The organism is Aquimarina sp. AU58 (assembly GCF_900312745.1).
GTDB lineage: Bacteria > Bacteroidota > Bacteroidia > Flavobacteriales > Flavobacteriaceae > Aquimarina > Aquimarina spinulae.
This window is the reverse complement of record NZ_OMPD01000013.1, coordinates 173,015-288,357: the sequence shown is the minus strand read 5'-3', so window position 1 is coordinate 288,357 and position 115,343 is coordinate 173,015. Positions and strand designations below refer to the sequence as shown.

Sequence of the window (115,343 nt, the reverse complement as noted above, 5' to 3'; positions counted from 1 at the left end):
TTACTGTAACGGGATCCCCTTGTTTCCAAATAACATTTACTTTTTCATCACCATCGTCAGAAAATCCTGAAATTAGCTTTTTTATATTATTTTCTTTCTCATTCGTTTTTTCGCCTACATGAACAATGATCATTTTAGAATCAAAAAAATCGACCATTCGCATAGCCTCAAAAATATTATTTTTAAGGTTTGGAGAAAAAGCTACACCAATAAGGATAGTATTAAATTTATGATTAGGTAATTCGTTCAAAGATTTATTTTGTAATAATTTTAAGTGGCAAAATATAAACTTAATTTTTTAAAATCAGAAAATAGCACTTATTTCTGTTATTTTTAAAAAAATCCCGATCTTTCTCACATTAATCTGATTTAACGAACAAAGCATGTTAGAACTTGCAGGAATAATTATATTAGGGATTTTGGCCCAATGGGTAGCATGGAAATTTAAGATACCCGCAATTTTACCGTTAATTCTTATAGGACTTTTGGTTGGTCCTTTTGCTACTTTATTTACTAGTGATGGCACTAAATTGATACAACCCATCTGGAACGGGACAGAAGGTCTTTTCCCTGGTGAGAGTTTATTTTATTTTGTTTCTTTAGCGATAAGTATTATTCTTTTTGAAGGTGGCCTTACCCTAAGAAGAAGTGAAATTCTTAATGTAGGTCCGGTGATTATAAAATTAATCACGATTGCTGTTATTGTTACTTTTTTTGGCGCAGGATTGGCAGCACACTATATTTTTGATCTAAGCTGGCCTATCTCGTTCTTATTTTCTTCATTGATTATTGTAACTGGCCCTACAGTAATAACCCCGATTTTAAGAAATATTCCTCTTAAAAAAGACGTATCTGCTGTATTAAAATGGGAAGGTATTTTGATTGACCCTATCGGTGCTTTGGTAGCTGTTTTGGTATTTGAGTTTATAAGAGTAGGTGGTGGCGAAGAATTTACACTAACGGCTTTAATCGAATTTGGAAAAATTATACTTGTTGGTTTTACATTTGGTTTTACATTTGCCCATGCATTGGCATTTTCTCTAAAGAAAAAAATTATCCCTCATTATCTGCTTAATGTAGTAACTCTTGCATTGGTATTAGGGGTTTTTGTGTTATCTGATGCTTTTGCCCACGAATCTGGATTACTTTCTGTAGTAGTTATGGGTATGGTATTAGGAAATATAAACCTCCCTCACATTGATGAAATTCTATATTTTAAAGAATCTCTAAGTGTACTTTTGATTTCGATATTATTTATCCTTCTGGCAGCAAATATCAATATCGAGGATTTACAGCTCATCTATAATTGGCAAGCTGTTTTACTTTTTGTTATTGTTGTTTTTATAGTAAGACCGGTAGGGGTGTTCTTAAGTTCTCTTAACTCTGGACTTAAAACCAACGAAAAATTATTTATTAGCTGGGTAGGACCAAGAGGTATTGTAGCAGCAGGTATTGCATCATTATTTGGATTAAAGCTATATAAAGAAGGAGTTCCGGGAGCAGAGTATATTACACCCCTGGTGTTTATGATTGTACTGGGGACTGTTTTACTTAATGCTACTACAGCACGTCTTTTCGCCAAATTGGTAGGTGTTTTTCTTAAAAAATCTGAGGGAATCTTGATTATTGGCGCTTCCAAAATTTCGAGATTGATTGCAGCGTATATAAAAAATAACAATCGTCATGTCGTTTTGGTAGATAGTAATAGAGATAACATCAATAAAGCCAAAGATCTTGGACTAGAAGCGATCGAAGGCAATATTTATGGTGATCAGCTTAAAGACAATATCGAATTAAACGATATTGGGTATTTAATGGCGCTTACCGGTAACAATGATATAAATAAATACGTGATTGATAAGTTTAAAGATCAATTTGGGGAACATGGAGCTTTTAGACTAATTACTTCTGAAGAAATGTTAGACCCCCAAAAAACCCCTCATGAAGGATTATTTTCTCATACCGATGATTACTATAAACTTATTGAACTTGCCGAAAAATATCCGGGAATACAGGAAATAAAAATCAAGGATAAAAAGCAGTATAGAGCATTAATCGAGTTAACCAAAGAGGATAAAGATATTATTCCACTGTTTATAAAAGACACACATAAAAATATTAGAATCATATCCTCGTTTAGTGAGGAAATAGAACAAGTAGAAGAAGGAAGTTTTTTGGCCTATATTGGTAAGCCTATAGATATCGAAGAGGTAAAATAAATTATGATATCCTTTATAGAATAATTACATGTTGTATAAAAATCTTCTATCATAGATATGTCAAGGTTAGTAGCATATAGAGAGAAACTTAATTTAACGCAACAAGAACTTTCGAAAAAGTCTGGAATCTCTGTACGAACTATTCAACGAATTGAGTCTGGAATAGACCCAAAAGGATATACATTGAAAGCCCTGGCTAAGGCTCTGAATGTAGACGAAATAGATTTGCTTAATAAAGACAACCTCACTGTCGAACCCAATTATAACTTGATCAATATAATTAATCTTTCTTCTTTAATCGTTGTTTTTATTCCTGTTGTATGTTTTCTTATACCCTTAGTAATAACACTTATCAAAAAACAATTGAATGCATTAACAAAACAGATAATAACTATTCAAATACTTTGGTCTGTAGCAATGATTGTGGTATACATAATCGGAAGCATTATCAACTTAGGAGAATTAGGGCGTGATATTGCAGTAGCATTCCTCTTACTTCTAATGCTTGCAAATGCTTTGATTATCTTAAGAAACAGTATCGAGCTAAATAAAAAAAACAAGCTTTATTTTAACTTAAAGTTTAGTATCATATAGTTTTCTTGAATATTGACGGCTATTGACAGGTTTTTGGCGTGTTTTTGGCAAGTCGTTTTCTTCAGCTTTCTTTCTTTAATTATTGATTTTTGTCTTTCTCATCTTACAGAACAAAATATTTATAATTCTATGAAAATAAAAAAGTATCCTTCCATCGTGTTTATCATATTCTTATCCGTTTTTAATAGTTTTGGTCAGCACACTCAAAAAATAGATAGCCTGTTTACTTCCTGGAATTTTCCTAATCACCCAGGGGGTTCGATAATGGTAGTAAAGAATAACAAAACTATATTCTCAAAAGCCTACGGTTTAGCAAGTATAGAGTATAATGTAACTAACTCAACGAATACTCTTTTCAATATAGGTTCAATATCAAAACAGTTTACAGCAATGGGGATAGTATTGCTGGAAGAGCAAAATAAACTCTCTTTTGAAGATGATGTAAGAAAACACCTCCCAGAACTTCCTGATTTTGGAGAAACTATTACCATTCGTCATTTACTACATCATACAAGCGGATTAAGAGATCTACATGGTTTACTTGGGCTAGCCGGATGGAGAAGAAATGATTTAGAAACAAACGAAGATCTCTATAGAATTATTAAAAATCAGAAAGAACTCAATTTTAAGCCTGGAGAAGAGTTTTTGTACTGCAATACAGGATATATACTTTTAGCTCAAATTATTGAAAGAAAAAGTAAATCATCATTCAATGATTGGATGAAGAAAAATATATTTGATCCCTTAGGTATGAAAAACACCTATGTAGAGGATCAATATGACCGGGTTGTTGCAAATAATACAACATCATACTATTCTCAGAAGGAGTTTAAACGAGCTATAGAAAGTTGGGGATATTTTGGATCTGGAAACATGCATTCAACTACAAAAAATATTAACCTATGGCTACACAATTTTATAAACCCTAGAGAAAAATGGGTAACAGCTTTTAATAAACTACTATCCACTACACCGCTTAACAATGGGTATAAGACTAATTACGGTTTTGGAGTTCGAATAGAAAACCATCTTGAAAAGAAAATGATTCAACACGGAGGAGCTGTTGGTGGGTTTAGAGCGGTTGCCAGAGTTTATCCAGAAGAACAACTTCAAATCGTAATTCTATCTAATTTTTCAAAAAGTAATATTGGATCTAAGATTGACAAGATTGCTAAGATTATTTTTGAAAGTAATGAAAAAACACAGTTAAAAAGTATAACTAAAAAACCTCAGATTTCTAACCAATTTATCAGACTATCTAATAAAAAACTGAAACAGTTTGAAGGTATTTATTGGAGTGATATAGAAAAAATTGGCCGCAAAGTTTATGTAAAAAATGATACATTACGATATTCAAGTTCAGAAACAAGTGAATGGCCTTTGGTTGCAATAGGTAAGAATACTTTCGAAATGTTACTACGCCAATACGAAAATCCTATTGTTAAATTTGATGGCGGTACACATCAAATGATTATAACATTTTCAAATGGATCACCTGGAATTTTTGAATTTCTTCAAAGTAATCAACAGCAGAACACCAATGATCTTACTGCGCTTGTTGGAGATTATTACAGTTCAGAATTAAAAACCACATACTCAATTTTACTGAAAGAATCCGATATTTATTGTGAACATATAAGGCACGGAAAAATTAAAATCAAGCAGTTATATAACAATATCTTCTCTGGGGGTTGGCCCATCGGTATCATTGAAATAGAAAGGGATAAAGAAGGAAAAGTTAATGGTTTACGTATGTCAAATGGTCGAACCAGGAATGTTTGGTTTAAAAAAGTGATTTAGTTTGAAAAATTGGTAAACCTATTGATATCGAAGTGATAAAATAATTACTTGCTACTGCATATTTTTATGGTAATAACAAGACTTGATTATAAGGGGGTATGCCGAGTCCAGTTTAATTTTCTTATTTTTGAACTCACTTAACCTAAAAATCAAGAATCGAAATGAAAAAACTTGTGTATGTCGTTGCCTATATCCTTGCCCTGGGATTTGCAGCATGTGGAAGCGATGATGATGTAGATTGTGTTAAAGCTAATGTCGACTTATCAGAAGCCGCAGTAGTATATAGCCAAAACATTGGTTCTACAGAAGCTTGTACTGCATATAAAACAGCAATAGAAGTAGTTTTAAATAATGGTTGTGCTCCCGATGATGAAACCATTAAAGTGTATGAAGAGCAATTAAAAATATTAGGAGATTGTAAGTTTGGAGGACAAACTTGCCTGAATTGTACTAATAATGATATTACTCTACGGGTATGTAGAGGAGAAAACGGAAATGCATTTATACAAGAATTTCGTCAAGGAGTATTAACTCCTAGAGATACAGGTGTTCCTTTTGAAAAATATGTAGAACTTTCAGATTGTAAATAATTTGATAGCATCTTTATAAAAAAACAGATAAAAAGGTGATCATTTTTGATCACCTTTTTTGTTTAATAAGATATATGTATACCGGAAAATGATCACTATACCCTCCTGTATACGCATTATTAGCATAACTGCGAAAAGGGTATCCTTTATACTTACCTGTTGGTGTAATCAAATATTCTGGATTAAATACTCCAGCTTTATAATACCGATAAGAAGAATAATCGGTATCTAAAAAACTTTTAGAAATAATAATTTGATCAAACAAACTCCATTGATCTCTCCATGCAAGAGATCCCAACCCTTTTTCTGCCAATTTTGACATAGGATTGTAAAGCCCTTTTATTTCAATATTTTTTCTATGTTGTTTTGCTTTCAGTATTTTTTTTACACTCGAGTCATTAGGGTTATCATTAAGATCTCCCATTGTGATAATTTTTGCATATGGATCTGTAGCGAATATAGAATCCATTATCTTTTTATTTAGTGCTGCTGCTTTTTCTCTTTTATATCTACTTCTAGCTTCTCCTCCTCTTCTTGATGGCCAATGATTTACAATAATATAGATTAGATCCCCATCCAGATAACCACTCACCAACAACTGATCTCTTGTAAACACTCGTTTATCAGTATTTTTGTCGTAAATTATTAATTCATGCTTATTGTAGTTTTTCACTTTAAACAATGTATTTTGATAGAGTAAAGCCACATCTATACCTCTTCTATCCGGTGAGTCAAAATGCACAATACCATAATCTTTAGATCTTAGATTTGGGTCATTAACAAGATCTTCGAGCACTTTTCTGTTTTCTATTTCTGCAACACCTAAAAGAGCAGGAGAGTTGATAGCTAAACCTTTGCCTATTTCAGAGATTGTTCGGGCCATATTTTTTACCTTATGTATATACAGTTTATAGGTCCAATGATCTTTTCCTTTAGGAGTTCTGTCATCGTCAAAAGTTATAGGGTCATCTTCGGGATCAAAGAGATTTTCGAGATTATAAAACGCTATAGTATGGATCACATACTCCTTTTTTTCTTGTGCACAAAGAAATGAGGTGAATAATAAAATGAAAACAAGTGTTACGCAGATATCTTTTGAAAACATAAGATTGCTTTTTGTGAGACCTCGCAGGCTTGTGTTGAATTTGATGCAACATCCTGATACGGTCTAGGGTTAATGCCCCAGGCTTGTCTCGAGATTATCCCGGAGCGAATATTATTTATAAATCAATTACAAATATTGGGTTTTCCAGTTTCGAAAAATGAAACTGGGATATTTTATACTTGCTCTTTACTAATATGAAACTCAGTATCATTTTGAGTTATTCAACTCTATATATCACATACTATGAACTATACTCTTTTCAATTCAAAATATAATATATTACTACTGTTCTTTTGCAGTGTTTTAAGCGTATATGCCCAACAAACTGGGCTAAAAGGAAAAATTATTGATGCCATTTCTGGTGCAAATCTTGAAAAAGTTACAGTATCTATTAAAAAAACAAAAGTTAGGGTGCTTACTACTACTTTTGGTGAATTTGATTTTAGAGACACCAAACTTCCTTTGGGGGAGCAAGTACTTATTTTATCGAAACAAGGATATATAACCAAACGTTTTCCTATTATAATTAGTGAAGGAAATGTTCTGGATCTTAAAAAAATAGACTTACAATTTGATTTTAATACAGAACAACGACAAATAGGTACGATTAGCCTTTCGGATCATGAATTGGATGAAGATAATGATATATATTTTAGTGTTTCGGGATTACTTCAATCTACCCGAGATGTATTTCTTACTGCTGCAGCATTTGATTTTAGCTCAACTTTTTTTCGTCCCAGAGGTTTAGGAAATGAGAACGGAAAAATCCTGATCAATGGGATCGAAATGAACAAATTTTTTAATGGAAGACCACAATGGAGCAATTGGGGAGGATTAAATGATGTACAACATAATCAGGAATTCTCACTAGGGATTTCAGAGAATGACTATACATTTGGAGATCTTTCAGGAACTTCTAACATCATTATGAGAGCTTCTAAGTACCGCAAAGGAGGCAAAATATCTTATGCTATTTCTAACCGTAGTTACCAGGGGAGAGTAATAGGAACGTATAATTCTGGGGTTACAGCAAAAGGATGGGCCTTCTCTGTATCCTTATCCAGAAGATATGGAAAAGAAGGTTTTGTTGAAGGAACCTTATACGACTCAAATTCATTTTTTGTTTCAATTGAAAAAAAATTAGGGAAGAAACACAGCTTAAATCTAACGGGTTTTTATACTCCAAATCGTAGAGGAAGATCTACAGCAATTACAGATGAAGTATTTAATCTTAAAGGAAACAAATATAACCCTAACTGGGGACACCTAAACGGAGAAATAAGGAACTCTAAAGAGCGAAAAATAGAAGAACCAGTCTTTATGTTAAACCATTATTGGAGCATATCAAAACACACACATTTACAAACTAATATAGCTTTTCAAACTGGTAAAATTGCTAATAGTAGAATAGATAATGGAGGAAGTGATTTAATAATCGGTCCAAATGGGCAACAAACCTATATTGGAGGAGGAAGAAGCGCAAACACCAATCCTGTGCATCCGGATAATATGCCAAGTTCTTTTTTAGAAGGTCCTAATCCGACTCCTCTGGATTATCAAAATGCTTTTTTGGCACAACAACACCTCATTAATAATGGGCAATTAAACTGGGGTGATATATTACAAACCAATCAACAAAATGCGCAAAAAGGTAATAACTCAACATATATCTTATATGAGGATAGAACAGATGACGCCTTGTTGAGTGGCAATATGATATTAAATAGTCAATTCAATACATACATTACATTAAATGGGGCGATTGGATACAAGAATTTAAAGAGTCAAAATTTTGCTGAGGTAACAGATCTTTTGGGTGGTCCTGGTTTTCTGGATGTTGATGTATTTGCATTATCTTCAACAGGATTAACTTCTTCAGAATTAGCCAATAGAGCGCAGAGTGATTTACGCAACCCGAACCGTATTGTGGGAGTAGGAGGTCGTTATGATTATAATTATGAGATTAAGGCCTCTGCGATTAATGGATTTCTTCAAGGACAATTTAAGTTGAAAAGAGTTAATTTCTTTTTAGGTGGAACAATTTCGCAAACATTATATCAAAGAAATGGTTTGTTTGAAAATGGATATTTTCCTGGAAACGATTCCTTTGGAAAAAGTGAAGCTTTAAGTTTTATGAATTATGGAGTAAAAGGAGGGGCTACCATTGCGATCAACGGGCATCATTTTATTAAACTACAAAGTGTCTATTTCAATAAACCACCTACAATTCGTAACGCTTTTGCAAATGCAAGATATAATAATAGCACCATAGCAAAATTAATAGGAGAAGATCAGGAAAGTGAAAAAATCCAATCTGTAGATGGTAGTTATATATTTCGTTCTTCCAAGATCAAAGCCAGATTAACAGGATATTATTCTAAGATTTTGGATGCTACGAATATTTCTTTCTTTTTTACCGAAGCTATTTCAGGATCAAATGTGGGGTTTGTTCAGGAAATACTTACCGACACAGATAAACGATATATCGGAGGAGAATTTGGGATTGAATACCAGATCACCCCCACTATTAAAATTAAAGGAGCAGCGGCAGTTGGTAGTTTTGTATTTGATAATGATCCAGACTTAGTCTTAACCAGTACTAGTGAAGCATTTTCAGATATTGAAGGAATACAAAGTCTCGGAAAATCAGCATTAAAAGGATATCATATTGCAGGAGGACCTCAACGGGCAGGACAATTAGGTTTTGAGTATCGTGACCCAGATTTTTGGTGGTTTGGGGCTACCACCAATTATTTTTCTAATGCTTATATTAACATAAGCCCTTTTGCAAGAACCGCGAATTTTTATCAAGATACAGATGGGCTACCTTTTAATGATTATGATGAGGATGTTGCAAAACAACTTTTACAACAAGAGCAGTTTAAAGACTACTTTCTTGTAAATGCTATTGGTGGTAAATCCTGGAGAATCAAGAAATACTACATTGGTTTTTTTGCTTCTATAAATAATATTCTTGATCAAGAATATAAAACAGGAGGATTTGAACAAGCCAGAAATGCAAATTACCGATTGGCTTTAGAAGAATTACAACGTGATACTCCTGTTTATGGGTCAAAGTACTTTTATGGGTATGGCACTTCCTACTACCTTAATGTATATGTAAGATTTTAGTTTCAAACCTCACAGGTCTCTAAGACCTGTGAGGTCTACTATCATAATAAGAACAATAAACACAACAAAAAATATAATATAAAATGAACACAAAGAATTTTTTTTGGATTTTAATTGTATCATGTACAATTATGGCTTGCTCACCAGAAGATGAATTTAAAATATCTCCGGTTACCATAGACGAACCACAAATTGAAGGTACACTAATTACAATTGACGCAATACTCGGTATTCTGGGACAAAAACTTGTAGAAGATGGAGAAAATGCTAAAGTAGTTTTTGAAGATACTAACAATTTTATCCAGGGTTACGTAGTATCCAGTGATAAAGCCAGTAATTTTTATAAAGAATTGGTGCTTCAGGATAAACATACTAATCCTTCTGCAGGTATTCGGGTATTAATAGATGATAATCCATTATTTACTACCTATGAATTTGGACGTAAAGTATATATCAAACTAGATGGTTTGTCTCTTGGGATAGAAAATGGGATTCCAACTCTTGGAATTTCAGAAGGAAATACTATTGGTGCAATCCCTTCTTTTTTTATAGAAGAAGTTGTGATAAGGTCTACAGAAACGGCTGCCATAACTCCGCTAGAAATCACAATTGAAGATTTTACCGATAAGCTGGTAAACGTATACATCAAAGTAAACAATATTCAGTTTACTAAAAATCTGGTTTTAGAAGATAACACCTTTACTTTTGCAGCAGAAAATTATGATAAGTTTGATGGAGAACGTATTGTAGAGAGTTGTGCAACAGGAAGAAACACGATAATTAGCACGAGTACTTTTTCAGACTTTAAAGGCCTTAAACTACCAAGTCAACAAGGAAGTTTTGAAGGAATATTAACTAAAAACTTTTTAGGAAACACATATAACTTAGTACTTAATGATCCGCGAGGGTTAGTATTTGATAATGAAACGAGATGTGACCCTACAGTTTTAGAATGCCCGGCAATTTCTGAAGGAGTTATGATATTATTTGAAGAAGATTTTACTGATCTCAAAATTGGTGACCTAGAAGATTCTGGATGGATGAATAGTAATATCACAGGAGGAAAGTTAAAATATAAGATAGGTAATTTTGGTGAAAATCAATATGCACAAATAACAGGATATAGGTCAAAAGAAAGTTTATATGAAGTATGGTTTATTACTCCTGATATCGATATAAGCACCTCAACAGATGAGGTTTTACATTTTGATCTTCAGGCGGGATATGATAACGGAAATATTCTTGAGGTTTTTGCGGCCGATAATTTTACAGGGGACCCCACAACTACATCTTGGATAAAGCTTGATGCTATGATCCCAAGAGGGCCATTAAACGCTTTTGGCAATTCTACACCTGCAGGGCCTATTGGGTTATCTTGTTTGGAGGGAACCATTCGTATAGGTTTTCGATATATTGGTGGTGACCCCAGAGCCACTACACGATACCATATTGATGATATAAAAATTACTGGAAAATAAGATGTAATGATCAAGACCTAATCAGACCTCACAGGTCTCTAAGACCTGTGAGGTCTAAATTAAAAAATAGAAAAATGAAATACGAACCATTAGTACCTGATACTTATTTTCATATATACAATAGAGGAAACAATAAAGAAGATATTTTTAAAGAAGAGCGCAACTATACGTACTTTTTGAGCCTTCTTGAGAAGTATTGTAACGATATCTGCGAAGTTTATGCATATTGCTTACTGAAGAATCATTTTCATTTAGTAATTAAGACAAATACCGATGTTGAAGGAAAGCTGATTTCACAGAAATTTTCGAATATGTTTAATACCTATGCTAAAGCGATCAACAAAGCTTATGATAGAAATGGAAGTTTGTTCAAAGATAGATTTTCAAGAAAGAAAATAGATAATGAAATATATTTGAAACAACTTATCATCTATGTACATTTAAATCCAGAACACCACAGGATGGCTTCAGATTTCAGAGCATATCCATTCTCTTCATATCAAAGTTTTTTATCTTCTAAACATTCCAAGCTCAGTAGAGAGTTTATACTCTCTTTGTTTGGTGACATATCTAATTTTGAGTATGCACACTTAATGGAAAAGTAAAAATTGAAGAACGTTATACTTTAGAATAGATTAGTTAAAATATAGTTATTACAGACCTCACAGGTCTCTAAGACCTATGAGGTCTGATTAAAGATAATTTTTGTAAACGGTTGAATTCTATTCAGGTACACTATTATTTTTTTTCATATTCTTTTGTCGTTAGCTTTTAGCGAAGCGTTGTATTTTGCATAAAAAAAGCAGAAATAATGGCTAGTATAGAAATCCGTCATTTAAAACTTATTGATACTGTTGCAGAAGTAGGAACCTTAAAAAATGCAGCAGAAAAACTTTTTCTTACACAATCGGCATTAAGTCATCAACTTAAAGAATTAGAATCTCGCTTAGGTACCCAAATCTTTTATAGAGTTAATAATCAATTGGTGTTTACTACGCCTGGTAAAGAGTTGCGAGATGCCAGTAAAGAAATACTCGAACGCTTGAAACAGGCAGAAAGTACTATCCAGGAAATAAATCAAGATCACATGAAGAATTATATTCATGGATATTCTCAGGAAGAAACAACTCGATTAAATGACCAGGCTAATTCTATTGCAGAGCTTTTACATTGGGACTCAAAATGGAAAAAAGGCTCTCTAATTCTTGAAGCTGGTTGTGGCGTTGGGGCACAAACCAAAATTATAGCAAAAAAGAACTTAGATTCGACTTTTGTTTCTGTAGATCTGTCTACTGCCTCATTAGAAAAAGCAGAGGAATCAATCAAAGAGCACGACATCAAGAATGTAGAATTTAAGGTTGCCGATTTGTTAAACTTACCTTTTAAAGATGATCATTTTGATCACATTTTTGTTTGCTTTGTTTTAGAACATATGTCCCACCCAAAAGAAGCTATGCAGGAACTAAAGAGAGTTCTTAAACCCGGGGGAACACTTATGATAATTGAAGGAGATCATGGTTCTGCATATTTTTACCCAGATAGTCTATGTGCGCAAAAAGTGGTCCAGGCACAAGTAACTTTACAACAACAAAAAGGAGGGAATGCTAATATTGGCAGAGCGCTATATCCGTTGTTACTTGATTCGGGATTTAAGAATATCACTATTTCTCCCAGGCAGGTATATGTTGATGATTCTAAACCCGAATTACTAGATGGGTTTATTAAAAATACTTTTACCGCTATGGTAAAAGGAGTTACAGAAGAAGCACTAGCAAAGAAAATTATTAGCAAAGAAGAAATGAACAGGGGTATTAATGATTTGTATAAGACTGCCGAAGGAGGAGGCGCATTTTGTTATACTTTTTTTAAAGGAATAGCGATTAAAGATTAGTGTTTTAGGTCATTAAACTTCTTATCTATTCAGATAGAATTAGTAGTTAAGCTATAATCTTGGTGTTAGATAGGAGCCGAATCTAAAATCCTTCATAATGGATTTGTTTATATGTTTTACCTCGACTCTTCTGTGCCAGATTATAGCTTATTATTTTTCGGTCATAAGAATATTCTCATTAGTATAATATATTTAATGCCAGAATATCAGTAGCTGTTAATTCACCATCTGCAGAAGTACTAAAACAGGCTAACATAACAGAATCTGTATATGGGGACCAAGGAGTTCCCGGTATCCAAATAGGTGCAGGTCCGGCAGGCACAGGACCAGTATACCCGCAACTCTGAAGGTTATACCAATCTTGATGAGCTAGTCCTATGGCATGTCCTATTTCATGAGTCATTACATGCTCTACCACATTAGTACTAAAACTATTTGTGCCGGCATTAATTTGGATATACTTACCGGGTCTACCCGCTGCGTTAGGGATTGAAGCTGCACCACCACCACCTGGTTGATTATTATTATAAACTACCATATCTGCCGAACTAAAATCAGTACCAAAGGTTAATCTGAAACGTAGTGAATTACCTAAGCTATTATAGTTATTTACAGCCCATCGCAAACCTGTTTGCATTTTACTAGTGAGAGCATATCCAGAACCCGTATACCCAAGGATATCAATAACCCTATAAGGTGGTGATACTATGTATTGAAACCGGAATTGCTTTTGGTTAGTTATTTTAGGTTTTAATTTGCTATAATTTTTTAAATCAAGTACAGGGATTAAAATATCTCCTGAAACCAAATACTTTTTTTTGGTTCCGTCTAAGGTGGTAATATCTTTAAGAACAACATTATCTGTGTTTATAAACATGGCAGATAACTTCTCAAGTTGTGCTTTTGTAGGCTTCAAAATTACATGTTCGGGTATTTCATTAGCAACCTCATTTTTATCACAAGACCAAAAAAATCCAGCAATAATAATGCAAAATACTAATAGTTTAAACTTTTCCATTTTGTTTTAGTTTTAAGAATATTTAAGTCGTTTAATTTTTCAAAATTTCTGAATGGTATCTGTTATGATAAATCTCCAGAGTTTTGCTCTGGAGATTTATTGTTATCTCTCAAAAGAATACCATTAGTATAGTATATTTAATGCTGTTTTATCTGTAGGAGTTAATTCTCCATCTTCTCCAGCACCAAAACATGCCAACATAATAGAATCTGCATTGGGAGACCAAGGAGTTCCCGGTATCCAAATAGCAGTAGACTCGGCAGGTAGAGTGCCAGTATATCCGCAACTTTGACGGTTATACCAATCTTGATGTCTGAATCCAATACAGTGTCCAATCTCATGACCGATTACATGTTCATTTACATTAGTACTATATGCATCTGTTCCTGCTCTGATTCTAACCCATTTGTATGGTTTTCCTGCGGGAGTAGGAAATCCAGCTATTCCACCTGCAGCTCCTGCGATTTTATAAACTACAATATCTGCAGCCGCAACATTAGTACCATAACTAAGCGTAAAATTAAGGGTGTTGGGTAACACATTATAGTTGAAAACCGCCCATGATAAAGCTGTTTTCATCTTAGGAGTTAATGCAAAACCGCCCCCTGTATACCCAAGAATCTTAATATTTCTATTGGGTGGAGATACTAGGTTGGGTGTTCGGTATTGTTTACTATCATCATCACGAGACTCTAGTTCCGGATATTTGTTTAAATCTGCTATTGGAACTGTAATATCTCCTGAAACCAAGTGTTTTGCAGAAGAACCGTCTAAAAAGGTAAAATCTTCAATCGTAACATTATCAGTATTCACCCCCATATTATGCAACTTCTCGAGTTGTGCTTTTGTGGGTTCTATTTTTACCTGTTCTGGTGCTTCATTTGTAACTTCATCTTTTTGGCAAGACGAAATAAATCCAGCAATAATAGCGCAAAGCGCTAATAATTTCCATTTTTTCATTTTGATTTAGTTTTAAGATTATTAAATAAGTTAGTTTTTGAAGCCTACAAGGATTCATGAGATCATTCTTTTAGAAACAGTTACTTTCGGCGCCAGGTATATTTTTGTTTCTTACCTATTGGATGGTTTTGTCCTAATGATACTATAATCATTGTGGGATTCTAACCATTAGAGTGGAGTAGTATCAAATAAAGAAATATTTAATCTCTATTGATTTCAATTTTAAAAGTATTCAAATCTATCTACCTATAAAAACACATAATAGCATTCTTAATATTACTAAATTATAATTTATTGATTATCAATTATTTAACTTTGATGTTCAGGAAAATCACTATATAAAAATGGGTTAATTAACTATATATAGACTAGTCATAAACTCTGGATAAAAACAGGTATTTGGATGTTTTTTTTTGGGAGAATCAGTAATGTTATATTTCTGAAAAACAATGTGTTATATATGTTTTGAAAAAAAAAGGTAAATAGTAAAAAGACCGAATCTAATAATTAAGCTTTTTTGATCTATTATAATTTCAGGAGGTTTTCTCGAAAACCTCCTTCTAATTAAATTATTTTCTTTACATTTAAATAAAATTGCCTCATAATCAAGATTTTACAGGATTTTGTTATGAGGTTTTTATAGTAGAAAACTACTTGATACTACTCCGCAACAATATCTGGTGAGCACCTCTCTTGATCAGATGTTTTAGTATTTGAATATCTCATATTATACCTCGTTAAACCCTGATTAGATTTTTAGTATCTCTTCTGGGTTATTAAACTTTTCATTAATACTATCTAAAACAAAACTAAAATGGAATCTTCACAAAAAACATTAGAACAGATCCAAAAAGAATTGCAAGAGGCCGTACAAAAAGGAGTTGTAGTAGAAACTCATTTCTGGGTTACTTTTCAGAAATCAGAAGACCTTCTTATTCAATTAATGAACACTGAAACACCACCTCCGCCGCTACCTCCTGGCGCCGACGAGAGTATTGAATTTGGATGGGTCTTGTATTACCTAAACAACAAGGCGCCTTCTTGGTTAAAGCCTATTTTGAAATTTTTAAAAATGCCTGCTTCAAAAATCACAACTAAAGAATGGGATCATTGGTGGACAATTTGGGAAGGCGAAGGCAAATTAACAGGCGATGGTTCTCTGGTCTCTACAGCCAAGTATGCCGAATTGGATATGGGTGACCCAAAAGGAACAGGGTGGCCATTGGCAATACTCAATTTTTTATACTATCGATTTTTCCCTAAAAAAATACATCCATTTGTTCATAATGATCCTCCAACTACAATTAAAATAACCCCTTCTTCCCAACCGTCATTAAAAATTGCATTATTTGGAGATTGGGGAACAGGAAAATACAAGGATGGAAATTTACCAGATAGCCCATCGCAAATGGTGATGCAACAAATTGCGAAACAGACCCCGGATATTATGATTCACCTGGGAGATGTATATTATGCAGGTCTTGAATCTGAAGAACAAAATAATTTATTAAACTGTTGGAAACCTGCTCCTCTTGGCAACTTTACTCTTAATTCTAATCACGAAATGTATGATGGTGCAAATGGTTTATATAAAACAGCACTTGCATCTTCAGTTTTTGAGAAGCAAAAAGGAGGAACCTATTTTTCTATTACCTATGGAGATTGGGTAATTATAGGTCTGGATTCTGCTTATAATGCAACAGATATGTATATGGATGGAGTAATCAATGATACATATCAATCAGGACCAGAAGGATTTATAGCTACACAGTCTAAGGGTAAAAAAATAATACTGCTTACTCACCATAACCCAATGGATGTACAAGGAAAGTATACAAATTCGTTATGGAATGATGTTGTTAAAGATTCTCTTATGGGAAGACATCCCGAAGTGTGGTATTGGGGTCATATTCATAATGGAGTCGTATATAACAATACTGCGGCAAGCCGCTCTACTTTAGCTAGGTGCCTGGGGCATTCTGGCATTCCATTTGGTAATGCAGAATGGTTAGAGGGTAACCATAATGGGAATATTAGTACCATTGATTATTATGCCCATACTCCATTAGAGAACCCTTCTCCAAATAACAAATTAAGAGTGAAAAATGGATTTGCTATTTTAGAGATAAAAGATGGAAAATTAACAGAAACCTGGTATGATCAGGATGGAACTCTTTCATGGACATCAAAGGCTCCAGAATTATCATATTAGACGATATATATTATTATAAAAGATAAGTTTTGACCCTTATAAATGAAAAACCCTGCAAAGTCATCTTTGCAGGGTTGATATTTTGTTTTTGACAATTATTTCTTAATTATCTTTTGGGTTATATTAAGTTTTCCATTTGTACTAGAAGCATGTACTACATAAAACCCTTTTGTATAACGATTCATATCGATTGATAATTTAGATTGTCCGACATTAAGTTGTATCGTTTGAGTATATACCGTTTTACCTGTTACATCGGTAATTGTGATATCTACATCTCCTTCAACCAGAGTTTTAAAATCTATAGATAACTGATTTTTAAATGGGTTTGGAGAAACAAAAATACTTGTTTCTTCTAACCCGAAATCTTTGGTGAGTAACTCACTTTCCAGAGCAGTGGGGTTTTCTGCATAGACCATGGTATTTTTTGTAGCGATACGCTCACCATTCTCAAGACATACAATAGCATCTAGATCATAGCCATCTGCAAACCAAGGAAAATTAGCTTTATCACTTGTATCCACAACTTTGATATATTTTGCAGAACGTAAGTTACCTGTTGCAAGATCAAATTCTCCATCCTGGCAAGTTGTTCCTAAAGAAACAAACTCGATACCATCTTGTGAAGCAAAGACTTCTGCCGATTCTGGATAGTAATTACAAGGGATGTTATCAAAGAATCCTGTAGATTCGAATACTGCGAATTCATTGGTATCAGCATTATCAAAAATTTCGTTGTTTAGTTCTATGGTGATCGATCCACCAAACCCTAAACTCACAAAATTAAAATACCTTTTTTCTCTGGGAGTTCCTAAGGCACGCTTAGTCTTGCTTCTAAGTCGGGATATTCTTCCACCATCTTTTCTCTTGCCTTGATTAAAGGCTACTACAGATGCACCCGAACAATCATTGTTTACAAATTCTGGTTCTAGCAAGAATCGCGCAGAAACAGGCAAGTGATCTGATGTAGTGAATGCATAATCATTATCATATACGTCGTAATGAACAGTTACAGAATTCTCGATATAGGCCTCATTAAGTTCATTGGTTACCATAATATGATCAATCATATTTTCTCTAAAAACGAATGATCGCAATCCTGCTTCGCTTAATGCAGAAGATACAATCGTGTAATTAGCAGTGTCATCTACATATTCCTGAAAACTAGAAATGGTTGATGGGGTGTCTGCTACAGTCTCATCTACATCGTCATTATAATCTCCCAAAAGAATAACCTTATTGTTTACAAAATTAGCATCTAGCGAATCTTTTAATACTTCTACATCATATTTACGCATATCATATCGATTTTGAGGACCATTGCTACTATTTGCTCTGGCATGTAATGCGATCAAATCAATACGTTCTGTAACTCCATTAATAGTTACATCTGCAGTCATTAAAAAAGGCAATCTTCCACTAGCGTAGAAACGATCTGTTTCGCTAGGATAATCTACAAGTGCAGATGCATCACCACCATTGTATAGGGGATGAATAGATGTAAACATTGCTCTTGTTTCGACCACAGAAACGGTTTCAGTATTATAAATAAATCCTACTTTTTGTGATACTCCTCCAGAACCGGGGCGAGAAACAGCATCAGATAAAATATACTCATAACCAGGTAACAGGTTTACTAATTCTTCAAACAATACATCATCGGCAATTTCTTCTACGGCATATACATCTGCTTTTAGCTTTTTAAGTACTGTAGCGGTACTATCTCTTTGAATTTCATCAGACATTGGGTTTTGACCTACAGGTGAGTTGTTTTCATCACCAAACCATTCGATATTCCAGGTTACTACATCAAAAGTATCTTCTTTAGGAAAGCCTACTGTATCTCCTGGAGGAATAAATTCTACCGCACAAGGAATATCTGAAGCTTGCCTTGGAAGTAACTGGAAGAATTCTCTAAAACGACCTATCACACCTGTGATTTCTGTGCAAGTAACAGGCTGTGCTTTACCTACTATAGAAGCTACATCATTATCAACACGTAGTTCTCCATTTCCACTAGCATCGGTAAGAGTGAAGTTAGAGTTACCGAATAAAAGATCTCCCGGATTAGGGAATGTAGTATTAAGTACTCGAACTAATTCTCCTGGATGATCTGCAAGCTCTGCAAGTGTAATGTCTAGTGGTATAATTGGATTTTGAGGGAGACCATTATTTACTACATCTGTTACAGAACTGATCTGAATCTGATCGTTGAAAGCAGCTCTGATCCCTGTTATGGTAATAGAATCACCAACTTTTAAAGCAGCATTAGCTTGCACCTGATCATCAAAAACAGCGATACCACCAGTGGCATCTTGTATAAATGCAGGACCATTAAAACTATCGGTAACGGTTAATACTCCGGCAATAGTAACTGGTGTACCCTCGGCGGTTGCCCTTGCTTCTGCAATACTGATCGGATCACCAGGTGTTACTATTACACCATCGTTATCTGCTCCTGGTGTTGGAGCTTTAGCAACATACGAAGTAGTATTTCGAGCCCCTCCTTGTCCATTAGGACTTCGTTGTAAGGATTCTCCGTCTTTGTTTCCGTTTGAATTTTCGTTTACCTGTGGCTGATCTGTATTTAGAAGTACCAATAATTCTACATCATCAGCATCATCAGTATCATATACAATAGCATCAATGATGTTTTCGGTAGTAACCGCTGTTCCGTTAGGGAAACTTGTCGCATCACCAAAATATAAGACTACAGCATCAGCACCATTCTGGAATGTATTTCCGGGAACAACAAGACCTACATTAGCAACATCTGCATTACCAATAACAAAATACCCTTCTGCATTGGTAGTAAAACCATCTAAATCAATGGCATTGTAACTGGTATTATTACTTCCGTTATAATTTACCAATACGTAACCATTAAGTGAGGTATTTCCGGCTCCACCATCATAGAGTTCAACAAATTCTAAAGCATCAGAACCTTGAGTATCTGCATCCAGCTCGTTAATAATAAGGTTAACTATTTCTGTTGCATTTGTATTTGCACTTCCTGGTGTAGGAATTGCCTGTGTATATGTTGAGGTATTTCTTAATCCTCCAGATCCATTAGGAAAACGTTGTAAAGAATGGAAGTTCTTATCATTTTTCTCGTCTTCATTTATTTGTGACTCACCACTATTTAGTAACACCAATAGTTCTGTATCATCACTATCATTGGTATCGTATACAATTGCATCTACTAGATTTTCTGTTGTAACAACGCTTCCGTTAGGAAAATTAGAGGCTGCAGTTTTATAAAGTGCTACGGCATCGGCTCCATTTTGTAACCCATTACCAGGAAATGTAATCCCAACATTAGCAACATCTGCATTACCAATAACAAAATATCCATTAGTATTTGTGGTAGAACCTGTTAAATCATAGGCAGCATAACTTTGATTATTAGATCCGTTAAAGAATACTAATGTGTATCCATCCAGAGATGTGTTTCCGGCCCCACCATCAAACAGCTCTACAAATTCTAAAACATCAGATCCATCGGTATCTGCATCAATTTCATTAATTACTATAACGGCTGTAGGATCAACATCATCAATAACTACATTTTCTCGATTAGGCGTATTAACAGCTTCTCCCGGTTCTGCTATAACTGTAGGGAAACTCGGCAATCCACTTCCATCAAAATCATTTCTTTTCCAATCGGTAATAGCATCGGTATCTTGACCATTCGGAAATCTTGATGCTCCTCCTACAGTAAATGAGCTACCATCAAAAGATTGTAGTAAGGTAACATTGGCATAGTTAAGATCAGATGCACCACCATCGTTAACTCCAACATCATCAATACGTTCTTCCCAGGGAGTGATATCAAAAACACCATCGTCATCGGTATCAAGGTCTTGTCCTAAACTACCCGTAAAATTCTTTACCAAGAGGAGAGTGACTGTACCATTTTCGTATACATTACTACCAAAAGTAGTAGTGAAATATCCATTAACATCTGTAGTACCTAATTGTATTACCTCGTCAATAACTCCAGATGCATTGCTATCTCCTTCAATTTCTAGCAACCAATATTCGCTTAAATCTGTTTCTATACCAGCTAATATTTCTACAAATTCGTCTGTATCTGATCCGGTATGATTAAATACAAACTCGTTAATCATGGGTATGATAACGGGTGTTCCTAAAACCTGATTAATATTTACGGCACCATATGAGTTGGTTGTAGATATTTCCCACGTAAATTCTGTTGCCGATGTTCCTGTTCCTGCTAGTTGTAAAGAAGCTCCAACGGGAGTGCTACTGGATTCTGACACACCTATATCGGTACTTGTTAATCCAGATGCAGGGCCATTTGTTGCTGTAATAACACCTTCATAGCTTAAAAACTGAACAACTGCATTGTTGTTATCAATTACTGCGATCCCATCGGGGGCACCATTTTGTAATCCATTGGCAGGAAGAATCTCTACTATCGTTCCGAAACCATTTTGTTGATCAGGAATCACTCCCGAAATAGAAATAGTATTATAAACGGTACTATTTGACCCGTTATACAAAACAATACTCCAACCAGAAAGATCTGTTCCTGCTGGTCCGGCAATTTCGATAGCTTCTTCTACATCTGTACTTGCATTGTCGTAGTGTATTTCATTAATAAATACGGATTGAGTAAACCCATTCTGAGCCCCAAAAAGGCAGGAGATGACGAATGGAATTAAGAGTAATTTTAATTTCATGACTATTAGTTTATTTGTGTGATTTTTTGCGTAATGCAAGTTAGGGGATTAGAATGATTATTGTTGGGCAGAGATGTTAAAAAAAGTTTAAGAAAAACAAGTTTTTTTTTCTAATTATATACTAATCAATGAGTTGTTTAAGAGGGCTATAGTTTTCTTAATTATAGAGTATCACTTAGACTCCATGATTTTGCCGTAAATGAGTAGGTAAAGATTACAAACTATCAATTGAAATTTATTTTTGATCAATTCAAAATTACGGACTATCAACTACGGTTCATAAAATAGGATACTTGAGTTTACATTTGCTGCATAATAGATAAATATTTTATAACTAAACTTTTAAAAACAAGATGAAAACAGTACTAAAACTTAAAAAATACATGTTTGTAGCAGTATGTATTTTGATGACCGCTTCTTGCGAAAAATCTACAGTAGATGCAGAGGTCGTAAATGCTAATGAGAAAGAAGGTTTTATGAGTACGACAGGGAACAGTAATGTTATTATAACAGATGATCAATCAGAAGCAATACAACCAATAATTCATATGAGTTTTAGTGCTGAAACGAGTAAATCAGAAGCATTAGCCAAATTTGATGAAGCTATTGCAAAATATCATAGTAAAAATAATAATGAAAACAAAGGGTCAGTCTTTTCTGGTCCCACTAAACCATGGTATTATAGAGTGACTACTATAACAGGTACATATGAAGATTCTGGTTCTAATCATTGTGGTACCGATGGATCCGTAAGGCTTGATGTTGGTTTTCTTACTGATGCTGGAGAAATAGTTAAACATAATATGAAATTGGACAACCCAGGAAATGATAGAGAAGAAGGTGCTTTTGATTACTATTATCTAGGATTGAATCTACCATATGATATTAAGTGGATAGAGATTAATGCAGCTTTAATTAGATTAAAAGGAACAGATGGTTGGTTCTTAAAAGAGATTGGTATATCCTCTACTGGGGATGAGGACTATGTAAGTTTGACTTCAAGGCCTAGATTATGGTTAGACAGTAGTGCAAATAATCTTTGGGATAGTTTCCATACTGATGACCATGAAACTACGAACAAATCAGGGAGATACGATTTTTAATCAATCCATAGAATTTCACGACAACTCTGCTCTGTCATGGTTTTTTTATTATCCTAACCAAAAGAAAACTCTAGATGGTCGAGGAATAAAAAAAAATTAAGAAATGCAAGTGTTTATACGTATAAACACGAAAGACATCTGGATAGATATCTATCCAGATGTTCTTATAAAATAGGTGTAGAAGTTACAATGTAAGTACCGTGTTTAATTATGTACTAAGATTGTTTTCCATTTTTTGCTGTAGTGTACATTTGTATTTTTATTATACATCTGAAACCCAATTCTCCAAAAGACAGTGTTATTATTTCCATGTTTTGGAAATTTGGCTGTTACTGTACTAGGTTGGTTACTGTACGTTTTTTTATGTACCCAAGCACCGCCAGACCATACTTGAAAACGTACTTTGAATCGTCTTAAACCACTCGGAACAGCATTTTGTTCTGCCTGAGTTAAAACATAACTATACGTCTCATTTTCATAGGTATTAATATTTGTATCCCCATAAATTCCAGGAAGCAATCCAGGAAGTATTATTCCTTTAGCATCTTGATTCTCTACAATTTCGACTTCGTTTTTTTCTAATACCAATGTTTCATCGGTTTCAGAAAGATCAGATTTGCTGCAGGAAAACATTAGAAGTCCTGCACATAAAAAAATTAGATTTTTAAAATTTTGTGTTTTCATATTTAAAATTATTGGTTTATTTGGCGAATATAGACAGAGGTTAAAATAGAAAAGTCCGAATAGTTTGAATTTCAAACTATTCGGACTTTTTTTAGGTCTTTTACCCTTTTTATCAGGGGTAAAAGACTTTTAATAAGGTAAATAATACCTTCTATATATTGTGTCTTAACCGTATATAGACAGGAAAATGATCACTATATCCTCCTTTATATTTTCCTCCTGCATAAGTCCTAAAAGGAGTGCCCTTGTAGCGACCTTTGTAGATTTTTAGGAAGTCATCATCAAAGATGGCAGCATTAGAAAAACTATGCTTTCCTTTTTCATATTGATGAAAGTTATGACTAAAGATTATTTGGTCAAACAGATTCCACTGGCTTCTGTAGTTGGTACTACCTCTGTATCGAGTGAGGAGGCGTTCCATTGGATTAAAAAGATCTTGCTGCATCAAATTTTTAATACTCTCGCTAAAAGGGTCATCATTAAAATCCCCCATAATGATAATTTTTGCATTAGGATTTTGATCAGTAATCTGGTTGATGATTTCACGGTTTTTTTCTGCAGCAACAATACGTTTATAAGCAGTACCTTCTGCACCATCTCTTCTCGACGGCCAATGGTTTATTAAGATATGCACTTCTTCTTGATTTAAAGCACCGGTTACCCATAAAATATCGCGAGTATAATCTCGTTCTCCCATTTCATTATTTACCAAAACAGTAATAGTTTTAGAGTCTTTTACTTCAAAATATTGTTTTTGATATAGTAATCCTACATCAATACCTCGTTCATCCGGAGAATCATAATGCACAAGACCATACTCTTTTTGTTTTAAATGTTTAGAGTTAATAAGATCTTTGAGAACTGTTTTATTTTCTACTTCTGCAACACCAACCAAAACAGGAGCCTTTCTTGTTTTTGAAAATCCAATATTCGAAATGGCAGTACCAAGTTTGAATATTTTTTTTTCATATCGTTTTCGATTCCATTTTTTTTCAGAATCAGGTAAGAAATCATTGTCTAAGGTTTTTGGATCATCTTTGGTGTCGAATAAATTCTCTAGGTTATAAAATGCTATGGTAAAGTGATTTGTGTTTTTTTTGCTGAAATAAAATTTATTGGCCATCGCATTTAATTTTATAAGAAACCAGCTATAATGTTGGTTCCCGAGTACATAAATGTTGTACTTTTGTACATTTGTTTAAAGGCACAATATAATAAATTAAGATATAGAAGATTAGGTAGCTAATGTTAGAAAGAGAAGAAATAGCATACGAGAAAACAGTTTTGATAGGAATAATAACCAAAAACCAAGATGAAGAGAAGCTTGAAGAGTTTTTGGATGAATTAGAATTTCTTACGTATACAGCTGGAGGTGAAGTGGTAAAACGATTTACCCAAAAGATGGATATGCCTAATTCTAAAACGTTTATAGGATCGGGAAAAATGGAGGATGTACGAATTTATGTAGAACAACATGATATTGGTACTGTCGTTTTTGATGATGAATTATCCCCAGGTCAACTTCGTAATATAGAGCGTATTCTAAAGGCTAAAATTATAGATCGGACCAATTTAATCCTTGATATTTTTGCCCAACGTGCTCAAACCAGCTATGCCCGTACACAGGTAGAGTTGGCGCAGTATCAATATTTATTACCTAGATTAACGGGATTGTGGACTCACTTAGAAAGGCAGCGTGGTGGTATCGGGATGCGAGGCCCGGGAGAAACAGAGATCGAGACAGACCGTCGTATTGTTAGAGATCGGATTTCTTTGCTTAAAAAGAAACTGCTTACCATCGATAAGCAAATGGCAACACAGCGCGGTAATCGAGGAAAACTGGTTAGAGTAGCTTTAGTAGGATATACCAATGTAGGTAAATCTACATTGATGAATGTTATTGCCAAAAGTGAGGTTTTTGCAGAAAATAAACTTTTTGCTACCTTGGACACTACAGTAAGAAAAGTAGTTATTGGTAACCTTCCATTTTTACTTAGTGACACTGTAGGTTTTATTAGAAAACTACCTACCCAACTTGTAGAGAGCTTTAAAAGTACATTAGACGAAGTAAGAGAAGCCGATTTATTATTACATGTCGTAGATATTTCTCATCCACAGTTCGAAGATCATATCGAATCGGTGAATAAAATTCTTGATGAAATTGATTGTAGAGATAAACCTACTATGATGGTTTTTAATAAAATTGATGCTTATCAACATGAAACAATAGATAGTGATGATTTAACTACAGAAAGAACCAAAGCTCATTATACTCTAGAAGAATGGAAACAAACCTGGATGAGTAGAATAGGAGATAATGCCTTATTTATTTCTGCTATCAAGAAAGAGAATATTGATGATTTTAGAAAACGAGTATATAAAGAAACACGAAATATACATGTAACTCGTTTCCCTTATAATAACTTTTTATATCCTGAGATTATCGAAGAATAAGAGAATGTTTAATTACAATGTGAACTGAAAATCAGTGGTTTGAGGTTCTGAGTACACTTCAAATCATGAGCATATCGAGATATTAGAATTATTTGAAGTACCCTCATGGTTCTCAAAATAGTAGTTTTCAGGAAGCAAGGTATTTAAACAAGCTCTAAGCTTAAAACTTATACTTGAGCCCTAATCCAATTACCTCACGTATCTGAAATCCACTGGTAGCATTGTCATCATAAATTGCTTGAAATACAAAACTACCTGTAATGTATTTGTTTACAAGTAAGTTAATATTTAATGTATAATCAATATCTACATTGGCCGGATCTTCAATATAGTTAGAGTACAGATTTAAAAGTTGTTCTAGAGATATATTTTTTGCCAAAGTGTATTTAGAATAAGCTGCAAGAGATCCACCAAACTCAAATCGAGAGCTTTCACCAGCGTCTACACCAAAATAATCACCATCTACATAATCTACAACATTGGTAAATTCTTTGTCTACAAATATCATACGAGATGTGACTGGAGCGATATTAACGTGCAGGTTATCACTTTTTTTCCATAACAATCCTGGTCCGATCTGTATAAAAGCCGGAGAAAAGAAATGAGTTTCTTCTGTACGAATAGTCTCTTCTGTATCGGGATCTTTGGTAAATCTATATCCTTTATCAAATTGAGATCTAAAATTGATAAACAAAGAATAATTCCAGAAACCTTGACCGATTTTTTGCCCTAATCGAGTATTAAATTCAATCCTATCATTGGTTTTACGAGGAAAATCTTCTCCTCTTAAAAAAGTAAGTCCATAATCAGCAATAATTTTATTATCCCAGGTTAGACTATTTTTTTTGTAGTTAAATTCATAGTTTAACGTAACATTTCCTGCAATATTAGATGTTCCTCCGCCTTGCCAGTCGTAGTTAAATGCAGATTGATTAAAAAGTAAGGTAAAGTTTGCCTTATCTTTCCACCCGATATGTTCTTCTTTTAGTTTTTTTGGAGTAATTTCTTTTAGCTTCTGTTTTAAAACTATGATATTTAGGTCATTTGTGGTGTTTTTTAAAATACTATCAAGAGAACGTTTTAAATTAACTTGAATTGAATCCAGATATTTTGTTTTTTCTTTTTCCTGACCTGAAATTTTTGTTACTAACAAAAGCAGAAAAATAGCTAAAAAAAATCTACTCATTTGATCTTTTGTTGCAAGGGTAGGATACAAAGATACGGTATGCTTTTAGTTTTTTCAAACCTATGATATTTCTATCAAAAAATAACTTGTAGAAAGATATTTCCTCATTAGTCTTATACCGGTTTTAATTTGCATGTACTGATCTATTAACATAGACTAGTCAAACCCTTATTATTTGATAATTACATACTATATTAACGTTAACAGTAGGTTAATGTGTCAAAATCGCATAAAAAGAAAAGTCATTTAGAATACTTTTGATATCATGACATATGAATAAACCAAGCAAATAATTAGATCATTTGATGTAACATATTAAATACTCATAGGTCATAGTAAAAACAACATATATCAATCAAAAAACTTTTATGTCATGAAAAATCTCAAAAAGATTATTACACTGTTTTTATTGTATTGGCTACCAAACATAAATTATGGTCAGCTGCCTGCAAAAATGATTCAATATCCCGATGTTTCTGATGCTCACATCTGTTTTACTTATGCAGATGATTTATGGATTGTAAATAAGCGAGGAGGCACAGCACATCGATTAACAACTAAGCCCGGTCGGGAAACAATGGGAAAATTTTCTCCAGATGGAAAAACTATTGCGTTTAATGCTAATTATGATGGAAATCATGATATATATACAATCCCGATAACCGGAGGTATTCCTAAACGAATTACAACTCACGGAATGTCTGATAATATTAAAGCATGGACCAAAGACGGAAAATTTTTAATCTACACCTCTAGAATGGAAAGCGGTAAACAACGTTTTTCTAAAGCATTTAAAATATCTGTTAATGGTGGATTACCAATAAGAATACCGATAAGCAAAGTCGAAGAATTAGATCTGCATGTAAACGGTGATCTTGTTGCTATGACAGATAAATCAAGGCTAAGCAGAAACTGGAAACGGTATCGAGGAGGAATGGCGTCTGACATCTATCTTTTTAACCTTAAAACCTTAACTTCTGAAAACATTACCAATAACGATGGTAATGATGAACTACCTATGTGGAATAATGATGACCTCTATTATCTTTCGGATAAAGACGCTTCAAAAAAGTTTAATATCTGGAAATATAACTTACAATCGAAACAACACGAGCAAATTACATTTTTTAAAGAATTTGATATTGAACGCCCATCTATAGGAAAATCTGAAATTGTTTTTGAAGCTGGAGGAACACTATATCTGTTAGATGTGGCAACAAAAACAACAAAAGAAATATCTATAAGTGCTATTGGTGATTTTACCGGATTAAAACCTCAGATAAAGAAAGCAGAAAAATACATTCATAGTGTTGGTATTGCCCCAGATGGCAACAGAATTATTGTAGGTGCCAGAGGAGATATTTTTTCTGTACCTAAAAAAGATGGGATTACTAAAAACCTAACACGCACGAGTGGCATTGCAGAGCGTTATCCCAGTTGGTCACCAGATGGAAGATATATTGCATATTGGAGTGATAAAACGGGTGAATATGAATTAATGGTGAGAGATCTTAAAAATAACTCAGAGAAACAAATCTCAAAGCAAGGTCCGGGATTTAGATACCAGTTATTTTGGTCTCCTGATAGTAAAAAGTTAATTTTTGTAGATCAGGAAATGCATATAAAACTGGCAAATATTACTAATAATACGATTACCAAAATAGATCAGGAAATACAATTGTTTCAAGGAGGGCTATCTGGTTTTTCTGTGAGTTGGTCAAATGACAGTAAATATATTACCTATGCAAATTCTCATGAAAATGGAAATCAGCATATCATTATTTATGATATAGATAAAAAGAAAAAACACACTATCACTTCTGCTTTTTATGATGATGGTAACCCTATTTTTTCTGTCGATAACAAGTATATCTATTGTACGACAAATAGAACCTTTGATCCGGTATATAGTGATTATGATAATAGCTGGACATACCCTAATGCCACCAAAATAGGAATCATTCCGCTTACAAAAGATGCAGTACACCCTATTGAATTAAAAAATGATGTAGTTGCTATAAATGAAGGGGATAAAAAGAAAGAAGATTCTAAGGACAAAAAGAAAGAAGAAGAAGATCAAAAGGTAAAACCGATACGCATAGATTTTAATGGTCTAGAATCCAGAATGATCATTTTACCTGTAGAACTAGGGAATACAGGAGGAATAAGTGCTGCCAAGGGTAAAGTTATTTTCTTGAAACACCCCAGAACGGGATCAAAAGACGAAAAATCAGTCTTAAAATATTATGATTTTGAAGAAGATGAAGAAAATACAATTCTTGAAAATGTTGACGACTATAAACTTTCGTTTGATAACAATAGTATTTTGGTGTTTAGCGAAGAAAAAATGGGTATTATAGAAGTCGCAAAAGATCAATCGCTAGAAGATCATGTAGACACTTCTAAAATGGAAATGACCGTTAACCCAAAAGAAGAATGGAGACAAATCTTTACAGATATATGGCGTTTAGAAAGAGATTTCTTCTATGATAAAAATCTACACGGATTGGATTGGGAAGCTATGAAAAAGAAATATGAGCCATTAATAGAATATGCAGCAAGTAGAAATGACCTAAATAAAATTACTGGAGCATTAATTGCAGAACTAAATGCTTCTCATACATATAGAGGTGGTGGAGACGTAGTATCAAGCTCTAACAAAACTACAGGCTATCTGGGTGTTGACTGGGAGATACACCAGGGAAAATACAGAGTAAAAAAAATCATTACACCAGCTCCTTGGGATACAGAGGTTAAATCTCCTCTTAGAAAGCCAGGAGTTGTAGTTGAAGAAGGTGATTATATATTACGTATTAATGGAATCGAATTAACAGAATATGCAGATCCTTATGTAGCATTAGAAGGAAAAGCAAATGAAACAATAGAAATTACAGTTAGCAAAACTCCTGATGGCAAAAATAGCAAGCAATATCTTGTACAACCTATAAGAAGTGAAGCGAGGCTGAGAAATCTTGCCTGGATTGAAGAAATGCGAAAATATGTAGATAAAAAATCAGGAGGAAGAATAGGATATATTTATGTGCCAAGTACAGGAATAGATGGGCAAGAAGAATTAGTTAGAATGTTTTATGCTCAACACCATAAAGATGGATTAATCATTGATGAAAGATTTAATAATGGAGGACAAATACCAGATAGATTTGTAGAATTATTAAACAGACCATTATTGAGCTATTACAAAGTAAGGGAAGGAAAAGACTGGGCCTGGCCTCCAAGAGGGCATTATGGCCCTAAAGCGATGCTTATCAATGGATGGAGTGGTAGTGGAGGCGATGCTTTCCCCGATTATTTTAAGAAAAGAAAAATAGGACCGCTTATTGGTACAAGAACTTGGGGAGGACTAATAGGAATTTCGGGATCACCAGAATTAATAGACGGTGGATATGTAACAGTGCCTACATTTAGAATGTATAACCCCGATGGAACCTGGTTTGCAGAAGGGCATGGTGTAGAGCCAGATATCCATGTTCCAGAAAACCCAGGAAAAGATGCTCAAGGTATAGATGTGCAACTAGATCGGGCTATCAATGAAGTGCTAAAAACACTTAAAGAAAGCGATAAAAACCCAAAGAATAACGTACCTGCAGCAGAGGATCGCTCTAAGTAATTTGTTTGCAAAAGAGATATATAATCTAATCAAAGCGAGAGTATTTTCTTTACTCTCGCTTTTACTTTTTATAAGATATGTATTATTAAAAAATGCGTTTGATAAATTAAAGTATATTCGTGATACTGTATTATATGATTTGCTATGGAAAAATTAGAACTGATTAAAGCACAAGAATCGGATAAGGATTTCTTATTTAAATTAAGAAAAGCGACCATGGTCGAACACTTAGAGGAAATGGGAATTTTCTTATCAGATGAAGAACATTTATCCAGAATAGATTTTCAATATGATAATGCTTATGTGATATTAAAATCTAATCAAAGAGCAGGTGTATTGAAATATATTGAAACAGAACATGCAATAGAAATACTACAAATACAAGTGTTACCCGAATATCAAGGTCATGGAATAGGGAAATATGTGATTAAAGACATAATAGAGACTGCCAAAGCTTCAAATAAAGATATGGTACTAAAAGTATTAAAAGAAAACCCAGCGAGATATTTATACGAACGTATGGGTTTTGATACTGTTGATGAGGATAAATATGAGTTTCATATGCAATTAACATCTAATAAAACATAAAGACAGATAGTAAGTTCACTAAAGAAAAAAGCATCTTTTATACGATAAAAGATGCTTTTTTAAGAACTATATTTTCTTGTTTCTAGAACCCGTAATTTATACCTAGACCAAATACTTCTCTAATCTGAAAAGCACCAATAGCATTATCATCATAGATGGCCTGAAAGGTTAGATTAGTAGATAAATATTTGTTAATCGTCATCACGATATTTGCAGTATAATCTATATCTACATTTTGTGGATCTTCTAAGTAGTTAGAATACAAATTTAAAATGTTTTCCATAGATACATTCTTCATGATCTCAAATTTAGCATACCCATTAAGTGCAGCACCAAATTCAAAACGAAACGTATCGTTTGCTTCTACTCCAAAGTAACCTCCGGCATCGTTAAAAGTGTCTATTGCTGCCTGATCATTACCCACATCTGTAAACATATCATGTACAAAAATAAATCGTGCTGTTGCAGGAGCGATATTAACCTTTAGATTATCACTTTTTTTCCATAACATACCTGGGCCTAATTGTAAATAGGCTGGAGAAAAAACACGAGTAGTTTCTGTTCTGATTTCTCTTGTTCCTATAACATTTCCAGTAGTTGTATCTAGAATAGGTTCTTCTCCATATTCAAATCCTTTATCAAACTGTGTTCTAAAGTTTAAGAAAAAAGAATAATACCATAGTGATTCTTTGATTTGTCTACCCAATAATGAATTTAACTCTAAGCGATCATTGGTTTTGCGTATAAACTCTTGGTCTTTAAGCTTGGTAAGCCCATAATCTGCAAGAATTTTATTATCCCAAGTGAGTTTTCCTTTGCGGTAATTAAAATCATAGGATATAGAGAGATTTCCTGCAATATTAGATGTTCCTCCTCCAAGCCATTCTGCATTAAAGGCAGATTGATTTATTAAAAGACTAATGTTTCCTCCTTTGGTCCATCCTTCTTTAGGAGCTTCGTCTTTTTTTGTTTCTTCTTGTGCAAATAGAATTGTAGAGCTAATTAATAGAACTACAGTAAGCAATGTTTTTTTCATTTGATGATAGTTTTAAGGAATTTAATCAGGTTATTTTAAGGATTAAATAATTTATTATCCTGTACAAATAACCAGTGTAAATTTTTATGTTGGCAAATATATTTTAAGAAACGTTTTTTGCCTTAAAAGTATGTTAGCAGGCCATTGTTTTTCGATAAAAAACAACATTAACAGATAAAAGGGTTTATTTCCTTTTATATAGAGGAACAGAAGAACATGCCTCTCCATACATAATACTCTTGGCAACGGGTTGTAATTTTTGAATCAAATCGATATAAGCTCCATTCGGAACAGGCTTGTTTGTACATCCTTTTATAATAATAAGCTTGTTTTGATATGCCGAAATATCGATAGTATTTATAATTTCGGCATAGAGTATAGTTTCCAGGGCCTCTAAAGATCCCACAGCTACCTTTTTAGCAAAAGGTTGTAATGCACTTGTTAATAAAAGATATGCCCATCCGGGAATAATAGCATCTGTAGAACAAGTTAAGGCAATATAGCTGTCTTGATATTGACTCCAGTCATGATCTAAAACGTGTTTTCTAAACTCTTTTTCGCGTAAAATTAACCCTTCAAAAAGCCAGTCTTTAATATCAAAAAGAATACGATTACCTTTAGGGTAATACTCTTCTAAATCAAAAGTGATGAGGTTTTTATTATTAGCAACTCTATTTACAATTTCATCGGCCATTACATAGTCATTTTTATTACTTGTTTAAATTTTGAACTTACGACTTTTATGAGTGTTCTAACTCTGATATAAGCCTAAAAATGATTAAGATATTATTTTTAATACCAGATTAATAGTAACAAAAAATAAACAAGAAATTATTACTTTGTAAAAGTAGACATTACCTTAAGAAAATCCTCTTTTTTTGAGCGGGAAATACTTACAGAGATATCATTATTCATTATAATGTAGCCGCCATCTGATTTCACAAATTTCTTAACCTCTTTTAAGTTTATTAAATAGCTATTATGTACACGCATAAAGTCTTGCTCAAGTAATAGATTTTCATATTCTTTTAGGTGTTTACTAACCAGCAACTTTGATTCATTTTTCATAATAAAAGAGGTATAAGAACCATTAGCTTTACAAAATATGATATCGTCGATGTTTACAAACTCAAAACCTTCGGCAGTGGCTAAACATATTTTATTAAGCTTTGGTTTTTGTTGTTTGAGATTTAGCATTAGAGTTTCCAGTTGTTTTTTGTAGATTTTCTGGTTTTTTTTCTTTCGTACTTTTTCAACTGCATTTTGTAATTCTTCAAGATCAATAGGTTTTAATAAATAATCAAGAGAGCTAAATTTTATTGCTTTAATTGCATATTGATCAAAAGCTGTGGTAAAAACAACTTCAAAATTAAAATTTGATATTTGGTTAAGTACATCAAAACCAGTTCCGGTTTGTAATTCTATGTCTAAAAAAACAACATCGGGTTTGGTAGATGAAAGGATTGTAATAGCTTCAGAAACCGAAGTAGCCATGCTTGTTACTGTTATATCTGTACAGAACTCTTCTAAGAACTGTTTTAAATTCTCTCTACTATGTTTTTCATCTTCTACAATTACTGCTTTTAAATCCATACTATGAATATATTTTAAAGAATAGGTGTCATGATATTTCTAGAATTTGAAGCGTTTTATCCCTAATCATTATCCATCACTTCACAAATTAGATAATTCTCTTTTTTGAAAAATGAAATTTAAATTTTTCTGACCAATAACCTGATTAAAAGTATATTGATCTGCAGAGCCTATTCGATGTTTGGTAAAGTTAAAGTAATTTTATTACCAAAAATGTTCTTCTTAGTATTAAGAATAGGGATTACTTTTTTCTTAATCTTATACTTTTTAATCCTATTTACAGACCTGATAAGATCCAGGCATTGTACAATTTGTTTTCTATATTCTGGTGTATATCTGATTTTATCAATAATTTCAGTAGTATAGTTATAATGTATGTTTACAATAATATTGGATGGGTTTATCTCGAAGATTATATTTATAGTTTGATTTTTATGCTGATTATGGATAGCATGCTCTATTAAGTTTTCAAATAAAGTTTGTAAAACGAATGAAGGAATTTTTACTTTTAAATGCTTAGAAGACTTTTGATTAAAAGAAATACTATAATCAAATGTATTATTATAACGTAGTTTTTGAAGTTTTAGATACCAATTAAGCATAGTAATTTCTTCAGTTAAATCAACAGTTTCTTTTTCTAAATGAGTTAAATAAAATCGTATAAGTTTACTAAAAACAGATAAATACTGTAAAGCTGTTTTTTTGTTTTCTGAAACAATAAAATATTGAATAGCATTGAGAGCATTAAATACAAAATGGGGGTTCATTTGAGATTTAAAAACCCTTAATTTTAAATCGAGCATTTCTTCTTTAAGCTGTAGTAAGTTTTGCTGCTCCTTCAGTAGCGCATTAGTATCTCTAACGCTTTTAATTTTTATTGCACAAATTGAAGCGATAGCAGACAACATTTTTAGATGTTGATTTGTAAAAAAACCTTTATCAGGATGCTCACAATCAATAACTCCATAAATAACATTATCAGTTGTAATGGGCACTGTTATTTCTGATAAACGCTTGTCATCATCAACAATATATCTAGGATCCTTAGAAGTGTCATAAATAATTTCGGCTTTTCCAGAAACAGCAACGCTTCCTGTAATACCTTCTCCTAATTTGATTTCTACGGGATTGTATACCAAATAATCTTTAGGATTTTTAGCACCATAAGCCGCTTTTTGAACTAATGATTTATTTTTTTGATCTATCAGATAAATAACACAATCTATAAAACCCAATTTAGAAATACAGTTTTTAGCTAGATCCCAAAGAATTGCTTCTTCATCTTTTTTACCCAAAAGTGATTTTGAAAAATACACTAAAATATCTTCAAACTGATCTTGGTTTAAACTAAGGTGTTTTTTTAGATTGATCATAATCTAGTTTACTTTAAAATTAATTCATATATCACAAGAGTTAAAAAGGTTGTGTGATAAAAAAGCTAGCATAACTAACTAAGTTTTTAACACAAACATAAAATGCTTTTGAAGATATTTGTTTCAGTAATTGACAGATAGTAAGAGGTAATTGATCAATGGTTAAATTATCGATAATTGCATAGCACAGAATCCTTTTTAGCACCAAAAGATTTTAAAAACAGTAAAATATCTATAAATGAATGAAGACGAGATTATATATCACAGAAAGATGAGTATATAAGTGAAGTAGTATTATAAAGCTTTATTTCTTTTTATAAAGATGCTATTTATATCCTATTTTTTCTGAAAGCTCTATCTTGCTTTTTGCAAAATTTCCGGTTCCAAATGCAACTTCTTTACCGTCTTCATTGTATAATGTTGATTCTGCAACAAACAGGTTTTTGGATTTAAATTTTATTTTTCCAACTGCTGTAATTATTCCTTTATCAACAGGTCGTATTAGATTAATATTGAACGAAGTAGTAAGGACAAAAACATCTTTTATAATAGAATTTACTGCAAAAAAAGCAGAATCATCGAGCAATTTAAAATAGACAGAACCATGTATTGCTCCTAATGCATGAAAATACTTTTCCGAAATTTTAAGTTCGATTTGCGCTAACCCTTCAGAAATTTTAACTGTAGTAGTATCATAGAGTGCAGTATTAATATTGGCCTGCAAATACATTCTTTCTAATTTACTATAATGTTCAGGATTCATTTTCCTTGTTTATTTATTTTAGAAAGTTATTCCAAAATGATTGCAGTATCAGTTACAGCATACCCAGCTCTAATTTTGCTTCTTCACTCATTAAATCTTGTGACCATGGCGGATCAAAAGTAAGCTCCATTTCTACATCATTTACTGCATCTAGAGACTTTACTTTTTCTCGAATCTCTTCAGGAAGGGACTCTGCTACAGGGCAATTGGGAGAAGTAAGTGTCATTAAGATTTTTACATCATAGTCCTCATTAACAAAGACATCATAGATTAGCCCTAGCTCATATATATCAACCGGAATTTCGGGATCATAAATGGTTTTTAGTACTCTTACAATCTTTTCTCCTAAGTCGTTTGTATCTATAGTGGTTTCACTCATTTTTTTAGTTTTAATATTGCTTTAACAAGCATTGTACAACAGAAATTGATTTAATTCAATTGTGTTTGATAAGCGATAGCATACATTTTTAACTGCTTAATCATACTTACCAAACCATTAGCACGTGTTGGTGATAAATGCTCTTTTAAACCAATTTCATCGATAAAATCGGTATCAGCCTCAATAATAGCCGAAGGGTGTTGCCCAGAAAAAACACGTATCAATATTGCAATAATACCTTTGGTAATAATGGCATCACTATCTGCAGTAAATTCAACTTTATCATTTTTCATTTCGGCGTGTACCCATACTTTACTCTGGCATCCTTTTATGATATTGTCGTCTGTTTTATATTTTTCTTCAATAAGAGGTAGTGATTTTCCTAACTCAATCATGTATTCATATCGTTGCATCCAATCATCAAACATGCTAAATTCGTCAACAATTTCTTCCTGAATTTCTTGTATTGTCATTACGTACAAATTTTGAACAAAAATACAACAAGAATAATTGCTATTCAATACTTTCTGTCAATGATAGCATAGTATTAACTAATTCTTGTATTTCTTGAGGAGGATATCCATGATCAAAACCATTCGAAACAAACGTTTTGGTAGAAGAAATGATTTTTAGCTGTGCATGCGCAGCGCCATCAAAGAGTCTTTTTTCTGTAGGTGCTTTTAGCTCACTTATTTTATCAAGATCTATAGTTTCCAGAAGTGAAGTAATAGTGGCCCAATCTTTTTTTGAGCATTTTTTTGAATCACTATTTTTTAAGTTTCTATCTGTAGTTTTTTCAATGCGATCTTTATTGATTTTGATTTGAAAAAAAGAACCTCTAGAGAGTGCCTGATATTCGATATTAACTATGTTGTCCTGGGTTTTTTTATGCTTTACAGGGATGTTTTGAGCTACAGATTGATTTTTTTCTTTTGATATTATTTTAACCAGAGTATAGTGTAATGAGGAACCATCAGCCGGAGGATTTTCTATTTTGGTAATGGCAACTTCAATTTGGTAATTGTATCCATCTTCATACTTAAAACCCTCGATGGTATCATAAAAATAAGTCCATTTATCGGTTGGGTTTTCTTTATACAACATGCATTTTTGAGGGCCAACACCAACACAATCTACCAGAGTATTTGCTATAAATACTCGTTTGGTTTCCTGGCATGAAGAAAATAAAATAACGATACTTAATAAGGAAAAAAACTTGCTCATAGATTGGTTGTTTTGTGTAATACGTTATATGGTAATTAAATAACGTTGAACAAAACCAAATGGTATAAAAAATAATTTACGAGAGCATCATCTTGGCTTTTTTAACGGCTTCGACCAAAGCATCAATTTCCTCTTTAGTGTTATAGAACGAAAAAGAAGCACGGACTGTTCCTGGTATTTTATAAAAATCCATGATGGGCTGTGCACAGTGATGTCCCGTGCGTACCGCAATACCAAGCTTATCTACAATAGTACCTACATCATAAGGATGGATATTATCTAGATTAAAAGAGATCACCGAAGTTTTGTTTTTGGAGGTGCCATAGATTTTTAGCCCTTCAATTTCTAATAATTTTTGTGTACCGTATTCAAGAAGTTCATTCTCATATGCAGCAATATTTTCAAAACCAATACTATTCATATAGTCAAGTGCTACTCCAAAAGCGATACCACCACAGATATTAGGAGTTCCGGCTTCAAATTTATGGGGTAACCCGGCATAGGTGGTTTTTTCAAAAGTAACTTGTTCGATCATTTCTCCACCACCTTGATAAGGAGGTAGTTTGTTTAGCCACTCTTCTTTTCCGTAAAGCATACCTACTCCTGTAGGCCCGCAAAGTTTGTGTGCAGAGGCAACATAGAAATCTACATCCAAAGCTTTAACATCTGGTTTAACATGAGGGCAAGCTTGCGCACCATCGATCAATACAGCTGCACCTATACGATGTGCTTTTTCAATAATTTCTTCAATAGGATTTATAGTTCCTAATGCGTTAGAGATATGATTGGTAAAAACAAGTTTTGTCCTGTTAGAAAGTAATTGATCATATACATTCATTACTAATTCGCCATCCTCGTTCATTGGGATGACCTTAAGAATAGCACCAGTACGTTCACATAACATTTGCCACGGTACAATATTAGAATGATGTTCTAAGGCAGAAACGATAATTTCATCACCTTTAGAAAGAAGAGAGGTAAAGCCGGTAGCAATAATATTAATGCTATGAGTTGTTCCCGAAGTGAGAATAATCTCATGAGCGTGTTTTGCACCAAAATGCTCCTGTATTTTCTTACGAGCGATTTCGTATGCATCTGTTGCTTCTTGTGATAAGGTGTGAACACCTCGGTGAATATTCGCATTATAGCTACTATAATAAGCTACAATAGCATCTATAACTACCTGCGGTGTTTGAGATGTGGCCGCATTATCAAAATATACCAAAGGTTTTCCGTTTACTTCTCTGGTAAGTATTGGGAAATCGTCTCGTATTTTCTGTACATCTAGCATATTAATTTCTTTCTGCAAAAGTAGTAAGTATTTCTAATTAGGATTGTTTATTTTTAGAATGATTTAACCCTTTTTATAATGAAACGACTTAAAAAAATTATTGGGATTGCATTTCTTATTCTGTTTGTAGGAATTTGTATTGCATTTGTACTGAATTACCCAAAACTTACAATTCTAACAGGATATTCTGCAAAGCATATGAACTCATCGGTTTTTATTGCCAATAGAACTTTAGAGTTTACAGATTTAAATGACAATAATTTTGCACCGGTTGATCTGGCAGATGATGAGGTAAATTTGAAAAACAAAACATCTGTTGCCTCTGTTTTTGGACTTAAAGAGAGAAAAGCGATTTATAGAGAAGGATTAGGGAGTGTTCTCATTGACGATGATTTTGATGAAAACACACCTGTTTTAATACCACATAGAACTAAAACAGAAACAGGACAGTCATATCCATATGGCGAATTAGAACAAAAAGACACAGTTTTTAAAACGGTAGATTATGATAAAATAAATAGAACTGTTGCTTCAATTTTTGATTCGAATGGGGAGTATATAAAGAAAACAAGAGCTGTTCTTGTACTTTATAAAGATCAGATTATTGCCGAGAAGTATATAGATGGATTAGATAAAGATTCTAAGTTACTGGGGTGGTCTATGACCAAAAGTATTCTCTCTACGGTTTACGGAGTGTTACAAAAACAAGGAGCTATTAACATACATAATAAAGCCCCGGTATCTGAATGGCAAAATGATGAAAGAAAAGAGATAACGATTAATAATCTATTACAAATGAATTGTGGGTTAGAATGGGATGAGGATTATGGCTCTATTTCTGATGTTACAAAAATGTTATATGTAGATAAAGATATGACAATTGCCCAAATTCATAAAAAAGCGATTTATAAACCCAATGACTACTGGTATTATTCTTCTGGTGTGTCTAATTTGTTATCCGGGATTTTGAGAAAACAGTTCAAAAGCTACCAGGAGTATCTTGATTATCCATATCGAGAGTTTATTGATAAAATAGGAATGAATTCTATGCTTATAGAAACTGATATGACAGGTAATTACGTAGGCTCTTCTTATGCCTGGGCAACAGTAAGGGATTGGGGTAAATTTGGATTGTTATATCTGCATAAAGGGAATTGGAACGGAGAGCAGATTTTTGAACCTTCATGGGTGGATTATGTGACCACTCCAAGTCCTACATCTGAAGGAGATTATGGAGGGCATTTTTGGTTAAATGCAGGAGGGTTTTATCCAGATGCTCCAAGGGATATGTTTTCTGCAAATGGATTTCAGGGACAGCGGGTGTTTATTATTCCTTCTAAAGATTTGGTCATTGTACGATTTGGACTTATTGGAGATGCAGGAGTAGATTTTAATACGTTTTTAAAGAATATGGTTGACTCGATAGAGTAGAAAAAAAAACACTAAAGCCAAATCGCAGAAGATTTGGCTTTAGTGTTTTTGTTTGTTGTTGAAACAGTTGTTTTACAAATCAAAACCAATATTTACACCAAGCTTAGTAGCGATTAGTTTATTAATTCTACTTTTTAGCTGAGGTATTTTTACACTAGACAATACATTGTTTGCGAATGCATACATTAATAAAGCCCTAGCTTCTTTTTCTCCGATACCCCTGGATTTCATATAGAATAATGCATTATCATCTAATTGCCCAATAGTACAACCATGTGAACATTTTACGTCATCTGCAAAAATCTCTAATTGTGGCTTAGAATTGATGGTTGCTTTATCACTTAACAAGATATTGTTATTAGACTGAAAAGCATTTGTTTTTTGTGCTTCTTTATTGACAATGATTTTTCCATTAAAAACCCCTATGGCTTTTTCTCCAAAAATTCCTTTATAATCTTGATGACTTTCACAATTTGGTGCTGTATGATGTACCAAGGTATTGTGATCTACATGCTGTTTTCCTTCAATAATTGTTATACCATTAAGTATAGAGTCAATCCCTTCTCCTTTTTGATAAAAATTAAGGTTATTTCTGGTGATATTTCCACCAAAAGCAAAAGTATGTACCGATGCTACGCTTTGCGCATGCTGTTCGATATATGTATTGTCAATCAAAGAAGCATTTTGATTATCATTCTGGATTTTATAGTAATCAACGATTGCTCTTTTATCTGCAAAAATTTCGGTTACAGCATTTGTAAGAACAGGGTTATCTGTTAAACTCTGATGGCGCTCAATGATTTGCACATGAGAATTTTCTCCAACAACAATCAAGTTACGAGGCTGTAACATCTGTGCAGCTTCATTTCCTGTAGAAAAGTGTATAATCTGTATAGGCTTATCAGCTAGCTTATTTTTTGGAATATAGATATAAGCTCCTTCTCTGGAAAAAGCTGTATTTAAAGAAGTAAGCCCATCTTTAGGAGCTACTTTGTTAAAATAGTTTTCAATGATTAATCGATATTTTTCATGAGTTAGTGCCGATGACATTAAACATACATCGATTTTATCATGAGTCGTTTCAGATAAATGAGACGAATACTTACCATCAATAAATACAATTTTATATGTATCCAAATCATGAAGGAAGTACTTTTTTATATCCTTAAAATCTAAAGCATTTTCTTCTTTTGGAAAAATACTGTAATCATGTTTTAGCACAGTATTTAGAGAGGTATATTTCCACGCTTCTTCTTTTTTGGTAGGAAATCCTTTTTCTTCAAAAGTTTTAATAGCTTGACTTCTGATATCATGAACAGCTGTGTCAACATCTACCGTATTTTCAAAGGCCAAAAAAGAAGATACCAATTTATCTTTCAATTCCATATTTAGTTTCAAGTTTTGTTTCTTTTACGAAACTGTTTCGAGTTTTAAGGTCGGGATTCTTATTCTTTACACCTCTAGACTCTTTTTATTTAAATAACTAATAAAACCAGCAATTCTTTTGCTCAGAGTTTCATAGTCATTAACTAATATCTTTAATGTTTTTTCTTCAATATATCCTGAATCGAAAATTCTATATAATTGAGATCTTGTTTCTCCCGAAGAGGCTTTGGCTATAGAGAGGGATTTTCTAAATTCTATATTTCCGTCTCGTTCAAAACCTTCAGCGATCTTATCCATTACAGCGCCAGAAGAACCTTTAATTTGATCTTTTAGTTTATAATCATTTTCTATACCAGTTGTTTTTGATAAAAGAATAATTTCTTTGCACAATCTTCTGGCTTCTTGCCAAATTTCTAAATCTTCAAATCTTTTTATAGTTGCCATATTTCAGCTAATTTGAAACTTTAAACAACAAACCAAACTAACAATTAAGCGTTTATTTCTTCTTTAATCCAATCGTATCCTTTTTCTTCTAGTTCTAAAGCTAATTCTTTGGTGCCAGATTTTACAATTTTACCGTCATATAATACATGTACAAAATCTGGAACTATATGGTCTAACAGACGTTGATAGTGAGTAATTACTATAATAGCATTGTCTTCACTTTTTAGTTTATTCACTCCATTAGCTACAATACGAAGAGCGTCTATATCAAGTCCAGAATCTGTTTCGTCAAGGATTGCCAATTTAGGTTCCATCATTGCCATCTGAAAGATTTCATTACGTTTTTTTTCACCACCCGAGAATCCTTCGTTAAGAGAACGGGATAAGAATTTACGATCAATTTCTAATAATTCAGATTTTTCACGAATTTTTTTAAGCATGTCTTTGGCAGGCATTTCTTCAAGACCTTGTGCTTTTCGTGTTTCATTTATGGCGGTTTTCATAAAATTAGTTACCGTTACGCCAGGAATTTCTACTGGATATTGAAACGACAGAAAAACTCCTTTATGAGCCCGTTCTTCTGCTGCAAGTTCCTCAATATCTTCTCCTTCCAAAAGAATTCCCCCCTTGGTAACTTCATATTCTTCTTTCCCTGCAACGATACTGGCTAATGTACTTTTTCCAGCACCGTTAGGACCCATAATTGCGTGTATTTCTCCTGCTTTTACATCTAGGTTAAGACCTTTTAAAATTTCTTTCCCTTCGACACTTGCGTGTAAATCCTTTATCTCTAACATGTTATATAAAACTTTTATCTCTTATGAGATATAATTTATTTATTTTTCTTTTTCTAGATCAGAGTTTTTATCTTCTTCAGAAGATTTAATCTTAGTGGGCAACTCTGAAGTTGGCGCACTTACTCCGATAATTTCTTTTATTTCTACTATTTCTTCCCATCCTTGTTCTGGATTGGGTTTTATGATTCCCTTTACTACTACAGGAACCATGTCATATTCTTCTCTTTGCAGAGGTTCTACTTTTTTAGCGAGTTCTAGCGTGACATCATTAATTATCACACCATATATAAAATCATTACCTTTTAAGACTGCTGCATCATCTATAAGAATAAATTCGCCACGAATTAAATTAGGTTCTTCATTTTTGTTTTCGGATTTGCAGGAAAAAAGAATAAGACTTAGTGCAATTAAAATACATGTTTTTTTCATTAATGTAGATTTGATGGTTTTACAATTAGCCTACAGAACCTTCTAAAGAAATCTCCAGAAGTTTTTGAGCTTCTACTGCAAACTCCATAGGTAGCTTATTCAATACTTCTTTACTAAAACCATTAACGATTAAAGCGATTGCTTTTTCTGTATCAATTCCTCGTTGGTTACAATAAAAAATTTGATCTTCTCCTATTTTGCTTGTAGTTGCTTCATGTTCTATTTGAGCGGTTTTGTTTTTAGTTTCTATATAAGGAAACGTATGTGCGCCACATTCATTGCCCATCAATAATGAATCACATTGCGAAAAATTACGCGCATTGGTCGCTCTACTACTTATTTGCACTAATCCTCGATAACTATTTTGGGACTTCCCAGCAGAAATACCCTTAGAAATGATAGTACTTTTGGTGTTTTTGCCTAAATGTATCATTTTTGTACCTGTATCTGCTTGCTGAAAATTATTGGTTACCGCAATAGAATAAAATTCTCCAACAGAGTTATCTCCTTTTAATATACAAGAAGGATATTTCCAGGTAATTGCTGATCCTGTTTCTACTTGAGTCCAAGAAATTTTAGCGTTGTTTTCGCAAATTCCTCTTTTGGTCACAAAATTATAAACCCCTCCTTTTCCTTCAGCATTTCCGGGATACCAGTTTTGTACTGTAGAATATTTTATTTCTGCATCATCCAATGCTATTAATTCAACAACAGCAGCATGTAATTGATTTTCATCACGAGAAGGAGCAGTACATCCTTCTAGATAACTTACATAACTCCCTTGATCTGCCACTACTAAAGTTCGTTCGAACTGTCCCGTACCTGCCTGATTGATTCTAAAATAGGTAGATAGTTCCATTGGACAACGAACACCTTTAGGGATATAACAGAACGAACCATCGCTAAAAACAGCAGAGTTTAAAGCAGCATAAAAATTATCCTTTTGAGGAACCACAGCTCCGATATATTTTTTAACTAACTCTGGATGTTCTTGAATAGCTTCAGAAATAGAGCAAAATATAATTCCTTTTTCTGCAAGGGTTTCTTTAAACGTTGTAGCTACTGATACAGAATCCATTACTATATCTACAGCTACTCCTGCTAATTTTTTTTGTTCGTCTAATGAAATCCCAAGTCTTTTAAAAGTATCGAGTAATTCTGGATCTACTTCATCAATACTATTATATTTAGGCTTTTTGTTTGGTGCAGAATAGTAAGATATATTCTGAAAATCAGGCTTTTCATAAGTAACATTTGCCCATTCGGGTTCTTCCATCTGTTCCCATGCTCGAAAAGCTTCAAGCCTCCATTCTGTCATCCATTCGGGTTCTTCTTTTTTCTTAGAGATTGCACGAACAATATTTTCATTAAGACCAACAGGAAAAGTATCAGATTCTATATCGGTATAAAATCCATACTCGTATTCTTTGGTCTCTAGTTCTTTTTTTAAGTCGTCTTCAGTATACGCCATTTTCTTTATCCTAGAATTAATTCAGGACTTTTTTTATAGATTAAAGGGAAAAACTTTCTCCACAGCCACATGTTCTACTGGCATTAGGATTATTAAATACAAAACCAGTACCATTTAAACCACCAGAATACTCTAGAGTTGTACCGATTAAATAAAGAAAACTTTTTTTATCTACAATGATTTTTACACCATTATCTTCAAATACTTTATCTCCTTCCTGCTGTGCTTTATCAAACTTTAAATCATATGATAAACCAGAGCATCCTCCACTTTTTACACCTACACGCACATAGTCGGTAACTGCATCATATCCATCGTCACTCATCAATTCGATGACTTTATTTTTTGCTATGTCTGATACCTTAATCATACTTTTATAATATAGATTAATTCTAAATGAAATGCAAATATACTACATAAGTAGATTTTATACACGAAACCTAACATATATCTGTTATATATTAGAATAGGTAAAAGCTATAATGGTCTATAGAAAAATACTTTAGAATTCTGAAAAACGAGTATCATTTACATAATCGTCATCTGTAAGTGTTTTTAAAAAAGCGATGATTTGTTGTTTTTCTTCAGTTGTCATTGGGATTCCCAAGGTTCCATTTTGATTTTTAAACATTGGATCTAAAGTTTCAGAATCTACCACACCATCACTATAATGATTTAAAACATCATCTAAAGTTTTTAATCGACCATCATGCATGTAAGGAAAAGTAAGTTCAATATTTCTTAAACTAGGAACTTTAAATTTTTGCATATCCTCGGTTAATCCTGTAACACGTTTTCTTCCTATGTCATTGTATTGAGGGTCAATGGGTAGTCCATTATTACGATACGATTGATCCGTAAATAATGTGCCTTTATGACAAGAAGCGCACTTAGCTTTAAAGAGTTCGAAACCAGTAGCTTCTGCTGCTGTAAAAACAGAGCCTTCATTTCTTTCAATCTTGTCGTATTTGGTGTTTGCAGAAATCATCATAATCATGAACTGAGAAATTGCTTTGAGCATATTATCAGAATTTATTTTTTGATCTTCGAATGCTTCTGCAAATAATTTTACATATTCTGGTTGCTCTTCTAGCTTTTTAAGAATACTATTAAAAGTTTCATTCATTTCTACTTCTGCAGTGATGGGTATAATAGGCTGAAGATCCAAGTGCATTGCGGCCCCGTCCCATGTAAATTCTTTCATAAAAGCCATATTGTGTAATGGCTGTGCATTACGAGTTCCTAAGGCACCGCCTACACCATGGCTTACAATATGTGTATGATGGGTAAATGCAAAATCCTGAATATGACAAAAACCACAAGAAATTACACCATCAGAGGCTAGACGACCATCATAAAACAACTTTTTTCCTAATTCGAAACCTTTTTCGGTAGGAGGATTAAGTGCTATATTATAGGTAGGGTCGGGAAAGTTTGAAGGTACAGTAAATTCTAGTTTTGCATTTTCTATAGGAACATAGTTATCCTTATCAGAGCTACATGCAGTTCCGATAAGGATAATTGCTATATATGATAATAATTTCAAAATATTACTTTAATTAGATACACTAGTTGCAGTAAACATAGTACTTATGTTTTCTGCAATTTTTGGTGCAAATTCTGCATCTACCTGAATACTATTTTTTACTTCTAGTGAATGTGTATTTGTACCATCAAATATCTTTGCTATATCTACATTAATTGCCACTTCTGGTGATTTTGATTCTTCAATGGTTAATGTGCTGGGTAATTCGATTGTGATTTCCTTATAATTGTCTAAAGTGGTGCCATGACTCCCTACATGAATTGAAAAATTAGTATTGGCCCCACCATTTACAGTATATGTTCCTTCAAATTTAAGGAATTTATATCCAGCAGACCAACTCCATAACATTCCGTTTTCTTCTGCAGTAGGAATAAAGTTCGCCATTCCGTTAAGTGGATATTTTGACTGGTCGACCCCAAAACCAAACTTGATTTTAGTATATTCTCCTGCACTAATATCGGCAAGGCTCACTTTTTTGCTTCCTAAAACCTCTTCGTTAATTAAGAAATAGCTTCGATCTACGGGATATACAAATTCTTGGCCATTAGCTTTAATTAAAACAATATTGCTTATAATATATTTTAATTCTGAAATGGTATAGACCTCATTACTTGCGTTGGTATAGGAATCAGTAGTTAATTCGATACCATTATTATTGATTGTGTTTTTAAAATCAAGGATAGCATTTCCGAAAGTATTTGTTGCTCCGTCATCATCATTTTTACAGGAAGATACAATTACTAATGTTGCTATGAGGATATATATGATGTTTTTCATTGTGTTTATTTATATTTAATTATTAGTACGTCTTTAGATCCCTTATTGGCAGGGATATCAAAGTCGTTACTTTCAGAGTTGCCTACAACAATTACTTTTTTGTCGCTTGTTTCTATGCAGCCTTCTCCAAATTCTGCTTGGCTACCACCGCTAGCCAGTTTCCATTGGACTTCTCCATTAGTAGTTATGATCATGCTCCAGACATCACTTTGTCCTTTGTTTTGTGCAACATCAATATCATTACTTCTAGAGTTACCTGTAATAACAAAACCACCGTTTTGCATTTTGGCAATAGCTCTACCGGTATCAAAGGCTGTACCGCCCAATGATTTTTCCCAAAGTAGATTACCATTACCATCAATTTGTATCAACCAAAGATCGGCATTTCCATTGGCACTAGAAATATCGCCATCTGTACTTCTGGAATCTCCTACAATAAGAAATTTTCCGTCACCAGTAGCTGCAATGGCATATCCTACATCAATTTCTGATCCACCAAATGATTTTTGCCATAACTTAGTACCTTCTTTATTAATTTTTACAGCCCAAAAATCATAGCTTCCTTTACTATTAGTAATATCAAAATCAATACTTTCTGATGAGCCGATCATTATAAAGCCATCATCTTGAGTTTGTACTACATCGTAACTACGATCATTATTGGTACCACCAAAGAAACGTCGCCATTCTTTTTCTCCTGCAGAATTAAGTTTGATACCCCAGAATTCTCCAACTCCATGTTTTGAAAACCCACTTTTGTTGTCATTGCCTTCTCCACCACTAGCGGTTACATCTAGAAAACCTGTAATGAAATACCCACCATCACGAGTTTGTACAACAGAAAAAGCTCTGTCTATTCCGGGAAATCCAAAACTTTTTTCCCATTGAATACCTCCAGAGGCATCTGTTTTTACAATCCAATAATCTTGTAATCCGGCATTTGTACTTACATCTTCATCTGCACTTCTGCTATATCCTACCAATGCATATCCACCATCTGTAGTTTGAATGATTTTTTCTCCTCTTTCATCTCCAGAACCTCCATAAGTTTTACTCCATGAAATTTCTCCTTCTTTGGTTATTTTAAGTAACCAATAGTCACTATCAGGAGCGGTTTTGTCGGTAATATCTCCGTCAATGCTTTGGGTATATCCGGCTATTGCATAACCCCCATCAGTAGTTTCGACTACTGATAGGGCATTATCTTCATTACTTCCTCCAAATGTTTTTACCCAGTCTATTTCACCCAGAAATCCTTCTAAAGGAGGAACGGGTGTCACGTTATCTTCATCATCGCTACCACAAGCAATCAAAGTTAATGTTGCAATACAGATGATTAGTATATTGAATAAGAATTTAGAGCGATTCATTTGTTAGTATATTTTAAAGACATTATTTTTTTACAAAACGCTTGGTAATAGTACCTTGGTTTTTGGAGGTAACTTGTAAAAAATAGACTCCTGTTTTCAAATTAGAAACATCAATAGTATTTTTAACGGTTCCTTTGCCTACTAATTGCCCTACAAAATTTTTGATTTCAAATTTTGAAGTTTCATTAGTAGCACTTTTATCACCCATAAATACATTCATGATTGATCCTTGAACCGGATTTGGAAAGATCGAAAAGGAGATATCTTCTGTTGCAATCAAAGATGAATTAGCAGCAACACTTGTTGTAAGAGCAATATTATCAATGGCGATATCGGCTTGCCAGGTAGATCCTGTAACTCGGTTGAATCTTAGTCTTAGAGCCTCACCAATATATTGAGAAAGATCAAGATTAATAGCGTTCCAGGAATTTCCTTGATTACCGGTTTTACTCCAAATACTTGTCCATGAAGCACCATCATTTGTCGATGCTTCGACTGCTATACTTCCCATATCAGATGCACCAAACATATGGTATGTAAATGTGAATGCAGGAGAAGAAGTACCACTTAGGTCAAAACAAGGAGATGTTAGTATTGCTCGCTTATTAGGAAACCCTGTTCCGTTTCCGGAAGCTTCTACATAGACATAATATGTTCCCTGATTTGCACTTGATGGTCCTGTATTTCTTGATGGGGTTCCATTAGTATCAACCGTCCAATTGATATCATCTGATGATGATTGTGTCCACAAACCTAAAGTATTTTCAAAGCTTTCATTGTACGGAAATGATGATACTCCACCAGCACATACATTACCATTACCTTCGGTGATTGTAACCGTGTAATCTTCGACTTCACCATATGGGAATGACTCACAGGATGTAGGGATAGAATTATATTTCATAGAGACACGCATTCTGGTCGATACTGCAGAAGCGCTAGATGGGATTGAAAACGTTCCGCTAACCGGGGTAGTTCTCGTTGCATTCTGTGACCATACTTGTTCTCCAGAATCTGCAAAATCACCATCTTGATTAAAGTCGATCCATACACTATACCCTTCACTGTATACTGTACCCGACCATGTTGGAGTGATCGTAATCGTATGTGATGTGCCTTTTGCAAGATTAGTGGATATAGAGGTGTGGTCTGCATAACCACCACTAGATGCACCAGACGTATTATTTATACTTCCGATAGATACATTACTAATGTATTCATCAGAAACACTATTTCCATTAGAATTACAATAATTCACTTGCACATCTGTAGTTGTGAAATTAACAGAACTACTGTAGTTAGATGAAGTCCCGTCCTGACATTTACTTCTTACTTGTGCTTCGTAAGATGTGGTGGCAGACAAGCCGGTTATGGTATTAGAAGTTCCATTTACAGCCGTCGTTGTCCAGGAAGAAGTTCCAGTTTGACGATATCTTAAATCATAAGTAGCGTTGGCAACACTTGTCCAATTAATAGTAGCAGAAGTTGCATTTATGTTAGAAGATCCGACACCGGTAGGAACGGTTGCCTGACATACCGCGGGTGCACTTTTTCGTATTAAGAAAAACCCTCCTTGAATATCACTTATAACAATATTTCCGCTATTGAAATAGGGATATACATTCCACACACCATCCATAGTTACACTATTACTAGAGGTATAAGTATCAAAGAACCCTACCTCTGTCATGGTTTTGGTTCCAATGCTAGAAATATCTATAATCCTTATCCCTGCTCTATAATTTGCCAAGTAAAACAAATTACCTTTTACATATCCGTTATGATCTGTAGCTGGTGTTGGGCCAAAATAATTAAAATGAAATTTTGGATTATCTAAATCCTGAAAATCAAAAACAATAGTTTTTGTATTAAAACCAACCCCTTGTTCATCGAGCTCATCTCCCAATATAAAATATTTTAGATCTTCTGTAAACCACCCCTGGTGAGTGTATTTAACATCAGAATATTTTATAGTTGATATTGTTTTAGGATTTGATTTATTGGTAATATCGGCTATTACGATTTCAATTTCGTTACTACCAATAAGAATCTCTTTTCCTGTATAGTCACTATCTGGACCATTATAAGTAATAACTTGGGCATCATGAGTGTATGCGCGTTGACCACCTGATAAAAGCCCTCCGGCATTGGTTGGATTTTTTGGATCCTGAATGTTAATAAAAAGAGGGCCTCCTTTATAAGGACCAGAATTTCTTTGAGCCCCTACAACGTAGGCATATCCAGAATCTTCATTGATTACAATGTTGTGAGCATTACCGAATTCTGTATATCTTTTATCTGCTGTAAAAGTTTGAGGAGGATTTGCTACGTTACGTAATCTTGTAAGGTCAAAAACCTGCATTCCGTGATTAGCAGCTTCACTTACTATAAAAGCATGATTTTTATACACTTTTACGTCTCTCCAAGTACTATTAGAGGTAGCTGTTGGTAATTTACCAAGATAAACAGGATTAGTTGGATTCGAAATATCAATAAATGCGGTTCCATTATTTAAACCAATAATTGCATATTCATTACCATTTTGTGGATCTGTCCATCCCCAGCTATCATTACCGGCTCCGGCACTCATTTGAGATAGCGTGATGTGAGACATTAAATCGTAATCTTTACAAGGGTAAGAACCTGCCAGCCCGTTTTGACAAGGGGTCTGACCATAAGAGAATACTACTGATAATATCAGTAGAAGAGTAATTAGATTTTTCATTGAGTTTGTGGTTTAAGAGTTTGTTTAGAAATTGAAGTTTATGTCATATGTTAATAGTTTAGTTTTTAAATAATTAACTAATTTATCGATTTTATGTGTAGGTATTTGTGAATTCTATATACAGTTTGCATTCTTTTAACTGTTTTTAACATTTTTTCACATAATTATGAGTTAAAAAATGAGAAATTGTATTAAAGTGATATGCATTTTTCAATTTTAAGCAAAATCCAGAAAGATTATTTTGGGGTCTCGACTGGGATCATATTTTAATATATGTTTATGGAGTACTTTTTCGAATCAATAAAAACCCTCCTTGGATATCGCTAATTACAATATTTCCACTTTCAAAATAAGGATATACATTCCATACACCATTAAAGCTTGCACTATCACTTGATGGGAAAGTATCAAAAAAGCCTATTTCTGTCATATTTTTATTTCCGATATCAGAAATATCAAGTATTCTAACTCCAGCTCTATAATTTGCCAGATAAAATAGATTTCCTTTTACATATCCATTATGATCTATAGCTGTAGTAGGACCAGTATAATTCATATGAAACTTAGGATTATCAAGATCTTCAAAATCAAAAATTATAGTTCTGGTATTAAACCCAACTCCTTGTTCGTCGGTTTCGTCTCCTAATATAAAATATCTCATATCTTCTGTAAACCATCCTTGATGAGTATACCCCACATCTGTATATTTAATAGTAGATATAGTAATAGGATTATTTTTGTCTGTAATATCTGCGATTACAACCTCTATCTCATTACTGCCAATTAATATTTCTTTACCTGTATAATCGGTGTCGGGTCCTTGATAATTAATTGCTTGGGCATCATGACTATAAGCTCTATCTCCTGTAGAAAGAAACCCTCCTGCGGCAATTGGGTTTTTAGGATCTTGTATATTAATGAATACAGGACCTCCTCGATACGTTCCGGATCTATTTGTTCCTACTGCATATGCAAATCCAGAATCTTCGTTAATAACAATATTATGTGCACTTCCAAAATCGGTAAAATGGACATCTGCATTAAAAGTTTGAGGTAGATTTGTTACATTTCGCAACCTTGTAAGATCGAAAACCTGCATTCCATGATTAGTAGCTTCACTTACAATAAAAGCGTGATCTTGATAGACTTTTACATCCCTCCACGGACTATTTACAGTTGCGGTTGGTAGTTTGCCTAAATAGATTGGACTATCAGGTGTAGAAATATCTATGAAAGCCGTACCATTGTCCAGTCCTATTAATGCATATTCTTTACCGCTTTGTGAGTCTGTCCATCCCCAACTATCATTACCTGCACCTGCAGACATTTCTGTGAGTGATATTCTAGTGATCAGATCATATCCGTTACAAGGATAAAACCCACCAGCAAGGCCATTTTCACAGGGGCCAGATTTAACATCATTTGTAGCAACAGATGGATTATTAAAAACGTCATTACCATTATCGTCACCACTACAACCTATAAGAGTTGTAAATAATAACAAATTACACATAAAATACCTTTTCATATAGTTTTCAATTTTAATAAATGTACTAAACTTTTTTGAGTATTGTTTTAATATCCCAAAGCCATAAGACTTCTACATTAGGTTTAGAAGGCTGAAAAATCAGAAGTTTTTTATGAATTGAAATCACTTTGTTACCTACCTTTGCAAAATGATTGAAGACAAGAATACACCAAGAACACAACTATCTGAATTAGGAGAATTTGGACTTATTAACCATTTGACCAAGAATTTTGATATCAACCAAAAAACAACTTCTCTCGGAATTGGGGACGATGCAGCAGTTTTGGATTTTGAAAATAAAAAATGCGTATTAACAACAGATTTATTGATAGAAGGAGTACATTTTGATTTGTCGTATGTTCCATTAAAGCATTTAGGGTATAAAGCTGTAATAGTAAATCTTTCTGATGTCTATGCTATGAATGCAACAGCGTCACAAATCACGGTTTCTATTGCAGTATCAAACAGATTTCCTTTGGAAGCATTAGAAGAATTATATGCAGGGATTGAAACTGCGGCAAAGATTTATAATGTAGATGTAGTAGGTGGGGATACGACTTCTTCAACAACAGGACTACTTATTAGTATTACGGCTGTTGGATACGCAAATGAAGAAGATTTGGTATATCGTAGTGGAGCTAAGGAAAATGACCTTCTGGTTGTAACTGGTGATTTGGGAGCAGCATATTTGGGACTTCAGGTATTAGAGCGAGAGAAACAAGTTTATGAGGTTAACCCTAATTCGCAGCCAGACCTGGATAAATATACTTATATCATTGAGAGGCAACTTAAACCAGAAGCACGAAAAGACATATCAGAACTTCTTAAAGCATTAGATGTAAAACCAACAAGTATGATTGATATAAGTGATGGTTTGTCTTCAGAAATAATACATCTTTGTTCTCAATCTAAAGTTGGCGTAAATTTATATGAGGAAAAAATCCCATTAGATCCTACAGTTATATCTACATGCGAAGAATTTAAAATGAATAGTACAACAGTAGCGCTAAATGGTGGTGAGGATTATGAATTATTATTTACCATAAAACAAGAAGATTATCCTAAAATAAAAGCAAATCCCAGTCTTACAGTTATAGGTCATATAACAGATGAGAAAAGTGGAATAGGATTAGTGACCAGAGCAAACGAAAAGATAGCAATACAAGCCCAGGGGTGGAATCCGATTGAGGAATAATTAATAATTATGAAGCTGCCTGAAATGGAGTATCACGATTAGTTCTTGCCTGTTTCTTAGCATGTACAGAGGCTAAAGCATTATTGATTTCTTTTAACTTAGGCGTCATTGCCTCTAATCGTCCTCTACTATTAGTAGTGGCTTGTTCACCACAGTGTGAACAGGTATATTCTTTAATGTGATGAGTAACATTTTTAGAAAGAAGATAGTCATGGCCAAATAGAGAACAGTAAATTTTTGAAAAAGAAAATGCGGAGGTTGGGGTAGTTTTTTTCATTATTCTTAGGGGGTTAAAAATTCATGGAAAAGGGTTATTGGTTCATTATCAATACAATAATAATATTTTTTTTTTTATTATTCGCATTTTTGTAAGAAAAAATCACCATAAATCATTGATTTTTAGACGAAATACTTCTTTTATAGTGTTTTTTGACCCGAAAAGAAGTATTTCGTCTAAATAACATATGAAATTACCTATCTTTTAGAGAAATCAAAAATAGATTTATTATCTCCTAAGTTTTGTATTAAAAAGAGCCTAGAAACAGGTGAAGTTTTTCAATATATTCGTCTTTATTCTCTAAATATGACATATGGCCTCCATCAAAACTAACAAGATTGATATTACATTGCTTCGATTCTTTAATACTTTGATCATATAGTAAAATAGGATCTTTGGTTCCGGCAAAGATGATTTTTGGCTTATTAAAACTGGATAGAAGAGATGTGTGATCTTTTCTTACTTTCATTCCTTCTAAACCAGAAATAATTCCTTGCAAAGAAATCTTTGAGGCTTGATCTTTGATCATATTTATTTTATCTGCTAATCGCAATCGATTTTCTTCAGCAAAAAGATTTGCAATTGCCATGCTAGTATATGCGTCAGGATTATTCTTGACTATCTCAATGGCTCTACTCCGATTTTGTTTTCTCTCTATGCTATCAGGAAACGAAGTAGAATTTAACAATACTAATCCCGAAACTATATTTGGAAAAAGGTCTACATAGGCTAGAGCTACATAACCACCCATAGAATGACCTACAAAAGAAGCCTTAGAGATGTTTAGGTCATCTAAAACAACCTTGATTGCTTGTGCCATATCCTCCATAGTATGTATATACCCCATACACTCGGTAAGACCGTGACCTAAAAGATCGATAGAAATGCAATGATATGTACTTGATATATGATCGATGGTTTCTTCCCACATGGTAGAATTTTCTAAAAACCCATGCAGAAAGACTACGGGAGTACCTTTTCCCGAAGTATTATAATTTATTTTGATCCCTTTATACGTTATTATCATTTTACTTTTTAATTTAAAGAGCAAAGAAACTAGAAACAATACTCTTTTAAAATGTAAATAAATATTTTTTTATGAATGCGCTAAGTTTTCAGCTATAGTTATATATTAATTTTTAACTCATTATTGCTTTTCTATTTATAAATACTATTACGATTATTTTGTATGCTTATTATGGTTTCATTATTATTGCTTATTAAAGGATATAAATACCTAACCAAATGAGATTTAATAAAGAAACTTTTGTTGCAGGATTTGCATTATTTTCAATGTTTTTTGGTGCAGGAAACTTAATGCTTCCTCCACTTTTGGGGTATAAAGCAGGTGATGCATGGTTTATGGTTATTATGGGTTTTGCTATTTCGGCAGTAGTTATTCCTTTATTAGGAATTTTTGCGCACGCCCGCTTACAAGGAACTATGCTTGATTTTGCAAAGAAAGTATCTCCTACATTTAGTCTTGTTTATTGTATATTGGTTTATTTGATCTCTATCACATTGCCTTCCCCGAGAACTGCATCTGTAACCCATGAGATGGCAATTCAACCTTTTTTTGGCACAAATGCCTGGTTGACCAGCACTATTTATTTTGCATTAGTGTTGCTTTTTGTACTTAATCGATCTAAGATTCTTAGTTTATTAGGCAAATTTCTTTCTCCTATTATATTTATCGTTGTACTTAGTATCATATGTATTAGTATTTTTTCAATGCAAACACCTGCGATTAATCCTTCAGAATTTGGAACTCCTTTTATTAAAGGGTTGCTAGAAGGCTATCAAACATTTGATGCAATAGGAGCTGTTGTTGTGGGTGGAGTTATTATTGTATCTCTAAAAATTAAAGGAGAAAATAATTTTGATAGAAATCGAAAACTAATTATTGGATCTGGTGTTTTGGCAGGAATAGGCCTTTTTGTTATTTATGCTGGTATGATTTATAGTGGAGCATTATTTGGTGCTGATTTTGATACTACTATTTCGCGAACAGATTTATTATCGGGAATGAGTTTAAAAACATTAGGTAGTATAGGTAAAGTTTTTTTAAGTATTTTGGTTGGGTTGGCCTGTTTTACTACGGCTGTAGGTATTGTAACCGGTACTGCAGATTTTATAAAAGGAATTTGTAATGGATCTCAAAAAGCATACCTTATTACTGCAATTGTAGCTTGTATTCTAGGGGTATTAATGGGGCAATTTGATGTACATTATATCATTGATATAGCAATACCAGCACTTATGTTTATTTACCCTTTAACCATTATTTTGATTCTGTTAAATGTTTTACCTAATAGATTTACTTCTTCATTAGTATTTAGAACTGTAGTTATCGTGACTATTTTATTTAGTATTCCTGATTTTTTAGGAGTTGTAGGAATGCAGGACTATGTTACTCCGATTTTAAAAGCTCTTCCTTTAGGGGTGTATAGTTTAGCTTGGTTATTACCAGCATTGGTAACGCTGGTTGTTATGAATATCTTTTCAAAAACAGAGTGATTTCTCTAAAGATAAAAATTAAAGGTTTTTAGGGGTGATTTCCCCTTTTGTATTGTATTAGTTTTTGTTACATTCGCGCCGGAAAACAAATCTTAATATTTCATATAAAGGGAAATCTATGGGAAAAATAACTACTCTTATACTTATTACATTATTTTTATTTTCTTGTTCTAATGATGATGACTATGTACCTATAGCATCAGGTTTGGATAAAGATTTAAAAACTCTTTTAACCGACATTTCTGAAGATAAAGGCATTGCTTATTTTATCTTACCGAAAAGTGATGATTACCTTAAAATACCTCAAGACCCTCTAAATCCAATTACCAGGGAAAAAGTTGAGCTAGGAAAGTTATTATTACATGAAACAGCTCTTGGCAAAAACCCAAAAATAGATGAGATGAAAGCTACATATTCTTGTGCTTCTTGTCATCAAGTTGCTGCGGGGTTTAGCTCTGGATTAAGGCAAGGTATTGGAGAATGTGGTGTAGGTTTTGGAACCAATGGTAATGGTAGAGTAATAAATACCAATGTTCCTGTGGATTCTGTAGACATCCAGCCACTTCGCTCTCCTACTCTTTTAAATGTAGCATACCAAGATGTAATGTTATGGAATGGGCAATTTGGAGGTACAGGAACTAATGCAGGAACAGAAAGTAATTGGGCAAATATTCAAGAGAATTTTCTAGGATTTCAAGGTATAGAAGTTCAGGCTATAAAAGGTCAGGGGGTTCATAGATTACTAATTGATGAGGATTTTGTAAATACACTAGGATATAAAGAAATGTTTGATAAGGCTTTTGGTGATATTATAGAAAGCGAGCGGTATACTACCAAGAATGCAGGACTTGCCATGGCTGCTTATGAAAGAACATTGCTTGCGAATAAATCGCCTTGGCAAGAATGGTTAAAAGGAGATTATGATGCTATGAGTGAGGCAGAAAAGAAAGGAGCAATTGCATTTTTTGGAAACGGAAAATGTTACCAATGTCATACTGGCCCGGCACTAAATGATAAAAGCTTTCATGCTTTTGGGATGGGAGATTTTGATAATTCTGATAAAGCATTGGTGTTAGATAGTGCAGGTTTTGAAAATGTAAAGAAAGGAAGAGGAGGTTTTACTAAAAATCCAAATGATAATTATAAATTTAAAACACCAACTCTTTATAATCTGACTGATAATGGTTTTTATGGCCATGGAGGCACATTTACATCGGTAAGAGATGTTGTGGTATATAAAAATAAAGGAGTTCCTCAATCTACCGAAGTAGCTGCCGAAAATCTGGCAACTCAATTTGGGACTATTGATTTGACAGATCAGGAAATAGACAACCTCACAGCTTTTATTGAAATCAGTTTACGGGATACTGATCTTAATCGATATGTACCTGAAACATTGAAATCAGGATTATGCTTTCCGGTTAATGATGTGCAATCTCAACAAGACTTAGGATGTAACTAAATATAGCGTAATCGTTTTTGATCAAACTTAATTTAATGTAGCAATCCACCAGGTGTTACCAAATGGATCTCGAAAACCAGCTCCTCTGGCGCCATAATCTTCTTCCATAGGTTCCATCAAGGGTTTGGCCCCTGCATCTATTGCTTCATAATACGTTTGATCAGTATCTTTTACATAGACATACATACAACCGGGATGTGCAGGATTATGTTTTGAAGCTTCTGTAAGAAGAATAGTAGTATCGCCGATTCTAATTTCTGAATGTTGTATTCTATTATCAACATCGAGGCTTCGTATCATTTCCTGTGCCTGAAAGATTTTTCGAATGAAATCAATAAAATCTTCAGCTTTTTCGACTACTATATACGGCATAGCTTGCTGGTGACCAGCAGTGATTTTCATTCGTTGCATAATATAAAAAGAGAGTTTTTGTATTCAACGAAGGAAGTATAGAAAATATTCTATAGATGTGTAAAAATATCTACAAGAAGACTGATTAGCTTTACGATTTTTTTTGCTTTTCTAGCTCTTTAATAAAATAGGAGGGATAAATCCCAGTCTTTTTATAGAATGCTTTAGAAAATGCTTCAGAATTATTAAAGCCGATTTCTTGTGCAATGGCCTGCACTGTATATTTTCTAAATATCGAATCCTCATTTAATTTTTCGATTACAAAATCGATTCGTAAATCGTTGATATAATTGCTAAAGCTTTTTTCTTTAAAAGTATTGACCACTTTAGAGAGATAACTAGAGTTTGATTCAAACTTTTTGGCAAGATCTTTTGATGTTAGAGGCTTTAAAAACTCTTTTTTTTCTTCAAATTGCTGAAGCTTATCAAGCAGTTTGTCTACAGTTTCTTTGTTAATTGATGAAGGAGTAGGATCATCTGTAGATTGGTCTTTTTTTTGGTTTTGATCAGAGATTTGTTGTAAGAGTTTTAAAAATCTTTTTTTGTAAAGTTGTTGCCGATAATAATAGTAAACAATACCGATTAGACTTAATAACAGAAGTATTGATATGATAATATTTTGAGAGGATATCTTATTGTTTTCTTTTTCTAATGAAGCTATGATTTTCTGTTTTTGTTCAAGAAGCTCCCTGGTGTCAAATTCTCTTAAAAGCTTATCATTAAGGATCCAATAATCCTTTATTAAAACACTATCTGCACTTAGTAGTTTATTTATATACAGTAATTGATTGGTATGGTCACCAATAGATTTGTAATAATCAACCAACTCTACATAGGCAGCTCTACTTTCGGGTAAAAAATAATTTAAAGTTTTAGAGATAGAATCTATTTTCTTGAAATAAGTAATAGATTCTGAGGTTTTACCTAAGCTTTTATTAGAATTTCCTAAATATAGATATGCGTTAATTAAATCTGTAGTACTTTCATATCCTCTTTCTGGGTTGATAATTTTGGGTAATATTGGTTTAATTTTTTTTATTACTAAACTATATTTCTGGTTGTAATAATCTAGAATACCATCATTTAAATCGAACAGAAATTCAACGGGCTTTCCCTTAGATAATTTAACTCCTTCTTTGTTTAAAATTTTTGCAGAATCTATTTGATTATTTAATCTATATACAGAGACGAGTTCTGTTAGTGTTAACAGATAAGAGATAGTATCTCGTTTTGTTTTGTTTTTGATGCTTTTTTCATAAACGATACATTCTTTGAATAGTTTTTTGGCCTCATTATATTTTCCTAGTTTCCTTTTTAGATTTGCGATATTATGCTTAAGAAGGTATATATACGGTACATTATTGTTTTTTCTAGAGTAATCTAATGCTGTTAAGTAGTCTTTAAGACTATGATTAAGATCCCCAAACTCCCCATAGGCAATCGCTCTTTTGTTATAGAAGACCTCTGGATGATTCTTTTTAACTATATTTTTTCCGAAAAAAACAGCACTGTCTAAAGCTTCTATTTTTCTTTTTTTCGAATCATTATACAATAGACTTTTATAGACATAAGACCAAGCTATGCGACTACTGTCTTTACTGTTTTTTCCTTTGTTAAAATAAGCCCGGGCATATAACCTTGCTGCTGGTATATTACTATCTAAACTTGCATGAAAGTTTTCACTAAGCTGTTTATATGTTTTTTGCATCAAGGAATCGGAAACCTGAAAAGATTGCCCATATCCTAAAAACGTGACAGAAAGAATGACAATGCTCCTAAGTAGTTTTACAGACATACCATACCATTTAAAATTTTAATTAAGAGTCAAAAGTATTTAAATACTGATATCAAAGTCAACAAAAGAAATACGGTTTTTATCAATCACGAGAAACTCTTCATTTATTTCTATGAAATTAAGAAGACCTCACACGTTTTCAAAACGTGTGAGGTCTAGTATTTCCTTATATAACAAAGTGAGAGCATTTTAATAGTGATTGTAAGGATTTATGTAAATTTTGAATTTAGTTCGATTGTTTAAAAAAGAATGCATCAATCAATTTTAGTATACTTTTCTTTGCAAGGCTCCATACACTGCGTCGGATAATCGATGATCAACATGGACTCATTTATTTCAAAATTTATTTTAGAGTCTGAAGATGTACAAGGAACAATAAGTAGAGTATGATTCATGTCATATGTTCCAGACATTCCGATAGTTTTATCATCATCTAATGGGCAGTAAGATACGTTTGTCTTTAAGGTGCCATCATCAAAGAATTCGATAACTTTTTCCTGGTTTGCTTTTTGGAAGGCTCCTTTTCCATTTCCAGGATCTACCAGTACGTGTGTTAGCTTCCATTTACCAACTAATGGTGATTTATTTTTTTTAGTGCAAGCATTGCAAAAAGCAATGATAAAAAAACAAAGAAGAAGTTTTTTCATGATAGAACAGGTTTTAGAGTTGTGTTCGACTAAACTAAAAAAAATAAGAGAGATTACTTTACGGCTTTACCACCGAGTTTTGAGTTGTGTTTAGGAGATAGTAAAAACCCCACACATAAAAATATGGATGGGGCATATATTTGATTTTATCGAATTCTAATTATTCATTAATTCTTCAATTTCTTCAGCTTCAATAGGAATATTAGCCATGAGGTTAAAAGGTTCTCCTTTTTCCTGTATTACTACATCATCTTCAATACGAATTCCAAAACCTTCATCAGGAATATAAATCCCGGGCTCAACAGTAAACACCATATTTGCTTGCATAGGCTCGGTGAGGATACCATAATCATGGGTGTCTAATCCTATGTGATGAGAGGTACCATGCATAAAGTATTTTTTGTACGCAGGCCATTCTGGATCTTCCTTCTGCACATCGGCCTTATCTATAAGCCCTAATCCTAATAATTCAGATGTCATAATTTTACCAACTTCAACATGATAATCGGCCCAAATAGTTCCTGGAATCAACATTTTGGTAGCTTCATTTTTAACTCGAAGTACAGCATTATAAACATCTCGCTGACGTTTAGAGTATTTTCCTGATACCGGAATTGTACGAGACAAATCACTAGAGTAATTGGCATATTCTGCAGCAACATCCATAAGGATTAAATCACCTGCTTTACAGGGTTGATTATTTTCTATATAGTGAAGCACATTGGCATTGTTTCCGCTTGCGATTATAGGAGTATACGCAAAACCTTTAGATCTATTATTGATAAATTCATGCAACAATTCGGCTTCAATATTATATTCCCAAACATCAGGTTTTACAAAGCTTAAAAGTCTTCGAAATCCTTTTTCGGTAATATTACAAGCTGTTTGCATAAGCTCAATTTCGATAGGATCTTTTATTGCACGTAATCGTTGTAAAATAGGATTGCTTTTTGCTACGGCATGTGCAGGATATTTTGCTTTCCACCATTTGGTAAAACGATCTTCACGAGTTTCTGTTTCTACACTTGATCTGTAGTGCTCATTAGTGTTTACATATACAGTTTCACACTGCGTCATGACTTCAAAGAAAATCTTCTCTAAATCCTGAAGCCAATATACGGTTCTGATTCCCGAAACATCAAAAGCTCGTTCTTTGGTTAGTTTTTCACCTTCCCAAATTGCAATATGCTCATTGGTTTCTTTTAGAAATAAAATCTCACGATGCTTTTCCTTAGGAGCATCAGGAAAAAGTAACAATACACTTTCTTCCTGATCAACGCCACTTAGGTAAAAAATATCTCTATGCTGCTCAAAAGGCATAGTACTATCGGCACTAATTGGATATATATCATTACTATTAAATATAGCAATGCTATTGGATTTCATTTGTGCAGCAAAGTTTTTACGATTTTTGATGAAGAGATTGCTATCGATCTGGTGATATTTCATTGTATGATATGTTGTTTAATTACAAACCTCATAAGCCCTCTAGACCAAACGAGGATTAAGAATACTGATTTTCTTCAAAAATATGATTATTATTTGCGTAATAAAAAAAGGAACTCAAAATCTTATGAGTTCCTTTTTTAAATATTGAATTTACCTTACTTTTTTTGTTAATATGAATGTATTTTTATTTGCTTATTGCATTTTTGATTAAACCTATTATAGCCATTAACACACCACCTCCGACACCACCACCTGCAATGCTTCCTAGTATCCCAGACAAATCCATTCCGCCAGAAGTACCTATTCCCAGGTAATTTAGCAAATACCCACCTAAACCTCCTCCGAGTATTCCCAGAATTGAATTCCCTACTTTACCTAAGGATACATTTTTTAGTAATGAGCCTGCGATATTTCCTCCAACGGCCCCGCTGATTAATTGAATAATTAATGGTAAATACTCTTCCATGATTGTGTGTTTAATTGATTAGTACTTAATAAATTAACTAAAAATTTACGAGAAACACAAAAAAAGAACACTATCCTTAGTGCTTTGTGATTATTGTTTTAAAACAAAGGATTGTTAAACAATATCTAAAAATTTTGACTTTGTTATAACAATATCTATTTTCAGCGCACTAAACACCCATCAAAATGAAAACATTTACATCATCATTATTTTTCTTTTTTCTTTTTTCTTTTCTTTTTTCTCAACAACCAGCTACTAATGCAGAATTGATACAGAAAGGATTGCTGAACAAAAAGCAAATGGAAAAGTCTTCTTTAGTGAAACATGTCCCTTTTAAAAATATTGGACCGACTGTAATGAGTGGTCGTGTAGTAGATGTTGATGTAAATCCAGAAAATACGACAGAGTTTTATGTAGGATATGCTTCTGGAGGGTTGTGGCATACCGTAAATAACGGAACTACTTTTGAACCTGTTCTTGATGCTGCAGAAACAATTAATGTTGGTGATATTGCAGTAGACTGGAAAAATAATATCATTTGGGTAGGAACCGGTGAAAATAATTCGTCTAGGTCATCCTATGCAGGGATAGGAATTCTAAAATCTACAGATAATGGTAAGACATGGAAAAATGTAGGACTACTCGACTCACATCATATAGGTAGAATCGTTATTAATCCTAATAATCCAGATGAGGTAGTAGTGGGAGTAACCGGACACTTATATTCTTCTAATCAAGAACGGGGAGTCTATAAAACAACAGATGGGGGAGCTACCTGGAAAAAAACGTTGTTTATTAATGATCGAACAGGTATTATTGATTTGGCATATGCGCCTGGCAACTATAATATTATGTACGCAGCTGCATGGGATAAAGATCGTAAAGCCTGGAATTTTGAAGGTAATGGATTAGGATCAGGGATTTATAAAAGTATTGATGCAGGAACTACCTGGAATAAAATATCTATAGAAGGAAGTGGTTTTCCTACGGGAGAAGGAGTAGGTAGAATTGGCCTTGCTGTTTTTGATGAAAACACTGTATATGCCGTACATGATAGCCAGTACAGAAGAAAGGAAAATGATACCAAAAAAAGTAACAGCGGATTAACCAAAGAGGATTTTAAAACGATGTCATCAGAAGCTTTTTTAAAACTGGAAAACAAAAAACTGAATGCATTTTTAAAAACCAATGGGTTTCAAGAAAAATATAGAGCAGATAATGTAAAGCAACTTGTGCGTGCGGGTACGGTAAAACCAATTGATCTTGCCAAATATCTCGAAAATGCTAATGCAATGTTATTTGATACTCCGGTTATAGGAGCAGAAGTATACAGAAGCAATGATGGAGGGAAATCCTGGGCAAAAACCCATAAAGATTATATCGATGATTTATTTTATAGTTATGGATATTATTTTGCTCAGATACAAGTAAGCCCTACTAATAAGGATCATATATACATTTCTGGAGTTCCCATTTTGAAATCTAAAGATGCAGGAAAAACATTTACCAATATTAATGGAAAAAATGTTCATGCTGACCACCATTCATTGTGGATTAATCCTAAAAACCCTATGCACTTGATAAATGGTAATGATGGGGGGGTAAATATCTCTTATGATGATGGGGAACACTGGATAAAAGCAAATCAACCTAGTGTGGGACAGTTTTATGCAATTAATATTGATCATGAAAAACCATATAATGTATATGGCGGATTGCAAGATAACGGAGTTTGGGTAGGAGCACATAATGCTAAAGAAGATGACTCCTGGCATCAAAGTGGTCATTACCCGTGGGAAAGCATTATGGGTGGTGATGGTATGCAGGTACAGATTGATGATCGAGATGCAAATATTGTATATACAGGGTTTCAGTTTGGAAATTATTTTAGAATACATCGTGCAACGAATGAACAAATCTATATCCAACCTAAACACGAATTGGGCGAATCTCCTTATCGATTTAATTGGCAAACACCAATTTTACTATCGCCGCACAATCAAGATATTTTATATTTAGGAGGTAATAAATTAATGAGATCGATGAATCAGGGGGATGACTGGACTGCCATATCTAATGATTTAACAAATGGTGGTAAAAAAGGAAATGTTGCTTATGGAACGTTGACTACTATTGCCGAGTCTATATTTCAATTTGGACTGATCTACACAGGTAGTGATGATGGATTAGTATATATAACTAAAAATTCTGGAGGAAGTTGGAGCAAGATTTCGGATTCTTTTCCTAAAGATCTATGGGTGTCAAGAGTAATTGCCTCTTCTCATAAAAAAGAAAGAGTTTATGTTACATTAAATGGATATCGATGGGATGATTTTAAACCTTATGTCTATATAAGTGAAAACTATGGACAGAGTTGGAAAAACATAGGAAGCAGCTTACCTATATCTGCAATAAATGTGATTAAAGAAGATCCTAAAAATGAAAACGTAGTATATATAGGAACAGATAATGGTGCCTATGTTTCACTAGATAAGGGAGCAAGCTGGCAAGCTTTTTCTAACGGATTACCTAATGTAGCGGTTCATGATATTGTAATCCAACCAGAAGCTAATGATTTATTATTAGGAACACACGGTAGAAGTATATACAAAACAAATATAGAAGCGGTACAACTTCTTGATAATAAAGTAATGAACAAAGGACTTTATGTTTTTGATGTACCTGCAATGCAGTGGTCAGATCGATGGGGTGTTTCGTGGAGCAAATGGTCTACACCATATAAACCAACAACTACTATCAAGTTTTATACTGGAAAATCAGGAGATTTCTCTATTAAAATTACTACCGAAGAAGGAAAAGTACTTCAGAAATTTTCTACGAAAGCTGATAAGGGACTTAATTATGCAGAATACGATCTTACAATTACCGAAAAAGGAAAAAATATACTCGAAAAAGAATTTCCTGATGAAGAAGTTTCTAAAAGAAAAAACGGAAAATATTACCTTCCTACTGGAAGATATTCAATAGAAATTTCTGATGGGAAGCAAACAGAAAAAGCTTTGTGGGAAATTAAATAAAAGGAGTCTCTAATTAACTTATATTGATAAACCCCATCAAAATATTTTGATGGGGCTTAAGCAATTCAAACATATGATGTAAAATAATCATATTTTTTTAGTATCCCTTATTGAGTATCATGTTAGAGTTTGCATTTAACTCGGCTAAAGGAATAGGAAAGGCATAATTATAACTACCATATACGGGTCCTTCAAAAACTACATTTAGTTTTGGGATATCCTGCTTTGTTCTTGCCAAGTCATCAAATCTAAACCCCTCAAAACATAGTTCTTTTCTTCTCTCTAAAAGAATATTTTCTTTGGTTGCTTCTGTACTAGCCCCTCTATTATCAGGAATCATATTTAGCCAGGTTAAAGCATCACCTATAGCTCCTGTCTCTAATAATGCTTCTGCATAAATTAAGATGATTACCATTTCGATATTGATAGTGTCTGATATGGCATCGATTATTCTCTCTTCTGTTTTCATTCCGATATAAGAAAACATCAATATCTCACCAGCTTTGGCATTAATAATATAGTTTCCATCGAAATCTGTTTGAGTACCCTGGTTTGATCCTTTAATGATTACTGCTACACCAGGTAGTGGTATACCACTATTATCTGTTATTTTTCCTTTTATTTCTCTTTCTTGCAGAACATCCTCAATTTTATGTGCTTTGTAAGTATTTCCATATACATTAAACAGCCCCACAGATAAACATAACATAAAAATTGTTGCGGTTGTAAGTGATTGATTTTTAATAATTTCTGCTGAATTCAAAAAATAGGTATTGATTTTTTTATTTATAATTCGTTTTTCTAAAAATTGATTTTGTTGTTCTTTTCCCCTTGTTTGAGAAGTTTACTCTAATACTTCGTAGAGTTTGATTTTATTCCATAGAGTGTTGTTTTAAGTTTGTATTAATATTGATTACATGCTCTGTTTTTTCGTATAGGCCGAGCTTGACACATCTATCGATATAGATGTGTCTACCGTTATATTATATTTTCAGTAATGTTGCTAAGTACTTGTTTTCCCTATATTCAGTCTAACATCATCAAAGAGAATTAAATGTTGATATTTCAAATTTTGTAGATAAATTTTGATAATTATTCAGTAAGACTGCTTTATTTTTCATAAAATGAAAACAATTCGAATGGCATCGTGTTTTTTTATCAAAAACAGAATATTATTCAGTGTAGTAAGAGTGTAAAAAGGAGGTAATTTTAAATTTAGTAAATATTTTATGATATATTAACAAGAAACCTTATCATATTAATATAATTTTATAATAAACCATAAAAATAATCTGAAATATAGGGTGGGGTCTGTGCGTTATTAAACGTTATAGATAGTGTAGATTAGGAATACATTTGCGTAATCAATGAAAATAAACCCATACAATATTATTTTGCTTATAGGGTGTCTGGGTATTGTAATTTTTGCAGTTCTTAAATTATGTTGTTGCAAAAAAAAAGAAAGGACATTTAAGTTTTTTTATTACTTCTTGATTACTGCCAACTTGGTAATCATTCAAATACTATTAATAGATTTTAGAATTACCAAGTTACACCCCTGGATTCTTATACTGTATACTCCATTCGAATTTTTGTCACCTGTTTTTTTTACTGCATTTACATGTTATTATCTTGAAAAAGAGGAAATATATAAAAGGTATCAACGCTTTCTCTTAATTCCGTTTATGGTATTTTTTGTTGTGTATAACCTAATAAAGATTAATATTCTGATAGATTATTCTATTTTTTCAAAAAATACAGCTTCCTTTCTCCTTAATGAAATAGATGAAAATTTCACCGTTATTTTTTGTTTTATGCTTTCCATATGGAATTATCGTATTATACAGAGGTATGAGAATTCTTTGGGGAGATTATCTTTTGTTTATGTTAGAAAAAAAACAAAATGGATAAAGAATATTTTTGTTGCACTAGTGATCCTATCGGTGTTATGGATGCTTACTATTACTTTGTTTTTTATTAAAGAAGAGATAACGGGGCATTCTGCATATTATCCGATTTGGATGCTATATATGATTTTTTGCTATGTTTTTCTCTTTTTGGGAATTAAACATTTAAACAAAGTATCGGGTAGCGTTACTAATTTAGAAGACCCAATACAGAAAAAGATTACTAATTTTCAGTTATCAGGACTAGATCATGTTTTCTCAGAAAGAGAACTTCAATTAGTACACTCTAATCCCATATCTATTACAGGAATATTAAGTTATTTTGCTACTTCTTTGTTTGATAAAAATAAGAGAGATGATGTTTTGTTAGATATTGTAGAGAATTGTATTTCTCAATTACAACTACAAGAATGTAGTATCTATATGATATGTAAAGAAAATAAGACATTAATTCCCAAAGCAATATATAGTAACAAAAACAATTGTGAAATCATAAAAAGAAAAAAACAAATACCTATTCCGATCGGAGAAGGAACCTTGGGTAAAGTAGTACAATTAGAGAAATATCAATGTGTAGAAAACTTAAGTGTAATTATAGGTGATAATGAGAAGTACATTACAAGAAGATCAAAACTTTCTGTTCCTATATTTATAAGAAAGAAAGTAGTAGGAGTCTTGGATGCCGAGCACGACGAGAAAGCATATTTTAAGTCACATCATATTGCATTATTTCTATTGATAGCTAAATTAACAGAAATAAAACTTTCTCAAATCAACACCAATACCAATCCAGTAGTACTCACTAATATTACAAATGACAATGCTTACTTTAAAGAGTTGGATTTTTTAATGAAAGAAGAAAAAATTTATGTAGACCCTAATTTAGGTCTAGAAAATATTTCAAAAAGACTACAAATAAGCAGTAACTATCTATCCCAATTGATCAATAAACTAGGAGGCTGTAATTTTTCTGATTATATAAATAGTTATAGGGTCGAAGAAGTAAAATCCAAACTAAAAGATCCAGATTATGATAACTATACCGTACTTGGTATTGCCATGGAATGTGGATTTAATTCGAAATCACCTTTTTATTCTGCATTTAAAAAACACACAGGAGTCTCTCCCAAAGAATATAGACAACAGCAACAAATTATGTCCTGATTTCTTGAAATTCAAACTTTAAGGACACTTATAATTTTTAATGTTATTAGAATTGCATCTCATTTGTATTTTATACAGTTGAGTTTGTGTATAAGGTGAGTAGGTTTTGGGCCCTTAAAATGTACTCACCTTTTTTAAATATCTTAAAATCTAATAATATGAAAAATCTTATCCCTAAAAGAATTACACTAATCGAATACATTTCACTTCTGGCATTTGCTACATTCTCTTGCGAGCGAGTTAATAATGAAACATTACAAGAAAATAATAATGGAGAATTGGCGATTTTTACATTCTCTAACGGAAATACCTTACAATTAATTGAAAGTGACGAAGAAGGAGATCCAGTTATCCTGGCTATCGAATCTGGCTCAAATAAAAATATAGAATTGATAGACTTTGACTCTAATTCTATATTAGACATATACCTTAAATTAACTCCTGATGACTCTCCTCTCCCAAAAATAATTGCAAATATCTCTGAAGACAATGACCATTTGCATCATAGAAGCGTTGTTAAGGATTTTGATACTGCACTAAAATTTAGTGTTGAAAAAATCCCTGAAACACTTAAAATGAAGAATAATACTAAAGCAAATTTTTGCGATGATATTCCTGAGAGTTATAATCATTGTTTTAACCGAAAAAAAAGCAAAGTGTCTAATATTACATCAAGTAGTAGATGTAAAGTAATGAAAAATTATACCTCTGTGTTTAAAGAATCATACAATGAAGGGAAGTATATGGAAGTAAGACATAGATATAGAAAAGCATCTGGAGGATGGGCGACACATGTTAAAGGGAAATACAAGGTATATCCCGGAAAATGGAAACGATTGTCAATACCAGGGAAAATGAAAAGATACAGAAGAGCAGCGCGTAGTGGGGTTAATGCAATAACTGGCCTTGGAACAGAATATGTGTATTGGAAAGGATATACTGATTTTCGGAACTAAAAATAAAATTGATATTACCATAATAATGATTTTATAATAAGAATTTTATTAGTGAGTAATTCAACAGTTTGAAATGATGGTTTGGTAGGCAGCAGGAAGAAAATTTTGATTCTCCTGCTGCTTTTTTATCAAAATGTATATGATTTAAAAAAACGCATTCAATTTTTCAGAAAGATAATATAAGAGCAAATCCAGAGACATTATTTATGATTCTAAAGGTATTTTATGAGAAGTAAAACTCTTAACAGAACAAAACCATTTCTAGATAAGTTTATCTTAAAAGTATTTTTTATAATAGTCATACTCAATATTGATATCACCTTGTTATCTGCTCAAGGAACATTTGAAGTGGGAGATACCACTGTTTCATATTCGTTTCTTAGAACCGATGTTGAGAAGCCTTGGGAGATTTTGTGGGGTCCAGATGATATGATTTGGTTTACCGAGAGAGACACAGGAAATGTTTGCAGAGTTGACCCCTATGATTCTTCATCCCCAAAAGAAATCCTGCTTACATTACCATCTAATCAAATACAACAAGGGCCTGGTACAGGAGGGTTGTTAGGCATGGTTATACATCCAGATTTTAATGATGGCAGTCCCCATGTATATCTGGCACACAGCAATATTCAAAACCTACAAACACTTTCAAGATACACCTATAATTTTACCAATCAAAGATTAGAAAATCAGGAAATTTTACTTCAGTCCACTTTGGGACCAGATAATCATGGCTCAAGATTGTTGATATCAAATGACCAAAAGTTATTGATGACTACAGGAGCAAATGATGAGGAGTATGCTTCCAGACTTGATAATATAGTAGGTAAAGTTTTACGCATAAATCTGGATGGATCAGCACCTATCGATAATCCATTTTATGACTCGGGTAATCCTACATCACCAGCAAGCTATATATACAGCTATGGGCATAGAAATCCACAGGGTATTGCGCAAGTCCCTGCAGACCATCTCACATATCCCAATGCTATTTATGCATTAGAGCATGGTGCACAACTTAATGATGAATTTAACCGTATAGAGCCGGGTAATAGTTATGGGTGGGGCTTTCTGGATATTAATGATAATATTGTATATGAGGGATATTGCGACTCTTCTTCTAATACAAATGAAAACACATGCCCCTTGGTAACCTTTGATCTTGCCCCTACGGGATTGTTGTATTATGACCATCCGGCTATACCCGAATGGGAGGGTACATTTATAGGAGGATCATCAAAAGGTGCGAGAATTTTTAGGATATTGATGTCTTCAGATGGGCTAAGTGTTGTTAATAAAGATACCAGTTTAAATCCTGCCAATAATATAGTATTGACCAATGATGATCAATATGTGGTCTGGGGTGATGATGGGACTCAGGTTTCTCCACGGGATTATTGTATATCCCCTAATGGCGAAGTCTTTATGGCATCTCATAATCAAGATAGAATAGTAGTGCTAAGAAATGAAAATTACTGTTTATCTGCCCCAACGATTGAAAACCCTGATCCCTTATGTAGTAGTGACCCTATACCTGTGTTAATAGCATCAGGTAGTGGCACTATTCGATGGTATTCTGATACTGGATTAACCAATCTGTTACATACAGGAGAACAATTTGAACCCACCGGCATTACAGAGACTACAACATATTATCTTACACAATCAAATACAGATTGTACTTCTGCCTACTCTTCGGTAACCATAACGATTCTTTCTGATCCACAACCCTTTTCAATTGATCAAAGTGCCAGTATGCAATTGTGTTCTGGAGATACACTAAGTTTTTCACTTAACGGATCAGAGATTGGAGCTACCTATCAAACCTTGTTGGATAATGTTTCTATTGGTGATGTTGTTGAAGGAACAGGAAGCTTGATTACTTTAAATACAATCGGAGGATTAAGTTCTGGGAATATCCAGGTTCGGTCTTCGTTGAATAATTGCACATCTATAATGAATGGTTCTTTTGATATTGAGATATCCGATCCGTTTAATGTTGTATTACAAGCAGTAGATAATCAACTACAAGCCACTCCCTCGGTAAGCCCTGGAGGGTTGACATTTTCCTGGTATAGAGATCAGGAATTAATCGATGGTGATGATCCGGTATTGCAATTATCAAGATCAGGAACCTATTATGTAATTGTTGATAATGGTAGTTGTAATGTAATTTCTAACACAATAGTATTTACCTGTGCTTCTGTTCCCGAAATGCCAGAAGAATATAGTGTCTGTTTCGATTCATTTATACAATTAGAAGCAATAGGAGAAAACATCACCTGGTATTCTGATCCCGATCTCGAAAATGGTATTGCTACAGGAAATACATTAAATACCGATATATCGACCACTACTACATTTTATGCTACTCAAACTATAGAAGGTTGTGAGAGTAACCCTGGTACAGTAACCATAACGGTAGCTGGGCAATTAAGTGCATTTGACTTATCGGGTAACACTACTATGTGTAGTGGAGAAAATGTAACAATTCACTTATCAGATTCTGAAAACCTGATAGCATATGTGGTATTGGTAAATACTACAGAAATTGGCATTTCGGCAATGGGATCGGGAGAACCTTTATCGATAGATATTCCTTACTACCATATTCGTAATGATGATGAAATAACAGTACGAGCCATGAGTGAAGGATGTGATCGATTAATGAATGGTAGTATTGTTGTAAATCATTCAGATCTAGCAAATGCTTATTTTGTGCGTCAAGACCAAACATTAACTGCTACGTCGGGGATTGGATATTTGTATCAATGGACTTTAAATAATACTCCTATTGTAGGACAGACAGGTGATTCTATAGAGATTCAATCTAATATAGAGGATTATGGTCTCCTAGTTTCGGTTGCAGGTTGTACACAATTAGCCGAACTAACCGATGATCAAAACTTACTTACTCAAAATATAAGTATTGGAGATACCAGAGGATATATAAGGTTACTTACTAATGAAATTGAAGTACCATGGTCTATAGAATTGGATGGTAACGGTTTTTTATGGGTTACAGACAGGGATCTTGGGGTAATAAGTAAAATAAACAGAAATACAGGAGATAAACAAGAAGTACTTAGATTAGGTGAAACGCAAGATTTTGATACCAATACTTCTCCTAGAGGAGGATTACTGGGCTTGGCTTTGGGTAATGAAGAACTGTTTGTTGCGTATACATATAATGATGGCAGTCTTAAACTTCGAATAGTAAAATATACTATTGTAGATGATGATTTAACCAATGAAACTGTACTTTTAGAAAATATTCCTTCGCCTTCAATGCATGGATGTGATCTCTTACTATCATCAGATGGATTTTTATATATCACAACTGCATCTCCCAATAACAATGCTCAGGATATAAATAGTCTGGAAGGGAAAGTCCTACGAATCAATACAGATGGTTCTATACCGACAGATAATCCTATATCAGGTAGTCCTGTGTTTACTATTGGGCATAGAAATCCTCAAGGAATCACACAAGCTGGTCCTCATGTTTATATAAGCGAACACGGCGAAGTGAGAGGAGATGAGATCAATCTGATTGTTTCTGGAAATAACTATGGATGGCCCGACGTGACTACACCTTGCAATAATCCGGATATTGATTGCTCTTTTATCGATCTGGGATCTGTTGCTCCTGCGGGATTAGATTATTATAATCATACCACTTTTCCGCAGCTTAATAATAGTCTTCTTATGGCAACTTTAAGAGGTCAATCTGTTATAAAAATACCTCTGGACAATGCTCTTTTACCAATGCAGAACATAGAATATCTGTTTGGAAGTAATGAACAAGGCATTTTTGGAAGAATAAGAGATATACATGTTTCTGAAGAAGGTACCATTTTTATTGCTTACAGTGGTAATACTACTATTGAAGCTGGTATTGCAGAAATTAGTCCTGTACCATCAAACGATAATGAAAATGTAGAAGGTTTTAGTGCTATATTATTTCCAAATCCTGCAAGAGACAATGTTGATGTTCTGGTACCCGGATATAGTAATTTTTTGATAAGAGTGTTTGATGTTAGTGGAAAACTAATTACTACTTCAAGAATTTTGGATAGTAATACTACAACAATCAATATTCTGAATTATAGCAGAGGGTTATATTTTGTTAAGATTAATGTTGAAGATGACGAACAAACCTATAAAATTATTAAGTATTAAATCCAGAGGATTTTTCTAAAATATTTTTGCAAGAGTAGACACAAATCCGAGTGTCTTAAAAAGGTTCGGGTAATTTTTATCACATAAATCTTTAGTATACAAATCTTATGAAACGTATTAAATTTATACAAGTTTTATGCATTATCTGCGTCTTACTTTTTACTACCTCATGTGAAAATGAAGTAGAAGGTGTACAGGCAACCTTAGAGGAAACTAATAGTGGAGAATTTGCTGTTTTTACCTTTGCCAATGGTAATAAACTACAACTTATCGAAAGTGACGAAGAGGGAGATCCTGTTATCATTGCGATAGAATCAGGATTTGAACACAACAAAATGTTTATTGATTTTGACACACATTCTATGTTGGATATATATCTGATTCTTACTTCAGAAAAAACTCCTGTACCTAAGGTATTGGTAAATATGTCCAAATCTTTTCAACATCAGAAATTATTACAAAAAAGACAGATAGTACCTACTATGCATATTCCTGTTACAATAGAAATGGCAAAAATTCCTGAATCATTGTTACAAAAATTCCCGGTTAACCGAGGTTTTTGTGATAAAGAATATGCTGATTATTGTAAGAGAGATGGATGGGATCTTGAAGATGTGTGGAAGTCAGGAAACAAAAAAAAGAAAATAGAAGGGTATACTCATCTTTTTTCCGATAGTGGAACCGGAGTACCCCATATGACAGTTAAGTTTAAGTATAAAAAAGCAAATGGAAGTTGGAAAGAAAATGATAAGGCAACTCATACCGTTAAACGAGGGTATGGAAAAAAAGTAACTTATATCGGAGGAAAAAAAAGATATAGAGGATCTTGGCGATCAGTGCCAGGAGGTTTTTTGGGTCACTGGAAGGGTTGGACAGATGTTAGAAACTAAAAAATAATTAATCGAATCATTTGATTAAATCCATAGAAAAACCCTCAAACTATGTTTTCCCTTTTTTATAGTTTGAGGGTTTTTAATTATTTATGGTTTGTGAATTTTTTTAACCCCATTCAAAATTAGTTGGGCAAGTAATAATAGTAAATTTTGGCTTATAGAATAGAGGACATCTAGAAGGGTTTTTACTATCTACGTGACCACCTTTTATAGATGATGGATTCTCTAATTTTGCAATTTTTAGTTTTGCAAGACTTAATTTTTTCCCCTTTGCTTTTCTCATAATTTTTAGTTTTTAAAGATTATTATACATATATTTTCTCTACCAGTATCAGAATATTATCGATACAATTTTTTATCAAAAATCACACAAAGTGATAATGAAAAATGCCTAACAGTATAAAAAGTATATGTAAGTTACTTTTTTTGAATTCCAAGAATAAATATAGGGTAAAAAACAGTAAACATACTATGAATGAGGTGGTTATTAGTCGAAATTCACGGAATTTCGATAAATTACATAGTATCTAAGTCATGTAATTTCTTTATGAAATAAGAAGTTTTGATTCCTGTACTCTTTTTAAATGCAGACGAAAAAGACTCGGCAGTATTAAATCCCATTTCTTCTGCAATACCTTGTATGGTATAGTTCCTAAGCGTTTTGTTTTCTTTTAACTGGGTTACCGCATGTGCAATCCTAAGATCGTTGATATAATTGGCAAAATTCTTTTGCTTATGATGATTAATGACCTTTGACAAATACTTTGTATTGGTTTTAATGTCTTTGGCCAAAATGGTAGTACTAATATTCTTTTTAAGATAATAATGATTTTGTTCAAATAAAGCTAACTTATTCAGGATTTCTTCAACGATATCATTGGGTACTCCTATATCATTTTGAGGTTTTTCGTTAGGTGTTTCAATCACCTTGTTTTGAGCAATTAATTGTTCAAATTTGTACTGATAGGTTTTTCTCTTTTGATATTGGCGATATAAAAAAACAATAGTGACAAGAGTAAGTAATGAGAGAAAAATCACTAATGAATTTAGGTTTTTATTATTGCCTTTCAGTTCATTGATCAATGCCTCTTTTTCTTTTATCAGTAAAGGAGTATCAAACTCTTTAAATAAACGATTAGATAAAGAAGAAGTTTCCTGGTTAATAATACTATCAAATCGTAGAAGTTTATTGATATATTCGAGCTGTTGTTCCTTTTTATCATTCGCTTTATAAAAATTGATCATAAATTCATAACCTTCCCGAACCTCAATAGGAGTAATTTTTTCATAGTGAAGAATCGAATCTACGGTAAGAAAGTGCTTTTTAGCAGATAAGATGTCTTGTTTTAATAATTGTAGCTTTCCCAAATAAAACTCACCCAAAATATATGCTTTTTTGTTTTCTGATCTGGTTTTATCTAGAATAGGCAAACCTTTAGCAATACTATCATAAGCATCCTTAAATTTATCTTTATAAAAGAGATTGATACCTTCATTAATGATAATTCGACTATAAAACCTATTATAATAATGTTCTGATTTTTGTGATCGTTTAATTGCTTTATAATGATATGTTGAAGCAGAATCCAGGAAATTATTATAGCGATAAGATTCTGCTAAAGGAACAGTTGCTTTTAAATATCGGATTGTATCGGTAGTATGTTTTGTTATTATATATGTATAATATTCTTTAAAAAGTGGTAAAGCTTCTTCATGCTTTCTTATTTCCGTCTTGATACAAGCAATATTATGCTTGGTGATATAGATGTATTCAACATTTTGAATTTTTTCTGCAAGCATCAAAGCTTGTAAGTAGTTGTCAAGTGCAAGAGTGTAATTACCTTTACGAAAGTAATATCCTCCTTTAAAAGAGTATGATCTAATTATGATATCCTGATCTAAACCGGTACTCAAAGTAATAGAGCGATCTAATAATGCTATTTTTTCTGATTCTTCTTCAGTATAATAGGATAATCTACTATATGCATTAGCCATTTTTATCTTATCATTTTCTAGAATAGCTTTTTTTAGATACGTATTAAGGTAAATTTTTGCAGACAAAGTATCTCTGTAGACTTTTAGATAAGAATTATATAAATTCTCATAATCCAATGCTTTTAAAGAATCAGGAATTACAAAATCTTCTTTTTGCCCAGTAGTAATTTGTACACAGCACAGCAAAAAAATGATAATCATCCTTTTACAAAAGGAAGTGAAAAAGAGATATGTCTTTTTTGTGTTCAAGGGGTTTTGATCTATTTATCTAGCTATAAAGATACTATTTTCTGGTTTTTGTAGTGTCTTAGAATTAATTCAATATAATTGACTGATAGTTAATTAGTTAATATTAAAAATCAATCTCGAAATTCTCAGAATATCGAGATATTTCGTTTGTTTTCATGGGTATTGTCATTATATATTTGGATTGGACAAAAAAATCAATCATCATGAATATCAAAAAAAACATAGGTGATAAACTAGTAGGGAAGATTTCTACAATTTTAATATGCGGGGTTGTATTTTTCTTGATATATGTTGTGTGTTATAAGATGCTAAGTACAGATTTTAATACAAGACATATGTTTGCAATGCTGATAGTATTAAACATAGTATTGCTCATTACAGTATTTATTTTTTTCTTTTCGAGTATAGTCATGAAGAATTTCTCTAATTTCTATGTTAAGGCCCCTGTTCTTTTTAATAAAGTATTTGAAGTAGCGTATGATGGTGTTTTTACTACCACAAAACAACTAACACCAAAGTTTGATAAAGTGAAGAGTAAAAAAGATGTGATACGAAGTTCGGTATCAAATTTTAGTATACATGGCTTGCACCAGATTTTTTCTGAAAAAGACCAGATACAACATCAAAACGCATCAAACGAAACCATAGGAATACTAAGTTATTTTGCATCATCACTGTTCGAAAAAAATAAACTTGAAGAGGTATTATGGGATATTGTAGAGAATTGCATTTCGAAACTTAAATTAGAGGACTGTGTAATCTACATGTTGGATACCCAAAATGAAGTTTTGATACAAAAAGCAGCATTTGGTCATAAAAATAATGGAGAAAGAAAAGTCATAAGCCCTATCCAAATTCCATTGGGTAAAGGTATTGTTGGTAGAGTAGCCCAATCAGGAACATTTGAGTATGTGCCCGATTTGACCAATGATCCTGGATATATCATAGATGATGATCGTAGAATGTCTGAATTGTCTGTTCCTATTTTAATAGATGACCAGGTAGTAGGTGTTCTGGATTCTGAGCATTCTCAAAAAGATTTTTTCAATAAAGATCATGTGTTTTTATTTCAGTTAATTGCCAGGTTAACCGGAAAAAAACTAAAACAAATTCATGCAAAAAGTGAATCTCATATTACCGATGATAATGTGTATTTTAAAGAACTTGATTTTTTGATGAAAGAAGCCAAAATATATCGAGATCCAAATCTGGGATTAGACAGTATGGCCAAAAAACTAAACATAAGTGGTAACTATCTTTCACAATTGGTTAATAAATTGAGTGGGTATAATTTTACCGATTATATAAATAGATATAGAATAGAGGACGCAAAATTTAAATTAAGAAATCCTAATTTTATAAACTACACTATTATATCGATCGCTTTAGAATCTGGGTTTAATTCGAAATCTACTTTTTATAGTGCTTTTAAAAAACGAACAGGCATTTCTCCAAAAGAATATAGAAAAACCCCCTAAAAACGTCCGAATTCTTTGAAATTCAAACTTTCTGGACATTTGTACACTTCACCCTAATTAATTTTATCATCTAAGTACTACACAAGTACAAACTAAGTATTTGTTTTTAGCTTAAGCAGTTTGTTGTTCTATAGTAGGCTAAGAATAAGGATAGATTTTTATAAACAAATCATAAAAACATAAACAAATGAAAAAGAAACAGTTTTTATATCGTTTGATCATCTTTTGCGTGTTGATTGTAGGATGCAAAAATGATGATGACATAGTTGTACCACCTGTATCAGCCGAGAATCAGGTACCAGGAGATTTTACCATACAGGTTAATGAGATAACAGCGAATAGCGCATTATTAGAATGGACTCTCGCGGTTGATCCAAATGATGATGAAGTATCGTATACTATTTTTTTGGGAGAAAATTCGATACAATCAGATGTGCAGACTACAGAATTTTTACTAGAAGGACTTGATGGTCAAACCAGTTACAATGGTAAGATAGTGGCTTCTGATGGAAAAGGAGGAACATCAGAAAACACATTTGCTTTTGATACAGAAAAAGGAGTAGTAATTAGTGAAGAAGTGTCTATAGCATGGGAAAAATCTTATGGGGGTTCTCATATTGACATCGCTAATGCGCTACAATTAACAATAGATGGGGGGTATATTGTGGTTGGTACTGCTAATTCTGATGATGGAGACGTAGGTGGTAATAACGATGCAGATGGATATATAGGAGGAGACTATTGGGTTATTAAATTAAGTAGTTCGGGTGAACTAATGTGGGAAACTAACCTGGGAGGCTCTAGTGATGAAGCTGCAAATAGCATACAACAAACCTCAGATGGTGGATATATAATAGCAGGAATGACTTATTCTAACGATCAGGATATTAGTGGTGATGCATCTTTTGCTGATTTTTGGATTGTAAAATTAGATGGCTCTGGAAATTTGGTTTGGGAGACCAATTATGGTGGAAGTGGAAATGAAGAAGCAACAGATATCGAACAAACATCAGATGACGGTTTTATTGTCGCAGGTTTTACCAGCTCTTCAAACGGTGATGTAGGAGACAATTATGGAGGCTTGGATTACTGGGTGATAAAACTGGATTCTATGGGAGCTTTAGTATGGGAAACAAATCTTGGAGGTACCGGATTTGATATTGCACAATCGGTTGAACAAACGTTAGATGGAGGTTATATTGTTGGAGGATATTCAGAATCCTCAGACGGTAATGTGGGAGGTAATTATGGAGAAAAAGATTATTGGATTGTAAAATTGGATGTTTTAGGAAATCTGATTTGGGAAACAAATCTTGGAGGAACACTTGATGATCTGGCATATGATGTTCATCAAACTACTGATCAAGGATATATCGTAGCTGGATATTCAGAATCCTCAGATTTTGATGTAAGTGGTAATAATGGAAAAAAAGATAGTTGGATCTTAAAATTAGATACTTCGGGAGAACTAGTATGGCAGGTTAACCTTGGTAGTTCAGAGAGTGATGCCGCCCGCTCTATTCAACAAACTACAGATGGAGGATATATCTTTGCTGGGAACTCGGGAGCAAGCGACTTTGATGTAAGTACTAATAATGGAGGCTATGCAGATTTTTGGGTGGTAAAACTAAATCCTTTTGGTGAATTGTTATGGGAAATTAGCTTTGGTGGTCCAGAACCTGATTACGCAAATACGATTCAACAAACCAATAACGGTTACATCGTAGCCGGTTATGTTTATGCTCCGGGAGGAGATATTAGTGGTGCCGGTAAAGGTATGTGGGATTATTGGGTCGTAAAACTAGAATAATTCTTGCGATACTATAAAAACAATTTGTAATGATTAGGTTTTTTTGTCCATGCTTTTCATTACCCGGATCCTCATTACCTAACCTAACAAGATAATGGGGATCCTTTTTTTCTAACCTACAGGTAAACCCCTTAAAAAACGTCCGAATTCTTTGAAATTCAAACTTTTCGGATACTTCAAACTGTGACTGTAGTTAGGTTTGTGGCATTAGCTTTTTATCATAATAGAAAAACAATAATAGATTTCATAAAGGCCATTATGAGATACATATTTGGCTATTAATTAACGTAAAAATGAGAGATGAAAAGGATGAAAATAATTCAATATGTAAGTGTAATATTTTTTGTTATTCTTGCTGCGTGTAGTAATGATGACGATGTTTCAAATTCGAATTCTGAACCAGACCCAATAATAAATCCAGAAAACGAAATTTTTGATGACTTTGAAGGTACTGGTCCGCTAGTAGACTATATAACAAATAATGCTACAGTATTGCCAAATGTAAGTAGATCATCAGGGAAATATCATGCAGTTTTAGATGATAACACAAATAATCAGACACTACATTTTAACGAAGAGCAAGGGCGATTGGATGCTAAATTAGTCACATTTCCCTTTGAATTTATAGCAAGAAATATTGGCATTGGTACTATTGCCGATTCTCAAACAGCACCAATTCATAGTGATACTCAATACAACTTTTCGGGGATTCAAGTACATGTAGAAGATTTTAATTCTATAAACTCTTCTCATGTGGTGATAGGTCACAGAGGAACAAGAAGGTTTACTATAGAAGGTAAAAATACAGTAAACGGTGTCTCTTCTGTAGATGATATAGGTATAGATATGGTTCCCTTAGGACGAGCAGATATACGTATTATTGGAGATGAAAATAATGAACTTACCTTTTATTGGCAACAACCAAATTTAACAAGTAATAGTACTTCAGATGAATGGATACTTTATAATGGTACGGGTAAATTACCAGGAACCGCCCCTTCATACGATAGCAAAGTTTATATAGGGCTTATTACATATGCTTTTGGTAACGCAGGTATTCCGTTTGTAGGGACTTGTGACGCTATTGAGATAAAATAAATAGTAATAATAAATGAATTACAATGAAAACACAGATATATATAATACTACTAGTATTTGTATCTACGATCTTTTTATCATGTGATACAGAGGAGATTCAAATAGAAGACAATAATACCAAAGTATTCGCCACCAAAACCCTTAGTTTAACCCCCCAAAAAATTCTTAAAGAAACACCTTTTGGAGGGAGAGCCAATCATACCTCACTTGTATTTGACAATAAAATGTGGGTAATATCGGGTAATGGCCCAGGAATATACTATAACGATGCATGGTATAGTAAAGATGGCACTACCTGGATGGCAGCCACAAAAAAGGCTTCTTTTTCACCGAGAACAAGTCATGCTGCAACTGTTTCTCAAGGTAAAATGTGGATAACAGGTGGTAGGCTTGTTAATGAAATGAATGATGTTTGGTTTAGTACAGACGGGGGGACCTGGAAAGAAGCTATAGGCAATGCTTCATTTTCACCAAGATCAGAACATACAATGGTCGATTTACAAGGAAGAATGTTTGTAATTGGCGGTCAGGAAAATGGAGTCGAGAAAGGTGATATTTGGGTAAGTAGTGATGGAGTTAAATGGAATTTAGTATCCAATTTGGCACCTTTTGGAGCAAGAAGAGATCATGCCTCTGTAGTGTATGATAATAAAATATGGGTTATAGGCGGTTATGATATCAATAATAACTTTTTGAATGATGTATGGTATTCTCCAAATGGTTTTCAATGGTTTCTTGCTACCCCAGATGCAGATTTTTTACCAAGAAGAAATCATGCAGTAACAGTAGATAAAAAGGGAATGTGGTTAACTACAGGTGCCAGAAATAACGACTTCGAATATTTTAATGATATCTGGTATAGTGCCAACGGAATAGACTGGAAAAAAACATATCTAACTAAAAAATTTCAAGAAAGAACGCAGCATACATCTGTGCATTTTGACAAGAAATTGTGGATCATTAATGGATATGCTTTGAACAATGGAAACCCTGATGACTTTTATAACGATATCTGGTCTTTTGAATAATAACAATGACATTTCTGATACACGTGGCTATTCTAATATCCAATTTTTAAAGAATAGTATGTGTTTACGTTTGTGATTACTTAAATAAAAACAATATATAAATGAAAAAATTAATTCTAATTCTGCTAATAGGCACTGTTCCTATGTTTGGGCAGCAACAAAATAATACGATAAGTGTAATAGGAGAATGTTCTAAGAAAGTTGATATCGAAAAATATAGTATTAATATCGAATTCAAAGAGGTTATGGCAGATGGATATCAAAATATGGAACCCAAAAGTATATCACAACTTAAAGAGGACTATAAGAACAAATTGAATACTATAGGTGTAGATTTTGAAAAGTTTAAGGAAAATGTTTTATTTAAAATTACCGCTACGAGTTATGGAGCACAAGCCTATTATTTTTATGTTACAAAATCCCTTGATGAAGTAAAAAAAATACATGCTCAAAAAATGAAAGGAGTAACAATCACGTGGGTAGATATTATAGCCAAAGAAAAGACAAATGAAGAAATGATAGTGTTGAATAAAAAAGCTATCCAGGATGCCAGAGGTAAAGCCACTAGAATTGCAGGTAGTATCAATAAAAAAGTAGGAAGCATACAAAGCATAGAAGACACCAATTATAAGCGACAATATTATAATGTGAATAAATCACAAGAACTACAAAAGCATTACATAACAGTAACATTTGTTTTGGAATAGGTTTTTGAGAATTAATTAAAATGATATAGACATCTCTAAAAACTAGATGAAAAATGATTAGCTTTAAGCTGAAAATTAAGTAAGTAATGAAATGAGTGTCAATAATAGTACTATTATTGACACTTTTATTTAGTTGTAAATCAAAAAATACAATGAGTAATATCAATAGTATATCAAAAAGAAAGATGCTATTTAAACGTATAAATAGAAAAATAAATACAAATTAAATTTAGAAATAGAAATGTATCATATATTGACAAAAGCGATAGTAATTTTTGGTTTTCTTTTTTGTAGTACAGGTTATGCACAAAAAAAAGAAACAGATACAAAAATGAATCAACCAATATCTACAGTGGATGATACCCTTAGGGTTGGATACACATATTGGTGGCCACAATCAGGGCCTTTTATTGGTAATTGTGGTGATAAATATGCATTAGTTTTTTTAGGCACTATTCAGCATATTGATGATCCGGTTCAGAATGATGATATGCTCTATACTTCTCAACGAGGGATTATTGATATCGATGAGGTATTAACTTCGAGAACCCTTAAAAAGAATAGGTATGACAAACAAAAGTTCTTTGTTTCGGATTACTTCTATGAGGAAGATGTAAAACAAGGAGATCGGGTATTGGTTTTTTGCTATGAATACGAAGATAATTATAGTATTCCGGGAGGAAAGTCGATGTTAAAAATAAAAGAAGATAATGATCCTGTTTTGGAGTCTATAAAAAGATATATTCTATCTGGTCAAAACGCATTAGAGCTAAAAAAGGATGTGGCTTTATGGAAAAACTATGGTTTAGAGGCAGAGGTAAAACAAGTTATTGAATGTAGAGAAATGAGAAGTAAAGATTGAAGAACCTAAGTGTTTTTACTACATCAATTATCATAACAGTATACTTCAACATAAATATTTAAATTACCTAAAAAAGGATCATATTTAAAGTACTCAGGTATTTTCACTCCAAAAACACAGTCAAACCCCTTAAAAAATGTCCGAATTCTTTGAAATTCAAACTTTTCGGATAGTACATATTCTTACCCATACTAGGTTTGTGCCATTAACTTTTAAAAATTATAAAAATGAAAGCAATAACAAATTTAGTAAAGGGGATGATGATAGTGATGGTATCACTATTGATATTTTCGTGTTCTGATGGGGAAGATGGAGCAATTGGGCCTGCAGGCCAAGACGGAGTTAACGGAGTTGATGGTACTAATGGAACAGACGGTAGTAATGGTGCCGATGGTGTCGATGGTGAAGGTGGCCCTCCAGGAACAGCCAATGTAATTTATTCTGATTGGATTGCAACGGATTTTGAAACTAATGTATCGGCCGAAACTAATGAACAACTTCTCACCTCTTTTAATCTTGCCGAATTCAATTTGAATGAAGATGTAATTTTGGTCTACGGACGACATGAAGTAAACATACTAGTTTCTGAAATCAAACAACTTCCTTATATACTTGCTTCACAAAATGAATACTACGGTTTTGAGGTTTCAAGTTTTAGTGGTGGCAGTTCGTTACGAATTGAAGTAACTACGTTGGATGGAGGAACTAACTTATTTACATTTTTTGATGATTTCAGATATGTGATTATACCTGGTGGGATTTCGACTTCTAGTAGTACTGCTTCAGGTGGGCTTGAATCTGGATCTAAATCTGCAAGAGATTATACCAAGATGTCGTATCAAGAAATTAAAACTTTATTTAATATCCCAGAATAATCTTTATAACCAATCATTAGTTTAGATTACGTATAGTGAGCAATATAAAAATATTGCTCACTATTTTTTGTTCGGTATATACATCCAAAACGTTAAATGATGTGTCATGATGATGAGATCATCTATAATTTGCTGTCCTGTTTTTTTACTCTAAATTAGTAGTTCTAAATTCTTTTTTATGACGCTTACTATGAGTATTCCGGCCTTGTTGTTTCCTGCAATATCACTAACCATGCTGGCCTATAATGCAAGGTATTTAGCTATTGCAGCATTGATACGACAATTACATGAGGAATATTTGACTTCACGATCAAAAAACACCGTATTACAGATCAAAAATTTAAGAAAACGATTATGGTTGATTAGAAATATGCAAGCCATAGCTATCGCTAGCTTTCTCACCAGTGTAATTACCATGTTTTTATTGTATGTAGAAAAGATCTCTTGGGCTAATATAGTATTTGGTATTAGTCTTTTTTTACTTATGATTTCACTTTTTTTATCATTTATAGAAGTTCAGATTTCTACCAAAGCACTAGCTATTAGGCTTAATAGAATCGAAGAGGATACGTAAGAAATCCTTATCTTGTTATGATAAATGCTACCGAATGCTTCAAAATGAACTTTTTAATAATGTAATTCAAGATTTCAATGCTGGATATTGGGAGCTATATGATGATCCGGAAAGAGAGGTTTGGTCAGAAAAGTTTTATGATAGTTTGGGGTATACAAAAAATGAACTAGAGTCAAAAATAGCCTATTTTTTAGAACACCTGATACATCAAGAGGATGTTGAGTTATTCAGAGATAATTTTTTTAGTTATCGACGTAATGCTGTAAGTTTTAAACAACATATAAAAATTCTCGATAAAAAAGGAAATTATAAACTATATAGATGTGCAACTAATGATGAATTACCGGTAAATATAAAATCTAAGATTAGCCTTGTCTTTTTTATTGAAATCAAACTAGAACCAGAGCAAGATATTACAAAAGATAATTTCTACTATAAAGAAACTGCTCAAATGACAGCTACGGGGAGTTGGTATGTAGATTTTCAGGAAAGGAAAAGTTTCTGGGATTTTGAGACCAGAAGAATTTTAGAATATGCCGACGACTATATTCCTTCTCTTAAAGATTCTGCCAACTACTACGCAGAAGATTCAAAGCAACAGGCGGCAGATTTATTTTTTAATTGTGCTATGGTGGGTACACCTTTTAATACCGAAATTAAAATGGTAACGGCCAACAAAAGAGAATTTTGGGTACGAGCGATAGGAAAGCCTGTATATAATGAAAATAAAGAAATAATTGGGATTAGAGGTGTTTTTCAGGATATAGACGAAATTAAAAAAAAGGAATTAAGTCTGCAAAAATCAATTGATATTATAGCATCTCAGAACTCTAGATTATTCAATTTTGCTCATATCGTATCTCACAACCTTAGATCTCATACCAGTAATCTATCTTTATTAGTACAGTTGATTGAAGATATAGATGATCCTAAGGAAAAGATTGGATTAGTCAAAGAAATTAAACAAATATCGTATAGTTTAAATACAACGATCGAACACCTTAATGAGATTGTAGCAATACATACAAATAAGGATCAGGAAAAAAAACCAGTCAAATTTCAGGATGCTTTTAATTTGGTTGCAAGTGGAATAGGGCAAATGATTTCTATGAGCAAAACCAAAATCAAGACAGATTTTAGTGAATTAAATACAATTAATTATATTCCTGCATATTTAGAAAGTATCCTGTTAAATTTAATAACGAATGCTATAAAATATAAACATCAGGATAGAGATCCGGTAATAAAAATCAAAAGCTATTCTAGAGGTAATAAAGAGTATTTAATGGTCACAGATAATGGTAGGGGAATTGATATGAAACTGTTCAAAGATAAAATATTTGGTATGTATAAAACATTTCATTACAATAAGGATGCAGTAGGAATCGGATTGTTTTTAACAAAAAACCAGGTAGAATCACTTGATGGAAAAATTACTGTAGAGAGTGAAGTAGATAAAGGAACAACTTTTATAATTGAATTTTAATAACAAATAACCCCTTTAAATTATGAGTCACAAAATAGGATTAGCTTGTATTATTGATGACGACAATATGTATGTAAATCTTGTAAAAAGGATTGTAGAAGCAAAAAACCTTTGTAGTAACTTAATGGTATTTCAAAATGGTAAGGATGCTCTTAATTATTTTGAAGCTATTTTGACTAATTTAAATAAAAAGACAATTCCTGAAATCATATTTCTTGATTTAAACATGCCGGTAATGGATGGATGGGAATTTTTGGACAATTTCACTAAAATCAAAAATAAACTCGGAAAAACAATCACTCTATACATTGTAAGTTCCTCAATTAATCCGGTAGATATAGAAAGGGCAAAAAGTATTAATACGGTAAAGGATTATCTTGTAAAACCAGTTACCATAGAGGACTTAGAGGCAATCTTTTTAAAGCAAACTTTATAGTAAAAAAGCTTCCCATATAGAGAAGCTTTTTACTACAATATTCTATTGCAGAAATTTCTTAGATTTGCGAAACCCTAAGTGTGTTTACCATTCCTTTTGCAGTAATTGGCATTGCAGCTAAATTGATCAACATATCTCCTTGTTCTACAAATTTACGTTCTAGTGCAATTTTATTAATATCTTCGACAGTTTCATCGGTACTTACGAACTTATCATAATAAAAAGCTTTTACTCCCCATAAGAGGCTAAGCTGAGATAAGATTCTATGATTACTGGTAAAGACCAGAATATGAGCATCAGGCCTCCATGCAGAAATTTGAAATGCTGTATAACCACTATTGGTAAGAGTACAGATTGCTTTGGCATCAATATCATTTGCCATGTGCGCAGCATGATAACAAATAGATTTTGTAATAAATCTATTGGTTCGAATATGAGGAGGATTTTGAGGAACAGTTATTAAATCAGAATTTTCTACACTTTTAATAATTTTAGACATAGTTTCGATCACCTGTACAGGATATTTTCCTACAGAAGTTTCGCCAGATAGCATAACGGCATCGGCGCCATCCATTACAGAATTAGCGACATCATTTACCTCGGCACGTGTTGGTGTAAGACTATCGATCATTGTTTCCATCATTTGTGTGGCAATAATCACAGGTATTCTGGCAGTTTTAGCTTTGAGCACCAAATTTTTCTGAATCAGAGGTACTTCCTGGGCAGGAATTTCTACTCCAAGATCTCCTCTTGCCACCATCAATCCATCGCAATAAGCCACAATCTTATCAATATTCTCTACTCCTTCGGGCTTCTCTATTTTGGCAATAATTGGAATCTTATGCTCACTATGTTCTTTTATGAGGTCTTGTAATTCTATTAAATCCTGGGCATGACGCACAAAAGATAATGCCATCCAATCCACTCCTTGTTCGCATGCAAAAATTGCATCTTTTATATCTTTTTCTGTCAGTGCTGGTAAAGAAATACTAGTATTAGGAAGGTTCACTCCTTTTTTAGATTTTAGAGGACCTCCTTGTATTACTTTGGTCTTAACTGTATCTTTTTTGTTAGAAGAGATAACTTCAAAAATTAACTTACCATCGTCTAATAATATTCTTTCTCCTGTTTTTACATCTTTTGGGAAAGTTTCATAATTCATATAGACCTCTTTAGAGGTACCTTCAAAAGGTTTACCAGTCACAAAATTGATCGTATCGCCATCATTGACAATGATATCTCTTTTCATAACACCTACACGTAGCTTAGGACCCTGTAAATCTCCAAGTATAGATGCATTATAACCATGTTCTTTGCTTAGTTTTCGTATAATTTTTATGCGCTCCTTGACATCATTATAATCAGCATGAGAGAAATTTATTCTGAAAACATTTACTCCTGCTTCCAACATTTTTTTTAATATCTCTTCACTACTTGTTGCGGGTCCAAGAGTAGCGACTATTTTGGTTCTTTTACGTTTTGGCATTATTCGAATATTAAGTTGTTCTTTGATTTAAGTGTAGCATATTCTAAAGGATATGCTGTTATAATTTGTGAAATGGTAAGTATGTCTATAAGTAAAGACTTACTTGAAAAATTTGATGCTTCGGTCTCAATTTTTAGAAAATAATCTACATTTTTTAATTCAGGAATTAAATATTTTGTAGTATATGTATTCTCTATAGTAGTAAATAGGCCTTCAGAAATCTGATTTTCTGATGTTATTTTGGATTGAAATTTATTTCCGATAAGACTATATGTACTATATTGAAAATGATCATCATACTGATATAATGGAAAATTTGCAGTGAGATCATTATACTCAAAATTGATATCTTCTTTTTTTCTATAGAGCTTTAAATTCAGGTTTTTATTCAATAAAAAAGCCAACCGATATGAAGCTAATGAACAATGAATGGCAATAAGTTCATAATCATCATCGGCAAAGGCATCTAATACTAACCGCTGAACAGCCACTTTGATTTTTTTTGTTTCCGATTTAACGCGAAATATACAAATAAATTCACCTAACAAGTTTAATTAAAGATAAAGTTATTTTACGAAAACGATTGAGTTAGTATCTTTTAACTATAAAAAAATATAGTTTTTCTAGTATGCGTATATTTTGATTAATTTAATAAGAAAGAATCTAATGATATTTAGATATTTATTTTAGATTGAAATGCAAAATAAGCTCTTTTTGAAGCTTTTTCTTCTGCTTTCTTTTTTGAAGTAGCTCTTGCTTTTGCAACTACTTTATCATCTATCCAAAGTTTTACGGCAAAATGCTTCATTTCATCTTTACCTGTATCTTCATATACTTCGTAACTAAATACTTTTTTCTCTTTTTGACACCATTCTATCAATAAGCTTTTATAACTAATGATTTGTCCTTCGAGGCTTTCGATATCAACATATGGATCGATTACAGCTTCTTTAATAAATCGTTCGCAATACACAAAACCGCGATCCAGGTAAATAGCACCTATTAGTGCTTCAAAAAGATTTCCATGTATATTTATTCCAAATTGAGATTTAGGAATATTGGTCCGCACCAGTTCAATTAGTTTAAGATCTTTACCCAATTCATTAAGATGTTTTCTACTTACTACTTTGGCTCTCATTTTGGTTAAATACCCTTCATTACCTTCGGGTACTTCTTTAAATAAGTGGGCTGCGATAACACTACTTAACATGGCATCACCAAGAAATTCTAATCTTTCAAAATTAACAGCATTTCCTTTTTTGTCTTTTAAATTTAATGACCTATGCGTAAATGCTTTTTCATAAGGTTTAATGTTTTTGGGCTTAAAATTTACTATTTTCTGAATTTTAGAAAAAAAATTCCCGTTCTTTTCAGAGCGGGAATTTAGTATGTTTCGAATAACATTCATTTATTCGTTCAGTTTTTTAAATAACACACAAGCATTATGACCTCCGAAACCAAAAGTATTACTCATTGCATATGTGATTTCACGTTTTTGAGCTTTGTTTAATGTCAAATTCAATGAAGAATCTATGTTCTCATCCACTGTAGTGTGATTGATAGTAGGAGGTACTATACCTTTTTGCATAGCCAAAATAGAAGAAATAGCTTCTATAGCTCCGGCAGCACCAAGTAAGTGTCCTGTCATAGATTTTGTTGAATTGATATTGATGTTAGGTGCATGGTCTCCAAAAACCTTGGTAATAGCTTTCAATTCTGCAACATCTCCTAATGGAGTGGATGTGCCATGAGTGTTTATAGCGTCTACCTGTTCTGGTGTTATACCTGCATCTTTTAAACAATTAAGCATCACGCGTTCTACACCTATTCCATCGGGATGCGGAGCTGTCATGTGATATGCATCACTAGACATTCCACCACCAACTACTTCGGCATAGATTTTAGCACCTCGTGCTTTTGCGTGTTCATATTCTTCAAGAATAAGAGCTCCACTACCTTCTCCCAAAACGAAACCATCTCTGGTTGCGTCAAATGGTCTAGAGGCCGTCTCTGGGCTTTCATTTCTTGTAGATAAAGCGTGCATCGCATTAAATCCTCCCATACCAGCAATTGTAACTGCAGCTTCACTTCCTCCTGTAATGATAATATCACAATGGCCCAAACGAATATAGTTTAGCGCATCGATCATAGCATTTGCAGAAGAAGCACAAGCAGAAACTGTGGTATAGTTAGGTCCCATAAAGCCATTTCGTATAGAAATATGACCAGGAGCAATATCGGCAATCATTTTCGGGATAAAGAAAGGATTAAAACGAGGTGTTCCATTTCCGTTGGCATAGCCAATTACTTCTTCCTGAAAAGTCTCTATTCCGCCAATTCCTGCACCCCAGATCACACCAACTCTAAATTTATCAACTTTTTCCAGGTCAATAGCAGCATCTTTTATAGCTTCTTCAGAAGATACAATAGCATACTGGGCGAATTTATCAAGTTTTCGTGCTTCTTTTCTATCAAAATAGTCTGTGGGAGAATAATTTTTGACTTCGCAAGCAAATTTAGTCTTGAAATTTTCGGTATCGAAATAGGTAATGGGAGCGCAACCGCTTTTTCCATTTACTAATCCATCCCAATATTCATCAATATTGTTACCTATAGGTGTTAATGCACCTAGTCCTGTGACTACAACTCGCTTAAGATTCATATTTTGTTGTGAGGTTATTACTTTGCGTCTTCAATATAAGATATTGCTTGACCTACTGTTGCAATGTTTTCAGCTTGATCGTCTGGAATCTGAATATCGAATTCTTTTTCGAATTCCATAATCAATTCTACAGTGTCTAATGAATCAGCGCCTAAATCGTTTGTGAAACTAGCTTCATTTACAACTTCGTTTTCGTCTACTCCTAATTTGTCAACGATTATCGCTTTTACTCTTGATGCAATGTCTGACATAATGTTTAATTTTAATTTTTTAATTAGGTGGCAAAAATAAAAAACTTTATTTTAAAACCCCACAATCCCATAAAAATGTATTTGTATTTTATCAAATATAGCGAAGTATTGCCTTTTTGCTACCTAAAATTGAATAATAATTATTTTTTTTGTGCTCTCTAATTAACAACTTTACTATACTATGAAGCGTATTATAATTTTTGCTTCCGGCTCAGGTACCAATGCCGAAAATATAATTAAGTACTTCCACGAGCGAAAAATTGCCGAGGTTACACATGTGTTCTCTAACAACCTGCGTGCCAAAGTATTAAAAAGAGCTCATGCCTTGAAAGTAAAGGCGTTACACTTTGACAAAGAGTCATTTTATGACACAAATGAAGTACTTAATATCTTAAAAGATGCCAAACCTGACATCATTGTACTAGCTGGGTTCTTATGGATTTTTCCTAAAAAAATCATTGAAACTTTTCCTGATAAAGTGATAAATGTTCATCCTGCATTATTACCAAAATATGGTGGAAAAGGAATGTATGGCCATCATGTACATGAGGCTGTGGTTAGAAATAAAGAAAAAGAAAGCGGGATTACGATCCATTATGTAAACGAGCATTATGACGAAGGAGCGATTATTTTTCAGGCTAAAACATCAATTTCTAAAGAAGATTCTGCCGAAGATGTAGCGCAGGCCATCCATCAATTAGAATATAAACATTTTCCGATCGTTATAGAAGAACTTCTGTTTGCAGGAAAAAAGTAGTTTGATAATAGTATGGCTAAAGTTGTTTAGTAAGAAAAGTAATTGTCATGCTGGGCCTGTCGAAGCAAATTTGTAGGACAAAAGCACTTCAACAAGCTCAATGTGACTTCCAAAATGTCATTAATGATACCAAACAGACTTAATAATAAATAACGAGAAACAATCAACGAATAAGAATGGCTAAGAAAGAAAAATTTTATGTGGTTTGGGAAGGACACAGGCCAGGGATTTATACCAAGTGGGATGATTGTAAAGCGGCGGTTAAGGGGTATCCTAATGCAAAGTATAAATCGTTTGATTCTTTTGATGTTGCAAAAAAGGCATATAATGGGGATTATGAGGATTATAAAGGAAAAAGTAAACCCAAAAAAACACTTACTGCTGCACAGTTATCAAAAATTGGAGAACCTAATTTGTATTCAATAGCAGTAGATGCTGCTTCTAGTGGTAATCCTGGTAAAATGGAATACAGAGGAGTAGACACTCAAACCGAGAAACAACTTTTTCATCAGGGGCCTTTTCGACAGGGTACAAATAATATAGGAGAATTTTTGGCACTTGTACATGGTCTTGCGTACCTTAAAAAGAAAAATAGTGACCGTATTATTTATTCTGATTCTAAAATAGCGATAGGATGGGTAAAACAAAAGACATGCAAAACAAAGCTGCAACGAACTGCTAAAAACAAGGAAGTCTTTGATTTGGTAGATCGAGCTACGCAGTGGCTCAAAGAAAACACATATACAACTACAATTGTAAAGTGGGAAACCAAAGCGTGGGGAGAAATACCTGCAGATTTTGGTAGAAAGTAGTTTTAAGACGTATTCTAGATAATGTTTAATATAAGTGTCGTAACAGGGCAAAATGGTACCTTGCTTTTCGCTTTTCTGTGCATTGGTTGTTAACTTCTCTTCACAGCAAGTATTGCGCCTTCATAAAAATACAAACAACCATTTGATTTATCGCTTAGCTGTTACGATCACATATATAATGTTGTATACTTTTTTACCTTTTCCGTATTTGTATTTTTTCAGAGTCCAGAATATATTGTTTGGATTTTATGTAGTCAATTTGCTCTTTTAGAATATTGTTGTCTAGATCAGAAGAGTTAATAAGTGTAGCCTTTTCTATACTTTTAAGAAGTTTTTTTTCCAATTCAGACCTTTGAGAAACTAGATTCTCGTTAATATAAATTCTTCCTGGAAGCTTTTCAAATTCAAGAATGTGCCATCTCACGTTTTGGACAAATTCCACAATAAATTCTTTCCCTTTTTTATTTTCACAATTTAAAGTAATCGAACCTCCGTCCATCCACGTGGATATTTCTTTGATTAATATTTGAGAAGTGAAATCTATTTTCAAATTATACATTATTAATGGTATACCATTAATAATGTATAAATACTATAAAAACAAAATGCTCCGGTGTTTTTCCGGAGCATTTTTTTGTAATAAGACTTTTTAATCTAATGTAGCAAACAAATTAGATTATGTGATTATTTTTTTCTTAGTTACCACATGCACCAAGGTTATTCCATGATGTTGCAGTTCTTTGGTATAAAGTTCCTCTATACGTTACTTTATCTCCCACAGAATAAGAAGTATTACTGTTATATTCAGATACACCAGCACAAATATCAGTAGGAGGAGTACTATCACATGCACCAAGATTATTCCATGATGTTGCAGTTCTTTGATATAAAGTTCCTTGGTATGTTACTTTATCTCCAACAGAATAAGAAGTATTACTGTTATATTCTGCTACACCATCACAGTTACCACCACCAGTATTAGAACCAGGGTATATAGTAGCTATAAAAGATTTATCTGTTGCAGATAATTGAGTATTACTTCCTACGGCAACACCATCTGTAGTATGTGCTGCAGGAATAGGGTAATGCATTATTGATAATGGATCGTATGCACTGTAATTAGAAGTACTTGCTTCAATACGATTGAATAGATTTCTATCTACATCTGCTCTACTCCAGTTATTTGGTGGTCCAGCATAGTAAGCATAAACTGCCTCTTTATCCCAGTTAATTCCAGCTACAGGATTTTGATGTTCGTGGACTAAACCAAGAGCATGTCCGAATTCGTGAATTGTAGTTCTTCTAAACTCTGTATCAGAAGTATTGTTGTTAAACCATCCAAAATGCATACTATGTGCATGATTGTTAGATTCGGTTCCTAAATAAGACCAAGATCCACCATCATTTGCAAATTGCCCTTCTTTAAAACCAATTTTGATGTTTGCACTGCTGTTTGAAGATACCCATTCAAATTTAATATTTGCATGACTTTCCCATGCTACAGCATATTGCCTAACTTTGGATTGTACAAAATTATTACCATTTAAGAATTTCACTCGAATAGTTTGACCAGGTTGCCATTGTACATTTTTAAGACTGGCAGCTTTTGAGCCATTCTCGTAAGGATTCCATTTTTCGATACATACGTGAGCAGCTTTTGCATCTGCATGTTGATTAGTTTCGATAATGTCTTCAGAATCTTTTTCGCAGTTGAAGAATAAAACCGACAGCGAAGTAGCTAAAACGAGTTTAGCTAAATTTAATTTTTTCATAATTAATTGAAAGTTTGAGTTTGTATTGGTGTAAATAACGGTAATTTTTTAAGATTATTTTGGCATTTTTTAAATTTTTTTTTCAGAAATTATAGTTTTTTTGAAATTTTTACACCAAAAAATTGCCATTTTCGTAAATTATCAAGCATAATTCAACATTATTTTTAATACACAAAACAAAGAGTTAAAATTTTGATTTAGAGTGTGTTATTGTTAAGGGGGCAAAATCTAAAATCATATACCAATCTGTAAAAAGAGTATTGCTTGTTTATTATTTCTAAATAAGTAATAAAATTTTAGGTGTTTTAACTTAGGTTTATCAAATAGTGAACAACATCACAAGAAAAATACTTGTACATTCAAACAGAAAATAACCTTTGTATTAATCTTCTTACTACTTAAAAGTAAAACGTATATTTGCAAAAAATTATTACGCTAGTTGTATGAGTAAATTACTTATTGTAGGTTCTATTGCCTTTGATGCTATTGAAACACCTTTTGGTAAAACTGATAAAATATTAGGAGGAGCAGCCCCTTATATCGCGCTTTCTGCCTCGAATTTCAACATTTCTTCATCAATTGTTTCTGTGGTTGGAGAAGATTTTCCCTTGGATTATCTTTCTATGCTTCAGGAAAAAAATATTGACACTTCTGCTGTTGAGATCGTAAAAGGAGGAAAGACTTTTTTCTGGAGTGGTCGATATCATAATGATTTAAATTCTAGAGATACATTAGATACACAACTTAATGTACTTGCAGATTTTAACCCTGTGGTTCCTGATAATTATAAAGATGCAGATATTGTGATGCTGGGAAATCTAAACCCGCTAGTACAGCTAGGTGTAATAGAACAACTTACTACTAAACCAAAACTTACGATATTAGATACTATGAATTTTTGGATGGAAGATGCTTTTTTGGGAGATCTTCTAAAAGTAATTTCAAAAGTAGATGTAATTACTATTAATGATGAAGAGGCCAGACAATTAAGTGGAGAATATTCTTTGGTAAAAGCAGCCAGAGCAATCGAAAAGATGGGGCCAAAATATGTTGTGATTAAAAAAGGAGAACACGGAGCTTTGTTATTTCATGAAGAACAGATCTTCTTTGCTCCTGCACTACCATTAGAAGAAGTTTTTGATCCTACGGGAGCAGGAGATACATTTGCAGGAGGTTTTTCGGGATATCTAACTAAGACAGATGATATTTCATTCGAGAATATGAAAAAAGCGATTATTCATGCTTCAAACCTCGCGTCTTTTTGTGTAGAGAAATTTGGTACAGAGCGAATGGAGAATTTGAATCGAGATGAGGTTCAGAGGCGACTTCAGCAATTTAGAGAGTTAACACAATTCGAGATAGAATTGTCTTGATATAAAGTATAGCCCTAAAGTAATTGTTTAGGGCTTTTTTGATTATGATTAACACAACAACATTTAGAATTGGAATACAATGAGTGATGCGTTAAAACACGAATGCGGTATAGCATTTATTAGATTATTAAAACCATTAGAGTATTATAAGGAGAAATACGGTAGTGCATTTTATGGAGTAAATAAAATGTATCTGATGATGGAAAAACAACATAATCGCGGTCAGGATGGTGCTGGATTTGCAAGTATTAAATTAGATACAACTCCTGGCGAACGATATATAAGTAGAGTTCGATCTAGTGAATCGCAGCCAATACAAGATATTTTTTCTCAGATTAATGATAGGATTAATAAAGAATTGGTAGAGCATCCAGAATATGCTGACGATGTCGAACTACAGAAAAAAAACATTCCCTACATAGGAGAAGTACTTCTGGGACATGTACGCTATGGGACATTTGGTAAAAATAGTGTAGAGAGTGTTCATCCTTTTTTAAGACAGAACAATTGGATGCATCGTAATCTTATTGTAGCTGGTAACTTCAATATGACTAATAATGATGTGTTGTTTAATAACCTTGTAAGATTAGGACAGCATCCAAAAGATAAGGTAGATACCGTTACTGTAATGGAAAAAATAGGCCACTTTTTGGATTCTGAAGTAGCCAAGTTGTATAAGAAATTAAAGAAAGAAGGGTTTAATAAAAATGAAGCCTCTCCTCAAATTGCAGAACGATTAAACGTTGCTAAAATCCTTAAAAAATCATCAAGAGATTGGGATGGAGGGTATGCCATGGCAGGAATGCTTGGGCATGGTGATGCTTTTGTTTTAAGAGATCCAGCAGGAATTAGACCAGCATACTATTATAAAGATGATGAGGTAGTGGTGGTTGCTTCAGAAAGACCTGTTATTCAAACTGTATTTAATGTTGCTTTTGATGATGTATTAGAACTTGATCCGGGAAAAGCAATTATCGTCAAAAAGAATGGAGATACATCGATAAATAGAATTATTGATCCATTAGAGAGAAAAGCATGTTCTTTTGAGCGTATTTATTTTTCACGAGGAAGTGATGCCGAAATTTATGAAGAAAGAAAGAGTTTAGGAAGATTGCTTATGCCTCAGGTTTTAGAAGAAATTGATCATGATACAGTAAATACCGTTTTTTCTTTTATTCCGAATACTGCCGAAACCTCTTTTTATGGCATGGTTGAAGCAGCCCAGGATGAATTAAATAAGCAGAAGAACGAAACTATACTTTCAGAAAAAGAGACATTAACAGATGAACGTCTATCAGAAATTCTCTCATACAGATTAAGAACAGAGAAAATTGCAATTAAAGATGCTAAGCTTCGTACTTTTATTACAGAAGATAGTAGTCGAGATGATTTGGTAGCTCATGTCTATGATGTGACTTATGGTGTAGTAAAACAAGAAGATAATTTAGTTATAATCGATGATAGTATCGTTAGAGGAACGACACTTAAAAAGAGTATTATCAAGATGATGGATAGATTAGGACCAAAGAAAATCGTTGTTGTTTCTTCGGCACCACAAATTCGTTATCCAGATTGTTACGGAATTGATATGGCAAGATTAGAAGGACTAGTGGCATTTCAGGCAGCATTAGAGCTTTTAAAAGAAAATGGAAATTATGACTTGGTAGAGCAGGTTTATGAAAAATGTAAAGCCCAGGAAAATTTAGTAGACTCCGAAGTGCAAAATTTTGTAAAAGAAATCTATAGTGGATTTTCTGATCAGGAGATAAGTGATAAAATATCAGAATTGTTAAGTGATAAATCGGTAAAAGCTGATGTAAAGATTATTTATCAGACTGTCGATAACCTTCATAAAGCCTGTCCTAAGAATCTTGGGGATTGGTATTTCACAGGAGATTATCCAACAATAGGAGGAAATAGGGTTGTAAATAAGGCTTTTATAAACTTCTTTGAAGGTAAAAATGAAAGAGCTTATTAAAAAAACAAAAATGTTTGTTGTTAAAAAGGGTTAATTTGTGTATTTCAACAAGTATTTTGACCTTTCGTCTAAAACATTTTTTCACTATGAAATAACGTTCTATATTAGCAAAGCCATAGCATAAGTAGGTTAAGTTCATGGTAGATTTGGGGCAAAAAAAGGTGGTTCTTCCACCTTTTTTTATTTTCTGACATTTCGTAATACTTTCACATAAAAAAAGAGTCACAATACTGTAACTCTTTTTTAAAAATATATTAGTACTTATTTTCCTTGAGCATATCGGCTTGCTACTTCGTTCCAGTCAATTACATTAAAAAATGCTGAAACATAATCCGGACGACGATTTTGGTAGTTTAAATAATATGCATGTTCCCAAACATCTAATGCAAGGATAGGGGTTCCTCCGCATCCAATACCAGGCATTAAAGGATTATCTTGATTAGGGGTAGAGCAAATTTCTACTTTCCCTCCCTGATGTACACATAACCAAGCCCATCCAGATCCAAATCTTGTGCCAGCTGCTTTTGAGAATGCTTCTTTAAAAGCATCAAAAGACCCATACGCTGCATTAATTGCATCTGCAACTTCACCAGATGGTTTTTCTCCTCCATTAGGCGACATTATCTCCCAAAATAAATTATGATTATAATATCCACCACCGTTATTTCTAACAGCTCCATTAGACATATCTAGATTAATAAGAATATTTTCAATGGTTTTACCCTCAAGATCAGTCCCTTCAATTGCAGCATTTAATTTGCTAGTATATCCAGCATGATGTTTATCATGATGAATTTCCATGGTACGAGCATCTATATGAGGTTCTAACGCATCAAAAGCGTAGTTTAATTTTGGTAATTCGAATGACATATGTTATTATTTTAATTAATAAAAAATAAAAGCGACATCAAATTTAATAATTAGAATGATGAATAAAAATTTATAATTGTTATAAATTGATTAAAACCCATAGGATAATAAAAACAACCTTTTTTGTTGTTATAATTTTATAGAAATTGATGGGTATAAGAATTTCGGGTTTTAGTATTTTAGTAAAAAAAAGAATTGAATTCTACTACTGCTTTTGTTGTTTACAATGCTGCTGCTGGTGCTGGTAAAACCTATACTTTGGTAAAAGCATACTTGATTGCTCTTTTAAAAGGAGAGTATAGAGATAGTTACAAAAATATCCTGGCAATTACTTTTACAAATAAAGCTGTAGCTGAGATGAAATCCAGAATATTAGAGAATTTAGTTGCTATTAGTGCTCCTGATACTCCATCAAAATATCAAGGCTTGTTAAGTGAATTAAGTACAGAGACCAAAATTCCTGAACTCGAACTTAAACAAAAAGCAAAGCGAATTCTTAGAAGTATCCTTCATAATTATGCAGCATTCGATGTTGTTACTATTGATACATTTACACATAGAGTAATTAGGACATTTGCACATGATTTAGAGATTCCTATGAATTTTGAGATCGAAATGGATACAGATGCTTTAATTGAAGAAGCCGTAGATGCGGTAGTTGCCAAGATAGGACTAAACGAGGAACTAACCAGATTAATTGTTGATTTTGCGATTAGCAAGCTAGAGGATGATAAAAGTTGGGATATCACTATAGAACTGAATAAGATAGCCAGATTGTTGTTTAGTGAAAATGACAGAGAACACCTTAATAAACTTTCTCATAAAACAATTACCGATTTTGAGGTTCTAAAAAAACAGCTGAATAAAAAGGTTGCCGAATGTAAGAAAGATATTATTTCTGAGTCGAATACAATTTTAGAATTAATAAAGGTCCAAGGATTAGAATATGCAGATTTTACTCGAGGCTCGATTCCTAACCATTTTTTAAAACTTGCAGAAGGTGAGGTGAAAGCAGATTTTAAAGCAGCCTGGAAACAGAATATACAAGAAGCCTCTTTCTATAATGCTAAGTTAGACCCTCATAAAAAAGAACTAATCGATAGCATTAGACCTTCTATAGAAGAAACCTTTCTAAAAACAAAGCAATTATTAATACGAATTGGTTTTTTTCAAAATATTATCAAAAACCTTACACCTCTTTCGGTATTAAATGCAATTAATAAAGAATTAATTGGAATCAAAAAAGAGAGAAAGATTCTATTAATATCAGAATTTAATACGATTATAAGTAAAGCGATTAAGGATCAGCCAGCTCCATTTATATATGAACGTTTAGGAGAGCGTTATAGAGATTATTTTATTGATGAATTTCAGGATACTTCAGAATTACAGTGGAATAATTTGATCCCTCTTATTGATAATGCAGTTTCAACAGAAACATTAACAGGTAAAAGAGGGCAGGTTACTATAGTCGGAGATGCAAAACAAGCAATTTATCGATGGAGAGGAGGGAAAGCAGAACAATTTATCAATTTATCGTCTGATCAAAACCCTTTTTCAATACAGGAAAAACAAGTTCTTAATCTTCCTAGGAATTATCGTAGTCACGAAGAAATTATTAAATTCAATAATAATCTATTTACTTTTTTGTCGGGTGATTTTAAAAATGAAAAACATCGAGAATTATATGTATTGGGAAATAAACAAGAAGTTAACTCCAAAAAAAATGGATACGTTAATCTATCATTTGTTGAAGCAAAAAATGTAGCTCAGGAGAATGATTTATATCCCGAGAAAGTGTATGAAACTGTACTCGAACTAAACAAAAAAGGATATCCTCTTAATGAAATATGTGTTATTGTAAGAAAACAAAAAGAAGGAGCTGTCATAGCAGATCTTCTTACCCAAAAAGGGCTGTCTATAATTTCTTCAGAAACATTATTGATTAATAATGCTCCTCAAGTTGTATTTATTGTTGACCTGCTTACCTGGTGCATACAACCTGATCATCTTCAGTCAAAAATCAACGTATTACATTTCTTGACCGAGAAGTTTTCAATACAAGAAAAGCATTTGTTTCTGGAAAAAATGATCAACAGTACTAAGAATACATTTTCTTCTGAACTTAAAACCCTGGGGCTTGATTTTGATCTTGCCAAAGTAGCTATAAAACCTCTTTATGATGCAGTAGAATATATTATAGCCAGTTTTTCTCTTGCCGATAGTACTACAGCGTATATACAATTTTTTCTAGATGTTGTGTTTGCATTTACTCAAAAACACACAGAAGGTATTGTAGGTTTTTTAGCATATTGGCATATCAAAAAAGATAAATTAAGTATTGTTGCTCCAGAAACAGAGCAGGCAATTAAGATCATGACTATACATAAAGCAAAAGGACTAGAGTTTCCTTGCGTTATTTATCCATATGCTAATATAGATATCTATGAAGAAATAGAGCCCAAAACATGGCTGGCAGTAGATAGTAAAAAATATGACAATTTTGAAGAAGTGTTTATCAACTATAATAAAGGGATATCTGAGTATGGTAAAGATGCAGAAGAAATTGTATTAAACAGGCAAGCTCAATTAGAGTTAGATGCGTTTAATCTATTATATGTAGTACTTACTCGTGCAAAAGAACAACTATATATTGTTTCTAATTTGAAATTAAATTCTAAAGGAGAAAGTAACCCAAATACTTTTTCTGGGAAATTAATTGCATATCTAAAACATTTGGATCAATGGAATCCTGAAAAAACAGAGTATACTTTTGGTCATCCTTTAAAACCAGAGGTTTTAAATACAGATATAGAAGACAAACCAAGAGTGATTAAACTTTCTCGATTCGAGGACTCCTCGCGAAAATATAAGGTAAATATTGTAACCCATTCTGGTAAACTATGGGATACATCTCAACAGAATGCAATAGAAAAAGGAAATTTGATACATGATCTTATGGCTTCTATAGATACATATAAGGATGTGAAAAGAGTTGTTGAAGAAGCCCACAAAACAGGAGAGATTACTATTTCTGAAAAAGAAATACTTTATGATGAAATAAAAGGTATTGTAGACCATCCAGAGCTTTCTCAATATTTTTCTTTAGATAATGTGGTATATAACGAAAGAGATATAATTTCTAATGGAAGATTATTTCGACCAGATAGAGTAGTAGTCGACAAAAATAATCGAACCACTATAATAGATTATAAAACGGGGGTTCATAATACTTCTCACACTATGCAAATACAGGGCTATGCATCACTTCTTGAAAAAATAGGACACACTATAAAAGGTAAAATTCTAATTTATTTTAATGATAATATCACCTTAAAACACGTATAAATAAACTATCATTTTTATAATTACTAAAAGAAATTTAAGGATAAAAGGTATTTTTATCTTATAATTGTAACGTAATTGCTGAGATAAATACTTTAATTTTTCTCTAATAAGGTTAAAATTATTGCTTTTTTTGGGGCTTGAAAACTGTAAGAAAAAACTACTACACTCTCCAAAGCTGCGATATATGCTGGCCTGTTAAGAAAAATTTATTAGATTTATCTTTGACAGTTATTTTTAACATATTACATTTGCTCTAATTAACACTTAAAAATTAAATTATTGAATATGAAACATCTTAGCAGATTTTTAGTGGCTTCGTTACTTGTACTTGGATTTAGTACGGCGAATGCACAAGATGAAAACAATCCTTGGGCGGTTTCTATAGGTATTAATGCCGTTGACATCTTTCCTACTGGGGGAGACCTTACTAGTCAGGGAGAAATTTTCGATGAATATTTTAATGCTAGTGACCACTGGAACATCCTTCCATCTGTTTCCAAATTATCTGTTGGTAGATATATAGGAGATGGTTTTAGTTTTACAGCGGCAGGATCGGTTAACAAAATAGAAAACTGGGGAGAAAATCCTGTTACAGGAGAAGATTTAAAAGTTGATGACCTATCTTATTATGCCATAGATGGTAGAATTAGCTACAGCTTTAGGAAAGCATTTGGTTCAGGTTGGATCGATCCTTACTTAGGTGTAGGTGGAGGTTATACTTGGCTTGATGAAAAAGGAGCTGGAACATTAAACGGTTCTCTTGGATTCAACTTTTGGTTAACTGAAAACTTAGCATTTAACCTTCAAACAACTTATAAGCACGTATTTGAAGATTATGAGACTGGTAGTTACCCACCAACTCATTTCCAACATTCTGCAGGACTTACTTTCGCATTTGGAGGTAAAGATACTGATGGTGACGGAATATATGACAAAGATGATGAGTGTCCAGATGTTCCTGGTTTAGAGGAATTCAACGGATGTCCTGATACTGATGGTGATGGAATCACTGATGCTAAAGATGAATGTCCTGATACTGCAGGTACTGCTGAATTTAATGGATGTCCTGATACTGATGGTGACGGAGTTCCAGATCCTAAAGATGAGTGTCCTACTGAAGCTGGATTACCTGCTCTTAATGGATGTCCTGATGCTGACGGTGATGGTATCGCCGATGGTAAAGATGGTTGTCCTAATGAAGCTGGACCAGCTGCTAATAACGGATGCCCTTACCAAGATAAAGACGGTGACGGTGTATTAGATAAAGATGATAACTGTCCTGACGTTGCTGGTACTGTTGCTAACAATGGTTGTCCAGAAGTAACTGAAGAAGTACAGAAGACACTTAATAACTATGCAAAAACTATCTTGTTTGATTCTGGTAAATCTACCATTAAATCAGAGTCTAATCAAGCACTTGCTGATATCATATCGATATTAAAAGAGTACCCTAATGCTAAATTTACTGTAGAAGGACATACTGATAGTGTAGGAAGTGCTAAACTTAATCAAAGATTATCTGATTCTAGAGCAAATTCTGTTAAGAACTACTTGACAGAAAATGGTATCGACCAGTTCAGATTATCAGCTGTTGGTTATGGTGAAGACAGACCTATCTCTTCTAACAAAACTAGAAAAGGTAGAAAAGAAAACAGACGTGTAGAGATCAACTTAGTAAAATAAGAATAAAGTCTCTTAATCATAATAATAAAAACGTCCCGAAATTTTCGGGACGTTTTTTATTTTTAGAAAATTAAATAAAGATCTTGACTTAACACGATCGATTCTTCTTAAGAGGTTCAGGTTTGCCTTCAGATTTAATATCTTGCAATAAAATCATAAATACTTGAAAAGTTTCCTAAAAGAAGTTATCCTAGAAGTGCAAGGCACTACAGAAAAAATAAGTGATCTAATTTTTCTGGTGCCTAGTAAAAGAGCAGGGCTTTTTCTTAAAAAAGAACTTTTAGAGACATATCCCGATCAAACTCTTTTTGCGCCAATAATCCTTAGTATTGAAGAATTTATTGTTCGATTATCAGGGCTGCAACAAATTGATAATATTCAGACATTATTTGAGTTTTATGAAACGTACCTAAACACTCATACTCACCTAGAAAAGGAAGATTTCGAAACATTTAGTAATTGGGCCCAGACCCTAATCTATGATTTTAATGAAATCGACAGATACTGTATAGATCACAAGAGCTTTTTTGCTTATTTATCAGGGATACAAGACTTAAACCATTGGTATTTACAAAAAGAAAAAACCGAATTAGTTAAAAATTATATTAGGTTTTGGGAAAACCTGATGGATTACTATGACAATTTTAAAAATAAATTGCTTTCCAAGAAAATAGGATATCAAGGATTGTTGTACAGAAAAGCATCAGAAGATATCCAGGCATATATTAATACCGAAAGTAGAACACATATCCTGGTAGGGTTTAATGCACTTAATAATGCAGAACAGACCATTTTTCAATCACTCTTAGAGGCAGATATTGCTCAGGTATATTGGGATGCTGATCAGTTTTTTGTGGAGAACACCTATCACGAAGCGTCTTTATTCTTACGAACATATAAAAATCAATGGGAGTATTATAAAAAGAACCCATTTCAATGGGTGCAAAACAATTTTTCTGAAGAAAAAGATATTACTCTGGTAGGAGTACCTAAAAATATAGGCCAGGCAAAATCTATTGGTCAGATACTTGCTTCGATCCCCAAGTCCGAGGTCGAAAAAACAGCTTTGGTACTTGCAGACGAAACGCTACTACAGCCCCTACTTAATTCATTACCTAATACAATCGAAGCCCTAAATATTACAATGGGACTACCTCTTAAAGAGGTTCCTATAGCTGCATTTTTTGAGCTGTTATTTAGCCTTCATAAAAATTCTAACTCCAAAGGATTCTATTATAAATTAGTATTAGAAATTTTAAATAGCCTACCTGCGTATAGAATATTAGGATTTGAAGCAGCACGATTGATCAATACCATTTCTAAAGAAAATATCGTTTACATAACATTAGATAAACTACAAGAAAAAGCTTCGGATAAGGAAAAACAAACTCTTGCATTACTATTTGATCCTTGGAAAGATGTTACTACAGCTTTAGAAAATTGTAGAAAAATAATACTATTACTCAAGAATAATCTTGATAAGAAAAACGATGAGTTAGAACTAGAATATGTATATCATTTCCATTTAGTTTTTAATAAAGTTTTTACACTACATGATAGCTATCAATATATAGAAACGATTGGATCTTTATATACATTGTATAAAGATATTATGATGTCTGAGACACTCGATTTTTCTGGTGAGCCATTTAGTGGATTACAGCTTATGGGAATGTTAGAGTCTCGATGTCTTGATTTTGAAACTGTTATTATCACTTCAGTTAATGAAGGAGTTTTACCTGCCGGGAAAAGCATGAATTCTTTCATTCCTTATGATCTCAAAAGAGCATACAGCCTTCCTACATATAAAGAAAAAGACGCTATATATACATATCACTTTTATAGATTGATCCAAAGAGCTAAAAAGGTATATCTACTGTATAATACAGAAGACGAAGGAGTGGGTGGTGGAGAAAAGAGCAGATTTCTACTTCAGTTAGATATTGATAAAAGACCCAAGCATAAACTTACAAAATATGTAGTATCGGCAGAAGTGCCTATGTTAACTAACCAACCATTGCAGATAAAGAAAAATGAAGCGGTTTTGCTAAAATTAAAAGAACTATGCGCATACGGGTTGTCCCCTTCTGCATTAACTGCTTATATAAGAAACCCGATGGATTTCTATTATAAATATGTTTTGGGTGTTACAGAAACCGAACAGGTAGAAGAAACTATTGCTGCAAATACTTTAGGGACAGTTATCCATAATACACTCGAAACTTTTTATAAACCATTAGAAAATAAATTTCTAACTATCGAAGATATTGATAAGATGAGAAGCCAAATTGATATCGAACTTCGGGATCAGTTTAAACAAGAATATACAAAACTCAATATCACGCAAGGTAAAAATCTTTTGATTTTTGAAGTAGCCAAGCAATATGTGTATAATTTTCTAAAAGCCGAGGAGAAACTAATAAAGAGTGGTGCCCGATTAAAGATTTTGGCGATAGAAAGTAATCTAAAAACAAAATTGAGAATTCCTGAGCTGGATTTTCCTATTTATATTAAAGGAAAAGTAGATCGTATTGATGAGCTAGATGGACAAGTAAGGATAATAGATTATAAGACAGGAAGAGTAGGTCGAAATGATGTCGTTATTATGGATTGGGATGTAATTACCGACGACTATAAATATAGCAAAGTGATCCAGGTTTTGGCATATGCATACATGCAACATAATGAAAACCCAATTTCAGACGCTTTTCAGGCAGGTATAATTTCATTCAAGAATCTTCAGGAAGGGTTTCTTAAGTTTGGAACGAAAGAAAGCATAAGAGGGAAAGCAAATTACGAAATTACAAATGCAGTGTTTGACGATTATCTGCTACAGTTAAAAAAATTGATCCTGGAAATTTTTAATATTGAAATCCCATTTATTGAAAAAGAAGTGTAGCTGCAATAGCTTGGATACTAAACTCTATACTTAGAATTATGATGATTAAAAACAAAAATATAATAGTAGCAGGAAAACATCAAAAACCAATTTTGACAGATGTTTTTTATACGAATACTGGGGTACAAAAACCTATTGTTATTTTTTGTCATGGATATAAAGGTTTTAAAGATTGGGGTGCCTGGGATTTGGTGGCAGAAGCTTTTATCAGAGCTGGGTTTTTCTTTGTAAAATTTAATTTTTCGCATAATGGAGGCACTATAAAACAACCCATAGATTTTCCTGACCTCGAAGCTTTTGGTAATAATAATTATATCAAAGAATTAGATGATTTAGAAACCATTATAAATTGGGTAACCTCTTCGGATTTTAAATTCAAAAATGAAATTAATACTTCAAACATTTCTTTGATAGGCCATTCTCGTGGTGGTGGAATTGTAACTATTAAAGCCGCAGAAGATAAGAGAATCACTACATTAATAACATGGGCAAGTGTTTCTGATTACAAAAACCGGTTTCCAAAAGGAGAAGCCTTTGCATATTGGCAGAAGAAAGGAGTAATGTATATCGAAAACGGAAGAACTAAACAGCAAATGCCACATTATTTTCAATTTTATACATCTTTTATAAAAAATGAAGATAGATTAACGATTACCAATGCTGCCAAAAAAATTGAAATTCCACATTTGATTATTCACGGTACAAACGACCCAACAGTTGATGTGCAGGAAAGTAGAAATATACATGAATGGAGCATTAACAGTGATATTTTCTTGGTAGAAGGAGCTGATCATATATTTGGAGTAAAACATCCATGGCAAAGCAGTAATTTATCAAAACATCTGGAGGCAATAGCACAAAAAAGTATAGATTTCATACGCCTTTAACACTTTCTTAGCCAAAAAATATAATAAGCAATCATTTTTTTTCGTTTATTTGCTGTTATGAAGTTTAATAGACAAATACTAGCTTCCGTATTTTTGGTACTTTTCGGTATCATTCAATTAGCAGACTTGCATATTGTAGGTCATGATGCTGATGATATAGACTGCTCTCTTTGTAAGTTTACTTCTGATCATCATAATGATAATTTTACATCTGCAGACACAGTTACTGTTCCTGAAGTAGTGCATATTCCTGCCGATATTGTTCGAGCAACTTATGTGAATCGATATTTTAATTCATCTGCTGCTTACAATTTTCTAAACAAAGCTCCCCCTGTAGCTTAGTTTTACCTAAACTTTATTACTGAAACTTAACTGTGGTATATCCATACTAATCAGTTTATCCATTATTTATTTTACAAATGAAAAGACACACTTGGTTACTTGTGTTTCTTCTCGGGATTAATCTCCTTTCAGCACAAGAATGTGATAAAACACTTTCTGGCAGAGTCATAGATTTTCATGACGGAGCACCCCTTGAAGGCGCTACAATAACATTTAATAATCGTACAATCGTGACAGACGCTTCTGGTAGATATTCTATTACAGGTTTATGTGCAACAGCATATGCTTTTACTATTTCTCATGAAAAGTGTAATTCGCAGGTAGTAACTCTTGATGTAGGTAAAATATCCTCAAAAGATTTCTCCTTAGAACATCACCTTAATGAATTAGAAGAAGTAAAAGTTTCGGGAGCCAATGATACTAAAACAACTTCTGCTCAAGAAGAAACTATAGGCTCTGATGTCATAGAAAAATACGGCAGTGCCTCTTTGGGAGATGCTCTTAGAGAAATTACAGGTGTTTCGTCTTTAAATACCGGATCTACGATTGTAAAACCGATTATTCAGGGTCTTAGCGGAAGTCGTGTATTGATCATGAATAATGGCGTTCGGATGCAAGATATGGAATGGGGAGATGAACATGCTCCTAATGTAGATATTAACACCGCAGGAAATGTTACTGTTGTTAAAGGAGCTTCTGCACTACAGTACGGAGGAGACGCAATAGGTGGTGTTATCATTATGGAACCTCGTAAAGTACCTGCAAAAGATACTTTATTTGGGAAAACCCGGTTATCGGGAGCTGTAAATGGTAGAGGAGGATCAGTTTCTTCAGAATTGATAAAAGGATATAAAAATGGATGGTTTTTTAAAGTACAAGGAACATTAAAACGCTTTGGAGATGTAGAAGCACCAGACTATGTTCTTTCTAATACAGGAGTATTCGAAAAAGGAGCCTCCCTATCTTTTGGAGTAAATAAATTTACCCACGGCTGGGATGCATATTATTCTTTTTTTGATAATGAAATTGGAGTACTGGCAACATCTCATATTGGCAATGTAGATGATCTTATAGATGCTATTAATGAACAGCGACCTGCAATTATTAGAGATTTTACCTATGAGATTGATAATCCTAAGCAAGAAGTTACCCACCATCTGGGACGCCTTCGGTATTTTAAACGTTTTGAAGAACTTGGGAAATGGAATACACAATATGATTTTCAATATAATAAACGATTTGAGTTTGATATTCGCAGAACAGAAGAACTTACCAAATTACCCAGTATAGATCTTGAGCTAAAAACACATACACTAACTTCAGATTTTAGTTTTGATTCGAATCCTGATTTTCTGTGGAATGTAGGAGTGCTATTTAGATATCAGAATAATTTTGCAGACCCCAGTACAGGAGTAAAAAGATTAATTCCCGACTATGATAAGTATGATGCCGGAGTATTTGTTACAGGTGAATATAGCTTAACAAATGATATCATTATAGATGCAGGTATTCGATACGATTATAATCGTATGGATGCTAAGAAGTTTTATTTAAAATCAAGATGGGAAGAAAGAGGATATGGTGTAGATTTTTCTGATCTCATTATTGAGGATTTTAACACACAATGGCTCACTAATCCAGTTTTTGATTACCATAGTATTTCTGGTACTACAGGAATACAATATACTTTTAAAGAAGATTACGAATTTAGATTCAATTATGCACTGGCACAACGTGCTCCTAATCCTTCAGAGTTATTTAGTGATGGTTTACACCACTCGGCTGCCAGAATTGAGTTGGGAGATTTAAGGATGGATCAGGAAACATCACATAAAATATCTGTAACCGCACAAAAGAATACAGAAAAATGGGGATGGGAAATTGCGCCATATGCCAATTTTATAAATGATTATATTTTGCTAGAACCTGTAGATGTCGAATTATCTATACGAGGAGCATTTCCTGTTTGGGAATATCGACAAACCAATGTTAGATTATTGGGAGTAGATGCAAAACTTTATGCCAATTGGCATCAGAACTGGAGAACAGATCATAGTTTTTCTATGGTAAAAGGAAAAGAAAATGAAAAAGATGCTGCATTGATTAATATCCCTGCACCAACTTTTAATAACGGTGTTACTTATAGTAACAAAAATTGGTTCGGGCTTAATGTTTCTTTAGAAAGTCAATACTTTTTTAGACAAAATGAGTACCCGTCCAATATATCTGTGTTCTCTCCGCAGCAAAATGAAGATGTATTATTAGAGGTAAATACTCCTCCAGATGCATATCATTTATTAAATGCAGATACTAGTATGGAGTTCTCTTTAGGAGAACGAAATAAACTAAAAGTTGGATTAACAATAAACAACATATTAAATACAAGCTATAGAAATTACTTAAATCGTCAGCGATATTTTGCAGATGATTTGGGTAGGAATTTTTTATTAAGATTATCAATTAACTATTAAATTAAATTTTAGAAATGATGAACACACGCAAACTTTTATCAACGCTTATCGTCGGAGGTATTTTATTCGCATCTTGCTCTAGCGATGATGATAATCCTGTACCGGTTAATGAAGAGGAATTAATAACTAAAATGACAGTATCTCTAGTTGGCGGTGGAGGAACTGTAACTTTAGTTGTTACCGATGAAGATGGAGCAGATGGACCAGTAGCACCGGTAGTAACGGTTTCGGGTAATTTAACTGCCAATACAACATATAATGGATCTGTAGAATTGCTTAATGAATCCGAGAACCCTGCCGAATTAATTAACGAAGAAATAGAAGCAGAAGCAGATGAACATCAGTTTTTCTATGAAGCAAGTTCTGCATTAAATATCACGACAGCTTATACTGATAAAGAATCAGATTATAAAAAAGAAGATGGAACCTCTTTTACGACAACGAATCCTGTTGGACTAACATTTACAGTAACGACAACAGATGCAGGAACCGGAACTCTTACAGTAACGTTGAGACACGAACCTAATAAAGCTGCAGATGGAGTAGCCGGTGGTAATATTGCTAATGCTGGAGGTGATACTGATATTACCCAAAGTTTTGATATTACAGTACAATAATTGAAACTTGATTAATTATGTAAGTTGAATTTGTGTAAAATTTCATAATTAGTTTCAATTCATACCCTCGGGAGTAGTTACCCGAGGGTTTACTTAAATTTAAGTTAAAAAAAATGAACTAAATAAAATTGGCACGAATTTTGCTATAATAAGGATCTTCAGTGTTAGGGAAAAAATTAAAAAACACTGGGAATATAACAATCAATATATCATAATTGGTACATAAAATAGTTTAAAAATTAACTTTTAATTAGTTAGTATTATTGGTTTTATCAATGCATTAAGATACTATTAAGAGTTAATTATCATCAAAAAAACGTTAAAATATTTAAAGGATAGCGCTTATCTTCGTATCATAAGCCTAGCCTAACAAAACAATATAATTGAAACTATCATAATTAGTATAAGTTGAGTTTGTGTTAAATACAATTAAGTTTCAATTTAGACCCCTGGGAGTAGTTAACCCGGGGGTCGCTTTTTTGGTCTTGTTTTGAATATAAAACCTTAAAAAACAGACTCCAATTCCTATTGTTTTTTATTTTTAAGAGTAGTATGTGTGCTTCCAAAGAAAATAATTAATAACATTTAGAATCTAGGTAATTTTGCAATACCATTGCATTACAATATTACTATCTTTGTAATGTGAAGATTTTAGCATTCATATTATCAATATATTTTCTGGCACTTGATTTTGTGCCTTGTAATGATAGTATACCTATCACAGAAGATTCTCAAATTGAGGCTTTTGCAGATTCTTGTGAAAATCACGATCATAGTGTAGAGAATGATTTATGCTCTCCTTTCTGTCAATGTCATTGTTGCCACGTTCATGTTATTGATTTTAGTATTGATACGTATCAATTAATATCTCCAGAAATTTCTACAGAGTTATTTGCCCATTTTGATAGTGTTGGTAAAGAAATCTCTAATACACTATTCCAACCACCGCAAGTTTAATTTAGTTTTATAGGATAATTATGTCTTGTTGCTATCTTTTTAAAAGAAAGTAACAGCTATTTAACATCGAGAAATTCTATTAAATCAGATTGAATCGAGATGTCTAACTGAATTAAAACTATTATATGCTTAATAAAATAATTAGGTATTCCATAACTCATAAATTGATTATTGGATTACTAACACTAGCATTGATTATTTTGGGAATATATTCATCAAAACAGCTGCCGGTGGATGCTGTTCCCGATATTACAAATAATCAAGTACAGGTGATAACCTCTTCTCCAACATTGGCATCACCAGAAATAGAGCGGCTAATCACTTTTCCTGTAGAAATTACAATGGCTACCATTCCCGAAATTGAAGAAATACGTTCGTTTTCACGTTTTGGGCTATCAGTAGTAACCATTGTTTTTGAAGAAAACGTAGATGTGTATTGGGCAAGACAACAAGTTAGTGAACGTCTTGTCGAAGCACAATCCCAAATCCCTGAAAATATAGGAAAACCAGGGATAGCACCTTTAACTACTGGTCTGGGAGAAATTTACCAATATGTTATTACTACAAAACCAGGTTACGAAGACCAATATGATGCAACAGAATTAAGAACTATTCAGGATTGGATTATAAAACGTCAACTATTGGGTACACCAGGAGTAGCAGATGTAAGTAGTTTTGGAGGATATCTAAAACAATATGAAATTGCAATACGCCCAGAACGATTAAATGCTATGAATATATCTATTTCTGAAATATTTAATGCATTAGAAAGTAATAATCAAAATACAGGAGGTGCCTATATAGAGAAGAATGATAAAGCCTTATTTATACGAAGTGAAGGATTGATAGGCACCATAGAGGATATAAAAAACATCCTTATCAAACAAACATCTGATGGGATACCGATTTTAATTAGTGATGTAGCCAAGGTACAAACCGGAAAAGCTATTCGTTATGGCGCTACCACTCGCAATGGAGAGGGAGAAGTAGTAAGTGCTATTGTAATGATGCTTAAAGGAGCAAATTCTGCAGAAGTAATTAAAAATGTAAAAGACAAAATAGCATCTATTACCAAAACGCTTCCAGAAGGAGTAATGATCGAACCTTTTTTAGATAGGACTAAATTAGTCAATAATGCAATTGGTACAGTGACCACTAATCTTATAGAAGGGGCATTGATTGTTATTTTTATCCTATTATTACTACTAGGGAATTGGCGTGCAGGGCTTATTACTGCATCGGTAATACCATTGTCACTTTTGTTTGCCTTTAGTATGATGCACCTTTTTGATGTTTCTGCAAATTTAATGAGTCTTGGGGCAATTGATTTTGGTTTGATAGTAGATGGGGCCGTAATTATTGTAGAAGCTACTTTGTTTCATCTCGGCGCTTTAAAATTTAATAGGAAGTTGACACAGAAAGAGATGGATGAAGAAGTGTATAAATCAGCTAGTAAAATCAGAAATTCTGCTGCTTTCGGTGAAATCATTATTCTTATTGTGTATTTACCCATTTTAGCCCTGGTAGGAACAGAAGGAAAAATGTTTGGTCCAATGGCACAGACAGTTGGCTTTGCTATCCTGGGAGCTTTCATACTATCACTAACTTATGTTCCTATGATGTCTGCATTGGTGTTGAGTAAAAAAGGAACTCATAAAGAAAATATTTCTGATAAAATCATGAACTTTTTCTATAGACTATATGAACCTATAATTAAATGGTCGATGCGTAGTAGAATATTTATTCTGGCAATTACATCAGGACTTTTTATAATAGCATATTTGGTGTTTAATAACCTTGGAGGAGAATTTATTCCAACACTTGAAGAAGGTGATTTTGCTGTAGAAACCAGAGTACTTACCGGAAGTTCTCTTTCTAATACAATAAAAGCTACAACCAAAGCAGAGAAAATAGTACTCGATAATTTTCCAGAAGTATTACAAGTGGTTTCAAAAATAGGTTCGGGAGAAATACCTACTGATCCTATGCCGGTAGAAGCTGCAGATATGATGATTATTCTTAAAGATAAATCAAAGTGGGTATCAGCTTCTAATCGTTCAGAATTGGCTAATAAAATGGCAGAAGCTTTAGAAGTGCTACCAGGAGTGGCTTTTGGTTTCCAACAACCCATTCAGATGCGATTTAATGAACTAATGACGGGGGTGCGCCAGGATGTAGCCATAAAAATATATGGAGAAGATTTAACTCGACTTTCCTCCTATGCAAATCAGATTGGTAAAATTGCCGGAAAAGTTAAGGGAGCAGTCGATGTTTATGTAGAAGAGGTGACAGGAGTACCACAAATCGTAA

The 115,343-nt window shown here is 33.1% G+C and carries 91 protein-coding genes (2 of these 91 running past the window's edge); 45 read left to right on the top strand and 46 right to left on the bottom strand.

Annotated elements, in window-relative coordinates:
* Positions 1-250, bottom strand: the 5' end (the start) of a protein-coding gene (locus DK441_RS11510) for a universal stress protein (RefSeq protein WP_235015753.1). Its footprint begins 611 nt before the window's first position; 250 of the gene's 861 nt are visible here — the first part of the coding sequence; its start codon is at positions 248-250; the stop codon falls past the left edge of the window.
* A gap of 133 nt (positions 251-383) precedes the next feature.
* Here DK441_RS11510 and DK441_RS11505 point away from each other — a divergent pair, with 133 nt between their 5' ends.
* The 4 genes from DK441_RS11505 (at position 384) to DK441_RS11490 (ending at position 5,203) form a co-directional block, all read left to right on the top strand.
* Positions 384-2,219: a sodium:proton antiporter gene (locus DK441_RS11505; protein WP_109098857.1), complete on the top strand. Its 1,836-nt coding sequence runs from the start codon at positions 384-386 to the stop codon at positions 2,217-2,219.
* A 57-nt stretch (positions 2,220-2,276) separates the two neighbouring features.
* On the top strand, positions 2,277-2,813 hold the full coding sequence (locus DK441_RS11500; protein WP_109098856.1) for a helix-turn-helix domain-containing protein: 537 nt from the start codon (positions 2,277-2,279) through the stop codon (positions 2,811-2,813).
* A 129-nt stretch (positions 2,814-2,942) separates the two neighbouring features.
* Entirely contained in the window at positions 2,943-4,613 is a 1,671-nt protein-coding gene (locus DK441_RS11495; RefSeq protein ID WP_109098855.1) for a serine hydrolase, read from the top strand.
* A gap of 161 nt (positions 4,614-4,774) precedes the next feature.
* Entirely contained in the window at positions 4,775-5,203 is a 429-nt protein-coding gene (locus DK441_RS11490; protein WP_109098854.1) for a hypothetical protein, read from the top strand.
* 49 nt (positions 5,204-5,252) lie between these two features.
* Here the strand turns inward: DK441_RS11490 and DK441_RS11485 are convergent, their stop codons facing one another.
* A complete protein-coding gene (locus DK441_RS11485) occupies positions 5,253-6,308 on the bottom strand; it encodes an endonuclease (protein ID WP_109098853.1) in 1,056 nt (351 codons plus the stop codon).
* A gap of 243 nt (positions 6,309-6,551) precedes the next feature.
* Between DK441_RS11485 and DK441_RS11480 the strand changes: the two genes are divergently transcribed.
* From DK441_RS11480 to DK441_RS11465, 4 genes are all read left to right on the top strand, one after another.
* A complete protein-coding gene (locus tag DK441_RS11480) occupies positions 6,552-9,440 on the top strand; it encodes a TonB-dependent receptor (protein ID WP_109098852.1) in 2,889 nt (962 codons plus the stop codon).
* Positions 9,441-9,523: 83 nt separating this feature from the next.
* A complete protein-coding gene (locus DK441_RS11475; protein ID WP_160112060.1) occupies positions 9,524-10,918 on the top strand; it encodes a DUF5689 domain-containing protein in 1,395 nt (464 codons plus the stop codon).
* 74 nt (positions 10,919-10,992) lie between these two features.
* The gene (locus DK441_RS11470) at positions 10,993-11,523 is read left to right on the top strand and encodes a transposase (RefSeq protein WP_109098850.1); all 531 of its coding nucleotides are present in this window, start codon (positions 10,993-10,995) and stop codon (positions 11,521-11,523) included.
* 206 nt (positions 11,524-11,729) lie between these two features.
* Positions 11,730-12,809: a methyltransferase domain-containing protein gene (locus tag DK441_RS11465; protein WP_109098849.1), complete on the top strand. Its 1,080-nt coding sequence runs from the start codon at positions 11,730-11,732 to the stop codon at positions 12,807-12,809.
* A 178-nt stretch (positions 12,810-12,987) separates the two neighbouring features.
* Here DK441_RS11465 and DK441_RS11460 read toward each other — a convergent pair whose 3' ends face one another.
* Both DK441_RS11460 and DK441_RS11455 read right to left on the bottom strand, forming a co-directional pair.
* Positions 12,988-13,827, bottom strand: coding sequence for a M57 family metalloprotease (locus DK441_RS11460; RefSeq protein ID WP_109098848.1), 840 nt, complete (start codon positions 13,825-13,827; stop codon positions 12,988-12,990).
* A 123-nt stretch (positions 13,828-13,950) separates the two neighbouring features.
* On the bottom strand, positions 13,951-14,787 hold the full coding sequence (locus DK441_RS11455) for a M57 family metalloprotease (protein ID WP_109098847.1): 837 nt from the start codon (positions 14,785-14,787) through the stop codon (positions 13,951-13,953).
* Positions 14,788-15,601: 814 nt separating this feature from the next.
* Between DK441_RS11455 and DK441_RS11450 the strand changes: the two genes are divergently transcribed.
* On the top strand, positions 15,602-16,999 hold the full coding sequence (locus DK441_RS11450) for a metallophosphoesterase (protein ID WP_109098846.1): 1,398 nt from the start codon (positions 15,602-15,604) through the stop codon (positions 16,997-16,999).
* Positions 17,000-17,094: 95 nt separating this feature from the next.
* Here DK441_RS11450 and DK441_RS11445 read toward each other — a convergent pair whose 3' ends face one another.
* A complete protein-coding gene (locus DK441_RS11445) occupies positions 17,095-21,705 on the bottom strand; it encodes a DUF5689 domain-containing protein (protein WP_109098845.1) in 4,611 nt (1,536 codons plus the stop codon).
* Between the two features lie 353 nt (positions 21,706-22,058).
* Here DK441_RS11445 and DK441_RS11440 point away from each other — a divergent pair, with 353 nt between their 5' ends.
* Positions 22,059-22,808 (top strand): hypothetical protein, encoded by a 750-nt coding sequence (locus DK441_RS11440; RefSeq protein WP_109098844.1) that lies wholly within the window; start codon positions 22,059-22,061, stop codon positions 22,806-22,808.
* A 204-nt stretch (positions 22,809-23,012) separates the two neighbouring features.
* Here the strand turns inward: DK441_RS11440 and DK441_RS11435 are convergent, their stop codons facing one another.
* Both DK441_RS11435 and DK441_RS11430 read right to left on the bottom strand, forming a co-directional pair.
* Positions 23,013-23,492 (bottom strand): hypothetical protein, encoded by a 480-nt coding sequence (locus tag DK441_RS11435; RefSeq protein WP_109098843.1) that lies wholly within the window; start codon positions 23,490-23,492, stop codon positions 23,013-23,015.
* Positions 23,493-23,643: 151 nt separating this feature from the next.
* Positions 23,644-24,615 carry an endonuclease gene (locus tag DK441_RS11430; protein WP_109098842.1) on the bottom strand — a complete coding sequence of 324 codons (972 nt, stop codon included), beginning with the start codon at positions 24,613-24,615 and terminating at the stop codon, positions 23,644-23,646.
* Positions 24,616-24,737: 122 nt separating this feature from the next.
* Between DK441_RS11430 and hflX the strand changes: the two genes are divergently transcribed.
* Entirely contained in the window at positions 24,738-25,946 is a 1,209-nt protein-coding gene (gene hflX, locus DK441_RS11425) for a GTPase HflX (RefSeq protein WP_109098841.1), read from the top strand.
* A gap of 160 nt (positions 25,947-26,106) precedes the next feature.
* On the opposite strand, the gene DK441_RS11420 is transcribed toward hflX, so the two are convergent.
* The gene (locus DK441_RS11420) at positions 26,107-27,132 is read right to left on the bottom strand and encodes a DUF3078 domain-containing protein (protein ID WP_109098892.1); all 1,026 of its coding nucleotides are present in this window, start codon (positions 27,130-27,132) and stop codon (positions 26,107-26,109) included.
* A gap of 373 nt (positions 27,133-27,505) precedes the next feature.
* Between DK441_RS11420 and DK441_RS11415 the strand changes: the two genes are divergently transcribed.
* On the top strand, positions 27,506-30,760 hold the full coding sequence (locus DK441_RS11415) for a S41 family peptidase (RefSeq protein ID WP_109098840.1): 3,255 nt from the start codon (positions 27,506-27,508) through the stop codon (positions 30,758-30,760).
* Positions 30,761-30,904: 144 nt separating this feature from the next.
* Positions 30,905-31,348, top strand: a complete 444-nt coding sequence (locus DK441_RS11410) for an N-acetyltransferase (protein WP_109098839.1) — start codon at positions 30,905-30,907, stop codon at positions 31,346-31,348.
* 82 nt (positions 31,349-31,430) lie between these two features.
* On the opposite strand, the gene DK441_RS11405 is transcribed toward DK441_RS11410, so the two are convergent.
* From DK441_RS11405 to DK441_RS11365, 9 genes are all read right to left on the bottom strand, one after another.
* The gene (locus DK441_RS11405) at positions 31,431-32,384 is read right to left on the bottom strand and encodes a DUF3078 domain-containing protein (protein ID WP_109098838.1); all 954 of its coding nucleotides are present in this window, start codon (positions 32,382-32,384) and stop codon (positions 31,431-31,433) included.
* Positions 32,385-32,568: 184 nt separating this feature from the next.
* Entirely contained in the window at positions 32,569-33,078 is a 510-nt protein-coding gene (locus DK441_RS11400; RefSeq protein ID WP_074409839.1) for a DUF2480 family protein, read from the bottom strand.
* A 140-nt stretch (positions 33,079-33,218) separates the two neighbouring features.
* The gene (locus DK441_RS11395) at positions 33,219-33,977 is read right to left on the bottom strand and encodes a LytTR family DNA-binding domain-containing protein (RefSeq protein WP_109098837.1); all 759 of its coding nucleotides are present in this window, start codon (positions 33,975-33,977) and stop codon (positions 33,219-33,221) included.
* A gap of 170 nt (positions 33,978-34,147) precedes the next feature.
* Positions 34,148-35,350 (bottom strand): histidine kinase, encoded by a 1,203-nt coding sequence (locus DK441_RS11390; protein WP_109098836.1) that lies wholly within the window; start codon positions 35,348-35,350, stop codon positions 34,148-34,150.
* A gap of 325 nt (positions 35,351-35,675) precedes the next feature.
* Positions 35,676-36,113 (bottom strand): PaaI family thioesterase, encoded by a 438-nt coding sequence (locus DK441_RS11385; RefSeq protein ID WP_109098835.1) that lies wholly within the window; start codon positions 36,111-36,113, stop codon positions 35,676-35,678.
* Positions 36,114-36,165: 52 nt separating this feature from the next.
* On the bottom strand, positions 36,166-36,492 hold the full coding sequence (locus DK441_RS11380) for an SUF system Fe-S cluster assembly protein (RefSeq protein ID WP_025666168.1): 327 nt from the start codon (positions 36,490-36,492) through the stop codon (positions 36,166-36,168).
* 50 nt (positions 36,493-36,542) lie between these two features.
* Positions 36,543-36,965, bottom strand: coding sequence for a SufE family protein (locus DK441_RS11375; RefSeq protein WP_025666169.1), 423 nt, complete (start codon positions 36,963-36,965; stop codon positions 36,543-36,545).
* A gap of 40 nt (positions 36,966-37,005) precedes the next feature.
* A complete protein-coding gene (locus DK441_RS11370; protein WP_109098834.1) occupies positions 37,006-37,716 on the bottom strand; it encodes a DUF4377 domain-containing protein in 711 nt (236 codons plus the stop codon).
* Positions 37,717-37,792: 76 nt separating this feature from the next.
* Positions 37,793-39,007: an aminotransferase class V-fold PLP-dependent enzyme gene (locus DK441_RS11365; RefSeq protein ID WP_109098833.1), complete on the bottom strand. Its 1,215-nt coding sequence runs from the start codon at positions 39,005-39,007 to the stop codon at positions 37,793-37,795.
* A gap of 78 nt (positions 39,008-39,085) precedes the next feature.
* On the opposite strand from DK441_RS11365, the gene DK441_RS11360 reads away from it, so the two are divergent.
* Entirely contained in the window at positions 39,086-40,438 is a 1,353-nt protein-coding gene (locus DK441_RS11360) for a serine hydrolase (RefSeq protein WP_109098832.1), read from the top strand.
* A 72-nt stretch (positions 40,439-40,510) separates the two neighbouring features.
* Here the strand turns inward: DK441_RS11360 and sufD are convergent, their stop codons facing one another.
* The 11 genes from sufD to DK441_RS11305 all read right to left on the bottom strand — a co-directional run bounded on the left by sufD (position 40,511) and on the right by DK441_RS11305 (position 52,911).
* The gene (gene sufD, locus DK441_RS11355; RefSeq protein ID WP_109098831.1) at positions 40,511-41,824 is read right to left on the bottom strand and encodes a Fe-S cluster assembly protein SufD; all 1,314 of its coding nucleotides are present in this window, start codon (positions 41,822-41,824) and stop codon (positions 40,511-40,513) included.
* 66 nt (positions 41,825-41,890) lie between these two features.
* Entirely contained in the window at positions 41,891-42,268 is a 378-nt protein-coding gene (locus tag DK441_RS11350) for a four helix bundle protein (RefSeq protein ID WP_109098830.1), read from the bottom strand.
* Between the two features lie 44 nt (positions 42,269-42,312).
* Positions 42,313-43,065 (bottom strand): Fe-S cluster assembly ATPase SufC, encoded by a 753-nt coding sequence (sufC, locus tag DK441_RS11345; RefSeq protein ID WP_109098829.1) that lies wholly within the window; start codon positions 43,063-43,065, stop codon positions 42,313-42,315.
* A 39-nt stretch (positions 43,066-43,104) separates the two neighbouring features.
* Entirely contained in the window at positions 43,105-43,494 is a 390-nt protein-coding gene (locus DK441_RS11340) for a hypothetical protein (RefSeq protein ID WP_200822845.1), read from the bottom strand.
* A gap of 25 nt (positions 43,495-43,519) precedes the next feature.
* Entirely contained in the window at positions 43,520-44,965 is a 1,446-nt protein-coding gene (gene sufB / locus DK441_RS11335) for a Fe-S cluster assembly protein SufB (RefSeq protein WP_109098828.1), read from the bottom strand.
* Positions 44,966-45,005: 40 nt separating this feature from the next.
* Entirely contained in the window at positions 45,006-45,335 is a 330-nt protein-coding gene (locus DK441_RS11330; protein ID WP_074409828.1) for an iron-sulfur cluster assembly accessory protein, read from the bottom strand.
* A 132-nt stretch (positions 45,336-45,467) separates the two neighbouring features.
* Positions 45,468-46,511: a cytochrome-c peroxidase gene (locus DK441_RS11325; protein WP_081748284.1), complete on the bottom strand. Its 1,044-nt coding sequence runs from the start codon at positions 46,509-46,511 to the stop codon at positions 45,468-45,470.
* Between the two features lie 9 nt (positions 46,512-46,520).
* A complete protein-coding gene (locus DK441_RS11320) occupies positions 46,521-47,288 on the bottom strand; it encodes an MbnP family protein (RefSeq protein WP_109098827.1) in 768 nt (255 codons plus the stop codon).
* A gap of 5 nt (positions 47,289-47,293) precedes the next feature.
* A complete protein-coding gene (locus DK441_RS11315; RefSeq protein ID WP_109098826.1) occupies positions 47,294-48,658 on the bottom strand; it encodes a hypothetical protein in 1,365 nt (454 codons plus the stop codon).
* A 22-nt stretch (positions 48,659-48,680) separates the two neighbouring features.
* Positions 48,681-51,383 carry a choice-of-anchor B family protein gene (locus DK441_RS27265; RefSeq protein WP_370444314.1) on the bottom strand — a complete coding sequence of 901 codons (2,703 nt, stop codon included), beginning with the start codon at positions 51,381-51,383 and terminating at the stop codon, positions 48,681-48,683.
* Positions 51,384-51,660: 277 nt separating this feature from the next.
* The gene (locus DK441_RS11305) at positions 51,661-52,911 is read right to left on the bottom strand and encodes a choice-of-anchor B family protein (RefSeq protein WP_109098825.1); all 1,251 of its coding nucleotides are present in this window, start codon (positions 52,909-52,911) and stop codon (positions 51,661-51,663) included.
* 148 nt (positions 52,912-53,059) lie between these two features.
* Here DK441_RS11305 and thiL point away from each other — a divergent pair, with 148 nt between their 5' ends.
* Positions 53,060-54,106: a thiamine-phosphate kinase gene (gene thiL, locus DK441_RS11300; protein ID WP_109098824.1), complete on the top strand. Its 1,047-nt coding sequence runs from the start codon at positions 53,060-53,062 to the stop codon at positions 54,104-54,106.
* Between the two features lie 7 nt (positions 54,107-54,113).
* Here thiL and DK441_RS11295 read toward each other — a convergent pair whose 3' ends face one another.
* Together DK441_RS11295 and DK441_RS11290 are read right to left on the bottom strand one after the other, a co-directional pair.
* A complete protein-coding gene (locus DK441_RS11295; protein WP_025666184.1) occupies positions 54,114-54,383 on the bottom strand; it encodes a hypothetical protein in 270 nt (89 codons plus the stop codon).
* 247 nt (positions 54,384-54,630) lie between these two features.
* Positions 54,631-55,410 carry an alpha/beta fold hydrolase gene (locus DK441_RS11290; protein WP_109098823.1) on the bottom strand — a complete coding sequence of 260 codons (780 nt, stop codon included), beginning with the start codon at positions 55,408-55,410 and terminating at the stop codon, positions 54,631-54,633.
* A gap of 218 nt (positions 55,411-55,628) precedes the next feature.
* Here DK441_RS11290 and brnQ point away from each other — a divergent pair, with 218 nt between their 5' ends.
* Together brnQ and DK441_RS11280 are read left to right on the top strand one after the other, a co-directional pair.
* On the top strand, positions 55,629-56,900 hold the full coding sequence (brnQ, locus tag DK441_RS11285; RefSeq protein ID WP_109098822.1) for a branched-chain amino acid transport system II carrier protein: 1,272 nt from the start codon (positions 55,629-55,631) through the stop codon (positions 56,898-56,900).
* Positions 56,901-57,018: 118 nt separating this feature from the next.
* Entirely contained in the window at positions 57,019-58,362 is a 1,344-nt protein-coding gene (locus DK441_RS11280) for a cytochrome-c peroxidase (protein ID WP_109098821.1), read from the top strand.
* Positions 58,363-58,389: 27 nt separating this feature from the next.
* Here the strand turns inward: DK441_RS11280 and DK441_RS11275 are convergent, their stop codons facing one another.
* The 5 genes from DK441_RS11275 to DK441_RS11255 all read right to left on the bottom strand — a co-directional run bounded on the left by DK441_RS11275 (position 58,390) and on the right by DK441_RS11255 (position 63,073).
* Positions 58,390-58,773, bottom strand: a complete 384-nt coding sequence (locus tag DK441_RS11275) for a glyoxalase/bleomycin resistance/extradiol dioxygenase family protein (RefSeq protein WP_109098820.1) — start codon at positions 58,771-58,773, stop codon at positions 58,390-58,392.
* A 91-nt stretch (positions 58,774-58,864) separates the two neighbouring features.
* Positions 58,865-60,568 carry an AraC family transcriptional regulator gene (locus DK441_RS11270; protein ID WP_109098819.1) on the bottom strand — a complete coding sequence of 568 codons (1,704 nt, stop codon included), beginning with the start codon at positions 60,566-60,568 and terminating at the stop codon, positions 58,865-58,867.
* Positions 60,569-60,822: 254 nt separating this feature from the next.
* The gene (locus DK441_RS11265) at positions 60,823-61,215 is read right to left on the bottom strand and encodes a hypothetical protein (protein ID WP_109098818.1); all 393 of its coding nucleotides are present in this window, start codon (positions 61,213-61,215) and stop codon (positions 60,823-60,825) included.
* Positions 61,216-61,371: 156 nt separating this feature from the next.
* Positions 61,372-62,664, bottom strand: a complete 1,293-nt coding sequence (locus DK441_RS11260) for an aminopeptidase P family protein (RefSeq protein ID WP_109098817.1) — start codon at positions 62,662-62,664, stop codon at positions 61,372-61,374.
* 184 nt (positions 62,665-62,848) lie between these two features.
* Positions 62,849-63,073, bottom strand: a complete 225-nt coding sequence (locus tag DK441_RS11255; protein WP_370444315.1) for a hypothetical protein — start codon at positions 63,071-63,073, stop codon at positions 62,849-62,851.
* Positions 63,074-63,315: 242 nt separating this feature from the next.
* Between DK441_RS11255 and DK441_RS11250 the strand changes: the two genes are divergently transcribed.
* On the top strand, positions 63,316-66,168 hold the full coding sequence (locus tag DK441_RS11250; protein WP_109098816.1) for a glycosyl hydrolase: 2,853 nt from the start codon (positions 63,316-63,318) through the stop codon (positions 66,166-66,168).
* Positions 66,169-66,265: 97 nt separating this feature from the next.
* On the opposite strand, the gene DK441_RS27030 is transcribed toward DK441_RS11250, so the two are convergent.
* Entirely contained in the window at positions 66,266-66,931 is a 666-nt protein-coding gene (locus DK441_RS27030; protein WP_235015752.1) for a carboxypeptidase-like regulatory domain-containing protein, read from the bottom strand.
* A gap of 1,051 nt (positions 66,932-67,982) precedes the next feature.
* Here DK441_RS27030 and DK441_RS11240 point away from each other — a divergent pair.
* From DK441_RS11240 to DK441_RS11225, 4 genes are all read left to right on the top strand, one after another.
* On the top strand, positions 67,983-69,239 hold the full coding sequence (locus tag DK441_RS11240) for a helix-turn-helix domain-containing protein (protein WP_160112059.1): 1,257 nt from the start codon (positions 67,983-67,985) through the stop codon (positions 69,237-69,239).
* A 158-nt stretch (positions 69,240-69,397) separates the two neighbouring features.
* Positions 69,398-70,195 carry a hypothetical protein gene (locus DK441_RS11235; protein ID WP_035096346.1) on the top strand — a complete coding sequence of 266 codons (798 nt, stop codon included), beginning with the start codon at positions 69,398-69,400 and terminating at the stop codon, positions 70,193-70,195.
* Between the two features lie 225 nt (positions 70,196-70,420).
* Positions 70,421-74,377, top strand: coding sequence for a PQQ-dependent sugar dehydrogenase (locus tag DK441_RS11230; RefSeq protein ID WP_109098814.1), 3,957 nt, complete (start codon positions 70,421-70,423; stop codon positions 74,375-74,377).
* A 107-nt stretch (positions 74,378-74,484) separates the two neighbouring features.
* Positions 74,485-75,267 (top strand): hypothetical protein, encoded by a 783-nt coding sequence (locus DK441_RS11225; RefSeq protein ID WP_109098813.1) that lies wholly within the window; start codon positions 74,485-74,487, stop codon positions 75,265-75,267.
* Positions 75,268-75,376: 109 nt separating this feature from the next.
* On the opposite strand, the gene DK441_RS26550 is transcribed toward DK441_RS11225, so the two are convergent.
* Together DK441_RS26550 and DK441_RS11220 are read right to left on the bottom strand one after the other, a co-directional pair.
* Positions 75,377-75,553 (bottom strand): hypothetical protein, encoded by a 177-nt coding sequence (locus DK441_RS26550; protein ID WP_159099254.1) that lies wholly within the window; start codon positions 75,551-75,553, stop codon positions 75,377-75,379.
* Positions 75,554-75,786: 233 nt separating this feature from the next.
* Positions 75,787-77,466: an AraC family transcriptional regulator gene (locus tag DK441_RS11220; protein ID WP_109098812.1), complete on the bottom strand. Its 1,680-nt coding sequence runs from the start codon at positions 77,464-77,466 to the stop codon at positions 75,787-75,789.
* Positions 77,467-77,717: 251 nt separating this feature from the next.
* Between DK441_RS11220 and DK441_RS11215 the strand changes: the two genes are divergently transcribed.
* The 10 genes from DK441_RS11215 to DK441_RS11170 all read left to right on the top strand — a co-directional run bounded on the left by DK441_RS11215 (position 77,718) and on the right by DK441_RS11170 (position 87,868).
* A complete protein-coding gene (locus DK441_RS11215) occupies positions 77,718-78,992 on the top strand; it encodes a helix-turn-helix domain-containing protein (protein ID WP_160112058.1) in 1,275 nt (424 codons plus the stop codon).
* Positions 78,993-79,179: 187 nt separating this feature from the next.
* Entirely contained in the window at positions 79,180-80,802 is a 1,623-nt protein-coding gene (locus tag DK441_RS11210) for a fibronectin type III domain-containing protein (RefSeq protein WP_074409806.1), read from the top strand.
* Between the two features lie 300 nt (positions 80,803-81,102).
* The gene (locus DK441_RS11205; RefSeq protein WP_109098810.1) at positions 81,103-81,900 is read left to right on the top strand and encodes a hypothetical protein; all 798 of its coding nucleotides are present in this window, start codon (positions 81,103-81,105) and stop codon (positions 81,898-81,900) included.
* A gap of 23 nt (positions 81,901-81,923) precedes the next feature.
* Positions 81,924-82,928: a kelch repeat-containing protein gene (locus DK441_RS11200; protein WP_109098809.1), complete on the top strand. Its 1,005-nt coding sequence runs from the start codon at positions 81,924-81,926 to the stop codon at positions 82,926-82,928.
* Between the two features lie 101 nt (positions 82,929-83,029).
* On the top strand, positions 83,030-83,635 hold the full coding sequence (locus DK441_RS11195; protein WP_109098808.1) for an SIMPL domain-containing protein: 606 nt from the start codon (positions 83,030-83,032) through the stop codon (positions 83,633-83,635).
* Positions 83,636-83,966: 331 nt separating this feature from the next.
* Positions 83,967-84,497, top strand: coding sequence for a hypothetical protein (locus tag DK441_RS11190; protein WP_160112057.1), 531 nt, complete (start codon positions 83,967-83,969; stop codon positions 84,495-84,497).
* A 227-nt stretch (positions 84,498-84,724) separates the two neighbouring features.
* On the top strand, positions 84,725-85,372 hold the full coding sequence (locus tag DK441_RS11185; protein WP_109098806.1) for a collagen-like protein: 648 nt from the start codon (positions 84,725-84,727) through the stop codon (positions 85,370-85,372).
* Positions 85,373-85,550: 178 nt separating this feature from the next.
* A complete protein-coding gene (locus DK441_RS11180) occupies positions 85,551-85,946 on the top strand; it encodes a DUF2721 domain-containing protein (protein ID WP_109098805.1) in 396 nt (131 codons plus the stop codon).
* Between the two features lie 34 nt (positions 85,947-85,980).
* Positions 85,981-87,432, top strand: coding sequence for an ATP-binding protein (locus DK441_RS11175; RefSeq protein ID WP_109098804.1), 1,452 nt, complete (start codon positions 85,981-85,983; stop codon positions 87,430-87,432).
* Between the two features lie 22 nt (positions 87,433-87,454).
* Entirely contained in the window at positions 87,455-87,868 is a 414-nt protein-coding gene (locus DK441_RS11170; protein WP_074409796.1) for a response regulator, read from the top strand.
* A gap of 58 nt (positions 87,869-87,926) precedes the next feature.
* Here the strand turns inward: DK441_RS11170 and pyk are convergent, their stop codons facing one another.
* The 5 genes from pyk to DK441_RS11145 all read right to left on the bottom strand — a co-directional run bounded on the left by pyk (position 87,927) and on the right by DK441_RS11145 (position 92,267).
* On the bottom strand, positions 87,927-89,354 hold the full coding sequence (pyk, locus tag DK441_RS11165) for a pyruvate kinase (protein ID WP_109098803.1): 1,428 nt from the start codon (positions 89,352-89,354) through the stop codon (positions 87,927-87,929).
* Complete coding sequence (locus tag DK441_RS11160; protein ID WP_109098889.1) at positions 89,354-89,845, bottom strand: IPExxxVDY family protein; 492 nt, start codon at positions 89,843-89,845, stop codon at positions 89,354-89,356. The genes pyk and DK441_RS11160 overlap by 1 nt, the downstream gene beginning before the upstream one ends.
* A gap of 182 nt (positions 89,846-90,027) precedes the next feature.
* A complete protein-coding gene (gene rnc, locus DK441_RS11155; RefSeq protein WP_025666214.1) occupies positions 90,028-90,762 on the bottom strand; it encodes a ribonuclease III in 735 nt (244 codons plus the stop codon).
* Positions 90,763-92,016, bottom strand: a complete 1,254-nt coding sequence (gene fabF, locus DK441_RS11150) for a beta-ketoacyl-ACP synthase II (protein WP_109098802.1) — start codon at positions 92,014-92,016, stop codon at positions 90,763-90,765.
* A gap of 17 nt (positions 92,017-92,033) precedes the next feature.
* A complete protein-coding gene (locus tag DK441_RS11145; protein WP_024768509.1) occupies positions 92,034-92,267 on the bottom strand; it encodes an acyl carrier protein in 234 nt (77 codons plus the stop codon).
* 181 nt (positions 92,268-92,448) lie between these two features.
* Between DK441_RS11145 and DK441_RS11140 the strand changes: the two genes are divergently transcribed.
* Both DK441_RS11140 and DK441_RS11135 read left to right on the top strand, forming a co-directional pair.
* Positions 92,449-93,024, top strand: a complete 576-nt coding sequence (locus DK441_RS11140; RefSeq protein WP_109098801.1) for a phosphoribosylglycinamide formyltransferase — start codon at positions 92,449-92,451, stop codon at positions 93,022-93,024.
* 176 nt (positions 93,025-93,200) lie between these two features.
* Entirely contained in the window at positions 93,201-93,836 is a 636-nt protein-coding gene (locus tag DK441_RS11135) for a viroplasmin family protein (protein ID WP_074409792.1), read from the top strand.
* Between the two features lie 193 nt (positions 93,837-94,029).
* On the opposite strand, the gene DK441_RS11130 is transcribed toward DK441_RS11135, so the two are convergent.
* Both DK441_RS11130 and DK441_RS11125 read right to left on the bottom strand, forming a co-directional pair.
* Positions 94,030-94,386, bottom strand: coding sequence for a hypothetical protein (locus DK441_RS11130; RefSeq protein ID WP_160112056.1), 357 nt, complete (start codon positions 94,384-94,386; stop codon positions 94,030-94,032).
* Positions 94,387-94,531: 145 nt separating this feature from the next.
* On the bottom strand, positions 94,532-95,608 hold the full coding sequence (locus DK441_RS11125; protein WP_109098799.1) for a carbohydrate-binding protein: 1,077 nt from the start codon (positions 95,606-95,608) through the stop codon (positions 94,532-94,534).
* A gap of 443 nt (positions 95,609-96,051) precedes the next feature.
* Between DK441_RS11125 and DK441_RS11120 the strand changes: the two genes are divergently transcribed.
* Both DK441_RS11120 and DK441_RS11115 read left to right on the top strand, forming a co-directional pair.
* Complete coding sequence (locus tag DK441_RS11120; protein WP_109098798.1) at positions 96,052-96,981, top strand: PfkB family carbohydrate kinase; 930 nt, start codon at positions 96,052-96,054, stop codon at positions 96,979-96,981.
* Positions 96,982-97,060: 79 nt separating this feature from the next.
* On the top strand, positions 97,061-98,959 hold the full coding sequence (locus DK441_RS11115) for an amidophosphoribosyltransferase (protein ID WP_109098797.1): 1,899 nt from the start codon (positions 97,061-97,063) through the stop codon (positions 98,957-98,959).
* A gap of 261 nt (positions 98,960-99,220) precedes the next feature.
* Here the strand turns inward: DK441_RS11115 and DK441_RS11110 are convergent, their stop codons facing one another.
* Positions 99,221-99,829, bottom strand: coding sequence for a superoxide dismutase (locus DK441_RS11110; RefSeq protein WP_109098796.1), 609 nt, complete (start codon positions 99,827-99,829; stop codon positions 99,221-99,223).
* A 195-nt stretch (positions 99,830-100,024) separates the two neighbouring features.
* Here DK441_RS11110 and DK441_RS11105 point away from each other — a divergent pair, with 195 nt between their 5' ends.
* From DK441_RS11105 to DK441_RS11065, 9 genes are all read left to right on the top strand, one after another.
* On the top strand, positions 100,025-103,177 hold the full coding sequence (locus DK441_RS11105; protein WP_109098795.1) for an exodeoxyribonuclease V subunit beta: 3,153 nt from the start codon (positions 100,025-100,027) through the stop codon (positions 103,175-103,177).
* A 285-nt stretch (positions 103,178-103,462) separates the two neighbouring features.
* On the top strand, positions 103,463-104,860 hold the full coding sequence (locus DK441_RS11100; protein WP_074409786.1) for an OmpA family protein: 1,398 nt from the start codon (positions 103,463-103,465) through the stop codon (positions 104,858-104,860).
* 163 nt (positions 104,861-105,023) lie between these two features.
* Positions 105,024-107,759 (top strand): PD-(D/E)XK nuclease family protein, encoded by a 2,736-nt coding sequence (locus tag DK441_RS11095; protein ID WP_109098794.1) that lies wholly within the window; start codon positions 105,024-105,026, stop codon positions 107,757-107,759.
* Between the two features lie 38 nt (positions 107,760-107,797).
* Positions 107,798-108,646 carry an alpha/beta hydrolase family protein gene (locus DK441_RS11090; RefSeq protein ID WP_370444313.1) on the top strand — a complete coding sequence of 283 codons (849 nt, stop codon included), beginning with the start codon at positions 107,798-107,800 and terminating at the stop codon, positions 108,644-108,646.
* A gap of 57 nt (positions 108,647-108,703) precedes the next feature.
* Positions 108,704-108,988, top strand: coding sequence for a hypothetical protein (locus DK441_RS11085; RefSeq protein ID WP_109098793.1), 285 nt, complete (start codon positions 108,704-108,706; stop codon positions 108,986-108,988).
* A gap of 77 nt (positions 108,989-109,065) precedes the next feature.
* Positions 109,066-111,459: a TonB-dependent receptor gene (locus DK441_RS11080; RefSeq protein ID WP_109098792.1), complete on the top strand. Its 2,394-nt coding sequence runs from the start codon at positions 109,066-109,068 to the stop codon at positions 111,457-111,459.
* 14 nt (positions 111,460-111,473) lie between these two features.
* Positions 111,474-112,076, top strand: a complete 603-nt coding sequence (locus tag DK441_RS11075) for a type 1 periplasmic binding fold superfamily protein (protein ID WP_370444312.1) — start codon at positions 111,474-111,476, stop codon at positions 112,074-112,076.
* A 642-nt stretch (positions 112,077-112,718) separates the two neighbouring features.
* A complete protein-coding gene (locus DK441_RS11070) occupies positions 112,719-113,033 on the top strand; it encodes a DUF6660 family protein (RefSeq protein ID WP_109098790.1) in 315 nt (104 codons plus the stop codon).
* A 125-nt stretch (positions 113,034-113,158) separates the two neighbouring features.
* On the top strand, positions 113,159-115,343 hold the 5' portion of the coding sequence (locus DK441_RS11065) for a CusA/CzcA family heavy metal efflux RND transporter (protein ID WP_109098789.1). The gene runs 2,204 nt beyond the window's last position; only the first 2,185 of its 4,389 coding nucleotides appear in the window; the start codon lies at positions 113,159-113,161; its stop codon lies beyond the right edge, outside the window.

Excerpts from the sequence above, each read along its gene's own strand:
- DK441_RS11350 (WP_109098830.1), bottom strand. The coding sequence starts at position 42,268 with ATGGCAACTATAAAAAGATTTGAAGATTTAGAAATTTGGCAAGAAGCC.
- DK441_RS11500 (WP_109098856.1), top strand. The coding sequence starts at position 2,277 with ATGTCAAGGTTAGTAGCATATAGAGAGAAACTTAATTTAACGCAACAA.
- DK441_RS11320 (WP_109098827.1), bottom strand. The coding sequence starts at position 47,288 with ATGAAAAACATCATATATATCCTCATAGCAACATTAGTAATTGTATCT.
- DK441_RS11235 (WP_035096346.1), top strand. The coding sequence starts at position 69,398 with ATGAAAAATCTTATCCCTAAAAGAATTACACTAATCGAATACATTTCA.
- pyk (WP_109098803.1), bottom strand. The coding sequence starts at position 89,354 with ATGCCAAAACGTAAAAGAACCAAAATAGTCGCTACTCTTGGACCCGCA.
- DK441_RS26550 (WP_159099254.1), bottom strand. The coding sequence starts at position 75,553 with ATGAGAAAAGCAAAGGGGAAAAAATTAAGTCTTGCAAAACTAAAAATT.
- DK441_RS11210 (WP_074409806.1), top strand. The coding sequence starts at position 79,180 with ATGAAAAAGAAACAGTTTTTATATCGTTTGATCATCTTTTGCGTGTTG.
- DK441_RS11450 (WP_109098846.1), top strand. The coding sequence starts at position 15,602 with ATGGAATCTTCACAAAAAACATTAGAACAGATCCAAAAAGAATTGCAA.
- DK441_RS11180 (WP_109098805.1), top strand. The coding sequence starts at position 85,551 with ATGACGCTTACTATGAGTATTCCGGCCTTGTTGTTTCCTGCAATATCA.
- DK441_RS11370 (WP_109098834.1), bottom strand. The coding sequence starts at position 37,716 with ATGAGCAAGTTTTTTTCCTTATTAAGTATCGTTATTTTATTTTCTTCA.
- DK441_RS11230 (WP_109098814.1), top strand. The coding sequence starts at position 70,421 with ATGAGAAGTAAAACTCTTAACAGAACAAAACCATTTCTAGATAAGTTT.
- DK441_RS11465 (WP_109098849.1), top strand. The coding sequence starts at position 11,730 with ATGGCTAGTATAGAAATCCGTCATTTAAAACTTATTGATACTGTTGCA.
- DK441_RS11100 (WP_074409786.1), top strand. The coding sequence starts at position 103,463 with ATGAAACATCTTAGCAGATTTTTAGTGGCTTCGTTACTTGTACTTGGA.
- sufD (WP_109098831.1), bottom strand. The coding sequence starts at position 41,824 with ATGGAATTGAAAGATAAATTGGTATCTTCTTTTTTGGCCTTTGAAAAT.
- DK441_RS11315 (WP_109098826.1), bottom strand. The coding sequence starts at position 48,658 with ATGAATCGCTCTAAATTCTTATTCAATATACTAATCATCTGTATTGCA.
- brnQ (WP_109098822.1), top strand. The coding sequence starts at position 55,629 with ATGAGATTTAATAAAGAAACTTTTGTTGCAGGATTTGCATTATTTTCA.
- DK441_RS11275 (WP_109098820.1), bottom strand. The coding sequence starts at position 58,773 with ATGCAACGAATGAAAATCACTGCTGGTCACCAGCAAGCTATGCCGTAT.
- DK441_RS11365 (WP_109098833.1), bottom strand. The coding sequence starts at position 39,007 with ATGCTAGATGTACAGAAAATACGAGACGATTTCCCAATACTTACCAGA.
- DK441_RS11380 (WP_025666168.1), bottom strand. The coding sequence starts at position 36,492 with ATGAGTGAAACCACTATAGATACAAACGACTTAGGAGAAAAGATTGTA.
- DK441_RS11240 (WP_160112059.1), top strand. The coding sequence starts at position 67,983 with ATGCTTTCCATATGGAATTATCGTATTATACAGAGGTATGAGAATTCT.
- sufC (WP_109098829.1), bottom strand. The coding sequence starts at position 43,065 with ATGTTAGAGATAAAGGATTTACACGCAAGTGTCGAAGGGAAAGAAATT.
- DK441_RS11440 (WP_109098844.1), top strand. The coding sequence starts at position 22,059 with ATGAAAACAGTACTAAAACTTAAAAAATACATGTTTGTAGCAGTATGT.
- DK441_RS11190 (WP_160112057.1), top strand. The coding sequence starts at position 83,967 with ATGAATCAACCAATATCTACAGTGGATGATACCCTTAGGGTTGGATAC.
- DK441_RS11125 (WP_109098799.1), bottom strand. The coding sequence starts at position 95,608 with ATGAAAAAATTAAATTTAGCTAAACTCGTTTTAGCTACTTCGCTGTCG.
- DK441_RS11390 (WP_109098836.1), bottom strand. The coding sequence starts at position 35,350 with ATGATCAATCTAAAAAAACACCTTAGTTTAAACCAAGATCAGTTTGAA.
- DK441_RS11115 (WP_109098797.1), top strand. The coding sequence starts at position 97,061 with ATGAGTGATGCGTTAAAACACGAATGCGGTATAGCATTTATTAGATTA.
- hflX (WP_109098841.1), top strand. The coding sequence starts at position 24,738 with ATGTTAGAAAGAGAAGAAATAGCATACGAGAAAACAGTTTTGATAGGA.
- DK441_RS11480 (WP_109098852.1), top strand. The coding sequence starts at position 6,552 with ATGAACTATACTCTTTTCAATTCAAAATATAATATATTACTACTGTTC.
- DK441_RS11445 (WP_109098845.1), bottom strand. The coding sequence starts at position 21,705 with ATGAAATTAAAATTACTCTTAATTCCATTCGTCATCTCCTGCCTTTTT.
- DK441_RS11400 (WP_074409839.1), bottom strand. The coding sequence starts at position 33,078 with ATGGCCGATGAAATTGTAAATAGAGTTGCTAATAATAAAAACCTCATC.
- DK441_RS11250 (WP_109098816.1), top strand. The coding sequence starts at position 63,316 with ATGAAAACATTTACATCATCATTATTTTTCTTTTTTCTTTTTTCTTTT.
- DK441_RS11435 (WP_109098843.1), bottom strand. The coding sequence starts at position 23,492 with ATGAAAACACAAAATTTTAAAAATCTAATTTTTTTATGTGCAGGACTT.
- thiL (WP_109098824.1), top strand. The coding sequence starts at position 53,060 with ATGATTGAAGACAAGAATACACCAAGAACACAACTATCTGAATTAGGA.
- DK441_RS11415 (WP_109098840.1), top strand. The coding sequence starts at position 27,506 with ATGAAAAATCTCAAAAAGATTATTACACTGTTTTTATTGTATTGGCTA.
- DK441_RS11090 (WP_370444313.1), top strand. The coding sequence starts at position 107,798 with ATGATGATTAAAAACAAAAATATAATAGTAGCAGGAAAACATCAAAAA.
- DK441_RS11340 (WP_200822845.1), bottom strand. The coding sequence starts at position 43,494 with ATGAAAAAAACATGTATTTTAATTGCACTAAGTCTTATTCTTTTTTCC.
- DK441_RS11375 (WP_025666169.1), bottom strand. The coding sequence starts at position 36,965 with ATGACAATACAAGAAATTCAGGAAGAAATTGTTGACGAATTTAGCATG.
- DK441_RS11460 (WP_109098848.1), bottom strand. The coding sequence starts at position 13,827 with ATGGAAAAGTTTAAACTATTAGTATTTTGCATTATTATTGCTGGATTT.
- DK441_RS11080 (WP_109098792.1), top strand. The coding sequence starts at position 109,066 with ATGAAAAGACACACTTGGTTACTTGTGTTTCTTCTCGGGATTAATCTC.
- DK441_RS11330 (WP_074409828.1), bottom strand. The coding sequence starts at position 45,335 with ATGATTAAGGTATCAGACATAGCAAAAAATAAAGTCATCGAATTGATG.
- DK441_RS11120 (WP_109098798.1), top strand. The coding sequence starts at position 96,052 with ATGAGTAAATTACTTATTGTAGGTTCTATTGCCTTTGATGCTATTGAA.
- DK441_RS11220 (WP_109098812.1), bottom strand. The coding sequence starts at position 77,466 with ATGATTATCATTTTTTTGCTGTGCTGTGTACAAATTACTACTGGGCAA.
- DK441_RS11140 (WP_109098801.1), top strand. The coding sequence starts at position 92,449 with ATGAAGCGTATTATAATTTTTGCTTCCGGCTCAGGTACCAATGCCGAA.
- DK441_RS11395 (WP_109098837.1), bottom strand. The coding sequence starts at position 33,977 with ATGGATTTAAAAGCAGTAATTGTAGAAGATGAAAAACATAGTAGAGAG.
- DK441_RS11135 (WP_074409792.1), top strand. The coding sequence starts at position 93,201 with ATGGCTAAGAAAGAAAAATTTTATGTGGTTTGGGAAGGACACAGGCCA.
- DK441_RS11295 (WP_025666184.1), bottom strand. The coding sequence starts at position 54,383 with ATGAAAAAAACTACCCCAACCTCCGCATTTTCTTTTTCAAAAATTTAC.
- DK441_RS11385 (WP_109098835.1), bottom strand. The coding sequence starts at position 36,113 with ATGAATCCTGAACATTATAGTAAATTAGAAAGAATGTATTTGCAGGCC.
- DK441_RS11505 (WP_109098857.1), top strand. The coding sequence starts at position 384 with ATGTTAGAACTTGCAGGAATAATTATATTAGGGATTTTGGCCCAATGG.
- DK441_RS11215 (WP_160112058.1), top strand. The coding sequence starts at position 77,718 with ATGAATATCAAAAAAAACATAGGTGATAAACTAGTAGGGAAGATTTCT.
- DK441_RS11280 (WP_109098821.1), top strand. The coding sequence starts at position 57,019 with ATGGGAAAAATAACTACTCTTATACTTATTACATTATTTTTATTTTCT.
- DK441_RS11290 (WP_109098823.1), bottom strand. The coding sequence starts at position 55,410 with ATGATAATAACGTATAAAGGGATCAAAATAAATTATAATACTTCGGGA.
- DK441_RS11305 (WP_109098825.1), bottom strand. The coding sequence starts at position 52,911 with ATGAAAAGGTATTTTATGTGTAATTTGTTATTATTTACAACTCTTATA.
- rnc (WP_025666214.1), bottom strand. The coding sequence starts at position 90,762 with ATGAATGTTATTCGAAACATACTAAATTCCCGCTCTGAAAAGAACGGG.
- DK441_RS11200 (WP_109098809.1), top strand. The coding sequence starts at position 81,924 with ATGAAAACACAGATATATATAATACTACTAGTATTTGTATCTACGATC.
- DK441_RS11430 (WP_109098842.1), bottom strand. The coding sequence starts at position 24,615 with ATGGCCAATAAATTTTATTTCAGCAAAAAAAACACAAATCACTTTACC.
- DK441_RS11420 (WP_109098892.1), bottom strand. The coding sequence starts at position 27,132 with ATGAGTAGATTTTTTTTAGCTATTTTTCTGCTTTTGTTAGTAACAAAA.
- DK441_RS11195 (WP_109098808.1), top strand. The coding sequence starts at position 83,030 with ATGAAAAAATTAATTCTAATTCTGCTAATAGGCACTGTTCCTATGTTT.
- DK441_RS11085 (WP_109098793.1), top strand. The coding sequence starts at position 108,704 with ATGAAGTTTAATAGACAAATACTAGCTTCCGTATTTTTGGTACTTTTC.
- DK441_RS11470 (WP_109098850.1), top strand. The coding sequence starts at position 10,993 with ATGAAATACGAACCATTAGTACCTGATACTTATTTTCATATATACAAT.
- DK441_RS11360 (WP_109098832.1), top strand. The coding sequence starts at position 39,086 with ATGAAACGACTTAAAAAAATTATTGGGATTGCATTTCTTATTCTGTTT.
- DK441_RS11170 (WP_074409796.1), top strand. The coding sequence starts at position 87,455 with ATGAGTCACAAAATAGGATTAGCTTGTATTATTGATGACGACAATATG.
- DK441_RS11260 (WP_109098817.1), bottom strand. The coding sequence starts at position 62,664 with ATGAAATATCACCAGATCGATAGCAATCTCTTCATCAAAAATCGTAAA.
- DK441_RS11455 (WP_109098847.1), bottom strand. The coding sequence starts at position 14,787 with ATGAAAAAATGGAAATTATTAGCGCTTTGCGCTATTATTGCTGGATTT.
- DK441_RS11495 (WP_109098855.1), top strand. The coding sequence starts at position 2,943 with ATGAAAATAAAAAAGTATCCTTCCATCGTGTTTATCATATTCTTATCC.
- DK441_RS11145 (WP_024768509.1), bottom strand. The coding sequence starts at position 92,267 with ATGTCAGACATTGCATCAAGAGTAAAAGCGATAATCGTTGACAAATTA.
- DK441_RS11205 (WP_109098810.1), top strand. The coding sequence starts at position 81,103 with ATGAAAAGGATGAAAATAATTCAATATGTAAGTGTAATATTTTTTGTT.
- DK441_RS11265 (WP_109098818.1), bottom strand. The coding sequence starts at position 61,215 with ATGAAAAAACTTCTTCTTTGTTTTTTTATCATTGCTTTTTGCAATGCT.
- sufB (WP_109098828.1), bottom strand. The coding sequence starts at position 44,965 with ATGGCGTATACTGAAGACGACTTAAAAAAAGAACTAGAGACCAAAGAA.
- DK441_RS11490 (WP_109098854.1), top strand. The coding sequence starts at position 4,775 with ATGAAAAAACTTGTGTATGTCGTTGCCTATATCCTTGCCCTGGGATTT.
- DK441_RS11225 (WP_109098813.1), top strand. The coding sequence starts at position 74,485 with ATGAAACGTATTAAATTTATACAAGTTTTATGCATTATCTGCGTCTTA.
- DK441_RS27265 (WP_370444314.1), bottom strand. The coding sequence starts at position 51,383 with ATGAAAAATCTAATTACTCTTCTACTGATATTATCAGTAGTATTCTCT.
- fabF (WP_109098802.1), bottom strand. The coding sequence starts at position 92,016 with ATGAATCTTAAGCGAGTTGTAGTCACAGGACTAGGTGCATTAACACCT.
- DK441_RS11270 (WP_109098819.1), bottom strand. The coding sequence starts at position 60,568 with ATGTCTGTAAAACTACTTAGGAGCATTGTCATTCTTTCTGTCACGTTT.
- DK441_RS11485 (WP_109098853.1), bottom strand. The coding sequence starts at position 6,308 with ATGTTTTCAAAAGATATCTGCGTAACACTTGTTTTCATTTTATTATTC.
- DK441_RS11475 (WP_160112060.1), top strand. The coding sequence starts at position 9,524 with ATGAACACAAAGAATTTTTTTTGGATTTTAATTGTATCATGTACAATT.
- DK441_RS11405 (WP_109098838.1), bottom strand. The coding sequence starts at position 32,384 with ATGAAAAAAACATTGCTTACTGTAGTTCTATTAATTAGCTCTACAATT.
- DK441_RS11185 (WP_109098806.1), top strand. The coding sequence starts at position 84,725 with ATGAAAGCAATAACAAATTTAGTAAAGGGGATGATGATAGTGATGGTA.
- DK441_RS11175 (WP_109098804.1), top strand. The coding sequence starts at position 85,981 with ATGCTTCAAAATGAACTTTTTAATAATGTAATTCAAGATTTCAATGCT.
- DK441_RS11410 (WP_109098839.1), top strand. The coding sequence starts at position 30,905 with ATGGAAAAATTAGAACTGATTAAAGCACAAGAATCGGATAAGGATTTC.
- DK441_RS11075 (WP_370444312.1), top strand. The coding sequence starts at position 111,474 with ATGATGAACACACGCAAACTTTTATCAACGCTTATCGTCGGAGGTATT.
- DK441_RS11110 (WP_109098796.1), bottom strand. The coding sequence starts at position 99,829 with ATGTCATTCGAATTACCAAAATTAAACTACGCTTTTGATGCGTTAGAA.